General features: G+C 52.0%; 106 protein-coding genes, 2 tRNA genes and 1 rRNA gene (1 of these 109 running past the window's edge). 60 read left to right on the forward strand and 49 right to left on the reverse strand.

The window, feature by feature from the left end:
• The first annotated feature begins 114 nt into the window (after positions 1-114).
• Positions 115-230 (forward strand): 5S ribosomal RNA (gene rrf, locus AC07UY_RS00005).
• 160 nt (positions 231-390) lie between these two features.
• Here rrf and AC07UY_RS00010 read toward each other — a convergent pair.
• The 7 genes from AC07UY_RS00010 to AC07UY_RS00040 form a co-directional block, all read right to left on the reverse strand.
• Complete coding sequence (locus tag AC07UY_RS00010) at positions 391-1,149, reverse strand: amino acid ABC transporter ATP-binding protein (RefSeq protein WP_494700548.1); 759 nt, start codon at positions 1,147-1,149, stop codon at positions 391-393.
• Between the two features lie 7 nt (positions 1,150-1,156).
• Positions 1,157-2,260, reverse strand: a complete 1,104-nt coding sequence (locus AC07UY_RS00015; protein WP_494700682.1) for an amino acid ABC transporter permease — start codon at positions 2,258-2,260, stop codon at positions 1,157-1,159.
• Positions 2,261-2,269: 9 nt separating this feature from the next.
• The gene (locus tag AC07UY_RS00020) at positions 2,270-3,451 is read right to left on the reverse strand and encodes an amino acid ABC transporter permease (RefSeq protein ID WP_494700549.1); all 1,182 of its coding nucleotides are present in this window, start codon (positions 3,449-3,451) and stop codon (positions 2,270-2,272) included.
• Positions 3,452-3,522: 71 nt separating this feature from the next.
• On the reverse strand, positions 3,523-4,548 hold the full coding sequence (locus AC07UY_RS00025) for an amino acid ABC transporter substrate-binding protein (RefSeq protein ID WP_494661523.1): 1,026 nt from the start codon (positions 4,546-4,548) through the stop codon (positions 3,523-3,525).
• A 451-nt stretch (positions 4,549-4,999) separates the two neighbouring features.
• Positions 5,000-5,221: a lipoprotein gene (locus AC07UY_RS00030; protein WP_203359788.1), complete on the reverse strand. Its 222-nt coding sequence runs from the start codon at positions 5,219-5,221 to the stop codon at positions 5,000-5,002.
• A gap of 270 nt (positions 5,222-5,491) precedes the next feature.
• Positions 5,492-8,605 carry an efflux RND transporter permease subunit gene (locus AC07UY_RS00035; protein WP_494700550.1) on the reverse strand — a complete coding sequence of 1,038 codons (3,114 nt, stop codon included), beginning with the start codon at positions 8,603-8,605 and terminating at the stop codon, positions 5,492-5,494.
• Between the two features lie 11 nt (positions 8,606-8,616).
• On the reverse strand, positions 8,617-9,774 hold the full coding sequence (locus tag AC07UY_RS00040; protein ID WP_494661521.1) for an efflux RND transporter periplasmic adaptor subunit: 1,158 nt from the start codon (positions 9,772-9,774) through the stop codon (positions 8,617-8,619).
• Positions 9,775-10,180: 406 nt separating this feature from the next.
• On the opposite strand from AC07UY_RS00040, the gene envR reads away from it, so the two are divergent.
• Positions 10,181-10,843, forward strand: coding sequence for an acrEF/envCD operon transcriptional regulator (gene envR, locus AC07UY_RS00045; RefSeq protein ID WP_494661520.1), 663 nt, complete (start codon positions 10,181-10,183; stop codon positions 10,841-10,843).
• Positions 10,844-10,896: 53 nt separating this feature from the next.
• Here the strand turns inward: envR and AC07UY_RS00050 are convergent, their stop codons facing one another.
• The 12 genes from AC07UY_RS00050 to acuI form a co-directional block, all read right to left on the reverse strand.
• Positions 10,897-11,061, reverse strand: coding sequence for a DUF2556 family protein (locus AC07UY_RS00050; protein WP_203359792.1), 165 nt, complete (start codon positions 11,059-11,061; stop codon positions 10,897-10,899).
• Positions 11,062-11,143: 82 nt separating this feature from the next.
• Positions 11,144-12,028 (reverse strand): adenine-specific DNA-methyltransferase, encoded by an 885-nt coding sequence (gene yhdJ, locus AC07UY_RS00055; protein WP_203359793.1) that lies wholly within the window; start codon positions 12,026-12,028, stop codon positions 11,144-11,146.
• A gap of 86 nt (positions 12,029-12,114) precedes the next feature.
• Positions 12,115-12,411, reverse strand: coding sequence for a DNA-binding transcriptional regulator Fis (fis, locus tag AC07UY_RS00060; RefSeq protein ID WP_000462905.1), 297 nt, complete (start codon positions 12,409-12,411; stop codon positions 12,115-12,117).
• A 25-nt stretch (positions 12,412-12,436) separates the two neighbouring features.
• Positions 12,437-13,402, reverse strand: a complete 966-nt coding sequence (gene dusB / locus AC07UY_RS00065; RefSeq protein WP_192613679.1) for a tRNA dihydrouridine synthase DusB — start codon at positions 13,400-13,402, stop codon at positions 12,437-12,439.
• A 359-nt stretch (positions 13,403-13,761) separates the two neighbouring features.
• Positions 13,762-14,643, reverse strand: coding sequence for a 50S ribosomal protein L11 methyltransferase (gene prmA / locus AC07UY_RS00070; protein WP_203359794.1), 882 nt, complete (start codon positions 14,641-14,643; stop codon positions 13,762-13,764).
• An 11-nt stretch (positions 14,644-14,654) separates the two neighbouring features.
• Positions 14,655-16,106, reverse strand: a complete 1,452-nt coding sequence (gene panF, locus AC07UY_RS00075) for a sodium/pantothenate symporter (protein ID WP_494700551.1) — start codon at positions 16,104-16,106, stop codon at positions 14,655-14,657.
• Entirely contained in the window at positions 16,096-16,338 is a 243-nt protein-coding gene (locus AC07UY_RS00080; protein WP_192613676.1) for a YhdT family protein, read from the reverse strand. The genes panF and AC07UY_RS00080 overlap by 11 nt, the downstream gene beginning before the upstream one ends.
• 108 nt (positions 16,339-16,446) lie before the next feature.
• Positions 16,447-17,796, reverse strand: coding sequence for an acetyl-CoA carboxylase biotin carboxylase subunit (accC, locus tag AC07UY_RS00085; RefSeq protein ID WP_203359797.1), 1,350 nt, complete (start codon positions 17,794-17,796; stop codon positions 16,447-16,449).
• Positions 17,797-17,806: 10 nt separating this feature from the next.
• Positions 17,807-18,277, reverse strand: a complete 471-nt coding sequence (accB, locus tag AC07UY_RS00090; protein WP_203359798.1) for an acetyl-CoA carboxylase biotin carboxyl carrier protein — start codon at positions 18,275-18,277, stop codon at positions 17,807-17,809.
• A 392-nt stretch (positions 18,278-18,669) separates the two neighbouring features.
• Positions 18,670-19,269: a protein-methionine-sulfoxide reductase heme-binding subunit MsrQ gene (msrQ, locus tag AC07UY_RS00095; protein WP_494661517.1), complete on the reverse strand. Its 600-nt coding sequence runs from the start codon at positions 19,267-19,269 to the stop codon at positions 18,670-18,672.
• The gene (msrP, locus tag AC07UY_RS00100) at positions 19,270-20,274 is read right to left on the reverse strand and encodes a protein-methionine-sulfoxide reductase catalytic subunit MsrP (RefSeq protein WP_203359800.1); all 1,005 of its coding nucleotides are present in this window, start codon (positions 20,272-20,274) and stop codon (positions 19,270-19,272) included.
• Between the two features lie 118 nt (positions 20,275-20,392).
• Positions 20,393-21,367, reverse strand: coding sequence for an acrylyl-CoA reductase (NADPH) (gene acuI, locus AC07UY_RS00105; RefSeq protein ID WP_494700552.1), 975 nt, complete (start codon positions 21,365-21,367; stop codon positions 20,393-20,395).
• Positions 21,368-21,635: 268 nt separating this feature from the next.
• Between acuI and csrD the strand changes: the two genes are divergently transcribed.
• The 8 genes from csrD to tldD all read left to right on the forward strand — a co-directional run bounded on the left by csrD (position 21,636) and on the right by tldD (position 34,008).
• On the forward strand, positions 21,636-23,576 hold the full coding sequence (gene csrD, locus AC07UY_RS00110) for an RNase E specificity factor CsrD (protein ID WP_494661515.1): 1,941 nt from the start codon (positions 21,636-21,638) through the stop codon (positions 23,574-23,576).
• A 307-nt stretch (positions 23,577-23,883) separates the two neighbouring features.
• Positions 23,884-24,927, forward strand: a complete 1,044-nt coding sequence (gene mreB, locus AC07UY_RS00115) for a rod shape-determining protein MreB (protein ID WP_000913396.1) — start codon at positions 23,884-23,886, stop codon at positions 24,925-24,927.
• A gap of 64 nt (positions 24,928-24,991) precedes the next feature.
• Positions 24,992-26,008 (forward strand): rod shape-determining protein MreC, encoded by a 1,017-nt coding sequence (gene mreC, locus AC07UY_RS00120; RefSeq protein ID WP_192613668.1) that lies wholly within the window; start codon positions 24,992-24,994, stop codon positions 26,006-26,008.
• Positions 26,008-26,496 (forward strand): rod shape-determining protein MreD, encoded by a 489-nt coding sequence (gene mreD / locus AC07UY_RS00125; protein WP_162379308.1) that lies wholly within the window; start codon positions 26,008-26,010, stop codon positions 26,494-26,496. Before mreC ends, mreD begins: the two co-directional genes overlap by 1 nt.
• 8 nt (positions 26,497-26,504) lie before the next feature.
• Positions 26,505-27,098, forward strand: a complete 594-nt coding sequence (locus AC07UY_RS00130; protein WP_494700553.1) for a Maf family protein — start codon at positions 26,505-26,507, stop codon at positions 27,096-27,098.
• Positions 27,088-28,557 (forward strand): ribonuclease G, encoded by a 1,470-nt coding sequence (rng, locus tag AC07UY_RS00135; protein ID WP_192613665.1) that lies wholly within the window; start codon positions 27,088-27,090, stop codon positions 28,555-28,557. The genes AC07UY_RS00130 and rng overlap by 11 nt, the downstream gene beginning before the upstream one ends.
• A gap of 129 nt (positions 28,558-28,686) precedes the next feature.
• Positions 28,687-32,487, forward strand: coding sequence for an AsmA2 domain-containing protein YhdP (gene yhdP / locus AC07UY_RS00140; RefSeq protein WP_494700554.1), 3,801 nt, complete (start codon positions 28,687-28,689; stop codon positions 32,485-32,487).
• A 75-nt stretch (positions 32,488-32,562) separates the two neighbouring features.
• Positions 32,563-34,008, forward strand: coding sequence for a metalloprotease TldD (gene tldD / locus AC07UY_RS00145; protein ID WP_490469508.1), 1,446 nt, complete (start codon positions 32,563-32,565; stop codon positions 34,006-34,008).
• 80 nt (positions 34,009-34,088) lie between these two features.
• Here the strand turns inward: tldD and aaeR are convergent, their stop codons facing one another.
• On the reverse strand, positions 34,089-35,018 hold the full coding sequence (gene aaeR / locus AC07UY_RS00150) for an HTH-type transcriptional activator AaeR (RefSeq protein ID WP_276293717.1): 930 nt from the start codon (positions 35,016-35,018) through the stop codon (positions 34,089-34,091).
• Between the two features lie 182 nt (positions 35,019-35,200).
• Here aaeR and aaeX point away from each other — a divergent pair, with 182 nt between their 5' ends.
• The 4 genes from aaeX (at position 35,201) to AC07UY_RS00170 (ending at position 38,714) form a co-directional block, all read left to right on the forward strand.
• Positions 35,201-35,404 carry a p-hydroxybenzoic acid efflux pump operon protein AaeX gene (gene aaeX / locus AC07UY_RS00155; RefSeq protein WP_162379314.1) on the forward strand — a complete coding sequence of 68 codons (204 nt, stop codon included), beginning with the start codon at positions 35,201-35,203 and terminating at the stop codon, positions 35,402-35,404.
• A gap of 7 nt (positions 35,405-35,411) precedes the next feature.
• Positions 35,412-36,344, forward strand: coding sequence for a p-hydroxybenzoic acid efflux pump subunit AaeA (aaeA, locus tag AC07UY_RS00160; protein ID WP_494661512.1), 933 nt, complete (start codon positions 35,412-35,414; stop codon positions 36,342-36,344).
• 5 nt (positions 36,345-36,349) lie between these two features.
• Positions 36,350-38,317, forward strand: coding sequence for a p-hydroxybenzoic acid efflux pump subunit AaeB (aaeB, locus tag AC07UY_RS00165; RefSeq protein WP_203361196.1), 1,968 nt, complete (start codon positions 36,350-36,352; stop codon positions 38,315-38,317).
• Between the two features lie 124 nt (positions 38,318-38,441).
• The gene (locus tag AC07UY_RS00170; RefSeq protein ID WP_203359808.1) at positions 38,442-38,714 is read left to right on the forward strand and encodes a barstar family protein; all 273 of its coding nucleotides are present in this window, start codon (positions 38,442-38,444) and stop codon (positions 38,712-38,714) included.
• A 62-nt stretch (positions 38,715-38,776) separates the two neighbouring features.
• Here AC07UY_RS00170 and yhcN-B read toward each other — a convergent pair whose 3' ends face one another.
• From yhcN-B to argR, 3 genes are all read right to left on the reverse strand, one after another.
• The gene (gene yhcN-B / locus AC07UY_RS00175) at positions 38,777-39,043 is read right to left on the reverse strand and encodes a DUF1471 family stress response protein YhcN-B (RefSeq protein ID WP_192613661.1); all 267 of its coding nucleotides are present in this window, start codon (positions 39,041-39,043) and stop codon (positions 38,777-38,779) included.
• Positions 39,044-39,142: 99 nt separating this feature from the next.
• Positions 39,143-39,406 carry a peroxide/acid stress response protein YhcN gene (gene yhcN, locus AC07UY_RS00180; protein WP_192613660.1) on the reverse strand — a complete coding sequence of 88 codons (264 nt, stop codon included), beginning with the start codon at positions 39,404-39,406 and terminating at the stop codon, positions 39,143-39,145.
• A 378-nt stretch (positions 39,407-39,784) separates the two neighbouring features.
• The gene (gene argR / locus AC07UY_RS00185) at positions 39,785-40,255 is read right to left on the reverse strand and encodes a transcriptional regulator ArgR (protein WP_162379319.1); all 471 of its coding nucleotides are present in this window, start codon (positions 40,253-40,255) and stop codon (positions 39,785-39,787) included.
• A 415-nt stretch (positions 40,256-40,670) separates the two neighbouring features.
• On the opposite strand from argR, the gene mdh reads away from it, so the two are divergent.
• Entirely contained in the window at positions 40,671-41,609 is a 939-nt protein-coding gene (mdh, locus tag AC07UY_RS00190) for a malate dehydrogenase (protein WP_192613659.1), read from the forward strand.
• 74 nt (positions 41,610-41,683) lie between these two features.
• Here the strand turns inward: mdh and degS are convergent, their stop codons facing one another.
• The 3 genes from degS to zapG all read right to left on the reverse strand — a co-directional run bounded on the left by degS (position 41,684) and on the right by zapG (position 44,777).
• Entirely contained in the window at positions 41,684-42,751 is a 1,068-nt protein-coding gene (degS, locus tag AC07UY_RS00195; RefSeq protein WP_192613658.1) for an outer membrane-stress sensor serine endopeptidase DegS, read from the reverse strand.
• A 92-nt stretch (positions 42,752-42,843) separates the two neighbouring features.
• Entirely contained in the window at positions 42,844-44,211 is a 1,368-nt protein-coding gene (degQ, locus tag AC07UY_RS00200; RefSeq protein WP_203359809.1) for a serine endoprotease DegQ, read from the reverse strand.
• Between the two features lie 167 nt (positions 44,212-44,378).
• Positions 44,379-44,777 carry a Z-ring associated protein ZapG gene (gene zapG, locus AC07UY_RS00205; RefSeq protein ID WP_203359810.1) on the reverse strand — a complete coding sequence of 133 codons (399 nt, stop codon included), beginning with the start codon at positions 44,775-44,777 and terminating at the stop codon, positions 44,379-44,381.
• 192 nt (positions 44,778-44,969) lie between these two features.
• Between zapG and zapE the strand changes: the two genes are divergently transcribed.
• The 5 genes from zapE (at position 44,970) to sspB (ending at position 48,616) form a co-directional block, all read left to right on the forward strand.
• Entirely contained in the window at positions 44,970-46,097 is a 1,128-nt protein-coding gene (zapE, locus tag AC07UY_RS00210; protein ID WP_494700555.1) for a cell division protein ZapE, read from the forward strand.
• Positions 46,098-46,315: 218 nt separating this feature from the next.
• Positions 46,316-46,744, forward strand: a complete 429-nt coding sequence (gene rplM, locus AC07UY_RS00215) for a 50S ribosomal protein L13 (RefSeq protein WP_024551131.1) — start codon at positions 46,316-46,318, stop codon at positions 46,742-46,744.
• A gap of 15 nt (positions 46,745-46,759) precedes the next feature.
• Entirely contained in the window at positions 46,760-47,152 is a 393-nt protein-coding gene (gene rpsI / locus AC07UY_RS00220; RefSeq protein WP_003860436.1) for a 30S ribosomal protein S9, read from the forward strand.
• A 316-nt stretch (positions 47,153-47,468) separates the two neighbouring features.
• Positions 47,469-48,107: a stringent starvation protein SspA gene (gene sspA, locus AC07UY_RS00225; protein WP_203359812.1), complete on the forward strand. Its 639-nt coding sequence runs from the start codon at positions 47,469-47,471 to the stop codon at positions 48,105-48,107.
• A 5-nt stretch (positions 48,108-48,112) separates the two neighbouring features.
• Positions 48,113-48,616 (forward strand): ClpXP protease specificity-enhancing factor, encoded by a 504-nt coding sequence (gene sspB / locus AC07UY_RS00230; RefSeq protein WP_494661510.1) that lies wholly within the window; start codon positions 48,113-48,115, stop codon positions 48,614-48,616.
• Positions 48,617-48,671: 55 nt separating this feature from the next.
• On the opposite strand, the gene dcuC is transcribed toward sspB, so the two are convergent.
• Positions 48,672-50,039 carry an anaerobic C4-dicarboxylate transporter DcuC gene (dcuC, locus tag AC07UY_RS00235; protein WP_494700556.1) on the reverse strand — a complete coding sequence of 456 codons (1,368 nt, stop codon included), beginning with the start codon at positions 50,037-50,039 and terminating at the stop codon, positions 48,672-48,674.
• Positions 50,040-50,425: 386 nt separating this feature from the next.
• Here dcuC and nanR point away from each other — a divergent pair, with 386 nt between their 5' ends.
• From nanR to nanQ, 5 genes are all read left to right on the forward strand, one after another.
• Positions 50,426-51,217, forward strand: a complete 792-nt coding sequence (gene nanR, locus AC07UY_RS00240) for a transcriptional regulator NanR (RefSeq protein WP_494700683.1) — start codon at positions 50,426-50,428, stop codon at positions 51,215-51,217.
• Between the two features lie 134 nt (positions 51,218-51,351).
• Positions 51,352-52,245 (forward strand): N-acetylneuraminate lyase, encoded by an 894-nt coding sequence (gene nanA, locus AC07UY_RS00245; RefSeq protein ID WP_494700557.1) that lies wholly within the window; start codon positions 51,352-51,354, stop codon positions 52,243-52,245.
• A gap of 109 nt (positions 52,246-52,354) precedes the next feature.
• Entirely contained in the window at positions 52,355-53,845 is a 1,491-nt protein-coding gene (locus tag AC07UY_RS00250; protein ID WP_203359816.1) for an MFS transporter, read from the forward strand.
• A 130-nt stretch (positions 53,846-53,975) separates the two neighbouring features.
• Positions 53,976-54,854, forward strand: a complete 879-nt coding sequence (gene nanK / locus AC07UY_RS00255; RefSeq protein ID WP_494700558.1) for an N-acetylmannosamine kinase — start codon at positions 53,976-53,978, stop codon at positions 54,852-54,854.
• Positions 54,848-55,315 carry an N-acetylneuraminate anomerase gene (gene nanQ / locus AC07UY_RS00260; protein WP_494700559.1) on the forward strand — a complete coding sequence of 156 codons (468 nt, stop codon included), beginning with the start codon at positions 54,848-54,850 and terminating at the stop codon, positions 55,313-55,315. Before nanK ends, nanQ begins: the two co-directional genes overlap by 7 nt.
• A 95-nt stretch (positions 55,316-55,410) precedes the next feature.
• Here nanQ and gltD read toward each other — a convergent pair whose 3' ends face one another.
• Positions 55,411-56,829: a glutamate synthase subunit GltD gene (gene gltD, locus AC07UY_RS00265; RefSeq protein WP_203359819.1), complete on the reverse strand. Its 1,419-nt coding sequence runs from the start codon at positions 56,827-56,829 to the stop codon at positions 55,411-55,413.
• Positions 56,830-56,838: 9 nt separating this feature from the next.
• On the reverse strand, positions 56,839-61,299 hold the full coding sequence (gene gltB / locus AC07UY_RS00270; protein WP_494700560.1) for a glutamate synthase large subunit: 4,461 nt from the start codon (positions 61,297-61,299) through the stop codon (positions 56,839-56,841).
• A 685-nt stretch (positions 61,300-61,984) separates the two neighbouring features.
• Between gltB and mnmL the strand changes: the two genes are divergently transcribed.
• The 4 genes from mnmL to mtgA all read left to right on the forward strand — a co-directional run bounded on the left by mnmL (position 61,985) and on the right by mtgA (position 67,037).
• Positions 61,985-62,920 carry a tRNA modification radical SAM protein MnmL/YtqA gene (gene mnmL, locus AC07UY_RS00275; RefSeq protein ID WP_494661505.1) on the forward strand — a complete coding sequence of 312 codons (936 nt, stop codon included), beginning with the start codon at positions 61,985-61,987 and terminating at the stop codon, positions 62,918-62,920.
• A gap of 170 nt (positions 62,921-63,090) precedes the next feature.
• Complete coding sequence (gene arcB / locus AC07UY_RS00280; protein ID WP_494700561.1) at positions 63,091-65,427, forward strand: aerobic respiration two-component sensor histidine kinase ArcB; 2,337 nt, start codon at positions 63,091-63,093, stop codon at positions 65,425-65,427.
• A 231-nt stretch (positions 65,428-65,658) separates the two neighbouring features.
• The gene (gene elbB / locus AC07UY_RS00285; protein ID WP_203359823.1) at positions 65,659-66,312 is read left to right on the forward strand and encodes an isoprenoid biosynthesis glyoxalase ElbB; all 654 of its coding nucleotides are present in this window, start codon (positions 65,659-65,661) and stop codon (positions 66,310-66,312) included.
• Entirely contained in the window at positions 66,309-67,037 is a 729-nt protein-coding gene (gene mtgA, locus AC07UY_RS00290; protein ID WP_494700562.1) for a monofunctional biosynthetic peptidoglycan transglycosylase, read from the forward strand. The genes elbB and mtgA overlap by 4 nt, the downstream gene beginning before the upstream one ends.
• A gap of 117 nt (positions 67,038-67,154) precedes the next feature.
• On the opposite strand, the gene pgtA is transcribed toward mtgA, so the two are convergent.
• From pgtA to AC07UY_RS00305, 3 genes are read right to left on the reverse strand one after another with little or no spacing between them, the layout of a single operon-like run.
• Positions 67,155-68,441 carry a two-component system response regulator PgtA gene (pgtA, locus tag AC07UY_RS00295; RefSeq protein WP_494700563.1) on the reverse strand — a complete coding sequence of 429 codons (1,287 nt, stop codon included), beginning with the start codon at positions 68,439-68,441 and terminating at the stop codon, positions 67,155-67,157.
• 2 nt (positions 68,442-68,443) lie between these two features.
• The gene (pgtB, locus tag AC07UY_RS00300; protein WP_494700564.1) at positions 68,444-70,411 is read right to left on the reverse strand and encodes a two-component system sensor histidine kinase PgtB; all 1,968 of its coding nucleotides are present in this window, start codon (positions 70,409-70,411) and stop codon (positions 68,444-68,446) included.
• Complete coding sequence (locus AC07UY_RS00305; RefSeq protein WP_304521081.1) at positions 70,408-71,640, reverse strand: ABC transporter substrate-binding protein; 1,233 nt, start codon at positions 71,638-71,640, stop codon at positions 70,408-70,410. The genes pgtB and AC07UY_RS00305 overlap by 4 nt, the downstream gene beginning before the upstream one ends.
• Positions 71,641-72,105: 465 nt before the next feature.
• Here AC07UY_RS00305 and pgtP point away from each other — a divergent pair, with 465 nt between their 5' ends.
• On the forward strand, positions 72,106-73,494 hold the full coding sequence (gene pgtP, locus AC07UY_RS00310; RefSeq protein WP_494660886.1) for a phosphoglycerate transporter PgtP: 1,389 nt from the start codon (positions 72,106-72,108) through the stop codon (positions 73,492-73,494).
• 66 nt (positions 73,495-73,560) lie between these two features.
• A complete protein-coding gene (locus AC07UY_RS00315) occupies positions 73,561-74,439 on the forward strand; it encodes a hypothetical protein (protein ID WP_494660887.1) in 879 nt (292 codons plus the stop codon).
• 108 nt (positions 74,440-74,547) lie between these two features.
• On the opposite strand, the gene yrbL is transcribed toward AC07UY_RS00315, so the two are convergent.
• The 12 genes from yrbL to AC07UY_RS00375 form a co-directional block, all read right to left on the reverse strand.
• On the reverse strand, positions 74,548-75,180 hold the full coding sequence (gene yrbL / locus AC07UY_RS00320) for a PhoP regulatory network protein YrbL (RefSeq protein WP_494700565.1): 633 nt from the start codon (positions 75,178-75,180) through the stop codon (positions 74,548-74,550).
• A 307-nt stretch (positions 75,181-75,487) separates the two neighbouring features.
• Positions 75,488-75,760, reverse strand: a complete 273-nt coding sequence (npr, locus tag AC07UY_RS00325; RefSeq protein ID WP_012135339.1) for a PTS phosphocarrier protein NPr — start codon at positions 75,758-75,760, stop codon at positions 75,488-75,490.
• Positions 75,757-76,611, reverse strand: coding sequence for an RNase adapter RapZ (rapZ, locus tag AC07UY_RS00330; protein WP_162379338.1), 855 nt, complete (start codon positions 76,609-76,611; stop codon positions 75,757-75,759). The genes npr and rapZ overlap by 4 nt, the downstream gene beginning before the upstream one ends.
• A gap of 45 nt (positions 76,612-76,656) precedes the next feature.
• On the reverse strand, positions 76,657-77,148 hold the full coding sequence (ptsN, locus tag AC07UY_RS00335) for a PTS IIA-like nitrogen regulatory protein PtsN (RefSeq protein WP_162379339.1): 492 nt from the start codon (positions 77,146-77,148) through the stop codon (positions 76,657-76,659).
• A gap of 118 nt (positions 77,149-77,266) precedes the next feature.
• A complete protein-coding gene (hpf, locus tag AC07UY_RS00340; RefSeq protein WP_192613636.1) occupies positions 77,267-77,554 on the reverse strand; it encodes a ribosome hibernation promoting factor in 288 nt (95 codons plus the stop codon).
• A 22-nt stretch (positions 77,555-77,576) separates the two neighbouring features.
• The gene (gene rpoN / locus AC07UY_RS00345; RefSeq protein ID WP_494700566.1) at positions 77,577-79,010 is read right to left on the reverse strand and encodes an RNA polymerase factor sigma-54; all 1,434 of its coding nucleotides are present in this window, start codon (positions 79,008-79,010) and stop codon (positions 77,577-77,579) included.
• Between the two features lie 47 nt (positions 79,011-79,057).
• Positions 79,058-79,783 carry an LPS export ABC transporter ATP-binding protein gene (lptB, locus tag AC07UY_RS00350; protein WP_203359831.1) on the reverse strand — a complete coding sequence of 242 codons (726 nt, stop codon included), beginning with the start codon at positions 79,781-79,783 and terminating at the stop codon, positions 79,058-79,060.
• A gap of 6 nt (positions 79,784-79,789) precedes the next feature.
• Complete coding sequence (gene lptA, locus AC07UY_RS00355; protein ID WP_203359832.1) at positions 79,790-80,344, reverse strand: lipopolysaccharide ABC transporter substrate-binding protein LptA; 555 nt, start codon at positions 80,342-80,344, stop codon at positions 79,790-79,792.
• Positions 80,313-80,888: an LPS export ABC transporter periplasmic protein LptC gene (gene lptC / locus AC07UY_RS00360; protein ID WP_203359833.1), complete on the reverse strand. Its 576-nt coding sequence runs from the start codon at positions 80,886-80,888 to the stop codon at positions 80,313-80,315. Before lptC ends, lptA begins: the two co-directional genes overlap by 32 nt.
• Positions 80,885-81,451 (reverse strand): 3-deoxy-manno-octulosonate-8-phosphatase KdsC, encoded by a 567-nt coding sequence (gene kdsC, locus AC07UY_RS00365; RefSeq protein ID WP_192613631.1) that lies wholly within the window; start codon positions 81,449-81,451, stop codon positions 80,885-80,887. Before kdsC ends, lptC begins: the two co-directional genes overlap by 4 nt.
• Before the next feature lie 19 nt (positions 81,452-81,470).
• Positions 81,471-82,457 carry an arabinose-5-phosphate isomerase KdsD gene (gene kdsD / locus AC07UY_RS00370; RefSeq protein WP_203359834.1) on the reverse strand — a complete coding sequence of 329 codons (987 nt, stop codon included), beginning with the start codon at positions 82,455-82,457 and terminating at the stop codon, positions 81,471-81,473.
• 13 nt (positions 82,458-82,470) lie between these two features.
• A complete protein-coding gene (locus tag AC07UY_RS00375) occupies positions 82,471-83,448 on the reverse strand; it encodes a calcium/sodium antiporter (protein ID WP_203359835.1) in 978 nt (325 codons plus the stop codon).
• Positions 83,449-83,660: 212 nt separating this feature from the next.
• On the opposite strand from AC07UY_RS00375, the gene mlaF reads away from it, so the two are divergent.
• From mlaF to murA, 7 genes are all read left to right on the forward strand, one after another.
• Positions 83,661-84,473 carry a phospholipid ABC transporter ATP-binding protein MlaF gene (gene mlaF, locus AC07UY_RS00380; RefSeq protein WP_192613628.1) on the forward strand — a complete coding sequence of 271 codons (813 nt, stop codon included), beginning with the start codon at positions 83,661-83,663 and terminating at the stop codon, positions 84,471-84,473.
• 7 nt (positions 84,474-84,480) lie between these two features.
• Positions 84,481-85,263 (forward strand): lipid asymmetry maintenance ABC transporter permease subunit MlaE, encoded by a 783-nt coding sequence (gene mlaE / locus AC07UY_RS00385; protein ID WP_045448070.1) that lies wholly within the window; start codon positions 84,481-84,483, stop codon positions 85,261-85,263.
• Between the two features lie 4 nt (positions 85,264-85,267).
• Positions 85,268-85,825, forward strand: a complete 558-nt coding sequence (mlaD, locus tag AC07UY_RS00390; protein ID WP_203359837.1) for an outer membrane lipid asymmetry maintenance protein MlaD — start codon at positions 85,268-85,270, stop codon at positions 85,823-85,825.
• An 18-nt stretch (positions 85,826-85,843) separates the two neighbouring features.
• Positions 85,844-86,479: a phospholipid-binding protein MlaC gene (gene mlaC / locus AC07UY_RS00395; RefSeq protein WP_494660888.1), complete on the forward strand. Its 636-nt coding sequence runs from the start codon at positions 85,844-85,846 to the stop codon at positions 86,477-86,479.
• A complete protein-coding gene (mlaB, locus tag AC07UY_RS00400; RefSeq protein WP_203359839.1) occupies positions 86,479-86,772 on the forward strand; it encodes a lipid asymmetry maintenance protein MlaB in 294 nt (97 codons plus the stop codon). Before mlaC ends, mlaB begins: the two co-directional genes overlap by 1 nt.
• Before the next feature lie 126 nt (positions 86,773-86,898).
• Complete coding sequence (gene ibaG, locus AC07UY_RS00405; protein WP_192613625.1) at positions 86,899-87,153, forward strand: BolA family iron metabolism protein IbaG; 255 nt, start codon at positions 86,899-86,901, stop codon at positions 87,151-87,153.
• A gap of 53 nt (positions 87,154-87,206) precedes the next feature.
• Complete coding sequence (gene murA, locus AC07UY_RS00410; RefSeq protein WP_203359840.1) at positions 87,207-88,466, forward strand: UDP-N-acetylglucosamine 1-carboxyvinyltransferase; 1,260 nt, start codon at positions 87,207-87,209, stop codon at positions 88,464-88,466.
• A gap of 58 nt (positions 88,467-88,524) precedes the next feature.
• Here murA and sfsB read toward each other — a convergent pair whose 3' ends face one another.
• Both sfsB and ispB read right to left on the reverse strand, forming a co-directional pair.
• Entirely contained in the window at positions 88,525-88,809 is a 285-nt protein-coding gene (sfsB, locus tag AC07UY_RS00415; protein WP_494700567.1) for a DNA-binding transcriptional regulator SfsB, read from the reverse strand.
• A 228-nt stretch (positions 88,810-89,037) separates the two neighbouring features.
• Positions 89,038-90,009, reverse strand: coding sequence for an octaprenyl diphosphate synthase (gene ispB / locus AC07UY_RS00420; RefSeq protein WP_192613622.1), 972 nt, complete (start codon positions 90,007-90,009; stop codon positions 89,038-89,040).
• Between the two features lie 257 nt (positions 90,010-90,266).
• On the opposite strand from ispB, the gene rplU reads away from it, so the two are divergent.
• The 4 genes from rplU to cgtA all read left to right on the forward strand — a co-directional run bounded on the left by rplU (position 90,267) and on the right by cgtA (position 93,137).
• Positions 90,267-90,578 (forward strand): 50S ribosomal protein L21, encoded by a 312-nt coding sequence (gene rplU / locus AC07UY_RS00425; RefSeq protein WP_203359842.1) that lies wholly within the window; start codon positions 90,267-90,269, stop codon positions 90,576-90,578.
• Between the two features lie 19 nt (positions 90,579-90,597).
• Positions 90,598-90,855, forward strand: coding sequence for a 50S ribosomal protein L27 (gene rpmA, locus AC07UY_RS00430; RefSeq protein WP_003025030.1), 258 nt, complete (start codon positions 90,598-90,600; stop codon positions 90,853-90,855).
• A 128-nt stretch (positions 90,856-90,983) separates the two neighbouring features.
• Positions 90,984-91,949, forward strand: a complete 966-nt coding sequence (locus tag AC07UY_RS00435) for a DMT family transporter (RefSeq protein ID WP_192613621.1) — start codon at positions 90,984-90,986, stop codon at positions 91,947-91,949.
• A 15-nt stretch (positions 91,950-91,964) separates the two neighbouring features.
• A complete protein-coding gene (gene cgtA, locus AC07UY_RS00440; protein ID WP_203359844.1) occupies positions 91,965-93,137 on the forward strand; it encodes an Obg family GTPase CgtA in 1,173 nt (390 codons plus the stop codon).
• An 81-nt stretch (positions 93,138-93,218) separates the two neighbouring features.
• Here cgtA and dacB read toward each other — a convergent pair whose 3' ends face one another.
• A complete protein-coding gene (dacB, locus tag AC07UY_RS00445) occupies positions 93,219-94,652 on the reverse strand; it encodes a serine-type D-Ala-D-Ala carboxypeptidase (RefSeq protein WP_494660889.1) in 1,434 nt (477 codons plus the stop codon).
• Positions 94,653-94,902: 250 nt separating this feature from the next.
• On the opposite strand from dacB, the gene greA reads away from it, so the two are divergent.
• Positions 94,903-95,379 (forward strand): transcription elongation factor GreA, encoded by a 477-nt coding sequence (gene greA / locus AC07UY_RS00450; protein ID WP_192613618.1) that lies wholly within the window; start codon positions 94,903-94,905, stop codon positions 95,377-95,379.
• A 155-nt stretch (positions 95,380-95,534) separates the two neighbouring features.
• Here greA and yhbY read toward each other — a convergent pair whose 3' ends face one another.
• Positions 95,535-95,828, reverse strand: a complete 294-nt coding sequence (gene yhbY, locus AC07UY_RS00455; protein WP_004139797.1) for a ribosome assembly RNA-binding protein YhbY — start codon at positions 95,826-95,828, stop codon at positions 95,535-95,537.
• 126 nt (positions 95,829-95,954) lie between these two features.
• On the opposite strand from yhbY, the gene rlmE reads away from it, so the two are divergent.
• The 6 genes from rlmE (at position 95,955) to AC07UY_RS00485 (ending at position 101,552) form a co-directional block, all read left to right on the forward strand.
• Entirely contained in the window at positions 95,955-96,584 is a 630-nt protein-coding gene (rlmE, locus tag AC07UY_RS00460; RefSeq protein ID WP_192613617.1) for a 23S rRNA (uridine(2552)-2'-O)-methyltransferase RlmE, read from the forward strand.
• 99 nt (positions 96,585-96,683) lie between these two features.
• Positions 96,684-98,615 (forward strand): ATP-dependent zinc metalloprotease FtsH, encoded by a 1,932-nt coding sequence (gene ftsH, locus AC07UY_RS00465; RefSeq protein ID WP_203359846.1) that lies wholly within the window; start codon positions 96,684-96,686, stop codon positions 98,613-98,615.
• A gap of 98 nt (positions 98,616-98,713) precedes the next feature.
• Entirely contained in the window at positions 98,714-99,562 is an 849-nt protein-coding gene (gene folP, locus AC07UY_RS00470; RefSeq protein WP_203359847.1) for a dihydropteroate synthase, read from the forward strand.
• Positions 99,555-100,892, forward strand: coding sequence for a phosphoglucosamine mutase (glmM, locus tag AC07UY_RS00475; protein WP_494660891.1), 1,338 nt, complete (start codon positions 99,555-99,557; stop codon positions 100,890-100,892). The genes folP and glmM overlap by 8 nt, the downstream gene beginning before the upstream one ends.
• A 227-nt stretch (positions 100,893-101,119) precedes the next feature.
• Entirely contained in the window at positions 101,120-101,452 is a 333-nt protein-coding gene (gene secG, locus AC07UY_RS00480; RefSeq protein WP_162379368.1) for a preprotein translocase subunit SecG, read from the forward strand.
• Between the two features lie 13 nt (positions 101,453-101,465).
• Positions 101,466-101,552: transfer RNA gene (locus AC07UY_RS00485), tRNA-Leu, on the forward strand.
• A gap of 224 nt (positions 101,553-101,776) precedes the next feature.
• On the opposite strand, the gene argG is transcribed toward AC07UY_RS00485, so the two are convergent.
• Positions 101,777-103,120 (reverse strand): argininosuccinate synthase, encoded by a 1,344-nt coding sequence (argG, locus tag AC07UY_RS00490; protein WP_494660893.1) that lies wholly within the window; start codon positions 103,118-103,120, stop codon positions 101,777-101,779.
• A 347-nt stretch (positions 103,121-103,467) separates the two neighbouring features.
• On the opposite strand from argG, the gene AC07UY_RS00495 reads away from it, so the two are divergent.
• The 11 genes from AC07UY_RS00495 to deaD all read left to right on the forward strand — a co-directional run.
• Positions 103,468-103,544, forward strand: a tRNA-Met gene (locus AC07UY_RS00495).
• A 207-nt stretch (positions 103,545-103,751) separates the two neighbouring features.
• Positions 103,752-104,204, forward strand: coding sequence for a ribosome maturation factor RimP (gene rimP, locus AC07UY_RS00500; RefSeq protein WP_203359850.1), 453 nt, complete (start codon positions 103,752-103,754; stop codon positions 104,202-104,204).
• A gap of 28 nt (positions 104,205-104,232) precedes the next feature.
• Entirely contained in the window at positions 104,233-105,720 is a 1,488-nt protein-coding gene (gene nusA, locus AC07UY_RS00505; protein ID WP_490469546.1) for a transcription termination factor NusA, read from the forward strand.
• A gap of 24 nt (positions 105,721-105,744) precedes the next feature.
• Complete coding sequence (gene infB / locus AC07UY_RS00510) at positions 105,745-108,435, forward strand: translation initiation factor IF-2 (RefSeq protein ID WP_494660894.1); 2,691 nt, start codon at positions 105,745-105,747, stop codon at positions 108,433-108,435.
• A 167-nt stretch (positions 108,436-108,602) separates the two neighbouring features.
• Entirely contained in the window at positions 108,603-109,004 is a 402-nt protein-coding gene (gene rbfA / locus AC07UY_RS00515; protein WP_203359852.1) for a 30S ribosome-binding factor RbfA, read from the forward strand.
• Positions 109,004-109,948: a tRNA pseudouridine(55) synthase TruB gene (gene truB / locus AC07UY_RS00520; protein ID WP_494660895.1), complete on the forward strand. Its 945-nt coding sequence runs from the start codon at positions 109,004-109,006 to the stop codon at positions 109,946-109,948. The genes rbfA and truB overlap by 1 nt, the downstream gene beginning before the upstream one ends.
• 151 nt (positions 109,949-110,099) lie before the next feature.
• Complete coding sequence (gene rpsO / locus AC07UY_RS00525; RefSeq protein WP_003861789.1) at positions 110,100-110,369, forward strand: 30S ribosomal protein S15; 270 nt, start codon at positions 110,100-110,102, stop codon at positions 110,367-110,369.
• A gap of 243 nt (positions 110,370-110,612) precedes the next feature.
• Positions 110,613-112,748, forward strand: a complete 2,136-nt coding sequence (gene pnp / locus AC07UY_RS00530) for a polyribonucleotide nucleotidyltransferase (protein WP_494700568.1) — start codon at positions 110,613-110,615, stop codon at positions 112,746-112,748.
• A gap of 109 nt (positions 112,749-112,857) precedes the next feature.
• Positions 112,858-113,742 (forward strand): lipoprotein NlpI, encoded by an 885-nt coding sequence (nlpI, locus tag AC07UY_RS00535; protein WP_003024982.1) that lies wholly within the window; start codon positions 112,858-112,860, stop codon positions 113,740-113,742.
• Between the two features lie 106 nt (positions 113,743-113,848).
• Positions 113,849-113,929: a protein YrbN gene (yrbN, locus tag AC07UY_RS00540; protein WP_010723222.1), complete on the forward strand. Its 81-nt coding sequence runs from the start codon at positions 113,849-113,851 to the stop codon at positions 113,927-113,929.
• Positions 113,922-115,343, forward strand: partial view of an ATP-dependent RNA helicase DeaD gene (deaD, locus tag AC07UY_RS00545; protein ID WP_203359855.1) — the 5' portion only. The gene runs 504 nt beyond the window's last position; only the first 1,422 of its 1,926 coding nucleotides appear in the window; its start codon is at positions 113,922-113,924; its stop codon lies beyond the right edge, outside the window. The genes yrbN and deaD overlap by 8 nt, the downstream gene beginning before the upstream one ends.

Raw genomic sequence — 115,343 nt, forward strand, 5'->3', positions numbered from 1 at the left:
TGATATGGCTCAGTTGGTAGAGCGCACCCTTGGTAAGGGTGAGGTCCCCAGTTCGACTCTGGGTATCAGCACCACTTAATTCGGTTAAAGTTCGGTGCAGTAGAAAAGAATTTGCCTGGCGGCTGTAGCGCGGTGGTCCCACCTGACCCCATGCCGAACTCAGAAGTGAAACGCCGTAGCGCCGATGGTAGTGTGGGGTCTCCCCATGCGAGAGTAGGGAACTGCCAGACATCAAATAAGAAGAACCCCGGTCCGCAAGGTCCGGGGTTTTTTGCGTTTATTAGCCTGATAAGCACAGTGGCATAAGGCGGAACAGGTTCACGAATTTGGCCGGATGGTGGCGTAAACGCCTTATCCGGTCTGAGGAGGGCGACAATAAATCATGCAAAATTAATGCAGTACCTGCGATAGAAACGCGCGGGTGCGCTCTGATTTTGGTTGAGAGAAAAACTCATCCGGAGGCGCCTGTTCAACAATTTCACCACGATCCATAAAGATCACCCGGTCAGCTACCGTTCTGGCAAACCCCATTTCATGCGTCACACACAACATCGTCATTCCGGACTGCGCCAGGCCAATCATGGTATCCAGCACCTCTTTTACCATTTCAGGGTCCAGAGCCGAGGTGGGTTCGTCAAAAAGCATAATTTTCGGTTTCATGCACAGTGAGCGCGCAATCGCCACGCGTTGTTGTTGGCCACCCGATATTTGTCCCGGGAATTTCTGCGCATGTTCAGCGATCCGTACTCGCTCCAGATAAAGCATCGCCAGTGCTTCAGCCTCTTTCTTTGGCATTTTATGAACCCAAATCGGCGCAAGTGTGCAATTTTGCAAAACCGTAAGGTGAGGAAACAGATTGAAGTGCTGGAACACCATCCCAACTTCCTGCCTGACACGCTCGATATTGCGGATGTCTTCATTGAGTTCAATTCCATCGACGATGATACGTCCTTGCTGATGCTCCTCCAGATGGTTAATACAGCGGATAGTGGTTGACTTACCAGAGCCGGATGGCCCGCAAAGTACAATTCGCTCGCCTTGTCTCACGTTCAAATTGATATTTTTCAGGACATGAAATTGCCCGAACCATTTGTTGACGTTTTCCAGCGTAATCATCGCGTCGGCAGGTTGGATTAGTAATTGGCTCATAGATTCCTCAGTGCGGCGTACGCCCGGTGTTAAAACGTTTCTCCAGATGCTGGCTATAGCGAGACATGCTGAAACAGAAAACCCAGTAAATGAGGGCAGCAAAAACATATCCTTCGGTCGACATGCCCAGCCAGGTGGGATCGACGGTGGCCTGCTGCACGCTGCTAAACAGATCAAACAGGCCGATGATGATCACCAGACTGGTATCTTTAAACAGGGCAATGATGGTGTTTACAAGACCTGGGATCACCATCTTCAACGCTTGCGGAAGAATGACGAGCCCCTGGGTTTTCCAGTAACCCAATGCCAGAGACTCTGCGGCTTCATACTGGCCTTTTGGTAACGCCTGTAGTCCACCGCGCACCACTTCTGCGACATAGGCGGACTGGAACAGAATTACGCCTACCAGTGCCCGGATAAGTTTGTCGATGCTGGTACCTTCCGCCATGAAGAGCGGTAGCATGACTGAGGACATAAACAGTACGGTAATCAAAGGTACGCCGCGCCAGAATTCAATAAAAATGACGGACAGTACGCGAACGACTGGCATATGAGAACGGCGGCTTAGCGCCAGCAAAATCCCTAATGGCAGCGCCCCCGCGATACCCACCGAGGCAATAATCAGGGTCAGGGTTAACCCACCCCACTGCCGCGTTTCTACCCGATCAAGCCCCAAAACACCGCCATACATGAGCCACCAAACAACGATAGGGTAGATAACTGCCCAAACCGCAATATAGCGCCCGCGATGCGGTATCGACCTCCAGAACATGGGAGCAATGGAGAGCAGGCCTGTGAGTAATGCAATATTGATACGCCAACGCTGCTCATGTGGATAGAGCCCATACATAAACTGGCCGAAGCGCTCATGGATAAACACCCAACAGGCGCCTGCTTTTGTGCAATCACTCCGGGTGGAACCTACCCAGTTAGCCTGCAAGAATGCCCAATTCAGTAGAGGGGGAATGAGCTCCCACATGAGCCATAGGCAGAAAATCGTCAGCAGACTATTGGACCAACTGGAAAATAAATTCTTACGGGCCCACAACACTGCGCGGTCTGCGCCGTTACTGGCTGGGCGCGGGGGATGAGACAGCAGAGCTTTTGTCATCATGATTCCTTAGCGCTCTATCAGTGCGATGCGGCGGTTATAAATGTTCATCAGCAGTGAAATAGACAGACTGATAATGAGGTACACAGACATGGTAATGGCGATAGTCTCAATGGCTTGCCCCGTCTGGTTGAGCACCGTCCCGGCAAACAGCGACACCATATCCGGGTAGCCAATGGCGGCGGCAAGCGAAGAGTTTTTGACAATGTTCAGATACTGGCTGGTGAGTGGTGGAATGATTACGCGCAGCGCCTGAGGAATAATGACCTGGCGTAGCGTCACCGTATTTGGCAGACCCAGTGAACGTGCAGCCTCATGTTGACCATAAGGAACCGCCTGAATACCGGCCCGAATGATTTCTGCAATAAATGCGGAGGTATACACAGATAACGCCAGAGTCAGTGCCGCCAACTCGGGAATGAGAGCCATCCCCCCCCGGAAGTTAAACCCGCGCAATTCCGGTACGTTCCAGTGCAGCGCAGCGCCAAAAATCCAGTGTGCCATCATGGGGAACAGGACTAACAATGCCATTGCCGTCGGCCAGGTTCTGCGTAGCCGACCTGTTTTTATCTGGTGCATTTTGTTGAAGCGAAATAGCCCAACGGACAATGCTGCGGCAAACAGGAGCGCAAGGCAAAACGCGAACAGCCCTTCTCCAATCAATGGGGCTGGGATATAGAGCCCCCGGTTGCTCAGAAAGACCAGATCCAGTGCGCTGACGGCCTGACGCGGTCCCGGAAGATTGCGCAGTACGGCAAAATACCAAAAGAAGATCTGCAACAGGGGCGGGATATTGCGGAAGGTTTCGACGTAGAAGGTGGAGAGTTTGCGTAATAGCCAGTTATCCGACAGGCGAGCAAGCCCCAGAAAGAAACCGAGAAATGACGCGAATACAATGCATAATGCAGAAACTAAGAGCGTATTGAGCAATCCGACAATAAAAACGCGGCCATAGGTATCACCCTGTTCGTAATCGATCAGATGCTGGACGATACCGAATCCGGCACTGCGATCGAGAAAGGCAAACCCTGAGGTAATGCTCCGGTTGCTCAAATTATTAATGGTGTTATGTATTAAATAGATAGCAACGCTGACAACCACGATGACGGCGAGTATTTGAAATAACCAGGCGCGTACCGCAGGGTTAGAAAAGGATAACGTTCCTTTTACGGGGGAGCGGCGATGGAACATAAGAAAACCTCGGAAACCATGACTCTTGGCTGAGCGCCGCCTGGTCGCGGCGCCCGTTACATCACATCGGATTAGCGCACGGGAGGGGCATACTGAATACCGCCGTTGTTCCAGAGATTATTCTGACCGCGTTTGATCTTCAGGGGGCTTTCCGATCCCACGTTACGTTCAAAGATCTCCGCGTAGTTCCCCACTTGCTTAATAACGTTATAAGCCCACTTGTTATCGAGCTTAAGATCCTTGCCGTAATCCCCTTCTTTACCCAGCAGGTGCGCCATATCAGGTGTTGCCGGGTTAGCGGCTTTTTCATCGACGTTCTTCGAGTTCACGCCCATTTCCTCAGCGTTCAGCATGGCAAAGAGCGTCCAGCGGACGACAGAGAACCACTCATCGTCGCCACGGCGCACGACAGGCCCCAGCGGTTCTTTTGAAATGACTTCCGGCAACACTACCCATTCAGCCGGATTGCTGAGTTTGATCCGCAGGGCATACAGTTGAGACTGATCGGAAGCTAATGTATCGCAACGGCCTGATTCCAGCGCTTTGGCTGACTCGTCAGAACGGTCGAAAGTCACCGGTGTGTATTTCATGTTATTGGCCTTGAAGTAATCGGCCACGTTAAGTTCGGTATCGGTTCCCGCCTGGATACAAACGGTCGCACCGTCCAGCTCTTTGGCGCTCTTCAGGCCAGCTTTATTATGCGTAAGAAAACCGATGCCATCGTAGTAAGTCACGCCGGTGAAAGACATGCCCATGCCGGTATCGCGGGAGGAGGTCCAGGTGGTATTGCGGGATAACATATCAACTTCGCCAGACTGCAATGCAGTAAAACGTTCTTTTGCCGTGAGCGGGGTGTATTTTACTTTTGTATCATCGCCAAATACTGCAGCGGCGACACCACGGCAAACATCAACATCAATGCCCGAAAATTTACCGCTCGCGTCAGCGTAAGAAAAACCAGGCAGGCCGTCACTGATACCACATTGTACGAAACCTTTTTTCTTCACTGCATCCAGAGTGGCTCCGGCATGTGCCTGATTTGCAACCGCAAGCAGCACGCCGGCTGCAGCAAAGCTGGCTATCATCATCTTTTTCATAATGCATCCTGTGTGGCGAAATTATCGTTATAGAGAGACGTTCTGGAAACGCCTTTTACCTGTCTGTGGCTCTGGCCATACTCTTTTAAGCAAAGGTGGTGCCAGGTTTTGCGTTTGAATCTCTAACGCAATATGTCTGAGTGTAGACAGGAAAAAATAAATGCAGCGCCCTGAAATGGTGCGAAATTGAAACGTAAGCCACATTTTGGAGCAAAATATTTAAATTTCAGGTGATGTGTTGAATAATAATTTCGGGGGTGAAAATTGACAGGGTAAGGATGTAGATAAAATGAGGATAGTTGCGAAAAGTTTGGTTGTTAAATTTATCGCCGCACTCTGTAAGTAAAACGAATAATTAAAAATCAGGGATTAAAAACGAGGCCAACATTTTGTCTTATATGAAGATTCTTTCTTTGACGTTAAAAGCGCGGCAATGCCGCGCTTTTAACATTTATTTGGACAGGGCGATGATCCCCATCGTCATGCCGGCTACGGCAGCAGTCCCGACGGCGATAGCCCCTGCAGTTTCCCAGTTATCCTGAGTGGTCCCCTTCATACAGGTATTGGTATGTACCAGACGGCCCTGATCATCATACACGGGTACGCAAGGGGAATCATGTGCACAGCCCGCCAGCAATGCGGTGAGCAATGCAACTGAAATTAATCTTTTCATGGTGTTACCTCAAAAATAAACGTTTCGCGAAATACAGCAAAGACAAATGCCAGGCCATCTGCGAACTCGTGGTTATTTTACCACCACTTAAAAAGCGGCTGGCATGGGGAATAATCTCAATTCGTGTGAATTGTAAAAATAATGGAGAAACAAACTGGTTGGGAGAGCGTTATCGGGATGAAATAGAGAAAAATAAATGACTATCTATTTAATAAATAAGGAGGTGGTTATTTTGTAGAAAGACGCCCGGAGGCGTCTTTATTTTACAAATTAATCGGGATGTCGATTGAAGCGGCGTTTAACCACGACAAAGAACACGGGCACGAAGAAGATAGCCAGCAATGTCGCCGTAAGCATCCCCCCCATCACGCCTGTGCCTACCGCATTTTGTGCACCGCTGCCTGCACCATGGCTGATAACCAGTGGCATAACCCCCAGAATAAAGGCGAGGGATGTCATCAGGATAGGACGCAGGCGCATACGCGATGCTTCGAGCGTTGCTTCAATCAATCCGCGTCCCTCTTTTTCCATCAGATCCTTGGCAAACTCGACAATCAAAATGGCGTTTTTGGCTGAAAGCCCGATCGTCGTTAGCAGACCAACCTGGAAGTACACATCATTGTTCATTCCGCGAAGCGATGCCGCCAGAAGCGCGCCGACCACACCGAGTGGGACCACCAACATGACCGAGAATGGAATGGACCAGCTTTCATACAGTGCGGCAAGACAGAGGAAGACCACGATTAACGAGATCGCATACAGTGCGGGTGCCTGGTTGCCAGAGAGACGTTCCTGGAATGACATGCCCGTCCAGTCGTGGCCAATCCCGCCAGGGAGTTTGGCTGCCAGACTTTCCATCAGCACCATAGCCTCGCCCGTACTTCTGCCAGGCGCTGCTTCACCCAGCAGTTCCATTGACGGCATACCATTATAGCGTTCCAGTCGCGGCGAACCATATACCCAGTGCGCTGAGCTGAAAGTTGAGAACGGCACCATTTCGCCATTTGCGCTGCGCACATAGAAATTGTTAATGTCGCTGGGTAGCATGCGGAATGGCGCATCCGCCTGTACATAGACTTTTTTCACCCGGCCATGATCGATAAAGTCATTCACGTAGGTGCCACCGAGAGCGGTAGAGATCATCTGGTTGATATCGGACAGACTCACACCCAGCGCTTGCGCTTTTTCCTGATCGATTTCCAGCTTAAATTGTGGGGTATCCTCCAGGCCGTTAGGGCGCACACGTACCAGTAAATCCGGATGTTCTTTCACCATGCCCAACAGCTGATTTCGCGCATTGGTGAGTTCCGTATGGCCGAGGTTAGCCTGGTCGATCAACTCAAAGTCAAAACCCGTTGCTGTACCTAATTCGAGAATGGCCGGGAGGTTAAACGGAAATACAAGCCCGTCTTTGATCTGGCTGAAGGCTTTAGTCGCACGCGCCACGATCGCACCTACGCCATTTTCTTCTCCAGAGCGCTCTTCCCATGGTTTAAGACTAATAAAGACGATACCGGAGTTTTGCCCCTGGCCGCTGAAACTGAACCCATTGACGGTGAAGACGGACTCAACGTTGGCTTTTTCCTCATTCAGATAATAATTCTGAATTTGATCGAGAACTTTTTGTGTTCGATCCTGCGTCGCGCCTGCCGGAAGCTGCACCATCGTCATGAAAACGCCCTGATCTTCCTCCGGGAGGAAGGAGGTTGGCAGTCGCAGGAACAGGATGGCCATCCCACCGACAATAAGGACATACACCAACAGATAACGTCCGGTCTTGCGTAGAATACCGCTCACGCTGCCGCTGTAGTGATCAACGCTCTTATCAAATAGCGCGTTAAACCAGCCGAAGACGCCGCCTTTCTTTTCATGATGTTCGCCAGATGCCGGTTTCAGCAGCGTGGCGCAAAGAGCTGGGGTCAGAATGAGCGCAACAAGCACGGAAAGCGCCATCGCTGACACGATGGTCAACGAGAACTGGCGATAAATTGCGCCGGTCGATCCACCGAAGAAAGCCATCGGGACAAACACCGCAGAGAGCACCATCGCAATGCCGACCAGCGCCCCCTGTATCTGTTCCATGGATTTCTGCGTTGCCTCTTTCGGCGGTAGTTTATCTTCCACCATCACGCGTTCGACGTTTTCTACCACCACGATGGCGTCATCAACCAGCAAGCCGATGGCGAGAACCATCCCGAACATCGTCAGGGTATTGATCGAAAATCCGAAGGCTGCCAGCACGGCGAATGTACCCAACAGAACGACCGGCACAGCGATGGTTGGAATTAACGTGGCGCGCAGGTTTTGTAAAAACAGATACATGACCAGGAAGACAAGGATAATGGCTTCAAACAGTGTCTTCACCACTTCGTGAATCGAGATTTTTACAAAGGGGGTGGTGTCATATGGGTAAACGACCTTTAAACCTTGCGGGAAAAAAGGCTGTAATTCGGCGAGTTTTGATTTGATCGCCGCAGCCGTATTCAGCGCATTGGCGCCGGTTGCCAGCTTAATACCCAGGCCTGTCGCCGCCTGGCCATTAATTTTGGTCACCATATTGTAGTTTTCGCCGCCGAGTTCAATACGGGCCACATCTTTGAGGTGGACCATCGAACCATCCTGGTTCACTTTCAGCGTGATGTGACCAAACTCCTCCGGTGTTTTCAGCCGCGTCTGAGCAATGATCGAGGCGTTCAACTGTTGATCCGCAATGGAGGGGGTTCCTCCTAACTGGCCAGCAGCAATCTGGTTATTCTGTGTTTTTAGCTGATTGATGACGTCCAGCGGCGTGAGTTGATACTTATTCAGCGCGTTGCTGTCGAGCCAAATACGCATGGCATACTGCGCGCCAAACAGTTGCACGTCGCCCACGCCTGATGTACGGCTGATGGCATCCTTGACGTTAGACGCGACATAGTCGGAAATGTCATCCTGCGTCAGACTCTTGTTGTCGGAAACGAATCCCGCCACAAGAAGAAAGCTGCTGCTGGATTTTTCGACGCTGATGCCCTGCTGTTGTACTTCCTGAGGCAGGAGAGGCATCGCCAATTGCAGTTTATTCTGCACCTGAACTTGCGCAATATCAGGGTCGGTGCCGGACTGGAATGTCAGCGTGATCGTCACGCTTCCGGCAGAGTCGCTGGTGGAAGACATATACATCAGGTTATCGATGCCATTCATATTTTGTTCGATAACCTGAGTCACCGTGTCCTGCACGGTTTGCGCATCCGCGCCTGGGTAAGTCGCGGAAACAGCAACCGCAGGAGGGGCAATAGTGGGGTACTGCGCAACGGGTAGCTGTATTATCGCCAGAGCACCAGCCATCATCAGAATGATGGCCAGTACCCAGGCAAAGATAGGGCGATTAATAAAAAAATTAGCCATGTCCTGTTACCTTATTGCGCCGAATCGGCTGTCGGGGCGTCGGTGGTTGCCTTGACATGGATACCCTGACGAACTTTCTGCAATCCGCTAACAATAACCTTGTCACCGGGTTGCAAGCCTTCACTGACGAGCCATTTATCGCCAATCGCCTGCGTGGCGATAACCGTGCGGATTTCTGCCTGGTTTTGTTTGTTGACTATCATCACTGTGGCATCGCCGCGAGGCGTGCGAGTGACGCCTTGCTGCGGAACGAGGATGGCATTGGGCTGGATCCCTTCATCAATACGCGCGCGAACAAACATGCCGGGAAGCAGGGTGTGCTGAGGGTTAGGAAAAACGGCCCTGAGCGTTATTGAACCGGTGCTTTCGTCAACCGTCACATCAGAGAATTGCAGGGTGCCTTTCAGCGGATATGCCTGGCCATTCTCCATGACAAGCTCAACATCGCTGCGGGTATTGTCTTTATGCAGGCTTCCTTGTTCAACCGACTGTCTGAGGCGCATAAAGTCGTTGCTGGATTGCGTCACATCCACATAAATAGGATCAAGCTGCTGTACGGTCGCCAGCGCGGTGGACTGACCATTGGTCACCAGAGCGCCTTCGGTTACGCTGGATTTACCAATACGTCCGCTAATTGGCGATGTCACTTTGGTGTAAGCAAGGTTGATGTGCGCACTCTCAACCGCTGCTTTTGCAGCAACCACCGCTGCATCGGCCTGACGAGCATCAGCAACGGCCTGATCGTACTCTTGCTGGCTGATGTATTTTGTTCCTACTAACGGAACATAACGTTTCACGGTTAAATGCGCGATAGTGGCCGCAGCTTCACTTTTTGCCAGTTCACCTTGGGCGCTGTTGTAATCGGCCTGATACGTCGCGGGATCGATCTGGTAAAGCGACTGGCCAGCTTCAACATTGCTGCCTTCAGTAAAATTCCTTTTAAGTACAATGCCGCTCACCTGAGGGCGTACCTCTGCAATTCGAAATGAGGCCGTGCGTCCAGGCAGCTCAGTAGTAACAGCGAGAGGTGCGGATTCGACCACATGAACGGAGACTTGTGGTTCTGCGGGATTCACCTGTATCTCCCCTTGGTCGTTACAACCGGCAAGTAACGCAGCAGAGATTATGATGAATGAGGGCAGGAGTGAAAACCTGGCATATTTCGTCATTACTGTTCCTTAAAAAAAACAAAAGCTCGTTATTTACCGGGTAACGGTAAGGCGTTAACGTGTGCAAATAAAATAGCAGTTGGCTATCCTACAAATTATTAGCTTGCGATGTAAGCAATACTTATTTCGTTGCGCGACCAACGGCACAGAAACACAAAAAAGATTAATATTTCGTATTCTCTAAAGGGTTGTGGAGGTAAAGCTTTGATGTTTATTAACACATCTTGAAATTTATATTTATGTTATGAATATTTAACGTTTTTACATGTGCCTCATTTATTGTTTTTTTTGAATATTTAGTGCTTAATTAAAAGTAAGTGATACATTCCTTCACTATTAAAGATAATATGAGATTGTCTTAGTCATCTCTTTATCGCCACTTACTCTGTCCCAGACACGCTGAATCATGGTTAAAAAAACGAAAGCTGATGCCCTCAAGACCCGGCAACACTTGATTGAAACGGCAATAACGCAGTTTGCCTTGCGCGGTGTAGGCAATACCACCTTAAACGATATCGCGGATGCGGCGAACGTCACCCGTGGGGCTATCTATTGGCATTTTGAAAATAAAAATCAGCTTTTTAATGAGTTGTGGTTGCAACAACCCGCACTGCGTGATCTTATTCAGGACAGATTGACATCTTACCCAAGGGATAATCCTTTAAAGAACCTGCGTGAGAAATTAGTTGCTGGTTTACAATATATTGCAGAAAACCCAAGGCAGCAGGCGTTATTGCAAATTTTATATCATAAATGTGAATTCCTTAACGGCATGACATCAGAACAGGAAATTCGAGATAAAATTGGCTTCAGCCATCAGACAATGCGTGAGCTACTTCAACAATGCATGGCGAAAAGTTTGATTTCAATCAGCCTCGATTTAGACGTCATATTAATTATTCTACACGGCAGTTTTAGCGGAATAGTAAAAAACTGGTTAATGAGTCCGGCAAGTTATGATCTCTACAACCAGGCTCCTGTGTTAGTCGATAATGTTCTGAGAATGCTAAGCCCGGAGGGTTGCGTGATGCAATTGATGCAGAGCGACAACCGCGTTGAGGAGGCATAATCGCCTTTTGATGATGCTCTTCATTGAACATGAGTGAGTCGGATGCCCTGGCCTTACTGGAGGTCGGTACAATTGACCAGTTTGAGAGGATTGACGGAGTTCATATTACGGCACTTGTCATATTCTGTGGTCATCAGTTCGATCCATTGCATGAGTAGTGCATCAAACAGGAAAACAGAAACAGCAAAAACAACCAGCCACCAATATTTGCGAATCATTGCCAAACTCCGTGTATTCATGCCCAAACGTGCAGGGAATATACAGGAATTTTGATAGTGGAAAAGCAGACTTACAATGCTTTTAATTCGTTGAATCCACACCCGTCGTTTCTGTATTACGGCTCTTTTTTGACAGGTTTTTCGTCTTCCGCTTTTTCACTTTTTCAAGGTCTTTTTCCGAATAATGCGAACTGATACTCAGTCTTCGCAGACCCATTTTGACGTATTCATTATTGACTTCGATACCGATAAATTTTCGCCCCGCGTCTACCGCGACGGCTCCGGTGGTGAAACTCCCTGCAAATGGATCCAATACGGTATCACCCGGATTTGAGGAGGCCAGCACGATCCGCTTTAACAGTGCCGTGGGTTTTTGCGTTGGATGGTTTTCGTATTCATCCATCAAGAAACGCACCCGTGGGAAGTCCCAGACATTTCCGGGCACCTTTTGCTGATTGTAGGGTTGCGGCGGGTTTTTCCTGTAATCGATCAGCGCTCTTTTGGCGCCGGTTTTGGCTTCAACCAAAATGTCTTCCCGATTGAAGGTATAACTTTTGGGGTCTTTAACCATCATCAGGATCGGTTCATACATCGAACCAAAGAAATTTTTAGCTTGCACACCTGAGCTGTCGTATGACCATACGATACGGCTTTTAATATCAAACAGCTTTCTGCATTTAAGATCGATATGCGGCATGTTTTCGGTGCTGTTCATGATATACATTGTGCCCTGTTTCTTCAGTACCCGGTGGCACTCATCGATACATTCGAACAGCCAGGTAAGAAAAACCTCTTCGTTCCATGATTCGACCATGCCATCAAAGTCTTTTCCGATGTTGTAAGGGGGATCGGCAAAGATCAGGTCGACGCTGCCGGAGGGCAGTTTTTTCAGTTCAGTCAGCGCATCACCATGGATTATTTTTTTAGATTCATCGCCATAGTAGTTGGGGGCAAATCCAGCATTCATGGTTAAACTCCTGTGTGATGCGAATAAAAAAGGCGCTTCCCCATGCCGAGTAGCGCCTTTTTAAACAAGCAATTAGCTAATCGAAATTAGTTCATGCCGTACTTTTTCAATTTTTTACGCAGCGTACCACGGTTGATGCCCATCATCAGGGCAGCGCGGGTCTGGTTACCACGGGTGTATTGCATCACCATGTCCAACAGGGGCTGTTCTACTTCAGCCAGTACCAGCTCATAGAGGTCATTCACATCCTGACCATTCAGTTGAGCAAAATAGTTCTTCAGTGCCTGTTTAACCGAGTCACGCAGGGGTTTTTGGGTTACCTGATCCTGAGAGTTAACGGTAGAAACGGTCAGTACGTCAGAATTTACGCGTTGTTCGAACATAGTTCTGTCAGCTCTTTATTTCTGTTTACGCAAAATTTTCGAAGTATGCCTCCAACGCCACCAGCTGTTCGCTGGCATCCTCAATGGCGTTGAATGTGCGCCGAAACTGGTCATTTGGAGCGTGCTCCTGGAGATACCAGGAGACGTGTTTACGTGCAATTCGGTACCCTTTTGCCTGACCATAAAAGTCATGCAGTTCCCGAACGTGCGCGCAAAGTAAGCGCTTAACCTCTGCCAGAGGCAGGGGGGGTAGCAACTCCCCAGTGTCCAGATAATGCTGGATTTCCCGAAAGATCCAGGGTCTTCCCTGAGCTGCACGGCCTATCATAAGGGCGTCCGCCCCCGTATAGTCGAGTACAGCTCTGGCTTTATGCGGGTCAGTTATGTCGCCATTCGCGATAATCGGAATGGAAACTTTCTGCTTAACTGTCCGAATGCTGTCGTACTCAGCATCTCCATTGAACAAACAGGCGCGGGTGCGTCCATGAATGGTCAGAGCCTGAATGCCACAGTCTTCAGCCAGTTGGGCAATCTCTACGCAGTTACGGTGTTCCGGAGCCCAACCGGTGCGAATCTTGAGAGTGACAGGAACGTCCACAGCACTGACGACCTCGTTGAGTATCGACTTCACGAGATCCGGGTACTGTAGTAGGGCTGAACCTGCAAGCTTGCGATTCACTTTTTTAGCCGGACACCCCATATTGATATCAATAATTTGGGCGCCGCTTTCCACGTTAATACGTGCGGCATCAGCCATTTCAACAGGGTCGCTACCGGCAATTTGCACCGTGCGAATTCCTGGCTCATCAACGTGCACCATCCGTAAACGAGATTTGTCGCTTTCCCACACTTGCGGGTTAGAAGACATCATCTCAGATACTGTTAAACCTGCTCCCATCTCATAACACAGCGTCCGAAAAGGTCTGTCAGTAATGCCAGCCATGGGCGCTGCGATCAGGCGATTTCTAAGCTGGTATTGTCCGATGCGCATGAGTTAAGAAATGACCATACTGTGACTGCAAGGCGGCGTATATTACGCATTTTTTGCCCGAGATGAAAGGCCAAACTTTGACCAATCCTCTGAGGTGGATCAAAGAATCGCAGTTAAAGCGGACGGTAATTATTAATAGATTATATAAATCATTGAGTTATAAATTTACGCGGGAAATTTATACGTCTGCAATTTTGCGTAACTTCTCATTTTTTCTTCATTGAGAAGTGCGCAAACAAGATAATCTGCTGAATTAATCAGCAAATTATCGTCTGACTCTGTGATCGCGGCCTCATTACAGGACAATCCCGCCCCCCTCTCGGGACAAGAGGCGTGGTCGAATAACCACGCCAAATGTATTACTTTTTACGGCCGGTAATACGACACCATTCTTCTTTCTCTACCACGGGGTCGAGGGTAAAGAGATCGGCGTACGCTTCACAAACACTGTCTGCCTGACTGGCGAGGATGCCAGAAAGTCCCAGTAAACCGCCCTCAGTGGGCAGTACGCTGATTAACGGCGCCAGTTCGCGTAATGGGCCTGCCAGGATGTTTGCCACGACCACATCGGCTTTCATGGCTTCTGGCTGGTCTTTTGGCAAATAGAGTTCCAGGCGCTCGGATACGCCATTACGTTGGGCATTGTCACGGCTGGCCTGAATGGCCTGTGGGTCAATATCCACACCGATCGCTTTTGCTGCGCCCAGTTTCAGGGCCGCAATAGCCAGAATGCCGGAGCCACAGCCAAAGTCGATAACCGTCTTACCGTTCAGATCAAGTCCATCCAGCCATTGCAGGCACAATGAGGTGGTAGGGTGCGTACCGGTACCAAACGCCAGACCCGGGTCCAGCATGACGTTAACGGCGTTTTCATCCGGAACATCGCGCCAGCTTGGGCAAATCCACAGACGTTCACCAAAGCGCATCGGGTGGAAGTTATCCATCCATTCGCGCTCCCAGTCTTTGTCTTCAAGCTGTTCGATTTTATGCACGAAGCCCGCACCCAGCAGAGGATGGTTCTCAAGGATGGCCACCACCTCTTTCATGTCGGTTTCGGCGTCGAAAAGGCCAGTCACATCCGTATCGCCCCAAAGACGGGTTTCGCCCGGCAACGGTTCAAACACCGGCGTATCGTGCGTATCCTGGAAGGTGATAGAAACGGCGCCCGCTTCCATCAGCGCATCGCTTAACTCTTCAGCATTCGCACCGGTGGTATTCAGTTTCAGTTGGATCCAAGGCATAGCAAAACTCTTTATTTATCAGTAATCAATACGGAGGCTTGTGGGGCGGGTGAACCAAAACGGTTCCCGACCAGGAAAGCCAACAAACTTAGCAGCAACGAGGGCACAATAGCGTGGAAGCCCAGGTACTGAACATTAAAGGTGGCCAGTACGGCATACAGCACACCACCGACGATCATGGCGCTCAATGCGCCTGCCGCATTCGCGCGTTCCCAATACAAGCCAAGTACCAGAGGCCACAAGAACACCGCTTCCAGCCCACCGAATGCCAGCAGATTCAGCCAGATGATCATCTCGGGCGGTTTCCACGCGGCAAGGAGCAGCAGCGCGCCCAGCAAAAGGGTGATCACCGCCGACATCCGCTTGAGCCGTGTTTCATTGGTCATCTGTTCCGGGCGAATGTTCAGATAGAGATCTTTAATGATCGTAGCGGAACTTTGCAGCAACTGGGCGTTGATCGTCGACATGATCGCCGCCATGGGGGCCGCCAGAAAGATCCCTGCGGCAAAGGGCGGTAACACTTTGACCATCAGCGTTGGGATAACCAGATCGGGCACCGTCAGGTCGGGGATGACCGCACGGCCTAACGCACCCGCCAGGTGCATGCCGAACATCAGGATCGCCACCACAATTGTGCCGATAATGATTCCCCGGTGCACTGCTTTACTGTCTTTATAGGAGATGCAGCGCACCGCCGTATGCGGCAGGCCGATAACGCCGAAACAGACCAGCACCCAAAACGAGGTCATAAAGGCTGGCGACAGAATATCGTCCGCACCCTGTGGTGACACCAGCTTCGGATCGATCGCTTGCAACGTTTCTACAGCATGGCTTAAACCGCCTGCAGCATGCACCACGCCCACCAGCAGGACGATTGTGCCAATCAGCATCACCATGCCTTGCATGGTGTCGTTGAGCACGCTGGCGCGAAAACCACCAAATGCAGTGTACAGCGCGATACTGATACCAAAAATCAGCAAGCCGGTATCGTAAGGGATCCCCGCCGCTGTCTCCAGCAGACGCGCGCCACCAATAAATTGCACGGTCATTGCGCCCACAAAGGCAACCAGTAAGCTGATACTTGCCAGCCACACCAGAAGACGGCTTTGGTAACGGGCAAACAGCATATCGTTAAGTGTCACGGCGTTGTAACGTCGTGCCAGGATGGCAAATTTTTTACCGAGAATGCCCAGTGAGAGCCAGACTGCAGGTAACTGGATCATCGCCAGCAGTACCCAACCCAGCCCGTATTTGTAGGCGGCGCCGGGGCCGCCAATAAATGAACTGGCGCTGATGTAGGTGGCGGTCAGCGTCATCGCCAGGACAATCCCCCCCATCGAGCGACTACCGAGAAAATACTCGTTCAGGAAGCTGCCGGTGGCTCTTTTTCTCATGGCGTAGACCGAGAGGCCAAAGACCACCAGAAGATAAGCAACAAGCGGCAAAATGACTTCAAGCTGCATCGTCATCCTCCAGAGGAATATCGCGATAGATAAATTTCACCATTGCCCAGCAGAGTAAAATAAAGACCAGCGGCGTTAGCAGACAGGCCATTTCAAACCAGTGCGGCAGTCCGGTAATGCCCAGCGCCGAATCAGGTAAGTAAGCAGCCACTAACCAAGCAGCCAGATATAAAAGGGTCAGCCACAGCGCCCAGCGCGCTTCTTTATGGGCCTGAACAAAACGTTTGTCCATTTTTTGTCCCTTGTGGATGAAGAAAGCGGGGATTGTACATGATGGGGCATAACTCCCCCCAGAAATAAAAAAGGCCGGATAATCCGGCCTTTTTCAGTTAGCGTATGCTTACTTGTCTTGCAGACCGAGTTTCTTCTCCAGATAGTGGATGTTGGTTCCACCATTCTGGAAGTGCTCGTCGCTCATGATACGCATCTGCAGTTCAACGTTGGTTTTGATACCGTCGATGATCAGCTCCTGCAGGGCGTTCTTCATGCGGGCAATCGCCACATCACGGTTTTCGCCGTAGCAGATAAGTTTACCGATCATTGAGTCATAGTACGGCGGTACGGTGTAACCAGCGTAGATATGCGATTCCCAACGTACACCAAAGCCACCCGGCGCGTGGAAACGCGTGATTTTACCCGGGCTTGGCAGGAAGGTGTTCGGGTCTTCGGCGTTGATACGGCATTCTACCGCATGGCCTTTGACCACAACTTCGTCCTGTTTGATGGACAGAGGTTGGCCGGCAGCAATACGCAGCTGCTCTTTGATCAGGTCAACACCGGTGATCATTTCGGTAACCGGGTGTTCAACCTGAATACGGGTGTTCATTTCAATGAAGTAGAACTCGCCGTTTTCGAACAGGAACTCGAAAGTACCCGCACCGCGGTAGCCGATATCGACACACGCTTTAGAACAGCGTTCGCCGATGTAGCGACGCAGTTCCGGCGTAATGCCCGGTGCTGGTGCCTCTTCGACCACTTTCTGGTGACGACGCTGCATGGAGCAGTCACGTTCTGCCAGATAGATAGCGTTACCTTGACCATCAGCCAGCACCTGAATTTCGATGTGGCGTGGGTTTTCCAGGTATTTTTCCATGTAAACCATGTCGTTGCTGAAAGCGGCTTTCGCTTCAGCTTTGGTCATGGAGATGGACTGCGCCAGTTCAGCATCGCTACGCACAACGCGCATACCGCGACCGCCACCACCGCCAGACGCCTTGATGATAACCGGGTAGCCAATGCGTTTAGCATGTGCACGGTTAGCATCCATATCGTCAGTCAGAGGGCCGTCAGAGCCTGGTACGGTTGGGACACCAGCTTTTTTCATTGCGGTGATTGCAGACACTTTGTCGCCCATCAGGCGGATAGTGTCGGCTTTCGGGCCGATGAAGATAAAGCCAGAGCGTTCAACCTGCTCAGCAAAGTTGGCGTTCTCAGAGAGGAAGCCGTAACCCGGATGAATTGCCACCGCGCCGGTGATTTCAGCGGCGCTGATGATAGCCGGGATGTTCAGATAGCTTTTTACGGACGGAGCCGGGCCAATACAGACCGTCTCATCCGCCAGCAATACGTGTTTTAAATCGCGATCCGCGCTTGAGTGCACAGCGACAGTCTTGATGCCCAGTTCTTTACAGGCACGAAGAATACGCAGTGCGATCTCGCCGCGGTTGGCGATAACAATTTTATCCAGCATGTTCGCCTCGTTATTCGATGACGACCAGCGGCTCGTCAAATTCTACCGGCTGACCACTTTCGACCAGAATCGCTTTCACCACGCCGGATTTATCGGCTTCGATCTGGTTCATCATTTTCATGGCTTCAACGATGCACAGGGTATCGCCCGCGTTAACTTTCTGACCGATTTCGATGAACGCTTTTGCATCCGGGCTCGGCGTGCGGTAGAAGGTACCAACCATCGGGGAACGTACGATGTGACCACTGATTTCCGCTGCGGCAGGCGCTTCCATCGCTGGAGTTGTCGCTGTGGCGACAGCGTTAGACAGAGCTGGCTGCTGCATCATCGGTGCAGCGTAAGCTTGTTGCATCACTGGGAAACTTTGCATTGGCGCTGCACGGCTGATGCGTACAGACTCTTCGCCTTCAGAAATTTCCAGTTCGGAGATGCCTGATTCTTCAACCAGCTCGATCAGTTTTTTAATCTTACGAATATCCATGAGTGGGTTCCGTACTCTTTGTTTAGTGTGATTGTGACAGGCAGTTTTACTGCCGTCTGTAAAGCGTGTGTCCCGACGCTGGCATCAAGTGAATCTCCAGTCAGATCGGGACGCCGGTATATTTGGCCTCACGTTGTGATGTGAGACTTGTCGGACATTGTGCTGCGATCTTCTGCAATCCTCCGGCAAAAAACAAAATATACCTTCAATGCGCGAATGTCACCTTTTCAGCGGCTTAAAAACACTGTCAGGGAAACCAAAGTCGCACATTATAACGATTTCGTAGCAATTGGCAGCTAAATACTGGTCTTATCAGGGAAGATAATCAACCGCTAACCTGTAAACGCCATCAGAGAGTCTGTGTTTTGCAACAAGCCGCACATATCCGGCAACTACCGCCACCACTGGCGGAACTTCTTGTAACGCCATGCCAAAAGCGCGAACGCAAGCAGCGCATAAATGACCGGTTGCGGGGAGATAATTTTTACCGACCACAGGTAATGAATGGGCGCAAGAATCGCCACAAGATAGACGAAGTTGTGCAAAAGTTGCCAGCGTTTACCCAGTTTTCGTTGTGCAGCCTGCGTGGACGTTAATGTGAGGGCCAACAATATAGTCCAACTGATAATCCCCAGCACCAAATAGGGGCGCGTAATCAACTCGCGACCGAACAGCGCAAGATTATTAATACCTAACTCCAGCGTCGCATAGCTGGTCAAATGCAGCGTCGCCCAGGTGAAACACCATAGCCCTAATAAGCGACGGATGCGTATCAATAATGGCTGTTTAGCGTAGCGCGCCAGAGGGGTGACGAGCAAGGTCGCCAGGAGGAATTTCAGTGCAGTCCTACCGGTAAAATGTTGAATATCTTTGACGGGATCAGCGCTTAATCCCCCGTTGTTCACTGCCCAAACGAGCCACAAAAACGGTAATAAACCGGCGAGATGTAAAAGCACTTTCAGCACAGTTATCTGTTTTACCGACAATCGCACTTAGAAATTCTCCCGCAAATTCAAACCGCGATAGAGAGCGGCAACGTCATCGGCATAACCGTTGAACAGAAGTGTAGGTTGGCGTTGCACATCAAGAATACCGCCTGAACCGATAAAACGTTCTGTCGCTTGCGACCAGCGAGGGTGATCGACCTGTGGATTCACATTCGCATAAAAACCGTACTCGTTAGGGGCGGCCAGATTCCAGGTGGTAGGAGGGCGCTCACGGGTCAACTTGATACTTACAATCGACTTAATCCCTTTAAAACCATACTTCCACGGTACGGTTAAACGGATAGGAGCACCGTTTTGCGGAGGGAGCGCTTTGCCATATACCCCGACGGTGAGCAGCGTGAGCGGGTGCATCGCTTCATCCAGACGCAGTCCCTCAACGTAGGGATATTTCAGCCCTCCGCCAATAAAACGATCTTTTTGCCCCGGCATTTGGTCGGGCGCGTAGAGGGTTTCGAACGCGACATATTTGGCGTTGCTGGTGGGTTCAACCAGCGCCAGCAATTTATGCAGAGGAAAACCAATCCAGGGGACGACCATGGACCACGCTTCAACGCAACGCATGCGGTAAATGCGCTCTTCCAGCGGAAAACGCGTGGTTAGCGCATCATGATCCAGCGTTAAGGGTTTCGCCACCTCACCGCTGATCTTCAGGATCCAGGGATCGGTTTTCAAACTGCCCGCATTGGCCGCCGGGTCTGCTTTATCCAGGCCAAATTCGTAGAAGTTGTTATAGCCGGAGACTTTATCGGCTGGCGTTAACGGCAGATCGTTTTGCCAGGCCGAAGGCTTACTGAACTTCAGCGGCTTACCGGCGGGTGCTGGCGGGCGATCGTTGCCTTTAAACCAATCCAGGAGATCGGCATGGGCAGTGGCGGGTAGTGACAGGGCCGCAGCGCTGATCCCTAACGCTTTGAGGACCTGGCGGCGTTGCATAAAAAAAGCCGATTCGGCAGTGACATCGGCTTCTGTAAATGGACGTATTTTTTTCATAACAGACCCCGGTATACGCGCCATGGCTCACGGGTGGCGCGTAGTTACTATGGCAGGAAGTCTGTCAATGTGCTGCGAAATTTAGTTAATAAAGTGTAAATTTCTGATGCGTGCGCCCTTATTTTACCTTCACCAGCGTGCGGCCCTGGATCTGGTTATTAATGATAGCATTCGCAAACTTCGGTGCGTCAGCCAGGGTAATTTCCGTTGCTGCCTGTGTATAGAAGGATTCCGGCAGATCGTTTGCCAGACGTTTCCATGCTTGCGCACGGCGAGCAGCGGGGGTCATAACTGAATCCACGCCCTGCAAACGCACATTGCGCAGGATAAACGGCATCACCGTGGTGGGCAGAGTAAACCCTCCCGCCAGTCCGCAGGCGGCGACACAGCCGCCGTAGTTCATTTGCGCCAGCACTTTTGCCAACACTTTGTCGCCGACAGTATCAATTGCGCCAGCCCAGAGCTGTTTCTCTAGCGGGCGAGATTCGGCAAATTCATCGCGGCCGAGAATGCGGTTAGCGCCAAGGCTGCGCAGATAGTCATGGGTACTTTCACGGCCCGACACCGCCGCGACCTGATAACCCAGCTTATGCAGTAGCGCAACGGCGGTACTGCCCACTCCACCGCTGGCGCCAGTGACTACAATCTCGCCGTCTTCAGGACGAATGCCCGCGTCTTCCAGCGCCATTACGCACAGCATTGCCGTAAATCCGGCGGTGCCGATGACCATTGCTTTACGGCCATCCAGCCCTTGTGGAAGGGCAACCAGCCAGTCGCCTTTCACCCGTGCGCGTTCTGCCAGACCGCCCCAGTGGTTTTCACCCACTCCCCAGCCGGTCAGTAGCACCTCTTGCCCAGCATGGAAACGGGGATCTTCGCTTGCGCAAACCGTACCTGCGAAATCAATTCCAGGAATCATCGGAAAATGACGGATAATTTTACCTGTGCCCGTGATAGCGAGTGCGTCTTTGTAGTTCAGGCTCGACCAGTGTATGTCCACCGTCACATCACCTTCCGGCAGCTGACTTTCCTCAATGGTCTGAACGGATGCGAGGGTTTTACCGTCCTGCTGTTCTAAGATCAAAGCCTGCATAACCTGTCCTCAATTTGCATGTGCCCGTCGTTTTTCAAGCGGCAACCCGAAATCCAGTGGGCATCGTGGATTGGAAAATTATCTACGAAGACTATACTCGCTAATTAAAACGTGATGTCGATTCAGCGCAATAAATTGCCAGATATACCTGATTTGGTAGTATGCCCGCACACTTTGCGCAACAGGGCGGATTTCGTATTTAGTTTTGCGTTTTCGCGTCGCTTTATCACTCTTATGCAGTTTTATAACTATCGGAGTTAACACAAGGATGCGATTAACGACGAAATTTTCAGCTTTTGTTACGTTGCTCACTGGGCTAACGATCTTCGTGACGCTCATTGGCTGCTCGCTGAGTTTCTACAACGCGATTCAGTACAAGTACGCCAGCCGCGTTCAGGCGGTTGCCACGGCGATCGATACCCGTCTCGTCTCCAGCGATTTCGTCACATTGACGCCCCAGGTTAACGAACTGATGATGTCGGCCGATATTGTGCGCGCTGATCTTCTGCAGGGAACCCGGCAGGTTTACAGCTATTCACGTCACAGCAGTTATCGTCCGGCAGGCACCAATAATCTTTATCGCGAGCTGACGGTGCCTTTGATGAAGCAACCCGGAATGTCATTGCATCTGGTGTACCAGGATCCGATGGGCAATTATTTCCATTCGCTGATGACCACCGCACCGCTGACGCTGGCGATTGGATTCATTATTCTCATGCTGTTTCTGGCGGTGCGTTGGCTGCAGCGTCAGCTTTTCGGCCAGGAATTGCTGGAGGTGCGCTCGACGCGCATTTTAAACGGCGAGCGTGGGCCAAACGTGCGTGGTTCAGTGTATGAGTGGCCAGCGCGAACCAGTAGCGCGCTCGACATGCTGCTCTCTGAAATTCAGAATGCCCGCGAACAACGCAGTCGACTGGACACGCTGATCCGCTCCTACGCGGCGCAGGATATAAAAACAGGGTTGGGTAACCGCCTGTTTTTTGATAACCAACTGGCGACGTTGCTGGAAGACCAGGAGAAGGTTGGCGCGCATGGCGTGGTGATGATGATCCGCCTGCCTGACTTTAATCTTCTGCGCGACAGTGGGGGGCGTAACCTTGCCGAAGAGCAACTGTTCATGCTGATTAATCTGCTCTCGACATTCATCATGCGCTACCCGGGGTCGCTACTGGCGCGCTATCACCGCAGCGACTTCGCCGTTTTATTACCGCACCGCACATTGAAAGAATCTGAAAGTATTGCCGGGCAACTGCTAAAAGCGGTCGATGCGTTGCCGGTGAATAAAATGCTCGATCGGGACGATATGATGCATATCGGTATTTGCGCCTGGCGCAGCGGGCAGTCAACGGAACAAGTGATGGAACATGCTGAAGCCGCCACCCGCAATGCTGTATTGCAGGGAGGGAACAGTTGGGCTGTTTATGACGATTCCCTGCCGGAAAAAGGCCGTGGCAACGTGCGCTGGCGGACACTCATTGAGCAGATGCTGACTCGCGGCGGGCCACGAATTTATCAAAAACCGGCGGTGACGCGCGAAGGCCGTGTGCATCATCGGGAGCTGATGTGCCGCATTTTTGATGGCGAAGAAGAGGTGATTGCCGCGGAATACATGCCGATGGTGCTGCAGTTTGGCTTGTCGGAAGAGTACGACCGCCTGCAGATCAGCCGCCTGATCCCATTATTAGGGTACTGGCCGCAAGAATCCCTGGCCATGCAGGTGACGGTGGAGTCGTTAATTCGTCCCCGTTTCCAGCGCTGGTTGCGTGATACCTTGATGCAATGTGAAAAATCGTATCGCAAACGCATAATTATTGAACTTGCAGAGGCTGATGTGTGTCAACACATCAGCCGGTTACAGCCGGTGATTCGTCTGGTGAACGCGCTTGGCGTTAGGGTGGCGGTTACGCAGGCTGGTTTGACGCTGGTAAGCACCAGTTGGATTAAAGAACTCAATGTCGAATTACTCAAGCTGCATCCCAGCCTGGTAAGAAACATTGAGAAGCGAACAGAGAACCAACTGTTGGTTCAAAGTCTGGTGGAGGCTTGCACGGGCACCCATACGCAGGTTTACGCCACGGGCGTTCGATCGCGTAGCGAGTGGCGCACACTGACCGAGCGCGGAGTGGCGGGTGGACAGGGCGATTTTTTTGCCTCATCACAGCCACTTGACACAAACGTGAAAAAATATTCGCAAAGATACTCGGTTTAACCTGCCGTTTAATTTGTTTTCACGTAGAATAACGCGCGCTGTGCCTCATGGGGGTGTGCTTGTCTGCTCGCCAGATTGTTGCAGCAAATATGCAGGTGAATGACCTTTGACAGGTTGCAAACGCGGGCGAGGATGGCTGCTGATGTACTCAGCCCTGAGGGACTCAGGCAGAGATTTGTAACAAAGGAAACGAACTGCACTAATTTTCACCGTAGCAGATGATTTTTGCGCCTTGTCGCTGCTGCGTGTGGTTGGTAAAGTAAGCGGATTTTGTTTTCCGCCCCAGCTTTCAGGATTATCCCTTAGTATGTTGAAAAAATTTCGTGGCATGTTTTCCAATGACCTGTCCATTGACCTGGGTACCGCGAATACCCTGATTTATGTAAAAGGACAAGGCATCGTATTGAATGAGCCTTCCGTTGTGGCCATTCGTCAGGATCGTGCCGGCTCACCAAAAAGCGTGGCTGCAGTAGGTCATGATGCGAAGCAGATGCTGGGGCGTACGCCGGGCAATATCGCTGCGATTCGCCCAATGAAAGACGGCGTTATCGCTGACTTCTTCGTGACTGAAAAAATGCTCCAGCACTTTATCAAGCAAGTGCACAGCAACAGCTTTATGCGTCCAAGCCCTCGCGTACTGGTGTGTGTTCCGGTTGGCGCGACCCAGGTTGAACGTCGTGCGATTCGTGAATCCGCTCAGGGTGCAGGCGCTCGTGAAGTGTTCCTGATTGAAGAACCGATGGCGGCGGCCATTGGTGCTGGTCTGCCGGTTTCCGAAGCAACCGGTTCTATGGTTGTTGATATCGGTGGCGGTACCACTGAAGTTGCGGTTATCTCCCTGAATGGTGTGGTTTACTCTTCTTCCGTACGTATTGGTGGTGACCGTTTCGACGAAGCGATCATCAACTACGTGCGTCGCAATTACGGCTCTCTGATCGGTGAAGCCACCGCAGAGCGTATTAAACATGAGATCGGCTCTGCCTATCCGGGCGACGAAGTTCGCGAAATCGAAGTTCGCGGTCGTAACCTGGCTGAAGGTGTTCCGCGTGGCTTTACCCTGAACTCAAACGAGATTCTGGAAGCGCTGCAGGAACCGCTGACCGGTATCGTGAGCGCGGTAATGGTTGCACTGGAACAGTGTCCGCCGGAGCTGGCGTCCGATATCTCCGAGCGTGGTATGGTTCTGACCGGCGGTGGCGCATTGCTGCGTAACCTTGACCGTCTGTTAATGGAAGAGACCGGTATCCCAGTTGTTGTTGCTGAAGATCCGCTGACCTGTGTGGCGCGCGGCGGCGGCAAGGCGCTGGAAATGATCGACATGCACGGCGGCGACCTGTTTAGCGAAGAGTAGTCGAGTGCAGGCAGGGTAGTCCGTGGGCTACCCTTCCGCTCTGACACGAGAATACGCATAGCCTATGAAGCCCATTTTTAGCCGTGGTCCGTCGCTACAGATTCGCCTCATTCTGGCGGTGCTGGTTGCGCTCGGCGTGATTATTGCCGACAGCCGCCTGGGTACGTTCAGTCAAATTCGAACGTACATGGATACCGCCGTCAGTCCTTTCTACTTTATTTCAAATGGTCCCCGTGAATTGCTCGACGGCGTGTCGCAAACGCTGGCGTCGCGTGACCAACTCGAACTTGAAAACCGGGCATTGCGCCAGGAATTGCTGCTGAAAAACAGCGAAATACTGATGCTGGGGCAATATAAACAGGAGAACGCGCGTTTGCGCGAGCTGCTGGGATCGCCGTTGCGTCAGGATGAGCAAAAGATGGTGACTCAGGTCATCTCAACGGTGAACGACCCTTACAGCGATCAGGTGGTGATCGACAAAGGCAGCGTTAACGGCGTTTATGAAGGCCAGCCGGTCATCAGTGACAAAGGCGTGGTCGGTCAGGTCGTTGCAGTAGCAAAACTGACCAGCCGTGTGCTGCTGATTTGCGACGCGACGCACGCGCTGCCGATTCAGGTTCTGCGTAACGATATTCGCGTTATCGCTGCGGGCAATGGTTGCACGGATGATTTGCAACTGGAGCATTTACCGGCCAATACCGATATTCGCGTTGGTGATGTGCTGGTGACATCCGGTCTGGGCGGTCGGTTCCCGGAAGGGTATCCGGTTGCCGTGGTTTCTTCCGTTAAGCTGGATACCCAGCGCGCTTACACCGTGATTCAGGCCCGTCCGACGGCAGGTTTACAGCGTCTGCGTTATCTGTTGTTGCTGTGGGGCGCTGACCGTAACGGTGCGAACCCCATGACACCGGAAGAAGTGCACCGTGTAGCAAATGAACGCCTGATGCAGATGATGCCGCAAGTTCTTCCTGCGCCAGACGCGATGGGGCCGCCTGCGCCCGTTCCAGCTCCTGCGACAGGGATAACCCCACCGCCAGCGGATGCGACAACGCCACCGCCACGCGCGCCGGGAGGGCAATAGTGGCAAGTTATCGTAGCCAGGGACGCTGGGTTATCTGGCTCTCGTTTCTGATCGCACTTTTGCTGCAAGTCATGCCCTGGCCGGACGACATTATCGTCTTCCGGCCAAACTGGGTGCTGCTCATCTTGTTGTACTGGACTCTTGCGCTACCGCACCGCGTAAATGTCGGTACGGGGTTTGTGATGGGTGCCATACTGGATTTGATAAGCGGCTCAACGCTTGGCGTGCGGGCGTTGTCCATGAGCATTATCGCCTATTTGGTCGCACTAAAATTTCAGCTATTCAGAAACCTGGCGCTCTGGCAACAGGCGCTGGTGGTAATGCTACTTTCTCTGGTCGTCGATATTATTGTGTTCTGGTCCGAGTTTTTAGTGATCAACGTCTCTTTCAGACCTGAAGTATTCTGGAGTAGTGTAGTCAATGGTGTGCTCTGGCCATGGTTATTCTTGCTGATGCGTAAAGTGCGTCAGCAGTTCGCGGTGCAATAAAGGTTTTTATGACTTCTCTGTATTTAGCTTCCGGTTCTCCGCGTCGTCAGGAGCTGTTAACGCAGCTTGGCGTCTCTTTTGAACGTATCCTTACCGGTGTTGAAGAAAAACGCGGCGAGGGAGAAAGCGCTCAACAGTATGTCTCTCGTCTGGCGCGAGAAAAGGCGCAAGCGGGCGTGGCGCAAACGCCGCGTGATTTACCGGTGCTGGGCGCAGATACCATCGTTATCCTGGGTGGTGAAGTGCTGGAAAAACCGCGTGATGCTGCGCACGCGGCGCAGATGTTGCGCAAAATGTCCGGACAAACGCACCAGGTGATGACCGCCGTTGCACTGGCTGACAGCCAGTACGTGCTGGACTGTCTGGTGGTGACAGAGGTGACTTTCAGAGCACTGACCGACGAGGACATCGCAGGCTATATCGCCAGCGGTGAACCGATGGATAAAGCAGGTGCATACGGTATTCAGGGGCTGGGTGGCTGTTTTGTCAGGAAGATAAATGGCAGCTATCACGCCGTGGTCGGCTTACCGCTGGTTGAAACGTATGAGTTGCTGAGTAATTTTAACTCACTGCGTGAGAAAAGGGATACACATGACGGCTGAATTGTTGGTAAACGTAACGCCATCGGAAACACGAGTAGCGTACATTGATGGCGGTATTCTTCAGGAAATTCATATTGAACGTGAAGCGCGACGCGGAATCGTAGGCAATATCTACAAAGGTCGTGTGAGTCGTGTACTTCCGGGTATGCAGGCGGCTTTTGTAGATATTGGACTGGATAAAGCCGCATTTCTTCACGCTTCAGACATTATGCCGCACACCGAGTGCGTGGCCGGTGAGGAACAAAAAAACTTCACCGTACGTGACATCTCTGAGCTGGTTCGTCAGGGGCAGGATCTGATGGTGCAGGTGGTGAAAGATCCGCTCGGCACGAAAGGCGCCCGCCTGACCACGGACATTACGCTGCCTTCCCGCTATCTCGTCTTTATGCCTGGCGCATCACACGTTGGTGTTTCTCAACGTATTGAAAGCGAAGCCGAACGTGAACGCCTGAAAAATGTGGTCGCTGATTATTGCGACGAGCAGGGCGGATTTATCATTCGTACGGCGGCGGAAGGGGTATGCGAAGAGGATCTGGCATCAGATGCCGCCTATCTCAAACGCGTCTGGACCAAAGTCATGGAGCGCAAAAAGCGCCCGCAAACCCGCTATCAGATGTATGGCGAACTGGCGCTGGCACAGCGTGTTTTACGCGATTTTGCCGACGCGCAACTCGACCGGATCCGCGTGGATTCCCGCCTGACTTACGAGGCGCTGCTGGAGTTCACCGCAGAATATATTCCAGAAATGACCAGTAAGCTGGAGCACTACAGCGGACGTCAGCCCATTTTTGATCTCTTTGATGTCGAAAATGAGATCCAGCGGGCGCTGGAGCGTAAAGTTGAGCTGAAATCTGGCGGCTATCTGATTATCGATCAGACTGAAGCCATGACCACCGTTGATATTAATACTGGCGCGTTTGTGGGGCATCGAAACCTCGATGACACCATCTTCAATACCAACATTGAAGCGACGCAGGCCATTGCCCGACAGCTGAGATTGCGCAATCTGGGCGGGATTATCATTATCGATTTTATCGACATGAATAATGAAGATCACCGACGCCGCGTGCTGCATTCGCTGGAGCAGGCGCTCAGCAAAGATCGCGTGAAGACCAGCATCAACGGCTTTTCGCAGTTGGGGCTGGTGGAGATGACGCGCAAGCGTACGCGCGAAAGTGTGGAACATGTGCTATGCAATGAGTGTCCGACTTGCCACGGGCGCGGTACGGTGAAAACGGTCGAAACCGTCTGCTATGAGATCATGCGTGAAATTGTCCGCGTTCATCATGCTTACGACTCTGACCGATTCCTGGTCTATGCTTCTCCTTCCGTTGCGGAGACGTTGAAAGGCGAGGAGTCGCATGCGTTGGCTGAAGTGGAAATCTTCGTCGGTAAGCAGGTCAAAGTGCAAATTGAACCGCTCTATAACCAGGAGCAATTTGACGTGGTCATGATGTAAAACGACTGTGCCCGATGGCGCTGCGCTTATCGGGCCTACAAACCAGGCGTAGGCCGGATAAGGCGTTCACGCCGCCATCCGGAGAAGTGGGTTTGTGAGTCATATTTTTGGGTAGACAAGGAGAGACGCGTGAGGCGATTGCCGGGGATTTTATTGCTCACTGGAGCCGCGCTCGTTGTCGTCGCAGCGCTGCTGGTCAGTGGGCTGCGCCTTGCGTTACCCCATCTGGACAGCTGGCGACCAACGATTCTTTCCCGGATTGAGTCAGCGACGGGGATCCCTGTCTCAGCCAGCCAACTGAACGCCAGCTGGCAAAATTTCGGCCCCACACTCGAGGCGAAGGATATTCACGCCAGCCTGAAAGATGGCGGTGAACTCTCCGTAAAGCGCGTCACGCTGGCGCTGGATGTCTGGCAAAGTCTGCTGAACATGCGCTGGCAGTTTCGCGACCTGACCTTCTGGCAGTTGAATATCCGCACCAATACGCCAATCCAACGCAACGAGAGCAGTGACGGGTTTGAAACCAACCGCATTAGCGATCTCTTCCTGCGACAGTTTGATCACTTCGATCTGCGCGACAGCCAAATCAGTTTTCTCACCCTTTCAGGCCAGCGCGCTGAACTCGCGATCCCGCAACTTACCTGGCTAAACGGCAAAGACAGACACCGCGCCGAAGGGCAGGTTAGCCTCTCCAGTCTCACCGGACAGCATGGCGTAATGCAGGTTCGTATGGATCTGCGAGACGATGAAGGGCTGCTGAACAATGGTCGGGTATGGCTACAGGCTGATGACATCGACGTGAAGCCGTGGTTGGGTAAATGGATGCAGGACAATGTGGCGTTACAGACGGCACGTTTTAGCCTGGAAGGTTGGATGACGCTTAGCAAAGGCGAAGTCTCCGGCGGCGATATCTGGCTTAAACAGGGGGGAGCGAGCTGGAAGGGCGACAATAATGCACACTCCCTTTCCGTCGACAATCTGACCGCGCATATCAGTCGCGCACAACCGGGTTGGCAATTTTATATTCCGAATACCAGTATAACGCTGGATAACAAGCCCTGGCCGCGTGGGGCGCTGACCCTAGCCTGGGTTCCGGAACAGGAAGTGGGCGGGCAGAACAATAAACGTAGTGATGAATTACGTATTCGCGCCAGTAACCTTGAACTGTCCGATATGGACGGATTGCGCCCTGTCGTCACAAAACTCTCTCCTGCGTTGGGCGACATCTGGCAAGCCACACAGCCGAGCGGAAAGATTGATATCCTGGCGCTGGATATTCCCCTGCAGGCGACTGAAAAAACCCGCTTCCAGGCCTCATGGAATGATCTGGCCTGGAAACAATGGAAACTGTTACCCGGTGCGGAGAATTTCTCCGGTACGCTGTCGGGGAGCGTTGAAAATGGTGCGCTGACGGCTTCGATGCAACAGGCCAAAATGCCGTATGAAACCGTCTTCCGCGCGCCACTGGAAATTGAACGCGGCGTAGCGACGTTGAACTGGCTGAAGAACGATAAGGGTTTTCAGTTAGACGGGCGAAATATTGACGTTAAGGCAAAAGCTGTCCATGCGCGCGGCGGTTTCCGTTATCTGCAGCTAGCGGGCGATGAACCCTGGCTAGGCATTCTGGCGGGCATCAGCACGGACGACGGTTCTCAGGCCTGGCGCTACTTCCCGGAAAACCTGATGGGTACTGCGCTGGTCGATTATCTCAGTGGCGCGATTCAGGGTGGCCAGGCGGATAATGCCACGCTGGTCTATGGCGGTAATCCACGTCTGTTCCCGTATAAACATAATGAAGGTCAGTTCCAGGTTCTGGTGCCGCTGCGTAATGCGAAATTTGCGTTTCAGCCGGACTGGCCCGCGCTGACAGATCTCAATATTGAGCTCAACTTCCTGAACGATGGCCTGTGGATGAAGACCGATGGCGTCAATCTGGGCGGCGTCAGGGCCAGCAATTTGACGGCGAATATCCCTGACTACAGCAAAGAAAAACTGCTGATTGATGCGGATATCAAGGGGCCAGGTAAAGCGGTCGGTCCTTATTTCGACGAAACGCCACTGAAGGATTCTCTTGGCGCGACGCTGGAACAACTCCAGATTGACGGTGATGTGAATGCTCGCTTACATCTCGACATCCCGCTGGATGGCGAGCAGGTGACGGCGAAGGGCGATGTTTCATTGAACAACAACAGCTTGTTCATTCAACCGCTCGACAGCACGCTGAAAAATCTGACTGGCAAATTTAGTTTTGTGAATGGCAATCTCAAGAGCGAACCGCTGACAGCGAACTGGTTTAATCAGCCGCTGAATGTGGACTTCTCTACCAACGAAGGCGCGAAAGCCTATCAGGTTGCGGTCAATCTCAAGGGCAACTGGCAGCCAACCCGCATGGGCGTGCTGCCAGAGCAAGTCAGTGGTGCGTTAAACGGCAGCATGGCGTGGAACGGCAAAGTGGGGATCGATCTCCCGTATCACGCAGGTGCGACGTACAACATCGACATGACAGGCGATCTGCGAAATGTAAGTAGTCACTTACCCGCGCCGTTAAATAAACAATCCGGTGAACCGTTGCCTGTGAATATTAAAGCAACGGGTAACTTGCAGAGTTTCGACCTGACAGGCAGCGCAGGCAATAAAAACCATTTTAATACCCGCTGGCTGCTGAATCACAAATTGACGCTGGACCGTGCTATCTGGACAACCGACAGCCACACAACGCCGCAATTGCCGGAGAAAGAAGGTGTTGAACTCAACCTGCCGGCCATGGATGGTGCAGAATGGTTAGCGTTGTTCCAGAAAGGTGCGGCAGATAATGTCGGCGCCAATGCCAATTTCCCTCAGCGTATTACGCTGCGTACGCCTTCTCTGTCTCTTGGCGGGCAGCAGTGGAATAACCTGAGTATTGTCTCAGAACCCTCGTCGAATGGCGCTCAGGTTGCTGCACAGGGGCGAGAGATCAACGCCACGCTGGCGATGCGTAATAACGCGCCATGGCTGGCAAATATTAAGTACCTCTATTACAACCCAAATGTAGCGAAGAGTAGTGGAAGCGCGCCATCACCCTCACCGTTCTCGTCGAATGACAGAGTGAGTTTCCGTGGCTGGCCGGACGTACAACTGCGTTGTGAAGAGTGCTGGATGTGGGGACAAAAATACGGGCGTATCGACGGGGATGTGGGTATCAAAGGCGACACGCTGACGCTGTCTAATGGGTTGCTGGATACCGGTTTTGCCCGACTGACGGTAGACGGCGAGTGGGTGAATATCCCTGGCCGTGAACGCACATCGTTCAAAGGTAAGTTGCGCGGTAACAAGATTGACGCCGCTGTGGGATTCTTTGGTTTCTCAACGCCGATTCGTAATGCGTCGTTTAATGTGGATTACGATCTGCACTGGCGTAACCCGCCGTGGCAGCCCGAAGAATCCTCGCTTAACGGAATTTTAAAAGTGCATCTTGGCAAAGGTGAGATCACGGAGCTGAGTACCGGTCATGCCGGTCAATTGCTGCGTTTGCTGAGTTTTGATGCCCTGTTACGTAAGCTGCGTTTTGATTTCAGTGATACCTTTAACGAAGGTTTTTATTTCGATTCCATTCGCAGCACGGCATGGATTAAAGACGGTGTTCTGAATACAGACGACACGCTGGTGGATGGCCTGGAGGCCGATATCGCCATGAAGGGGTCGGTGAATCTGGTGCGCCGGGAGCTCAATCTGGAGGCGGTTGTGGCACCGGAGATCTCCGCGACAGTGGGCGTGGCGGCTGCGTTTGCGGTTAACCCGATTGTCGGCGCGGCAGTGTTTGCCGCCAGTAAAGTGCTGGGGCCGTTGTGGAGCAAAGTGTCGATTCTGCGCTACCGCATCACGGGTCCGGTAGACAAACCGCAGATTAACGAAGTCCTGCGCCAGGCGCGTAAAGAAAGCCCGCAATGATTTGACGGGGGCGAGTAATTGCCCCAATCTCAGTAAATAGAACTTCTACCGCAGTAACTAACGAGTAGCAAAACGATGAGTCTGAACCTGGTAAGTGAACAATTGCTAGCAGCGAATGGCCTGAAACATCAGGATCTGTTCGCTATTCTGGGCCAACTGGCCGAACGCCGTCTTGATTACGGCGATCTCTATTTTCAGTCGAGCTATCACGAATCCTGGGTTTTAGAAGACCGCATCATTAAAGATGGTTCTTACAACATCGATCAGGGCGTCGGTGTACGTGCGGTCAGCGGTGAAAAAACCGGATTTGCTTACGCGGATCAGATAAGCCTGCTGGCGCTTGAACAAAGTGCTCACGCGGCGCGTACCATTGTGCGGGACAGTGGGGACGGTAAAGTGAAAACGCTGGGTGCCGTGGAGCATCAGGCGCTTTATACCTCCGCTGATCCGCTGCAGAGCATGAGCCGTGAAGAGAAGCTGGACATTCTGCGTCGCGTGGACAAAGTGGCGCGTGAAGCCGACAAACGAGTGCAGGAAGTGACTGCCAGCCTGACCGGCGTTTATGAGCTTATTCTGGTTGCTGCGACCGACGGTACGCTGGCGGCAGATGTTCGCCCGCTGGTGCGCCTGTCTGTCAGCGTACAGGTTGAAGAGGACGGCAAACGCGAGCGCGGTGCCAGCGGCGGCGGCGGTCGTTTTGGCTATGAGTTTTTCTTAGGCTCGCTGGACGGCGAAGTGCGCGCGGATGCGTGGGCAAAAGAAGCGGTACGTATGGCGCTGGTGAATCTCTCTGCGGTTGCTGCGCCTGCGGGAACGCTGCCGGTGGTATTGGGCGCAGGCTGGCCGGGCGTGTTGTTGCACGAAGCGGTAGGGCACGGACTGGAAGGCGATTTCAACCGTCGTGGCACGTCAGTGTTCAGCGGCCATATGGGTGAACTGGTGGCTTCTGAGCTTTGTACCGTGGTTGACGACGGCACGATGGTTGACCGTCGTGGATCTGTCGCCATCGATGACGAAGGGACGCCAGGCCAGTACAACGTATTGATTGAAAACGGCATTCTGAAAGGGTACATGCAGGATAAACTGAATGCGCGTTTGATGGGCGTTGCGCCGACAGGGAACGGGCGTCGTGAGTCTTATGCGCACCTGCCAATGCCGCGTATGACCAACACCTACATGTTGCCAGGAAAATCCACACCGCAGGAAATTATCGAATCGGTTGAATTCGGGATCTACGCGCCTAACTTTGGCGGCGGCCAGGTGGACATCACTTCCGGTAAGTTTGTGTTCTCGACCTCAGAAGCCTATCTGATCGAAAACGGAAAAGTGACGAAGCCGGTCAAAGGCGCCACGCTGATTGGCTCAGGTATTGAAGCCATGCAGCAAATTTCGATGGTCGGCAATGACCTGAAACTGGATAACGGCGTTGGCGTCTGCGGTAAGGAAGGGCAAAGCCTGCCGGTTGGCGTGGGTCAGCCGACGCTGAAGGTGGATAACCTGACGGTGGGTGGCACTGCCTGATTATCAGAGGCCGGATATACCCGGTCTGTGAATTTGATTCTTGCTCCAGGCCCGATACGCGCAGCGCTATCGGGCCTTTATTACTTTTCCTTTCCTCTGCCGTACATCCCCTGAAACAGCTTCGCCACGTCGACAAAGTAGTCCGTCAGATAGTTGATTACAACCTGCACTTTTAAGGGCAGTTTGTCTTTTTCGGTGTACAACGCGTAGACCGGACGGGGATCCGACTGATAACGGGGCAGTAAGATCTCAAGCTCTCCCCGATTGATCTCGTTGATCACCCACATCAGCGGGACGTAGGCGATCCCGGCACCTACCGTCAGCCAGCGGCTGAGCGTCATAGGATCGTTGGTCACGAATCTTCCCTGAGGGATTAGCCGGGTGGAGATCCCTTCCGGGGCGATCAGCTCAAATTCGTTATCCGGTCGCACGCTGTATTCCAGCCAGGAGTGGTTGCTGAGATCGGCAGGTTTTTCCGGTACGCCAAATTGTGCGAGATAGCTTTTTGCGGCGCAGACCACCATCGGCATGGCTCCCAGACGGCGAGAAAACAGGCTCGAGTCCTGCAACGCGCCGACCCGAATCACAACGTCCAGACCGTCGGCAATCAGGTCAGGGGCTGGAATACCTGTCACCAGGTTCACCGTGAGCCCGGGGTATTCTTTCAGCATCCTGGCGGTCAGTCCGGCAAGGACATTTTGCGCCATGGTTGAAGAACAACCGATACGCAACGTACCGATAGGGGTGTTGTTAAACGCATAGAGCTGCTCATGCACATCCTGGACTTCATGCAACATTCGGCGGCAGCCCTGGTAGTAAATTTTACCGGCTTCGGTAAGGCCAATGCTGCGAGTACTGCGGTTCAGCAGCTTCACCTGCAGTTCATCTTCCAGTTTTGCCACGGTCTGGCTAATGGAGGAGACGCTCATTTGTAGCTGTCTGGCAGCGGCGGTAAAGGAGCCAAATTCGACCACTTTGGCAAACACCGACATCCGTTTTAATCGTTCCATTATTCACTCTGGCTTAAAAGTGATTTAGATCACATATTATAGATAACAGCATAACAGTTACGCTAATATATTATTATTCAAATAACAGCAGTGTCGCTCTCGCCTGGCTTTCCTTGCCCTTCTCTGCGGTGACATTGGCTAATAACGCTATCGCCTGCACTCTCTCTACAATCAAGGTCAACATGAGTCTGTTTCCCGTTATCGTGGTGTTTGGGCTGTCCTTCCCACCGATATTTTTCGAACTTCTTTTATCACTGGCGATTTTCTGGCTGGTGCGCCGGGTGCTGGTACCGACAGGTATCTATGATTTCGTATGGCATCCGGCTCTGTTTAATACCGCGCTCTATTGCTGCCTTTTTTATCTGATATCGCGCATGTTTGTTTGAGGCTGAAGTGAAAACACTAACAAGAAAAATCTCCCGTACGGCCATTACGCTGGTACTGGTCATCCTGGCTTTTATCGCCATTTTTCGTGCCTGGGTTTATTACACCGAGTCACCGTGGACGCGCGATGCGCGTTTCAGCGCGGATGTGGTGGCCATTGCGCCAGATGTGGCAGGACTTATCACCCATGTTAATGTTCGCGATAACCAACTGGTGAAAAAGGATCAGGTGCTGTTCACCATCGATCAGCCGCGCTATATAAAGGCGCTTGAAGAGGCCGAAGCCGATGTGGCGTATTACCAGGTGTTGTCGCAGGAAAAACGCCTGGAGGCCGGTCGCCGCAACCGTCTTGGCGTTCAGGCGATGTCTCGTGAAGAGATCGATCAGGCCAACAACGTTCTGCAAACCGTATTACACCAGCTCGCGAGAGCGCAGGCTACCCGTGACCTGGCGAAATTAGATCTCGAACGGACCGTGATTCGCGCACCGGCAGACGGTTGGATAACCAACCTGAACGTCTATACCGGTGAGTTTATTACCCGTGGTTCCACGGCAGTTGCTCTGGTGAAACAGAACTCTTTTTATGTCCTGGCGTATATGGAGGAAACCAAGCTGGAGGGCGTTCATCCGGGCTATCGTGCGGAAATTACGCCGCTGGGCAGTAATCGGGTATTAAAAGGAAGTGTGGACAGTGTGGCGGCGGGGGTCACGAATGCCAGCAGTACCCGCGATGCGAAGGGCATGGCGACGATTGATTCCAACCTCGAATGGGTGCGACTGGCGCAGCGTGTTCCGGTGCGGATCCGTCTTGATGACCAGCAGAACAATCTGTGGCCAGCAGGTACAACGGCGACGGTCGTGATTACCGGTCAGCAGGATCGTGATGAAAGTCAGGACTCCTTCTTTCGCAAATTAGCGCATCGTCTGCGCGAGTTTGGTTAATCATGATGGGGATGTTCACCATCGCCAGCCAACACGTTCGCTTTGCGATAAAGCTGGCGTGCGCGATTGTGCTGGCTCTGTTTGTTGGCTTTCACTTTCAGCTTGAAACGCCGCGCTGGGCGGTACTGACTGCGGCGCTTGTTGCAGCGGGTCCGGCGTTTGCTGCCGGAGGCGAACCGTATTCTGGCGCCATCCGCTATCGCGGTATGTTGCGCATCATCGGAACCTTTATCGGCTGTATCGCCGCGCTGGCGATCATCATCACCATGATTCGCGCACCGCTGCTGATGATTCTGGTGTGCTGTATCTGGGCGGGATTTTGCACCTGGATCTCTTCTCTGGTGCGCCTTGAAAACTCCTATGCATGGGGGCTTTCGGGGTATACCGCACTTATTATCGTCATCACCATTCAAACGGAACCGCTATTGACGCCGCAGTTCGCCCTTGAGCGCTGTAGCGAGATTGTGATTGGTATCGTCTGCGCCATCATCGCGGATCTGATTTTCTCTCCACGATCGGTGAAGCAAGAGGTTGATCTTGAACTGGATAACCTGCTCATCGCGCAATATCAACTGATGCAACTGTGTATTAAACACGGTGACAGTGAGGAAGTGGACCGGGCCTGGAGTGCGCTTGTGCGGCGTACTGCGGCACTGGATGGCATGCGCAGCAATCTGAACATGGAGTCCTCGCGCTGGGGGCGTGCTAACCGACGTCTGAAGGCGCTGAATACGCTCTCCCTGACGCTGATTACGCAATCCTGCGAAACCTACATGATTCAAAATACGCGTCCGGAGCTGATCACCGATACGTTTCGTGAGTTGTTTGAAACCCCTGTTGAAACTGCGCAGGATGTACATCGACAGCTCAAGCGCATGCGCCGCGTGATCGCCTGGACGGGTGAGCGGGAAACGCCTGTCACTCTGTACACCTGGGCTGGGGCAGCAACGCGGTATCTGTTATTGAAACGCGGCGTGGTGGGTAATACGAAAATCAGTGCGACTGAAGAAGAGATTTTACAGGGTGAGCCCGTGGTGAAGGTGGAGTCTGCCGAGCGTCACCATGCGATGGTCAACTTCTGGCGCACCACCTTGTCATGTGTGCTGGGGACGTTGTTCTGGCTGTGGACGGGATGGACGTCTGGTAGCGGTGCGATGGTGATGATTGCCGTCGTGACCTCACTGGCGATGCGATTGCCGAATCCGCGAATGGTTGCGATCGACTTTATCTACGGGACGCTGGCAGCGCTGCCGTTGGGGTTACTCTATTTTCTGGTGATCATCCCCAACACCCAACAAAGTATGTTGCTGCTCTGTCTTAGTCTGGCGGTACTGGGCTTCTTTCTGGGAATCGAAGTCCAGAAACGCCGCCTGGGTTCGATGGGGGCACTGGCGAGCACCATTAACATCATTGTGCTCGACAACCCCATGACCTTCCATTTCAGCCAGTTTCTGGACAGCGCATTGGGGCAGATTGTCGGCTGTATGCTGGCGTTTATCGTGATATTGCTGGTACGGGATAACTCCCGCGACAGGACCGGTCGCGTGTTGCTGAATCAGTTTGTTTCGGCGGCCGTCTCAGCCATGACCACCAATGTGGTACGGCGTAAGCAAAACCATCTTCCGGCGCTCTATCAGCAGCTGTTTTTGCTGATGAACAAATTCCCTGGGGATTTGCCCAAATTCCGTCTGGCGCTGACGATGATCATTGCGCATCAACGTCTTCGTGACGCGCCGGTTCCGGTGAATGACGATCTCTCTATTTTCCACCGTCAGCTTCGCCGCACCGCCGATCGCGTGATTTCCGCCAGTAGCGACGACAAGCGTCGGCGATACTTCGGACAACTCCTTGAGGAACTCGATATCTATCAGGAAAAACTGCGCATCTGGGAAGCACCACCGCAGGTCACGGAACCAGTAAAACGCCTCTCAGGCATGTTGCATAAATACCAGCATGCCCTCACGGATAACTAAACACGGAAAAGCCGACGCCAAAAGCGTCGGTTTTTTTATGGCTATACTTAACCGATGTGCAGGAATCGTCGTGGTAGGTAGTTTGGTGGGTTGCGAAAGCGCTTACCGGAGGTGGTGGCGGGCAATGAATATCTATACCTTTGATTTTGATGAGATAGAAAACCAGAGTGACTTTTACCGTGAGTTTGCGCGGATGTTTGGTATTGCCAGAGAACAGATCAGCGATCTGGATTCTCTGTGGGAGATAGTGATAGGCGAAGTATTGCCGTTGCCGCTGGAAATAGAGTTTGTTCATCTACCTGAAAAGCAGCGCCGACGTTATGGGGCGCTGATTTTGCTGTTCGATGAAGCAGAAGAAGAGCTGGAAGGACAGTTACGTTTTAACGTTCGGCTCTAAGCCTTAGGTATAAAAAAGCCCCCGACAGGCGGGGGCAAGTCGTCGGACTAGACGACGAGGGTTTATTTGTAGAGTTCTGCCGTGGCGTGCCACTGTGACCCTTCTTTCAGTTCAATCACGCGATAGCTGCTGGCGCCTGCTTTTTCTGCTTTAGCGGCGAGCTCCTGACGCATATCCATCGGAGAACTGCCAATCTGAGAAACAGAGACACTGCCCATGGATTGCAGATTTTGTGCTTCTTGCGCATTGACCTGGTGTACGGCAGCGTTTGCGCCGAAAGAGAGAACTGAAGCCAGGCCGAGTGAAGCGATAAGATATTTAGTGTTCATAGTTTACATTCCTCAATACGGTTAACTCAGCGGTTTGAAGGGCGTTCTTATGCGATATTCCCGCGAGTTATTGTTTGCATTAGCGATGACAGGCGAGCCTTATTTGTACAGTTCAGCAGTGGCGTGCCAGTGGCTACCGCTACGTGCTTCGGTGATCTGATACGCTGAGGCGCCTTGTTGTTCCGCTTTTTTGTTCAGCATTTCATGCATGTCCATCGGTGAAGAGCCGATCGCGCTGACGGAAACAGAACCGATAGCTTCGCGGTTTTGCGCCTGCTGGGCATTGATGGAATCTGCGGCAAATGCACCGAATGAGAGAACAGAGAGAATACTTAACGTTGCAACTGTAGTTTTGATTTTCATGATATTTACCTCGTCGAATTCTTTTATTGGGGTCCTTTGTTTCGTGACCCTCATCACAAAATAAAGTATACACTAGTCACGCGATTAATTAATACCCTGCTAATGGTTCAGTTAGTGATTAAGTATTAAAAAATTTATTTTTTATAATCACATGGAATTAAAAATGCTTCTGGTGGCGAGGTTTTCGATTTAAATCTAGTAAATTCATAAAGATATAAAATTTAACAAAATGTGCGATATTTGGCTTTATCATTGACCACGTGAATGTGTTTAAGCGATTAAACGCACTATTCGTTAAATCAAAAGCAGTGGAAATGCGCGTAAAGCAGGGAGAAAGGCAGGATTTTCCCCGCCGTGTGTGGCGGCGGGGAGAGGGGATTACAGCTCTTGTTCGAACAGTTCGAGAATCGCTTCGTACAGATCTTTCACTGAGAAGCCATTAGCTGGGGTTGTGAAAATGGTGTCATCGCCCGCAATTGTCCCGAGGATACCTTCCGCTTTGCCCAGTGAATCCAGCAGGCGTGCGATCAGTTGCGCAGCGCCTGGGCTGGTATGGATCACTACAACGGCGTCATTGAAATCGATATCTAATACCAGGTTCTTTAACGGGCTGGATGTCGTGGGGACACCCAACTCTGCCGGGAGGCAGTACACCATCTCCATTTTTGCGTTGCGGGTCCGCACGGCGCCGAACTTTGTCAGCATGCGTGAGACTTTGGACTGGTTGATGTTATCAAAGCCCTGATCCTGCAACGCGAGGACGATTTCACCCTGTGAGCTGAATTTTTCTTCTTTAAGCAGCGCTTTAAACGCCTTTACTAATTCTTCTTGTTTTGCCGAGCTTCGCATAAGTCACCCGTAATATGGCGGTAGAAACAACATTATTGTGCATACAGATGAATTTTTATGCAAACAGTCTGCCTTGTTCGAGGCTGAAATAATGTTATGAAAGAGCGGAATTTTATCAAATTTCGTTATCAAGAAACATGCCTGTGTCACGGCTCGCAAATAAGGTTAAAAGTAAATTAAATGTTATCAAATTGATGTTGTTTTGAGGGGGGAGTAGGGTATATTGTCCGCACTTGTGGAAAAGTTGCTCTACAGCTGCAGTGGCTTTGGATTACGTAAATTAAATGCATAAAAGCCAAATTCGCGTGACTCCGCATTCTTGACACGTGAGTATTGTAATCATTAATTTTGTGAATTAAGGTCGCCGCCGCGGAGCATTAAACACTTAGCTTATCAATATAATAAGGAGTTTAGGATGAAAGTTGCAGTCCTCGGCGCAGCTGGCGGTATCGGTCAGGCGCTAGCATTATTGTTAAAGAATCAACTGCCTTCAGGTTCAGAACTCTCCCTGTACGACATCGCTCCAGTGACTCCAGGTGTGGCCACTGACTTGAGCCATATCCCAACTGCTGTGAAGATCAAAGGTTTCTGTGGCGAAGACGCAACCCCGGCACTGGAAGGTGCGGATGTGGTTCTGATCTCTGCGGGTGTGGCGCGTAAACCGGGTATGGATCGTTCCGACCTGTTTAACGTTAACGCCGGTATCGTGAAAAACCTGGTCCAGCAGATTGCGAAAACCTGCCCGAAAGCGTGCGTGGGTATTATCACCAACCCGGTGAACACCACTGTCGCTATCGCTGCAGAAGTCCTGAAGAAAGCAGGTGTTTACGACAAGAACAAACTGTTTGGCGTGACCACGCTGGACATCATCCGCTCCAACACCTTTGTTGCGGAACTGAAAGGCAAGCTGCCGACTGAAGTTGAAGTTCCGGTGATTGGCGGACACTCTGGTGTGACAATTCTGCCACTGCTGTCGCAAATCCCTGGCGTTAGCTTCACCGAGGAAGAGGCCGCTGCCCTGACCAAACGTATCCAGAACGCGGGTACTGAAGTGGTTGAAGCAAAAGCCGGTGGCGGATCTGCAACCCTGTCTATGGGTCAGGCTGCCGCACGTTTTGGTCTGTCTCTGGTTCGCGCGCTGCAGGGCGAAAAAGGCGTTGTGGAATGTGCTTACGTTGAAGGCGACGGCCAGTATGCGCGTTTCTTCTCACAACCGCTGCTGCTGGGCAAAAATGGTGTGGAAGAGCGTCAGTCTATCGGCAAACTGAGTGCCTTTGAGCAGAATGCGATGGAAGGCATGCTGGATACGCTGAAGAAAGATATCACCCTGGGCGAAGAGTTCGTTAATAAGTAAGCGAACCGCCATCAGTGAAAAAAAACCGGAGCATTGCGACTCCGGTTTTTTTTGTCTCTGGCTTCGGGAAATACTCAGTTGGTTGCCGGATATTCCTGAATGGTAACCTGCAGCGTCAACTGCTTGTCATCCCGCATGACGACCACAGAGATCACCGAGCCTGGGCGAATTTCAGCTACCTGGTCCATCGTTTCCAGCGCGGAAACGGCAGGCTTATTGTTCACCGAAATGATCAAGTCATTGACCTGAATGCCAGCCTGAGCCGCCGGGCCATCCGGTGAGACCTCATTGACGACGATTCCCTGAATTTGGTCTATTCCACCGCCCTGGGCATGCATTGGCGCGATTTCGCGGCCGCCAATACCGATGTAGCCACGGATCACACGACCATCACGGATAAGTTTATCCATAATTTTGGTCGCCAGCTGGAACGGAATGGCGAAACCAATGCCTTCCGGCGTTTCGCCGTCATTACTTTTATCAAAGGATAAGGTGTTAATACCCATCAACTCACCCAGCGAGTTGATAAGCGCACCACCGGAGTTACCGTGGTTGATGGAGGCGTCCGTTTGTAGAAAATTCTGGCGCCCGGAAGGGTTCAGACCAATACGACCGGTCGCGCTGATGATCCCCTGGGTGATGGTTTGTCCGAGATTATACGGGTTACCGATTGCCAGAACGACGTCGCCAATATGCGGCGTACGGCGCGAGTTTATCGGAATCGTCGGGAGTCCACCGGCGGCATTAATTTTTAACACGGCCAGATCGGTCAGCGTATCGGACCCCACCAGCAGCGCCTCAAACACGCGTCCATCTTGTAGGGCGACGATGATCTGATCGGCGTCGTTAATGACATGCTTGTTGGTGATGATATAACCGCGCTGATCCATGATCACACCGGAGCCCAGCGTGCGGATCTCAAGCTGATTATGCGCCGTACTGTTCATACTGCGGTTATAGACGTTAACGACGGCTGGTGCTGCACGGCGGACCGCCGAGTTGTAACTGACAGGCGTCTCATCGGTGCTGTCGAATTGCGGAGCCGTAAGGGTATTTATTTTGCGCAGCGACGGCATAGCGGCCAACAAAATGGCGCCGACAATTAAACCAATCGCGACTGAACGTAAGAGCTTCACAAACATGATGGAGGCGTCATTAAAAAAGGGAACGTCAGCAGCATACCATGAGTTTACCGGACATCACACGTGAGGCTGATGTCCGGTTCACGACGGACTTAACGTAAGAGCAAATAAATGCTCTCATTACCGCGAACGATTTGCAGAGCAATGATGGACGGTTTCGCCTCCAGCACCTTGCGCATCTCGGCGATAGAGTTCACGCGATCGCGGTTTACACTGACGATGACGTCATCTTTATGTAAACCCGCCTGAGCCGCAGGGCTGCTTTTTTCAACATTATCAATCTTGATGCCTTTGCTGCCGTCCTTCAATTGACCGTCGCTTAACGTAGCACCTTGCAGCGCCGGGGCGATCATCTCAGCACTGGCGGATGATGATGTGTTGGAGTCCAGGGTAACGTCGACCTCCAGTGGTTTACCGTCACGCAACAGACCCAGTTTCACGGTGGTGCCAGGCTCCGTTGTTGCAATACGCGAACGTAACTCTGCAAAACTGTTGAGTGGCTTGCCGTTAAGACTGGTGATGACATCGCCGGACTTCACGCCCGCTTTTGCGGAACCCGAGTTTGGCAGCACTTCACTGACAAATGCGCCGCGCTGTACGTCAAGTTTGAACGCTTTGGCGATATCGGCAGTCATTTCCGTGCCTTTGATACCCAGCAGACCCCGCTTGATTTCACCGAACTGGATCAACTGCTGCGCCAGCGTGCGCGCCATGTTGCTCGGGATAGCAAACCCAATTCCGATACTGCCGCCGCCAGGGGCAAGGATGGCGGTGTTAATACCGATCAGCTCGCCGTTCAGGTTGAGCAGAGCCCCACCAGAGTTACCGCGGTTAATGGACGCGTCAGTCTGAATGAAGTTTTCCAGCCCTTCCAGATTCAGCCCGCTACGCCCCAGCGCAGACACAATACCGGACGTCGCCGTTTGCCCCAGCCCAAACGGATTACCTACGGCGACGGCAAAGTCCCCTACGCGCAACTTGTCGGAGTCGGCGATGGCAATTTGCGTCAGATTACTGGCTTTCTGAATTTGCAGCAGAGCGATATCACTTTGATCGTCACTGCCGATCAGTTTGGCGTCGAATTCACGCCCGTCATTTAACTGGATGCTGATCTTCTGCGCCTGACTGATAACGTGATTATTGGTCAGGACATACCCTTTCGCGGCATCAATGATGACCCCAGACCCTAAACCTTCGAAAGGTTGTGACGGTTGGTCAGGTAACTCATCGCCAAAAAATTTTTTGAACTCTTCCGGGACTTTTTGCCCCTGGGCAGCCGTTCCTTCGACTCTGACGCTAACCACGGCAGGCAGTACCTTTTCCAGCATGGGGGCGAGGCTTGGCAGCGCTGCCTGGCCAGGAATTTGTGCTGGTATTGACGCGAGGGCCTGAAACGGCGCTGAGAGCGTTAAACCGATACTTAACGCTAATGCACTCAACAACTGGGTTTGTTTTTTCATGGATCCTGCTCTCGTACCTTGAGTGAAAGGAAAGACGATTCAAAACAGTTTGATGTTATTGAATTTTCGACATGGCAACAATGAGACTGCTGACTAAATAATAGCTGGGACAGGAGAGAAGAGAGGGCGCAATGACTGCGCCCAATAAAATTATTTACGTTGTGTGGTTAACCGCGTTTGGCACCCGCACGTAGCAGGCCGGACGCCCCTTCGGAATAGTCACGTGGCATCTGAACCGGTGCCTGATCGTTACCGGCTTCAGACTCCGCCAGGCGATTACGGAACGGGTTAGTTTCCGCAGTCAGTTCCGGCAGCAGGCTGCTGGAGCTTTTTGCCATGTGTTGATACAGCTGGCGATAATCATGCGCCATGGTATCCAGCAGCTCAGCGCTGCGGGCAAAGTGGCTGACCAGCTCTTCACGATACTCTTCCAGCTCAGCTTTGTTCTTTTCCAGTTCGTACTGCAATGCCTGCTGTTGACGTAATTTACGATTACCAAAACGCACGGCTACGGCACCAATAATGATACCGACGACTAACCCAATTAGCGCATATTCCCAGGTCATGAACATCTCCCGTTGTCTTTTGTTTCCGTAGGGTGTTGGCTTTAGGCTCCATGCCTGCGCCTGATTATGCCACTATAACCGCTAATCCCGTAGAAGTGGAATCCCGACTTTATATCGCGTAGTGTAGAACGGCCTTTTTTTCGTCAACCGTGAACGACGGCACATCGATTCTCAAGGAATAACAATAACATCATGCAAAGCTTTTCCCCGACATCGCGTTACCTCCATGCCCTCAACGAGGGAAGCCATCAGCCCGACGACGTACAAAAAGAAGCGGTTAACCGGCTGGAAACCATTTACCAGGAACTAACGAGCAGCGTGTCCCCTGAGCCACAGGCCAGCGGACTGATGGCCCGTTTTGGCAAATTGTTGGGAAAACGTGAGCCAGCAGCACGTTTACCGGTGCGCGGTCTGTATATGTGGGGCGGGGTGGGACGCGGGAAAACCTGGCTGATGGATCTGTTTTATCACAGTCTGCCGGGCGAACGTAAACAGCGACTGCATTTCCACCGTTTTATGCTGCGCGTACATGAAGAACTGACCGCCCTACAGGGGAAAAGCGACCCGCTGGAGATCGTTGCCGACCGTTTTAAAGCAGAGACGGATGTGCTCTGTTTCGATGAGTTTTTTGTTTCGGATATCACCGATGCGATGTTGCTTGGTGGATTAATGAAGGCGCTGTTTGCTCGCGGTATCACGCTGGTGGCGACATCCAACATTCCGCCGGACGACTTGTACCGTAACGGTCTGCAACGTGCGCGTTTTCTCCCGGCCATAGATGCGATAAAACAGCACTGTGACATCATGAATGTGGACGCCGGGGTCGATTATCGCCTGCGTACGCTGACTCAGGCGCATTTATGGCTCGCCCCGCTCAACGATGACACGCAACGGCAGATGGATTCGCTCTGGCTGGCGCTTGCGGAGACAAAGCGTGAGCATGCGCCGACGCTGGAAGTTAACCATCGTCCGCTCGCAACGCTGGGAGTCGAAAACCAAACGCTGGCAGTCTCGTTCTCCACGCTGTGCGTGGATGCCCGTAGCCAGCATGACTACATTGCGTTGTCGCGTCTTTTTCATACGGTGCTGTTATTTGATGTTCCCGTGATGACGCCGTTGATGGAGAGTGAAGCGCGTCGCTTTATTGCGCTGGTGGATGAGTTTTATGAGCGCCACGTCAAACTGGTGGTTAGCGCCGCCGTACCTTTATATGAAATCTATCGGGGCGAGCGCCTGAAGTTCGAATTTCAGCGCTGTCTGTCGCGTTTACAGGAGATGCAGAGCGAGGAGTACCTCAAGCGGGAACACCTGGCCGGTTAAACCTGTCGCAAATCACATAAAGGGGTCGACCTTTGACCCCGACTTCTCTATAATCTTGCGACCCCACGTTACAAGAGAGTTTTTTTCCCGAAACTTTCTCTGCGCCGGCATAGGCTATTCGAAGGGGTAGGTTTGCTGGACAATGTCGTGTGAACCTCAACTGACTAAACGTTTGGGTGTTCACCAACGTGTAACTTATTTATTTGGGTAAGCTTTTAATGAAAACTTTTACAGCTAAACCAGAAACCGTAAAACGCGACTGGTATGTTGTTGACGCGACCGGTAAAACTCTGGGCCGTCTGGCTACTGAACTGGCTCGTCGCCTGCGCGGTAAGCACAAAGCGGAATACACTCCGCACGTAGATACCGGTGATTACATCATTGTTCTGAACGCTGACAAAGTTGCTGTAACCGGCAACAAGCGTACTGACAAAGTGTACTATCACCACACTGGCCACATCGGCGGTATCAAACAAGCGACCTTTGAAGAGATGATTGCCCGCCGTCCTGAGCGTGTGATTGAAATCGCGGTTAAAGGCATGCTGCCAAAAGGCCCGCTGGGTCGTGCTATGTACCGTAAACTGAAAGTTTACGCGGGCAACGAGCACAACCATGCGGCACAGCAACCGCAAGTTCTTGACATCTAATCGGGATTATAGGCAATGGCTGAAAATCAATACTACGGCACTGGTCGCCGCAAAAGTTCCGCAGCTCGCGTTTTCATCAAACCGGGCAGTGGTAAAATCGTAATCAACCAACGTTCTCTGGAACAGTACTTCGGTCGTGAAACTGCCCGCATGGTAGTTCGTCAGCCGCTGGAACTGGTCGACATGGTTGAGAAACTGGATCTGTACATCACCGTTAAAGGTGGTGGTATCTCTGGTCAGGCTGGTGCGATCCGTCACGGTATCACCCGCGCTCTGATGGAGTACGACGAGTCCCTGCGTTCTGAACTGCGTAAAGCTGGCTTCGTTACTCGTGACGCTCGTCAGGTTGAACGTAAGAAAGTCGGTCTGCGTAAAGCACGTCGTCGTCCGCAGTTCTCCAAACGTTAATTGGTTTCTGCTTCGGCAGAGCACAGTTGGCGAAAAACCCGCTTCGGCGGGTTTTTTTATCGATATATCACCGTCAAACGCACCGCTATCCTCCGATTAGCGCCCTCTTTTTCCCCATTTCCAGAATCGACTCACCACAAAGGTCACAAAATCTGGTAAACTATCATCCAATTTTCTGCCCAAATATCGAGGATTGTTCATTTTTTGTTTGATTTTTGAACAGCGAATGACTTTTCCGACGATGGGAAACATAACTTCTGACTGGTCACCTGGTGGCTGGTAGCAGTAAAAATTCTGAATATACCTGGAGGTTTTCATGGCTGTCGCTGCCAACAAACGTTCGGTAATGACGCTGTTTTCTGGTCCTACTGACATCTATAGCCATCAGGTCCGCATTGTGCTGGCTGAAAAAGGTGTTAGTTTCGAGATCGAGCACGTGGAAAAGGACAATCCACCTCAGGATCTGATTGACCTCAACCCGAATCAGAGCGTACCGACACTGGTGGATCGTGAGCTGACCCTATGGGAATCTCGCATCATTATGGAATATCTTGATGAGCGTTTCCCTCATCCGCCGCTGATGCCGGTTTACCCGGTTGCTCGCGGTGAAAGCCGCCTGTACATGCACCGTATAGAAAAAGACTGGTATACGCTGATGAACGTCATCGTAAACGGGTCTGCTTCTGAAGCTGACGTTGCACGCAAACAACTGCGTGAAGAGCTGCAGGCGATTGCGCCTGTATTTGGTCAGAAACCGTATTTCCTGAGCGATGAATTCAGCCTGGTCGATTGCTACCTGGCGCCGTTGCTGTGGCGTTTGCCGCAGTTGGGCATTGAGTTCAGCGGCGCGGGTGCGAAAGAGCTGAAAGGGTACATGACTCGCGTATTTGAGCGTGACTCTTTCCTGGCGTCGCTGACCGAACCTGAGCGTGAAATGCGCCTCGGCCGGGGTTAATCTGTATGGATTTGTCACAGCTATCCCCACGCCGTCCATACCTGCTGCGTGCATTTTATGAATGGCTGCTGGATAACCAGCTAACGCCGCACCTGGTGGTGGATGTGACGCTTCCTGGCGTGCATGTCCCCATGGAATATGCGCGTGACGGGCAAATAGTCCTGAACATTGCGCCTCGTGCGGTGGGGAACCTGGAGCTGGCGAATGACGAAGTGCGTTTCAATGCGCGCTTTGGCGGCGTACCTCGCCAGGTTTCAGTTCCGCTGGCTGCCGTGCTGGCGATTTATGCACGTGAGAATGGCGCGGGTACGATGTTCGAACCTGAAGCCGCTTACGATGAAAACGTCACCAGTATCAATGATGATGACGAAACCGCGGGTGTAGAGGGCGAGACGGTCATGTCTGTTATCGATGGTGATAAGCCGGATCATGATGATGACAACCGTCCCGATGACGATCCGCCGCCACCGCCACGTGGTGGTCGACCGGCGCTCCGCGTCGTAAAATAAATCGTCTATAAAATCAAACAGGCCCCCAGGGGCCTGTTTTGTATTCTACTGTCCGCTAATAAAAAAATATGATAGTGGCAATCATATTCACCACGAATCCTACCGCCATTGGGATCGCCGTACGCTTAACGACCTCAAAGGGAGAGACGCCCGCAATGCCTGACGTTACAACAATGACGGCGGTGATCGGCGAAACCGCGCGAGCCAGCGTTGTCGCAAAATGCATCGGCATGATCATAACGACGGCGGGAATGTGAAGTCCTGTGGCGATATCCGGGATTAGACTCGCAAAAGACATAAATGGAGCGTTGCCGGAACCCATCACAATTGCGCAGGCCGCAATGACGATCGCCATGATGATCATGACGCCAATACCGCCGAGGCCGGAATGCTCAGCGCCTTTAATCACTGCATCTACAGTACCGATAGTGGTTAAGCCTTTGGCAAAAATTTCACCCGCGACCACCAGTGTGACAACATTCGCAAACTGGGTGCCCATACCATCAAAGAACGCCTGGACGTCATCCATCGTCTCCCGAAGATTGTGCGTACGAATGAATTCCACAAATATGGTGATGGTCATGCTCATCAGCATCACTACCACCAAATTGAGCTCTGACTGCATGTAGCCGGTATGTGCCAGGAGGAGTGAGCCAAGCATCAGGATGAGCGGCATTACGGGTAAAAGCGCGTAATAAAGCGGTGGGACATCCTCAAGAGCGCGTTGCTCCACGGGGTGGCCGCTCTCTGTCGTCGCCTTTTGGTCAAATCGGCGTTGAACGAAAAAATGGGCGATAGCAACAGCAACAATGACGCAGGTGGCGACAGGAAGCTGGTACTGAAAGAAATAGGTCGCGATTTTCATTCCGGCGACCTGTGCTGCGAAAATAGAGTTAGTTTCGAGGATCCCCCACTCAATCGACATTGATGTTGCGATGACCGCCACCGCAGAAAGACGGCTCACTCCCAGGCTGACCAACGTCGGATAGAGCGTGACCATCAATAGCATTCCCAGCCCCGACGCGCTGGTAATGAATTGTGCCATGATCTGTCCGATCACATAGGTTGCGGCGAGAACAATATAGGGTGATTTGATAAGCTTCAGTGGCCGGCTCAGCAGACTCACCATTGCCCGACTGGCTCCCATCCGGTCCATATAACGGGCATATCCCCCCACAGCCATGATGGACAACCCTAACCCGGCGGCCCTGGTTGAGAGCATGCGCAGGATCTCATTATAAATATCAACCAACAGATAGCCGCTGCTTTTGGCCGGATCCAGAAGCGATCCCAGACCCAACCAGACGCCACATAGCATCAGGAAGATCCCCGCAGCAGCCAATACTATCTGGGGTTTATAGTTTTTGAGGATCAGATAGCCCATCGTAATTAAAACGATCACAGAAATTATTATGCCGAACATTTTCTCACTCCATGCCAGAAAGAAGATGAATCAGGTGATGATGGTGTGCTGGAGCGGATGTTATATTTTTCTTTACGGTTTTTATGGCATGGATATCTTGTTTTTAAATTGAATATTTAATTATTTTGTTTAAAAACATATTGTTATGATTATTTTTCAAGAGCATATTCTTAAATTTCACTAACTTGGTCAGAGGACTCGTATCGTTAAAAAAGAGAGAATAAATAAAGAGAAAATAGAGGGATAAATAGCGCACTGAATAATTCATGTATAATGAGAGAACGCGGGAATCATTTGTTTTCTAAATGAGAAAGTCGGAGCATTTCACCCCGCTTTCGATCCTGTGTTAGGATAACTTTTGTTGTTGTTGGTCATAATTCATCAGACTGGACGCTATGAACGCATTTGATTCGCAAGCAGAAGATTCTCCATCAACCATCGGTAACAGTTTGCGCCGCCGCCCGCTGGCACGTAAAAAACTCTCTGAAATGGTTGAAGAAGAGCTGGAGCAGATGATCCGCCGCCGTGAATTTGGCGAAGGGGAGCCGTTGCCATCCGAGCGCGAACTGATGGCATTCTTTAACGTCGGACGCCCGTCGGTACGTGAAGCGCTGGCCGCGCTCAAGCGCAAAGGTCTTGTACAAATCAACAACGGTGAACGCGCGCGCGTCTCACGCCCCTCAGCGGACACCATCATCAGCGAACTTTCCGGCATGGCGAAAGATTTTCTCTCGCACCCTGGTGGCATTGCGCATTTTGAACAACTACGCCTTTTCTTTGAATCGAGCCTGGTGCGTTACGCCGCTGAGCACGCCACGGACGAACAGATCGCCCTGTTGAGCAAAGCCCTGGAGATCAACAGTCAGTCGCTGGATGACAATAGCCAGTTCATTCGCTCCGATGTCGATTTTCACCGTGTGCTGGCAGAGATCCCCGGCAACCCGATCTTTATGGCGATCCATGTCGCGCTACTCGACTGGCTGATCGCCGCGCGCCCGAAAGTGGCCGATGAAGCGTTGTATGAACATAACAGCGTGAGTTATCAACAGCATATTGCTATTGTCGATGCGATCCGCGCCCGCGATCCTGACGAAGCAGACCGCGCACTGCAATGCCACCTCAACAGCGTGTCTGCCACCTGGCACGCCTTCGGTAAAGCCAAAAAATCCCGCAAATAATCCCCGTATTGCGATCGGTTTAGTGAAGTCGATCGCACAATAAGCTTTCTGTATTACGCTGTCGTAAAAGTGTTCTGGTATAACAGGTATAAAGGTACATAGTTAATCAGTTTAAACACCACTACGAGGTATTTATGGCAAGCAATTTACGTGGCGTGATGCCCGCACTCCTGACCCCTTTCGACGCGCAGCAGAAAGTTGATAAGGACAGCCTGCGCCGCCTGGTGCGATTCAACATTGAGCAGGGAATTGATGGGGTGTATGTCGGAGGTTCCACCGGGGAAGCCTTTGTGCAAAGCCTTGCCGAACGCGAAGAAGTGCTTGAAATCGTGGCCGAAGAGGGCAAAGGCAAAATTACCCTGATTGCTCATGTGGGTTGCGTCAGCACGGCGGAAAGCCAGCAACTGGCAGCAGCGGCCAGCCGTTACGGTTTTGATGCTGTTTCTGCGGTTACGCCGTTCTACTACCCGTTCAGCTTTGAAGAACATTGCGATCACTACCGTGCGATTATCGATTCTGCTGATGGATTGCCAATGGTGGTCTACAACATTCCGGCACTGAGCGGTGTCAAACTGACGCTGGATCAAATCAATACGCTGGTCACGCTGCCAGGCGTTGGCGCGCTGAAACAGACCTCGGGCGATCTCTATCAGATGGAGCAGATCCGTCGTGCGCATCCGGATCTGGTGCTCTACAACGGCTACGACGAAATCTTCGCTTCCGGTCTGTTGGCGGGCGCGGATGGCGGGATCGGCAGTACCTACAACATTATGGGCTGGCGCTACATGGGGATCGTGCAGGCCCTGAAAGAAGGGAATATCGCTAAAGCACAGCAGTTGCAGCGCGAATGTAACAAGGTGATCGACCTGCTGATCAAAGTGGGCGTGTTCCGTGGCCTGAAAACCGTACTGCACTACATGGACGTTGTTTCTGTACCGCTGTGCCGCAAACCGTTTGCGCCTGTGGATGAAAAATATCTGCCAGAACTGCAAGCCCTCGCAGAGCAGTTAATGGCGGAGCAGCACTAGCCCAATGCCGGATGGCGCTTTGCTTATCCGGCCTACCAAACACGACACGTAGGCCGGATAAGGCAATGCCGTTATCCGGCACAACAATGAAAATCGTCGGGAGAGTAAAATGAGTACTAATACCCAGAGCATCCCGTGGTATCGCCATCTCAACCGGGCACAGTGGCGGGCATTTTCCGCCGCCTGGTTAGGGTATGTGCTTGATGGATTTGATTTTGTATTAATTGCGCTTGTATTGACAGATGTACAAAGTGAGTTTGGGTTGACGACGGTTCAGGCGGCAAGTCTGATCTCGGCAGCCTTTATTTCCCGTTGGTTCGGCGGGCTGATGCTTGGCGCCATGGGGGACCGTTATGGTCGCCGTCTGGCAATGGTCAGTAGCATTATCCTTTTTTCCGTCGGTACGCTGGCCTGCGGCTTTGCACCTGGTTACACCACCATGTTTATCGCGCGTCTGGTCATTGGTATGGGCATGGCAGGCGAATATGGTTCAAGCGCAACCTACGTTATTGAAAGCTGGCCTAAGCAGTTGCGTAACAAAGCCAGCGGATTTTTGATCTCCGGCTTCTCTATTGGCGCGGTTATCGCAGCCCAGGTCTACAGTCTGGTCGTACCCATCTGGGGCTGGCGCGTCCTCTTTTTTATTGGCATCGTACCGATCGTCTTTGCGCTCTGGCTGCGAAAAAATATTCCGGAAGCGGAAGACTGGAAAGAAAAACACGAAGGGCAAGCGCCGGTACGTACCATGGTCGATATTCTCTACCGGGGTGAGCATCGGGTCATTAATATCCTGATGACCATCGTGGCGGCGACCGCTCTGTGGTTCTGCTTCGCAGGTAATCTGCACAATGCCGCCATTGTGGCGGGATTAGGTCTGCTGTGTGCCGTCATCTTCATCAGCTTTATGGTGCAGAGTAGCGGTAAACGCTGGCCAACCGGCGTCACGCTCATGCTGGTGGTGCTGTTTGCGTTCCTTTACTCCTGGCCTATCCAGGCATTGCTCCCAACCTATCTCAAAACCGAGCTGTCCTATGATCCGCACACGGTAGCGAACATTCTGTTCTTTAGCGGCTTCGGCGCGGCGGTAGGCTGCTGCGTGGGCGGTTTCCTCGGCGACTGGCTGGGCACCCGCAAAGCCTACGTTTGTAGCCTGCTGGCCTCACAGTTGCTCATTATTCCGGTTTTTGCCATTGGCGGTGGAAACGTATGGGTATTGGGTCTGCTGCTGTTCTTCCAGCAGATGTTGGGCCAGGGGATCTCAGGGATCCTGCCGAAATTGATCGGCGGATATTTTGATACCGACCAGCGTGCGGCAGGTCTGGGCTTTACCTATAACGTGGGTGCTCTTGGTGGCGCGCTGGCGCCGATCCTTGGTGCATTGATTGCGCAACGCCTGGATCTGGGCACCGCGCTGGGATCGCTCTCCTTTAGCCTGACGTTTGTGGTGATCCTGCTGATTGGCCTCGATATGCCGACCCGTGTTCAGCGCTGGCTGCGTCCAGAAGCGTTACGTACGCATGACGCTATCGACGGCAAACCATTCAGCGGTGTCGTACCGTTGGGCGGTGACAAAAGCGCCTTAGTCAACACGAAAAATTGATCCGCTTGCCCGGTCGCGTACCGGGCAATCTTTGTAGGGGAAGAAGCATGTTGTTACCTGAACTACAGGGTAAAAGAAGTACAGCCATCACTCGACCGGGATCCCGTTGTCAGTGGCATCAGGAGGCGCAATGACGACATTGGCGATAGATATCGGTGGCACCAAACTGGCTGCTGCGCTGGTGGGTGACGATCTGCAGATCCGCGAACGCTGCGAACGTCCCACTCCTGCCAGCAAAACACCGGATGCGCTGCGCGAAGCCTTAAAAATGCTGATTGAGCCGCTGCAAAGTCAGGCGAAACGGGTGGCGATTGCCTCGACCGGCATTATTCATCAGGGCGTCTTGCAGTCGATTAATCCGCAAAATCTGGGCGGGCTGATGCACTTCCCGTTGGTGCACACCTTAGAGGAACTGACCGGATTATCGGCGCTGGCGGTGAATGATGCTCAGGCGGCGGCCTGGGCGGAATATCATGCCATTGCGAAAGAGGTCAGCGACATGGTGTTTATCACCGTTTCAACCGGCGTCGGGGGAGGCATCGTCAGCGGCGGTCAATTATTGACCGGAGCGGGAGGACTTGCCGGACATCTGGGGCATACGCTGGCGGATCCGCAGGGGCCGGTGTGTGGCTGCGGACGCGTGGGGTGTGTGGAAGCGATCGCCTCCGGACGCGGCATTGCGGCGGCGGCTCAGGGTGAACTTGCTGGATGTGATGCAAAAACGATTTTTGCCCGGGCGGCTGAAGGGCATGAACAGGCAATACGGTTGGTCCAGCATTCCGCTCAGGTGCTGGCGCGGTTAATTGCCGATGTGAAAGCCACCACCGATTGCCAGCGGGTAGTCATTGGCGGCAGTGTAGGTCTGGCGCCAGAGTATCTGACGCATGTTCGTCACTTTCTGGCGCAGGAGCAGCCGGTGTACCACGTGGCGTTGAGTGCGGCGCATTATCGGCATGACGCCGGGTTATTAGGGGCTGCGTTGATAGCTCAGGGAGAAAAATCATGGTAACAGGTGATATTCAATCGCTGGCGTCAGCCGGATTACATCCGGTACTGGAAGAGGCGCTAACGCTGGCGTTAGCGGCCCGACCACAGGAAACAGCACCAGGGCGCTATGAACTGCGCGGTGACGATATCTTTATGAATGTGATGCAGTTTGCCACACAGCCTCCGCAGGAGAAGAAGGCAGAGCTGCATGAAAAGTACATCGATATCCAGCTGCTGCTGGCGGGTGAGGAACGCATTCTGTTCGGCATCACCGGTTCTGCGCGTCAGTGTGAGGAGATGCACGTTGAGGAGGATTATCAGCTGTGTACTCACATCGACAATGAACACGCGTTGGTGTTGAAGCCGGGCATGTTCGCGGTATTTATGCCGGGAGAACCGCATAAGCCGGGCTGCGTTGTTGATGTTCCAGGGGACATTAAGAAGGTGGTCGTGAAGGTGCGCGCGAGTTTATTCAACGCATAAAAAAGCCGGATGGCGGCTTTCGCCTTATCCGGCCTACGGTTTTGCGTACGTTGTAGGCCGGATAAGGCGGTTACGCCGCCCTCCGGCACTGATACTTACACTTCCAGCCAGTTCATGATCCCGTCAGCGGCTTTACGGCCTTCGGCAATCGCCGTGACCACCAGATCCGAACCGCGAACGATATCGCCGCCCGCGAAGATTTTCGGGTTGCTGGTCTGGAAGGCGTTGTCGCTGCCTTCCGGCGCGATAATCCGCCCCTGAGAATCCAGCTCAACGCTGTGTTGCGCCAGCCATTCCATGCTGTGCGGACGGAAACCAAACGCCATCACCACCGCATCTGCCGGAACAACGTGCTCGGAACCGGCAACGATCTCCGCGCGACGACGCCCTTTCGCATCCGGGGCACCCATCTCAGTGCGCGCCATTTTCACGCCGCACACCTTACCGTTCGCGTTTATCTCCACGCCCAGCGGCTGCACGTTGAACTGGAACTCGACACCTTCTTCACGCGCGTTTTTCACTTCGCGTCTGGAGCCTGGCATGTTCTCTTCGTCACGACGATAGGCACAGGTGACGTGCGTCGCGCCCTGGCGAATCGAAGTGCGTACGCAGTCCATGGCGGTATCGCCACCGCCCAGCACCACGACGCGTTTGCCTTCCATGCTGACAAACGGTTCATCCGTGGTTTCGCCAAAGCCCATCATCTGCTTGGTATTGGCGATCAGGAACGGCAGGGCGTCGAATACGCCATCGGCATCTTCGTTTTCCAGACCACCGCGCATTGACTGGTACGTCCCAACGCCGAGGAAGACGGCATCGTACTCTTTCAGCAGGGCGTCGAGCTGTACGTCACGACCCACTTCAACGTTGAGTTTGAACTCAATGCCCATGCCGGTGAAAATTTCACGACGGCGGGTCATCACCTCTTTTTCCAGCTTGAACGCGGGAATACCAAAAGTCAGCAGGCCGCCGATCTCCGGATGCCTGTCAAACACCACCGCCTTTACACCGTTGCGGGTCAGCACATCGGCACAGGCCAGTCCAGCCGGACCGGCACCAATAATCGCCACGCGCTTGTCGGTCTGGCGTACGCCGGTCATATCCGGACGCCAGCCCATCTCGAAGGCTTTGTCGTTGATATAGCGTTCGATATTGCCGATGGTCACCGCGCCAAACTCATCGTTCAGCGTACAGGAACCTTCGCACAGTCGGTCCTGCGGGCAGACGCGACCGCACACTTCCGGCAGGGTGTTGGTCTGGTGAGACAACTCCGCCGCTTCAAAGATACGCCCTTCGTTCGCCAGCTTCAGCCAGTTCGGGATGTAGTTATGAACCGGACATTTCCACTCGCAGTACGGGTTGCCGCAGGAAAGACAGCGATCCGCCTGCGCTTTCGCCTGACCTTCGGAAAACGGCTCGTAGATTTCTACAAACTCGATTTTGCGGATCTTCAGCGGTTTTTTCGGCGGATCAACGCGCTGCAGGTCGATAAATTGGTATACGTTCTGACTCATCTTAACCCCTTACTGCGCCTGCACACGCAGCTCAGCTGCGCTACGACTACGGTGACCCAACAGTGCTTTCACATCGCTGGACTTCGGTTTAACCAGCGCGAATTTCGCGGAGAAAGCAGGCCAGTTTGCCAGAATCTCTTCACCACGTTGAGAACCGGTATGCTGCACATGCTCGGTGATCAACCCGCGCAGGTGTTCTTCGTGGATAGCGAGCGAGTCTACGCTCAGTACTTCCACCAGTTCCGGGTTCACACGTTTGCGGAAATCGCCGCTCTCGTCCAGCACGTAGGCGAATCCGCCCGTCATGCCGGCACCGAAGTTCACCCCGGTTTTACCGAGAATACACACAATACCGCCGGTCATGTATTCACAGCCATTGTCGCCAATACCTTCCACGACTGTGATTGCGCCGGAATTACGTACGCCGAAACGTTCACCCGCGCGGCCTGCGGCAAACAAACGTCCCCCGGTAGCGCCATACAGACAGGTGTTGCCGATAATGCTCGCCTCATGGCTGCGGAAGGCCGAACCGACCGGTGGACGCACCGCCAGCAAACCGCCTGCCATGCCTTTGCCGACATAGTCGTTGGCATCACCGGTCAGGTACAACTCCACGCCGCCCGCGTTCCAGACGCCGAAGCTCTGGCCAGCCGTACCGCTGAAGTGCGCTTTGATGGGGTCCGCCGCCAGTCCCTGATCGCCATGCGTCTGCGCAATATAGCCAGAGAGCGATGCGCCGACGGAACGGTCAGTGTTGCGAATATCAAACCAGAATGTTTTGCTCAGGCACTCGTCGACGAACGGTTTTGCCTGTTGCAACAGCTGCGCGTTCAGCACACCGTTGTCGAACGGTGGGTTGTTTTCGGTGCAGAACACGGCTTTGCCTGGATGCGGCTCGGCCGTCTCCAGCAGGCGAGACAGTTCCAGCTTCTGCTGTTTGGCGGTAAACCCTTCCAGCTCTTTTAGCAGGTCGGTACGGCCAATCAGATCCACCAGACGCGTCACGCCAAGCATCGCCATCAGCTCGCGGGTTTCGCGGGCGATGAATTCAAAGTAGTTGGTCACTTTGAACGGCAGGCCGTGGTAGTGATTCTTACGCAGTTTTTCGTCCTGGGTTGCCACGCCCGTTGCACAGTTGTTCAGGTGGCAAATACGCAGGTATTTACATCCCAGCGCCACCATCGGGCCAGTCCCGAAACCGAAGCTTTCCGCACCCAGAATTGCCGCTTTGATGATGTCGACACCGGTTTTCAGACCGCCGTCGACCTGCAAACGGATCTTGTGACGCAAACCGTTAGCCACCAGTGCCTGCTGGGTTTCCACCAGGCCCAGTTCCCACGGACAGCCCGCGTATTTCACTGACGAGAGCGGACTCGCGCCGGTGCCGCCGTCGTAACCGGCGATGGTGATCAAATCGGCATAGGCTTTCGCCACGCCGGTGGCGATGGTGCCGACGCCCGGTTCGGAAACCAGCTTCACGGAGATCATCGCTTTCGGGTTGACCTGCTTGAGGTCGAAAATCAGCTGCGCTAAGTCCTCGATCGAGTAGATATCGTGGTGCGGAGGCGGGGAGATCAGCGTCACCCCCGGCACCGAGTAGCGCAGTTTGGCGATGTACGGGGTCACTTTATCCCCCGGCAACTGACCGCCTTCGCCCGGCTTTGCGCCCTGAGCGACTTTAATTTGAATCACATCGGCGTTCACCAGATACGCCGGGGTCACACCGAAACGACCGGAAGCCACCTGCTTGATGCGCGACACTTTGTTGGTGCCGTAGCGCGCCGGATCTTCACCGCCTTCGCCGGAGTTAGAGTTACCGCCGATACTGTTCATCGCTTCCGCCAGCGCTTCGTGCGCTTCCGGGCTCAGTGCGCCGATAGACATCGCTGCCGTATCGAAGCGTTTGAACAGTTCAGTGGCGGGCTCGACTTCATCAATGCTCACGGCCTTTTCGCCGGGCGTGATTGCCAGCAGATCGCGCAGCGTTGTCGCCGGGCGTTCGTTGACCAGTTTCGCGTACTCCTGATAGTCGCTGTACTCGCCGCTTTGAACAGCCTGTTGCAGGGTGCGCACGACATCCGGGTTATAGGCGTGATATTCGCCGCCGTGAACATATTTCAGCAGACCGCCCTGACCCAACGGTTTGCGCGCCAGCCAGGCATGTTTGGAGAGATTCAGCAGGTCTTGCTGGAAGTCTGCAAAACCTGCGCCACTGATGCGGCTGACCACGCCCTGGAAGCACAGGCTGACCACATCATCGTGCAGACCGACGGCTTCAAACAGTTTTGAGCAGCGGTAAGAGGCGATGGTCGAGATGCCCATTTTGGACATGATCTTATACAGACCTTTGTTGATGCCGTTACGGTAGTTCAGCATCACGGTACGATAGTCTTTCGCAATCGCGTGGGTGTCGCTCAGACGGCCCAGCGTTTCATACGCGAGGTAGGGATAGATTGCCGTCGCGCCGAAGCCCAGCAGCACGGCAAAGTGGTGCGGGTCGCGCGTGCTGGCGGTTTCGACAATGATGTTAGCGTCGCAGCGAAGGTTCTGTGCGACCAGACGCGTCTGCACCGCACCGACCGCCATTGGCGCCGGAACCGGCAAACGGTTTTTACCGATGTTACGGTCGGAGAGCACCAGCAACACGGTGCCGTTGCGTACCATTTGCTCCGCTTTGTCGCACAGCGCTTTCACCGTCTCTTCGAGCGAGGTTTCTGTCACGTCGAAGGTGATGTCCAGCGTATCCGCGCGATAATGCTCCTCTTTCATGGTGGTGAGCTGTTTGAAATCGGAGTACAGCAAAATCGGCGATTTGAAGCTCAAACGGTGCGCCTGGCCTTCCGCTTCGCAAAAGACGTTCATTTCGCGACCGATGCTGGTGGCCAGCGACATCACGTGTGCTTCACGCAGCGGATCGATCGGCGGGTTGGTGACCTGCGCGAACTGCTGGCGGAAGTAGTCGTAAATGATACGTGGCTGGCTGGAGAGCACGGCAAACGGGGTGTCGTCGCCCATTGAACCCACCGCTTCCTGGCCGTTTTCACCCAACACACGGATCACGGAATCCAGCTCTTCGGCGCTGTAGTTAAACTGTTTCTGGTAGCTGGCGAGGGTGTCGTCATCCAGCTCACGTTGACCCACCTGGTCATCGGCCAGTTCTTCAAACGGCACCAGACGGCGGACGTTTTTCTCCATCCACTCTTTATACGGGTGGCGGCTTTTCAGATCGTCATCAGTTTCCGCAGAGTGCAGGATGTGCCCGCTGCGGGTATCGATCACCATCAGTTCGCCCGGACCGACGCGGCCTTTCTCGACCACTTCGTCAGGCTGGTAATCCCAGATCCCCACTTCAGAAGCACAGGTGATCAACTTATCTTTGGTGATGACGTAGCGCGCCGGGCGCAGACCGTTACGGTCAAGGTTACAGGCCGCAAAGCGACCATCAGACATTACGATGCCTGCCGGGCCGTCCCACGGCTCCATGTGCATGGAGTTAAAGTCAAAGAAGGCGCGCAGATCCGGATCCATATCCGGGTTGTTCTGCCAGGCTGGCGGCACCAGCAGGCGCATGGCGCGGATGATGTCCATCCCGCCAGCCAGCAGCAGTTCCAGCATGTTATCCAGTGAGCTGGAGTCGGAGCCGGTTTCGTTGACGAACGGGGCGGCGGACTGCAAATCCGGGATCAGCGGCGTCTGGAATTTATAGGTACGGGCGCGCGCCCACTGGCGGTTGCCGGTGATGGTGTTGATCTCACCGTTGTGCGCCAGGTAACGGAACGGCTGCGCCAGCGGCCAGCGTGGCACGGTATTAGTGGAGAAACGCTGGTGGAACAGGCAGATAGCCGATTCCAGACGCAGGTCCGCGAGGTCCAGGTAAAAGCGCGGCAGATCCGCCGGCATACACAGACCTTTATAAATGTTCACCAGGTTCGACAGACTGCAAACGTAGAAGTCTTTGTCTTCCTGCAGACGTTTTTCGATACGGCGGCGGGCGATAAACAGGCGGCGTTCCATATCACGTGGACGCCAACCCGCAGGCGCGTTAACGAAAATTTGCTCAATACGTGGCAGAGAGGAGAGGGCGATTTCACCGAGAACGCCTTCATTGGTCGGCACTTCGCGCCAGCCAACGATCGACAGGGTTTCCTGCTGGAGTTCTTCTTCGACAATTCGACGGGATGCGGCCGCCAGCTCAGGATCTTTGTTCAAAAAGATCATGCCGACGGCGTAGTTTTTGGCTAAACGCCAGCCGCGCTCTTCGGCAACAATGCGAAAAAAGCGGTCGGGTTTTTGCAGCAGCAAACCGCAGCCATCGCCGGTTTTTCCATCCGCGAGAATGGCGCCACGGTGCTGCATTCGGGCTAGCGCGTGTATAGCAGTACGCACTACCTTGTGGCTAGGTTCGCCTTCTATGTGGGCGATCAGGCCGAAACCACAGTTATCCCTCTCAAGAGATTTATCGTACAACATATCAGTGAACCTCCCCAGGCTCTGAGGGACGCCTCTCTGGACCGCTGCGCACGGGCACACCAAGAGCATGGCGACGGGGTTTGCGTGTCATACGCTTACCTCGCATTCGCCCTCTTTCATCCGTTTCGCGTAGGTCAAACAAGTTTGAGGACTTGCTGTCAGAGGGAATCTCAATTACTGCATAAATATGATGAGCACACGACTCATCCAGAAAGCTTCCAGCGGATTTCCAACTTATCGGGAATCCACACACAGGTCAAATGGCAATCTTATTTATACAAAAATGTGCTGTTGGTCGATTAATGTGTTGAATGTATTGAAAATGATAGACTTTTTACATTGATTTAACGCTCGGTAAACGGAGCGGAGAGTGTGATCTGTCTCACTGTCTGGAAGGGCTGTTGACCCCAATCTCAGCTTGATTAACCGTGAGATTCAGCATTTTATGCTGGTTTATGGATGGAAGGCATTTCATGATACTGTTTTTACCCTGAAGCCGTCAGAAGATGAAAAAAAGGGCTAAAGATAAGGAAAAGTAATCAACGCTACTTTGAATGAAATTTCATTTATTTTGATTGATTATGCAATTGATAAAAGGCCGCCGTGACGATTGATCCAGGTCATCGCCGACAAGGGCTAAAAATGGCAGGCTTTGGCCTCTTTTCAAGGCGCGGTCTATCAGATTATGCAGTTACAGAAATTAGTCAATATGTTTGGTGGGGATCTTTCACGTCGTTATGGGCAAAAGGTTCATAAACTGACGCTGCACGGCGGGTTTAGCTGCCCAAACCGTGATGGCACCATCGGACGTGGCGGATGCACCTTCTGTAATGTCGCCTCTTTTGCCGATGAAGCGCAGCAGCATCACTCCATTGCTGAGCAACTCGCGCACCAGGCGAATCTGGTGAATCGCGCCAAACGTTATCTGGCCTATTTCCAGGCTTATACCAGCACCTTTGCTGAAGTACAGGTGCTGCGCTCGATGTATCAACAGGCGGTAAGCCAGGCCAGTATTGTGGGATTGTGCGTTGGCACGCGCCCGGACTGCGTTCCCGATGCTGTGCTGGATCTGCTGTGCGAATACAAAGACCAGGGCTATGAAGTCTGGCTGGAACTGGGGCTGCAAACCGCGAACGACAAAACGCTACACCGAATCAATCGCGGTCATGATTTCGCCTGTTATCAACGCACCACCCAGCTTGCCCGTGAGCGCGGGTTAAAAGTCTGCTCGCACCTGATTGTCGGTCTGCCGGGAGAAGGGCAGAGCGAATGTCTGCAAACGCTGGAGCGTGTCATGGAAACCGGCGTCGATGGCATTAAGTTGCACCCGCTACATATTGTTAAAGGCAGCATCATGGCGAAGGCGTGGGAAGCAGGGCGCTTAAGCGGTATTGCGCTGGAGGATTACACCGGTACCGCGGGCGAGATGATCCGCCATACGCCGCCGGAGGTGATTTTCCACCGCATCTCTGCCAGCGCTCGTCGGCCAACGTTGCTTGCCCCGCTGTGGTGCGAAAACCGCTGGACCGGGATGGTGGAGCTGGATAAGTACCTGAATGAACACGGCGTACAGGGCTCGGCGCTGGGACGTAGCTGGGTGATGCCTGACAATGTGCGTTAAGATGTTGGAGGACGCAGCGCGTATGCGGGTGCGCAGGAAAACACAGGCCGAATAAGGCGCTAGCACCATCCGGCGTAAAAATGGCGTCGTTCACGTATTTTTCACACATTCTTCAACGCCTTGCTCAGAATTGAGTATTATTGTGCCAGGTTGTCGTGAAGGAACCCTCTATGAAGCAAATCCGTATGCTGGCGCAGTACTATGTCGACCTGATGATGAAATTGGGTCTGGTGCGCTTTTCGCTGTTGTTAGCGCTGGCTTTGGTCGTGCTGGCTATTGTGGTGCAGATGGCTGTCACCATGGTACTGCATGGTCAGGTTGAAAGTATCGATGTTATTCGCTCGATCTTTTTCGGCCTGCTAATCACCCCATGGGCAGTCTATTTTCTGTCAGTGGTGGTGGAGCAACTGGAAGAGTCCAGGCAACGTTTGTCGCGTCTGGTCCAAAAACTGGAAGAGATGCGCGAACGCGATCTCAAGCTCAATGTGCAGTTGAAAGACAATATTTCCCAGCTTAATCAGGAGATCGCTGACCGCGAAAAAGCAGAAGCGGAACGGCACTCGACGTTTGAGCAGCTCAAGGTGGAAATTAAAGAGCGTGAACAGACGCAAATCCAGCTTGAACAGCAATCCTCCTTCTTACGTTCCTTCCTCGACGCTTCGCCGGATCTGGTTTTTTATCGTAATGAAGATAAAGAGTTTTCTGGCTGCAACCGTGCTATGGAACTGCTGACCGGGAAGAGCGAAAAGCAACTGGTCAATTTAAGACCTATCGATGTGTACTCGCCAGAGGCAGCGGAGAAGGTGATTGAAACGGACGAGAAAGTCTTTCGCCACAATGTGTCGCTGACCTATGAGCAATGGCTGGATTATCCCGACGGGCGCAAAGCCTGCTTCGAAATTCGCAAAGTCCCTTATTACGACCGCGTAGGTAAGCGCCACGGTCTTATGGGCTTTGGCCGCGATATTACCGAACGCAAGCGCTATCAGGATGCGCTTGAGCGCGCCAGCCGCGACAAAACGACGTTTATTTCGACCATCAGCCATGAGCTACGCACTCCGCTGAACGGTATTGTCGGCTTAAGCCGCATTCTGCTCGACACTGACCTGACGAGCGAGCAGGAAAAATACCTGAAAACTATCCATGTTTCAGCGGTGACGCTGGGCAATATTTTCAACGATATTATTGATATGGATAAGATGGAGCGGCGTAAGGTTCAACTGGATAACCAGCCGGTCGATTTCACCAGCTTTATGGCGGATCTCGAGAATCTCTCTGGTCTGCAGGCCCAGCAAAAAGGGCTGCGTTTTGTCCTTGAACCGACCTTGCCATTACCGCATAAGGTGATCACTGACGGTACGCGACTGCGTCAGATCCTGTGGAATCTGATCAGCAATGCGGTGAAGTTCACCCAGCAAGGCCAGGTCACGGTGCGGGCCCGCTTTGATGAAGGGGATATGCTGCACTTTGAAGTCCAAGATTCCGGGATCGGTATCCCGCAGGACGAGCAGGATAAAATCTTCGCCATGTATTATCAGGTGAAAGACAGCCACGGCGGAAAACCGGCGACGGGCACCGGGATTGGCCTTGCCGTCTCGCGCCGCCTGGCCAAAAACATGGGCGGCGATATTACGGTTTCCAGCCAGCCGGGCCACGGCTCTGTCTTTACGCTCACCGTGCATGCGCCCGCCGTTGCGGAAGAGGTGGAGGATGCGTTTGAGGAAAACGAGTTACCGCTGCCGGCGCTTCATGTACTGCTGGTCGAAGACATTGAGCTGAACGTGATTGTCGCGCGCTCGGTGCTGGAAAAGCTGGGTAACAGCGTGGATGTGGCGATGACCGGAAAAGCCGCACTGGAGATGTTTACCCCGGGTGAATACGATTTGGTGCTGCTGGATATTCAATTGCCGGACATGACCGGACTGGATATCTCCCGAGAGCTCACCCAGCGCCATGCGCGGGAAGAGCTACCGCCGCTGGTGGCATTGACCGCCAACGTGCTGAAAGACAAAAAAGAGTACCTGGATGCGGGAATGGACGACGTGCTGAGCAAGCCGTTGTCAGTTCCGGCGCTAACGGCCATGATTAAAAAATACTGGGATACCCGTGATAAAGAGGAGAGCACTGTGACACCTGAAGAAAGCAGTAAATCGCAAGCGCTGTTAGATATCCCGATGTTAGAGCAGTACATCGAACTGGTTGGGCCGAAGTTAATTACCGACGGTCTGGCGGTGTTTGAGAAGATGATGCCGGGTTATTTAAGCGTGCTGGAATCCAATTTAACGGCGCGTGACAAAAAAGGTGTTGTTGAAGAAGGCCACAAAATTAAAGGTGCGGCGGGTTCCGTTGGCCTGCGCCATCTGCAACAGCTCGGTCAGCAAATTCAATCACCGGATCTCCCTGCCTGGGAAGATAACGTGGGTGAATGGATTGAAGAGATGAAACAGGAGTGGCAGCACGACGTCGCTGTACTGAAAGCCTGGGTGGCAAACGCTGGGAAAAAATGACCCCGGCTTGACCGGGGTGCGCGAACACTGCGCCAACACCAGGGAAATCGTGGCTGCGCCGTAAGTTATAGTAATGATTTACAAGGGCGCAGCCCTGTTTTTCAGGCCGCACGCAGTTAAGATAGCAACATCTTAAATATTTTGTTACACGAAACAGCGAAATGTGTGAAGCGTAGCATTTTTATTACAATTCTTAATGCGTTTCAGTCAGATGAGAAAAGGACGATGACGATGAAAAAAATTGGTGTAGTGCTCAGTGGCTGTGGTGTCTATGACGGTTCTGAAATTCATGAAGCCGTTTTGACTTTGCTGGCGATAGCCCGTAATGACGCTCAGGCCATCTGTTTTGCACCTGACAGGCAGCAAACGGATGTGATTAATCATCTGACTGGCGAAACGATGGCGGATTCACGCAATGTTCTGATTGAAGCGGCGCGTATTACGCGGGGTGATATTCACCCGCTGGCCCAGGCCGCTGCCAGCGACCTGGATGCGCTGATTGTCCCCGGTGGTTTTGGGGCAGCGAAAAACCTGAGTAATTTCGCCAGTCAGGGCAGTGAATGCCGGGTCGACAGCGATCTGGCGGCGCTGGCGGTGGCGATGCATCAGGCGGGTAAACCACTGGGATTCATGTGCATTGCGCCCGCGATGTTACCGAAAATTTTCGATTTTCCACTGCGCGTGACCATCGGTACCGATATTGATACGGCTGAAGTACTGGAAGATATGGGCGCAGAGCATGTGCCGTGCCCGGTCGACGATATCGTGGTGGATGAAGACAACAAGATTGTCACTACGCCCGCTTATATGCTGGCGCAGGATATTGCTCAGGCGGCACTCGGTATCGAAAAACTGGTATCGCGCGTACTGGCTTTAACCGAATGAGTAAAGGGCACGGTATACCGCTGGCTATCCTAAAGCGCTTTTTCCTGCGCGCGGTTATCGTGCTGGCGGTTTTTTGGGGCGGCGGGATCGTGCTTTTCAGCGTGGTGCCCGTGCCTTTCTCGGCGGTCATGGTGGAACGGCAAATTGGCGCATGGTTGCAGGGCAACTTTGGCTACGTGGCGCATTCCGACTGGGTTAGCATGGATGAAATTTCTCCGTGGATGGGTCTGGCGGTGATTGCCGCAGAAGATCAGAAGTTCCCCGATCACTGGGGATTTGATATGGCTTCTATTGAGAAAGCGCTGGCGCACAATGAACGCAATGAGAACCGTATTCGTGGTGCTTCTACGTTATCGCAGCAGACCGCGAAAAACCTGTTCTTATGGGATGGCCGCAGTTGGGTGCGTAAAGGTCTGGAAGCCGGTTTAACATTAGGGATGGAAACGGTCTGGAGCAAGAAGCGTATTCTGACGGTCTATCTGAACATTGCGGAGTTTGGGGACGGCGTTTTTGGTGTGGAAGCCGCAGCGCTTCGTTACTTTCACAAACCCGCCAGCCGGTTAACGATGTCGGAGGCGGCGCTTCTGGCTGCGGTGCTACCGAATCCGTTGCGGTTTAAAGCCAGTGCGCCATCAGGGTATGTGCGTAGCCGTCAGGCGTGGATCCTTCGTCAGATGCGCCAGCTAGGCGGTGAGTCATTTATGACCCGCCACCGTCTTCATTAAGCTAATGGCTGAATACGTGAATTGAACTACATACGTGTTTACGGCCCAGAATTTTTGATTAAAGGAATATATCAGAGCAAGTTTGAATTGCAGTTGTAGGGGTAAAGGACGCCCCGGTTATTCCTCTTCTTTTTTCACTCTTCCTGCTTTTTTTTCATAGCGGAAATCCATTTTATCAATCCCATACTTTTTCATCCTCAGATAGAGCTTTTTTCTTGGAATTTGGAAATAGTCGACGACGTCATTGATGCGCCCTTTATAGATATTGAGAGCATCGATAATAATCTGCCGTTCGTAGCTTTCGACGCGCTCATCCAGCGGTGTTGAATTGGCATCCATGACCTGGAGATTGGCGGAATCTTCAAGCATGAGCACTCCGACAGCCGCCAGTTCCGCAGCGTTGACCAACTCAATGATGTTACCCGGCCAGATTCGGGTCATCAGCCGTTTCATGAACGCTTTTCCCAGTAGTGGTGGTTGGCGGTTTAATCGCTTACAGGTAAGTGCCAGGTAATGATTGAATATCGGTTCAATGTCTCCAGGGCGCTGGCTCAGTGGAAGACATTCGATATGGGTGAGGGAAAAAAGATAATAGAGTTCTGCCGTAAGTTTCTGCGCCGCAGCCAATTCAGCTAGCGGCGTCTGGCTGATGACAACGAGGCGAAACGATCTGTCTTGTGGTCTTTCTTGTTGTTGGAGAAGGTAACGCTGATTTTCCAGCGTCAGGTGCTCAATATTTTTAAGCAACAGCGTGCCACCTTCGGCTGCCTTGACCCACTCCTCCAGCAGCTGTGTGCTATTCGCACTCAGCGTCTGGTTGATTAGCGGACTGTCTCTGCGGGAACTGAACTGATGAAGATACTGGGCTGACAGAGTTCTCCCGGTACCCGGCTCACCGTAAAAACAGACAGGGAGTGCTGTTTCCGCCAGTGTTTCTAATCGTTGACGTGTTTGACGTATCCAACTGCTGTCGCCGATTAAGTGCTGATTGAACTGAGATCTGCGCCATTTTTTCTGCTCCATATAGGCATTGCGTTCCTTCAGAGCCTTCTCAATCAGCATCAGGAGCTGTTCCGGATTAACGGGTTTTTGCAAAAAGTCGTAAGCGCCTTTTTTTACTGCTTCAACGGCCATCGGTACATCGCCGTGTCCGGTAATCATCAGAATGGGCAGGCTGGTGTCGATAGTCATCAGCTTTTCCAATAACACCATACCGGAAATGTCTGGCATGCAGACGTCGCAAACCACGATACCTGGCCATTCATTCTGAAGTAGCACTAATGCTTGTGTGGGATCGTTGCAGGTGCAAACTGAATGGCCTTCGCGCTGTAAGAGTTCACTGTAGGCCTGCAGGACGTCACTATCATCATCGATCAGCAGGATAGAAGGGGTATCGTTTGACATACTTAGGGCCTCCCGAAACGTAGAATAACCAGCGCATGGCGGTCCAGTGTTGACGCAATGTCCAACTCTCCCTGGCACTGATGCATAATGGAATGACTGATAGAAAGACCTATCCCCAGACCGACGGGTTTATCGGTGGTAAAGGGCATAAGGAGCCGATCGGCCAGTTGTAGCGGCCATCCCTTTCCGTTATCGGCAACGTAAAGCGTTAGTGTGGAGGCATGAACTTCGTAGTCAATGGTAATGGACGGAGGTTCGTTTTGGCGCGCTTCCAACGCGTTAGTAAATAGGTTGACCAGCACCTGCTGAATCAGGACGTCATCGCCATAGACCGCAGGGAAGTCGCTTGGTTGGCTAAGGGTCGCCTTCAGCGGGCGATGCTTCAGCGCCAAAAGTTCCCATGATGATTCGATAACCTGTTGTAGATTTATGGCTTCGCAGACAAGCTCACTATCACGGCGGCGTGCAAAATTACGTAGTCGTTTAACGATGTTGTCAATGCGCTCGACCAGTGCCCGCATGGTTTCCACGTAATTTTTCACTGAGGCAACGTCTTGTTGCGCCAGCGCACGATCGGCGCTGAAGAGATACATGGACATCGCGTTCAGCGGTTGATTGATCTCATGCGCGAGCGTTGTCATGGTTTGACCAACTACGGCCAGCTTGGCTGTTTGGATCAATTCGCTTTGTGCAGTACGCAGATGTTTTTCAGTGGCGATCCGTTCGCAGATTTCTAGTTCCAACTGGCGCTGCTGCTGGTTTATTTGCTCGATCGTTTGGCGTAGTAGATTAGCGATTCTGCCGAGTTCATCAGTGCCGGACACGGTAATATCAGCGTTCAGTTCCCCATTGCTAAGTTTGACGACGGCGTCATTGAGTTGCCTGAATCGGCGGATCATTCTGGGACGAATATAAAAATAGTTTACCAGGATCACGAATAGCAGAGCTGTCACCATGGCACCAAAGATCAGCAACCCACTAATTTGCATTATTTTTTCTAATCTCAGGTTGAATGTTTGCAACTGCTGGTGGCTGTTCCCCAACTGCATTTCCAATTGTCCGCGTATTTGCATCAGCACACGCTCTTTTTCTCTGATGGTACTCTCTAGTGTCTGTTGAGCCTGCCGTCTGGTCGCCAAAGTCCCAGGCAGATAGTTTTGCTGTGTGCCAAGTTCCAGCAGCGAATAAACAGTCTGGTGCAGTGTGATCGTACTTGAATAAACGGACAATGCGCGAACGTTTTCATCAACGCTGTGTTTCAAATAGTTGAGGTAGTTTATGTGTTGGTTTAATGATTCATTTTCTGCGTCGTTAGTGTTAGCGATTTCTTTTAGGGTGTCGACGATTTGGGCTTCTATGTGGGAGAGCGTGAAGACCAACTGCAGTTCATCCTGCACGCCATGAAGCGATTTTTGTAGTATCTGGCTTTCGTGGCGATCTTTTTCCCGACTAAGTTGATTGAGCAGGGATGACTGTTGCCAGCTTAAGTCTTGGGTTAGCGAGTTCAACTCGGTGTTGAAATCATCATGCAACCAATTGATTCTAGATGAAATGATATCGAGTTTTTCCTTTTCCTGGTTATTGTCATATAACGCTTTATCCAGGTTGTCGAGCAGTTTGCGGCTATTGATGACCTGTTGGCTCAGTGCATTTTGGTGCTGAGGGTCCAGATGTGGGCTTATTGCCTGAATTTTTTGCAGACGTTGTTCAATCTGCATTCTGACCTGCATGCGGCTGTTGGTGTTGTTAGTCTGTTGTAGTTCATTGAACTCGTTAACGAGTGCCGTCAGGTTCTCTTCAAACAGAAATGACGCCTGAATCCGGGGAAAGTAGTCATCGAGCGCATAGCGTACCTGGGAATTCTGTTCGTGCCATGAGTAAAGGCTGACTACGCTGACGAACAGTGTCAGGATTGCGCTGAAAGCGAACGCCAGTCGTAAGCTCGTACCAATGGTGAGCAACCGCTTCATTTTAATAACTCAATTTGTGTCATCGCCTGTTGCTGCTGGTGCTGAAAAAATTGTTGCCATGCCATCATCTGCGTTTCTCGAAATCCCGACTTCTGTTCGAATTGCCATAAATAATCCGGATCGGCGGCCTGTTCAGGTGAAACAGGAACAGCTGTCAGCAAACCCCGAATTTCCGGAAGTGGATGTTTCAGCCTCTTCTCTGCTGCATACAACGCCTTCCAGGCATCCTGAAGTTGGGTAAGGCGGAAGGTAATGGCGTTGTCAAACATAAGCTGTATCAGTTTCTGGCGTTGCATGATCAGCGGATAATCAAGAGAGGGTGATGAGAACAGTTGCGACTGTTGTTCTGCCTGCGGGTTATCGGACGGTAATGGGTAAACGGGGTATTTTCCCGAGTCGGAATCGCTGAGAGCCTGTTGCCCTTTTGGACTCAGCAGAAAATTGATAAAACGTCCAGCTTCCTGCGGATGCTTGCTGTCATAGGTTATGGCAGTGAACATAGGGGCTGCGCGAGAGGTCGGAAAATAGATGAAGTGTAAAGACGGATTGTTTAGCAACACGTTCGCGTAGTTATCGATCACCGGCCCTACATCTCCAAGCCCGTTGCTTATCTTGTTGGCGACGCCGAAACTGCGCGATGAAATGGTTGCCAGATTGCCACCAATCTTCAACAAGGTATTCCAGCCTTCTCGCCACCCTTGTTGTTGCAACAGATCTTCGATCATCAGGTGCGTGGTATCTGAGCGTGATGGGCTACTCATCAGCAACGTTCCCTGATATCGCGATTGGCTCAGCGCTGCCCAGGTGGTCGGCATTGGTTCGTTTTTTTCTTCCAGGCGATTTACGTTCATTAAAATACCATAACCGGAAATGGCGACGGCTACGGTGGTCGCCCGGATGGATTCCGGCACCAGCTTCCGGCTGGTCTCCATCGTATTGTTAAACGGCTGGAGGTGGTTTTTACTTTGCAATCGCTGCAATAACATAGGGGATGAACTCAACACCAAATCGATATTTTCGCCCAATGGATTTTCAAGCAGGCGCTCAATAGACGAACTGGTACGGTTCAATGTGCGGATTTTGACGGCCTGCGGCTGCTTTTGCCATTGATTGATAATATGTTCCGTCGCTTCCGATGAGAGCGTTGTGGCGATCACCAGTTCGTCTGCAGAGGCGACGCTGGCGTACAAGAAACAACCTAATAGCACTCTTTGTAAAACGTAAATCATTTCGGAGTATAACCCTGATAAGCTTATGATGTTTTTTTTGTTTTCTGGCTGCTTTATTATCGGACAACGACTACAGATAAAATATGTGACTGCTCTCAAAATTATAAAATAATAGATAATGAACTCATTTTTTTGTATTGAACCTTATATTGCACATTATTGATTAAGCTGTTGTGATAATCCAGTATGTAAACGCATTATGGGAAATAATTGGCATATGTGGATTTCTTTTTTGAGTTATTTTTGACTCATTATTGGCATATTGTACTTTTCACCGACTTTCTTCATTATCAGCATGGCCATTGAACTTGGTTATGGTCGGTTAATGTCAAATGTGAAAATTAATGCTGGCAGTCAGAAAAATAACTGAGGGTTTCTGAAGTGATTTTTATCGAACGGCATTTTGTATTTTCACATAAAGCAAGTGTTATCTATGTTAACCCTATGAAAATAGGAAGGTGATCTATGCTCTCTTTATTAAAGCCAAAAGTGGCCACGCATAAAGTGCCGGATAACGAAATTAAAAATACCTATAATCGTTATCGTATGCAGGCGCTTTTTAGCGTATTTATCGGCTATCTCTCTTATTATATTGTCAGAAATAACTTCGTACTTTCCACACCCTATCTAAAACAGGAATTGAATCTGTCCGCCACGCAAATCGGCCTGCTTAGTAGTTGTATGCTGATAGCTTATGGTATTAGTAAAGGTATTATGAGTAGTCTGGCGGATAAAGCAAATCCCAAAGTTTATATGGCAGTGGGGTTGGTACTTTGTGCGTTGGTTAACTTAGCGCTCGGTTTCAGTTTTGCCTTCTGGATGTTTGCTGGGTTAGTCATACTGAATGGCTTCTTTCAGGGGATGGGGGTCGGCCCATCGTTTATCACCATCGCTAACTGGTTCCCGCGTAAAGAGCGCGGTATTGTCGGCGCGGTCTGGAATATTTCTCACAATGTCGGTGGTGGTATTGTTGCACCCATTGTCGGTTGTGCTTTCGCGCTGGTAGGGACAGAGCACTGGAAAATCGCTACTTACGTTGTTCCGGCCGTGGTTGCTGTTGTGATGTCGGCAGTTGTATTGATGTCAGGGAAAGGCTCTCCAGTTAGCGAAGGTTTACCACCTTTGAGCACTATTGTTCCGGATGATGTCACCGTCAAAGCAAAAGATGATCGCGCACCAGAAGATATGAGTTCATGGCAGATTTTTTGTACTTACGTGCTTAAAAACAAAAATGCATGGTTTGTTTCCTTTGTTGATGTTTTCGTTTATATGGTTCGTTTCGGTATTATCAGCTGGTTACCGATTTACCTATTAAGCGTTAAGCATTTCACCAAAGCGGAAATGAGTACTGCATTTCTGATTTTTGAATGGGCAGCGATCCCTACTACGCTGTTGGCGGGTTGGTTGAGCGATAAGCTGTTCCGTGGTCGTCGTATGCCGCCAGCTATCATCAGCATGGTTTTAATATTTTTCTGCCTGCTGGGTTACTGGAAGAGTGACTCTTTACTGAGTATTACTATTTTCGCTGCCTGTGTCGGTTGTCTTATTTATGTACCACAGTTCCTGGCATCAGTGCAGACGATGGAGATTGTTCCAGGTTTCGCAGTCGGTTCCGCCGTCGGCTTGCGTGGTTTTATGAGTTATATCCTTGGCGCATCGTTGGGAACGAGTCTGTTTGGCGTCATGGTTGATCACGTAGGTTGGGATGGGGGTTTTTACCTACTGCTTGTCGGCGTCATATTTTGCATCATTTTTTGCGTTCTAACGCACTTCGGCGCTCTGGAGCTGGAACGTCAGCGGCAGAATGAAGGTGAACGCACTGACCTTAAGGATCTTCAGCCCGAGAGAAACTAACTCTTAATGAGGTTTGCTCAATATGTAAACCTCGCTATTTCTTTTATCCTTATTCAAGAGGGAATAATGATGTTGAAGAAGATCGGTCTTTTTTCGTTGGCCCTGCTATCCGCATCTTTCGCATCAGCGGAAGATCATGCGTTGAATGCGACAGAGTTATCACGTTTTCCCATTGAGGAGGCACGTCAGGGCGTTGCAGTCGATGCCAGCTATATTTACGCCATTGATGACAAAACTATTGCCAAGTACCCGAAAAAGGGCGGTAGCAACCCCCTTTCTGTATGGCATGGGAAGGAAGGCGATAATATCAAACACTTCAACTCCTGTTACGCGCAAGACAACGTTTTATATTGTTCGCACTCCAACTATTCCAGCAGGCCGGTGTTAAGCTCAATGGAAATGTTTAGTACCAACGATATGTCTCACGTTGGCAATCACAGCTTTGGTTTTATGGGATTCAACTACGGTTCAGTAACCTGGGTTTTTCCTTATCGCGGTTACTGGTGGGCCGGATTCGCCAACTATGACGAAAAAGGAACCGAGGCTGGGAAAGATCATAACTATACGGCGCTGGTCAAATTTGATAACGAAGGTCGCGTACTGGAGAGTTGGGCTTTTCCATCGAACGTTTTGGAAAAAATGGCGCCGAAAAGTAGCTCCGGCGGCGGTTGGGGTCCTGACGGCCTGTTATACGTTACGGGTCACGACGCCAAAGAACTCTATGTTTTGCGGCTGCCGGAAACTGGTTCAATACTGGAGTACGTGACTACCATCAACGTGCCATTTGAAGGGCAGGCCTGGGCCTGGGATCGTAGCTCACCAGAGCGGATTATTTATGGCATCACACGCAACAGCAAAGAAGTGATCGTAAGTAAAATACCCAGTATTCCCGCGGAGTTGCTAAAACCGCAAAAGTTAGTGAAGTCCGTAGACGCAATGAAGTGATGGATTGAGATAGTGCATTGGTTTGCCGATATTATGGCAAACCAATGCCGATAAGGTTAGTCCGTAAACCTTCAAGTTCGAACATAGCTTAACCCGCGTTTGGTTGAGTTACGCTTCGCGGGAAGACAGGGCCAGCGTGCTTCTGTCTTTCGACGGCGCGTCTTTCTTCAGCGCTACCGCGAGTGCGGGTTGGGCGATAAACCGCTCCCACAATCTTTCTTGTTTACGCTCACAGAACCATTTCGACCAGGTCGCCAGTGGGATAAACGTACTCTCTCCGATATTGTCGCAAATCACCGGGATCACCTCTGATTCGCTGATGCGATGACACAGAATATTCTGCGGCTTCAGGGTCATGGTGACAATACGGTTGTCACGCAAATAGCGTTTGAGTTTTTTCAGGAGTTGACGCAAGACAACGGCGTCTTCTTCATAGCGGCACTGGGCAGCAAACTCCGTCAACGTAACGGACGGTTTGCCGTCAAAGTCGGCGATGACATCGTAGACGTAACCTGTGCCACAATCGGTTTCCACCATACCGTAATAGCGCGGAATACCGCTCCAGTCTTTCAGGTGGCGTGACAGGTGCGCGTAGTATTTCAGCTCGCGTCGGGTTTCTTTATCGCCGCCATCCCCATTGTGGTAGACGACTTTAATACAACGCTGGGCATCATCCGGATGCGCATAACATTTACGATGTCTTCCGGTGCCCAGGGGGATCTGTTGGGATAAACGTATCATGAGATCTCTGGAAATGTTTGCTGACATAAATCCAGTATGACCTTCCAACTTAAATGAATCCTAAACGATCAGTCTTAAGGTCTTCTTAATATTGTTATAGGGCAAAAAGCGCACTAAATGTACAAATAATGTCTGAATGTAACAGTAAATAGGGGAGGGCATCACGAGGGAGGTGAACATCGCAGGTTTGTCGAAGGGGGCGTACCGTATCCGTGTGTATACAGGCAGTCCAGCCCGGTAAGCTTATACATACCGGGTGGGACGGTGTTTTTCGGGAGATATGACGCTATCGCAGAGGAACGCCTGGTTAGTCTTCGTCGAATCCTGAATTGAACAGCGCGATGACTGCCGCCAGCGCTTCTACTTCCTGGGGGCCGGTGGCTTCGATTTCGATCTGGCGTCCTTTCGCTGAGTCCAGCATCAGGAGTGCAATCACGCTGTTTGCCTCAGCCTCAGTCCCTTCATCATTGCGTAATAATACTTCAGCTTCAAAACCCTGCATTAATTCAAAGAGTTTCATTGCTGGCCGGGCATGCATACCCAGCTTATTCGTGACTTCAACAGTCTGCTTCACGGTCATGTTTTGCGTTTTTCCAGCGTACGATGGCGTGACTGCACGTTCTTGCCGCGAGAACGGAAGTAGTCTGCCAGCTGCTCTGCAATATACACCGAACGGTGTTTCCCGCCAGTACAACCAATGGCTACGGTGAGGTAGCTGCGGTTGTTTGTCTCCAGCATCGGTAACCATAGCTCAAGATAGCTGCGAGTCTGATAAATAAAATTGTGTACTTCTGTGTGCCGGTCGAGGAATGCGGCAACCGGTTTATCCAGGCCCGTCATTGGGCGCAGTTTCGGGTCCCAGTGCGGGTTAGGCAGGAAACGTACGTCAAACACATAATCCGCATCAATCGGAATACCGTGCTTGAAGCCGAAAGACTCGAAGACCATCGTCAGTTCGCGTTCACGTTTACCCAGCAGACGAGTTCGTAACATCTCTGCCAGTTCATGCACCGACATTTCGGACGTATCAACAATCAGATCTGCACGGGAACGTAAGGGTTCCAGCAAATCACTCTCTTCATCAATGGCGCTTTCCAGTGACAGATTCTTGCTGGACAGCGGGTGCAGGCGGCGCGTGTCGCTGTAACGGCGAATTAGCGTGTTGCGATCGGCATCGAGAAACAACAACTGAGGGGAGAAGGCATCCGGCAGGTTGTTCATTGCCTGCTCGAAAATCTCCGGTGATTCCGGCATGTTGCGCACATCGATGCTGACGGCCGCAGAAATCTGGCGATCGGCCAGTGTTCGGGCCAGATCGGGCAACAGCACTACGGGAAGGTTATCCACGCAGTAAAAACCCATATCTTCCAGCGCACGCAGGGCGACAGACTTACCTGACCCTGAACGACCGCTGACGATCATCAGTACCATGTACCGTTTCTCCTCACAACGACATAAAGAGATGCCATTGGGTTGTTATGCTTCATCCTGTTCACCTTCGGTGTCAGTGATGATTTTATAGAGTTCTTCGTCACTTTGGGCTGAACGCAGGCGGCGGCAGATGGTTTTATCCGCCAGACGTTTCGCCACCAAAGACAGCGTATGCAAATGCGTTTTGGTTTGGTCGGCGGGAACAAGCAGGGCGAAAAGCAGATCGACAGGCTGATTATCTATGGCGTCGAAAGCAATAGGCGTTTCGAGTTGTACGAACACGCCGACAGCGCGTAACGTATCTTCTTCCAGCTTCCCGTGTGGGATTGCAATGCCATTACCAATCCCTGTACTGCCCATTTTTTCACGCGTCAGAATGGCTTCAAAAACCACCTGAGAGGGTAGGCTGAGCTGTTTTGCCGCCAGTTCGCTGATGATTTCCAGCGCGCGTTTTTTACTTTGGCAGTGGACACCACTGCGCGTACATTCCTGGTTAAGTACACTGCTCAGTTGTAGAGTCGAATCGTTATTTATCATAATTTCACCTAAGAACCTGCCCCATCCAACTAACGGGTCAGATTCGGAGCGCTAACTGTACAAATGGCCTGTTGTGCTTCACAACAGGCCGTCCTGCACCCGTTAACTGCCCGGACAATTAGTGTTGTTTCAGTTTGTCTTTATGTTTCGTTAATTGCCGGGCCAGTTTATCAATCAATCCGTCAATAGCGGCATACATATCCTGACCTTCGGCACTGGCATGAATCTCGCCGCCGTTCACATGTAGTGTCGCATCCGAGGTGTGGGTCACTTTCTCCACTTTCAACACAATGTAGACCTGATTTATCCGGTCAAAATACTGTTCAAGCTTAGCGAACTTGCCTGAAATAAACTCGCGCAAAGCTTCAGTAATTTCGACGTTATTTCCAGTGATGTTGAGCTGCATAGTGTCTTCCTTATCGGTTGGGTCAAACCAGTTGTTTGCGCTGGTTAGACGGCGGAATGGATAAAGACTCTCGGTACTTCGCAACGGTACGGCGCGCCACCATGATACCTTGTTCTGACAGCATAGAGGTTAACTTGCTGTCGCTCAGTGGTTTCGCGGGGTTTTCCGCAGCAATTAACTTCTTCACCAGCGCCCGTATTGCCGTGGACGAGGCTTCGCCGCCGCCTTCGGTATTGACGTGGCTGGAAAAGAAATATTTCAGTTCAAAAATTCCACGCGGGCTGTGCAGATACTTCTGCGTGGTCACACGGGAAATTGTCGACTCATGCATTTCGACGGCCTGGGCGATATCCGCCAGCACCATCGGTTTCATAAACTCTTCGCCCTGCTCAAAAAAGGCTTGTTGCTGCTCAACGATACAGCGGCTGACGCGCAGCAATGTATCGTTACGGCTTTCCAGACTTTTGATCAGCCACTTCGCATCCTGAAGATTGCTACGGATAAACTGGCTGTCAGCATCGTTACGCGCGCCATTACACATGGCGGCATAGTGCTGATTGATCTGCAAACGCGGAATGCTGTCGCTGTTCAGTTCTACCGTCCAGTGACCGTTATGTTTACGGACCAGCACATCAGGGATCACGTATTCAGGCTCGCCTGTCTGGATTGACTGTCCGGGTCTGGGATCGAGCGACTGAATAAGATTGACCGCTTCTTTGAGTACCTCTTCCTTCAGGCGGGTGACGCGCATCAATGAGCGAAAATCGTGATTGGCCAGCAGATCAAGGTGATCGCTGATGATCAGACGTGCCTCTTGCAGCCAGGGGGTAGCGTTGTCGAATTGCGAAAGTTGGATCAGCAAACAGTCGCGAAGATCTTTTGCCGCCACACCAACAGGATCAAAACGCTGAATGCGTTTAAGTACCGCTTCGACTTCATCAAGGTCAACCTCTTCGTCACCCATGCTCTCGAGGATCTCATCCAGCGAGACGGTGAGATAGCCAGTTTCGTCTACCGCATCGACGATAGACGTGGCGATTGCCCGGTCGGTGTCCGAGAACGGCGTAAGTTCCACCTGCCACATCAGGTAATCCTGGAGCGACTGGGTGGTTTCACCCTGATAGACCGGCAGCTCATCGTCGATATAGTCGCCACTGGGACCGGACGGCGTTCCTGCGGTGTAGATTTCATCCCAACTGGCATCAAGCGGCAGCTCTTCCGGCATCTCTTTTTGTTCGAGTGCGTCTGCGGTGTCCAGGGTTTCGCTGTCCTGAGTTTCCTGGGTGTCGATTTCTTCGTGAAGATCGGTTTGCTCGAGCAGTGGATTACTTTCCAGCGCTTGCTGAAGTTCTTGCTGAAGTTCCAGCGTGGACAACTGCAACAGGCGGATAGCCTGTTGTAGTTGAGGCGTCATTGCCAGTTGTTGGCTGAGCCTGAGTTGCAAACCTTGCTTCATGTTCAGAGTGATTTTCTCCCGCTATGACGTCGCAATCTTCTACCCTATCAGAGTCTGAAGTCTTCCCCAAGGTATACACGTTTAACGTGATCGTCTTGCAGGATTTCAGTCGGTGTACCGTGCGCGATGAGGTGTCCCTGACTCACGATATATGCGCGTTCACAGACCGCCAGCGTTTCACGGACGTTATGGTCGGTGATCAATACGCCGAGTCCGCTGTCGCGCAGATGCTCAATGATGCGTTTAATATCGATAACGGAAATGGGGTCAACACCCGCAAAAGGTTCATCCAGCAGGATAAATTTAGGGTTTGCCGCCAGCGCACGGGCGATTTCCACACGACGGCGTTCACCACCGGAGAGCGACTGCCCCAGGTTGTCACGCAGGTGCTCGATGTGAAATTCTTCCATCAGCTCATTAGCCCGGTCTTCGCGCTGTTCGTTCGACAGATCGTCACGGATTTGCAACACCGCCATCAGGTTATCAAACACGCTCAGGCGACGGAAAATGGAGGCTTCCTGCGGCAGATAGCCAATGCCGCGGCGCGCACGCGCATGCAGCGGCAGCAGGCTGATATCTTCGTCATCAATAATGATGTTGCCTGCATCGCGCGACACGATGCCCACAACCATATAAAAGGTCGTGGTTTTACCCGCGCCGTTCGGGCCAAGAAGACCCACGATCTCCCCGGAGTTGACGGTCAGACTGACATCTTCCACCACCCGGCGGCCCTTATAGGCCTTTGCAAGATTCTTTGCAGTTAATGTTGCCATAACGAATTAGTTACCCTTCTTCTGTGCCGGGGCCTGGCCTTTGTTTTTGTCTTGCAGTTGCGACGGAACCAGAACCGTGGTCACACGTTTGCCTTTTTCACTAAAGGCCTGCATTTTTTGCTCTTTCACCAGATAGGTGATTTTGTCGCCGGTAATGTTGCTGTCGAGCTGCTCCAGGTAGGCGTTTCCGGTGAGGATGACGAAATCTTTTGCCAGCTCATAATGCATTTTCGAGGCGCGGCCTTTTACCGGCTTACCGTTGTCCTGCATCTGATAGAAGGTGGCAGGGTTGCCGAAGCCATCAATCACCTCTTTGCCATCTTCACCGCCCGGACGGGTAACGACCACTTTATCAGCATTAATTTTGATGGTGCCCTGGGTGACAATGACGTTACCGGTGAAGGTGACGACATTGCCCTGCATGTCCAGGGACTGCTGGTCCGATTCAATATGAATCGGCTGCTCGGTATCGCCCGTGACGGCGAACGCAGGAATGCTGGCGGCCAGAAGTGAGCTTGCAAGCACAAGATTAAGGCTGAGTTTGTTTTTTTGGAATTTCATAGGAGGTTCTAACCTTTTCAATCAGCTCGGCGTTCTTGCTGCGTAAGTTGCCGCGCATTTTCAGTCCGCTGGAGTTAAATGTTGTTCCGTATAACGTCACGAGATCGTCAGAGGTAACATCCTGCGTTACCAGATTGATCTTCGCGTTATCGGTCGTAATTCTGCGTAGTTGAGAGTCAGGCACCAACGCGTTGACTTCAACGTGGCCGTAGAGATACAGCATCCGGTCATCGGTCAATTTGGCTTTGTCGGCCTTAATCGACCAGGTCGGGACTTTATCCTTATCAAAGGTAGTTAACACCGGGCGGGTAAACCACGAAACCGCCTGATCTGAATAGTATTCAACATGTTGAGCAATGAGGCGATAGTTCAGCGCCCCCTCAGGACTGTATACGACGCTATCCGTATGCTCACTTTTATAAGTTGGGTCGCTGTTATTCACGACAACCTGGGGCGCATCGTCTTTATCGGCCAGATTGATACCGATAAGCACCAGAATGGCCAACGACAGCACAATGATAACCCAACGTCTGGTTTTACTCATATCGATTGCCCTTTGGCCTCATCCAGTTTGCCTTGTGCCAATAATAATAAATCGCAAACCTCACGCACGGCGCCGCGACCTCCGTCAATACGCGTCACGTAATCGGCGCGCGGAATCAATAATGGGTGAGCATCCGCCACGGCAACGCTCAGTCCCACTTTTTCCATCACCGGCCAGTCGATCAGATCATCACCGACGTAGGCGACGTTTTCTGGCGCCACGCCCAGTTTATTCAGCAGATCGGCAAACGCGACCAGCTTGTCTGACTGACCCTGATAAAGATGCGTGATCCCAAGTGTGGCACAGCGATCTTCTACAAGTTTAGCTTTTCGTCCGGTAATAATGGCAACCTCAATACCGGAAGTGAGTGCGCAACGAATACCGTAGCCATCACGGACGTTGAAGGCCTTCAGCTCTTCACCGTTATTGCCCATATAAATCAGACCGTCAGACAGTACGCCATCCACATCGAGGATGAGAAGACGGATGTTTTCCGCCCTGGCGATAACCTGAGTGCTGACGGGTCCATAACAGGTCGCAAGCGACGCACCTGCTGTACTCATTTTTATTATCCTTGAGTTTCTACACTACGCCTGCACGCAGGAGATCATGCATATGTAACACACCGAGTAACTGGTCGCCATCGGCAACCAACACCGAGGTAATATGGCGGGATTGCATCAAATTCAGAGCATCAACGGCGAGAATACCTGGACGTACGCGAATGCCCCCAGGCGTCATAACATCGGCAATCCCTAACTGGCGAACATCACCGCCCATATCAAAGACGCGGCGTAAATCACCATCCGTGAAGATACCGTTAATCTTCATATCGTCATCGCAAATGACGGTCATCCCAAGATTCTTACGCGTGATTTCCAACAGCGCATCACGCAGGCTGGCGTCCTTTTTCACATGCGGGATTTCGTCACCCGTATGCATGATATCGTTAACGCGTAGCAAAAGTTTACGTCCAAGTGCCCCGCCCGGATGGGATAGCGCGAAGTCTTCTGCGGTGAATCCACGGGCTTTTAATAAGGCGACGGCTAGCGCGTCCCCCATCACCAATGTGGCGGTGGTGCTGCTGGTTGGTGCCAGACCCAGAGGGCAGGCTTCCCGGGGCACTTTAACACACAGATGCACATCTGCGGCACGCGCCATGCTGCTTTCTGGTCGGCTGGTAATACAGATGAGCGGGACATGCAGGCGCTTGAGTACGGGAATCAACGCTGTGATTTCACTCGATTCGCCGGAGTTTGAAATGGCAATAACCACATCCTGCGGTGACACCATGCCGAGATCGCCGTGGGCTGCTTCACCAGGATGAACAAAAAATGACGGCGTACCGGTACTGGCAAACGTTGCCGCCATTTTGCGCCCAATGTGTCCTGATTTCCCCATTCCCATCACGACGACTTTGCCCGAGCACCAGAACATTTTTTCACACGCAAGGGTGAAATTCTGGTTGATGTACTGGCCTAACTCGGCCAGGCCTTCACGTTCAATTTCCAGGACTTCTTTGCCTGCTAGCTGAAAGTCAAAACCCGGTTGCAACTCTAAGTGAGACATAATCCGTTTCCAGTTACCCAACGAGAAGTGGCGATATCCAGTACAGCATCGCCAGCCATATGATAAAACCGCCAGTCAACAATACGCCCGCGCCCCGACCAATTCGGCGCGAACGATGCCAGCAGAGTAATGCAAAAATAATGCTGACCAGCAGCATGACGCCGTAGTCACGCCCAAAGGCTAAAAGGTTAACGCCACCCGGTGCTATCAGCGCCGGTAACCCCAAAACGATAACGATATTAAAAATATTAGCGCCGATGATGTTGCCGACGGCAATATCGTTTTCCCCTTTACGCACACCCGCGATAGCGGTCGCCAGCTCAGGTAAACTGGTGCCAATGGCCACCACCGTTAACCCGATAGTCAGCTCGCTCATGGCAAAATAATTGGCCAGTACCGTCGCGTTATCAACCACCATACGGGTTGCCATCGGCATAATAATCAGGGCGATGCCGAGCCACAAAAATGCAACGGGCAATCCGCCTTCACGCGGTAGCTCTGCAACCTGTTCGCGGGTAAGGCTGTCATTACCCTGACTGTCGGCCAGACGGGCGATTTTAACAATGAATAGCAGCCATAGCACAGCCAGAAGTAGGAGAAAGATCCCATCACTGCGACTGAGTTGCCCATCGTGCAGGACATAACCTGCCAGAACGCTGACGAATAACATTAATGGCAATTCACGACGCAGAACATCAGAATGCACGGTAAAAGGGTGAAATAACGCGGCCAGGCCTAAGATCAACAGAATATTGGTAATATTTGAACCCATTGCCGTACCGACAGCGAGATCGAGTTGTCCATGCAGCGATGCGGCAACCGACACGATAATTTCCGGTAACGAGGTCCCGATACTGACCACCGTCATCCCAATGACGAGCGGAGGGACACCCAACATTCGACATAGAATGGACGCGGCAAACACCAGGCGATCGGCACTGTAGACGACCAGAAGTAAACCAATAATTAACAGCGCCGTTGCTAAAAGCATCTAAAGTCCTTTCTTCAGGTATACTCGCCGGTCCACGGGAGAGATTGCCTGGAGGCCGTAACGAATTCTTAATTTTGACTTTATGCGGCTAAAAAGTAAAACAAATGCCAGCTTTAGCTAACCGGGGCGGGTAATATTCTGTAAATATGTTGGGTTCATGGTGAAATTCAACGCCATGATGAGATCAACAAAGTAATACGAAGGATGAATCAATGGGTCAGTCTGTGGCGAATTTAGTCGATATGCGCGACGTCAGCTTTACCCGGGGCGATCGTTGTATTTTCGATAATATTTCCCTGACGGTGCCACGTGGAAAGGTCACAGCGATCATGGGGCCGTCGGGCATCGGTAAAACCACGCTGTTACGCTTGATCGGTGGGCAGATCGCGCCTGACAAAGGAGAGATTCTGTTTGATGGCGAGAATGTTCCCGCCATGTCCCGTTCACGGCTATACACTGTACGTAAGCGTATGAGCATGCTGTTTCAGTCAGGGGCGCTGTTCACTGACATGAATGTGTTTGATAACGTGGCCTATCCGCTGCGTGAGCATACGCATTTACCCGCGGCTTTACTCAAAAGTACCGTCATGATGAAACTTGAGGCCGTTGGGCTACGCGGTGCCGCAAAATTAATGCCTTCTGAACTTTCTGGCGGGATGGCGCGACGGGCGGCGTTAGCGCGTGCTATTGCTCTGGAGCCGGATCTCATCATGTTTGATGAACCGTTCGTTGGTCAGGACCCTATCACCATGGGCGTGCTGGTAAAGCTGATTTCAGAACTGAACAGCTCACTGGGCGTGACCTGCGTAGTGGTCTCTCACGATGTCCCCGAAGTGCTGAGTATTGCGGATCACGCCTTTATCATGGCGGATAAAAAAATTGTGGCTCATGGCAGTGCTCAGGCGCTGCAAGACAACGCAGACCCGCGCGTACGCCAGTTCCTTGACGGTATCGCCGACGGACCCGTTCCGTTCCGCTACCCCGCGGGCGACTATCACACCGATTTACTCGAAACAGGGAGTTAAGCCACTCATGCTGTTAAATGCGCTGGCATCACTCGGACACAGAGGGATCAAAACTCTCAGGACGTTCGGGCGGGCCGGGTTAATGTTATTCAATGCGGTGGTTGGTAAGCCGGAGTTTCGCAAGCATGCGCCGTTACTGATTCGTCAGCTCTATAATGTGGGTGTCTTGTCGATGCTTATCATTATTGTGTCTGGCGTGTTCATTGGCATGGTGCTGGGACTGCAGGGCTATCTGGTTCTGACGACGTACAGTGCGGAAACCAGTCTCGGTATGCTGGTGGCGCTGTCGTTGCTGCGTGAACTGGGGCCGGTTGTTGCGGCGCTGTTGTTTGCCGGGCGCGCCGGCTCTGCCTTAACCGCAGAGATTGGTCTTATGCGTGCGACCGAGCAGCTTTCCAGTATGGAAATGATGGCGGTCGATCCATTGCGCCGGGTGATTTCCCCGCGCTTCTGGGCTGGCGTTATTTCGTTGCCGTTGCTCACCATTATTTTTGTGGCGGTGGGTATCTGGGGCGGATCGCTGGTTGGCGTAAGCTGGAAAGGTATCGATGCTGGTTTCTTCTGGTCGGCGATGCAAAACGCTGTCGACTGGCGTCTGGACCTTGTGAACTGTTTGATTAAGAGCGTGGTGTTTGCCATTACGGTAACGTGGATTGCACTGTTCAATGGATATGACGCGATCCCGACTTCTGCCGGGATTAGCCGGGCAACGACACGCACCGTTGTGCACGCGTCTCTGGCCGTTCTCGGTCTGGATTTTGTGCTGACCGCACTGATGTTTGGGAATTGAGTTCATGCAAACGAAAAAAAATGAAATTTGGGTGGGGATCTTCTTGTTGGTTGCGCTGCTGGCGGCGTTCTTTATCTGCCTGAAAGCGGCGAACGTGACCTCCATGCGTACGGAGCCGACCTACACGGTTTATGCGACTTTCGATAACATTGGCGGACTGAGAGAACGCTCTCCTGTTCGTATTGGCGGCGTGGTTGTGGGACGGGTTTCAGACATCTCGTTAGATCCGAAAACCTATCTGCCACGCGTTACGCTGGATATCGAAGAGCGTTATAACCAAATTCCTGATACCAGTTCCCTGAGCATCCGTACTTCCGGTCTGCTTGGTGAGCAATATCTGGCCCTGAACGTCGGTTTCGACGATCCAGAGTTGGGAACGTCTATGCTCAAGGATGGCAGCACCATTCAGGACACCAAATCGGCAATGGTTCTGGAAGATATGATTGGTCAGTTCCTTTACAACAGCAACAGTAAAGGTGATGAGAATAAGAATTCTGGCGATGCGCCTGGCGCAACGGAAGGCAATAATGATGCTACTGGGCCTGCGGGCGCAACGAAATAATCTCAGGAGAATCGACGTATGTTTAAACGATTAATGATGGTAGCGATGCTGGTGATTGCACCGCTGAGCGCTGCGACGGCGGCCGACCAGACCAACCCGTACAAACAGATGGACGAAGCGGCGCAAAAAACTTTTAGCCGTCTTAAAAACGAACAGCCCAAAATCCGTGCTAACCCGGATTACCTGCGTGATGTCGTTGATCAGGAACTGCTGCCGTATGTACAGGTGAAATACGCAGGCGCTCTGGTTCTGGGGCGTTACTACAAAGATGCTACTCCGGCACAACGCGATGCCTATTTCGTCGCCTTTCGTGAATACCTGAAACAGGCTTATGGTCAGGCTTTGGCGATGTACCATGGTCAGACTTACCAGATTGCGCCGGAACAACCGCTGGGCGATGCAACCATCGTACCGATTCGCGTCACCATCAATGATCCGAACGGCCGTCCTCCGGTTCGCCTGGACTTTCAGTGGCGTAAAAACACGCAAACCGGTCACTGGCAGGCCTATGACATGATCGCGGAAGGCGTCAGCATGATCACCACTAAACAGAATGAGTGGAGCGACCTGCTGCGTACCAAAGGCATTGATGGCCTGACCGCACAGTTGAAATCCATCGCTCAACAAAAAATCACACTGGAAGAGAAAAAATAATGACGCAGTCACTCAGCTGGACGCGTGAAGGTGAAAAGCTGGCGTTAGCGGGTGAACTGGATCAGGACGTGCTAAACCCGTTATGGGATGTACGTGTGGAGGTCATGAAAGGTGTCACCTGCATCGATCTGAGCCAGGTTTCCCGGGTAGATTCGGGAGGGCTGGCGTTACTGGTCCATCTCATTAATCAGGCAAAACGGCAGGGTAATACCGTTTCGCTTAGCGGTGTAGACGAAAAAGTTTATACGCTGGCGGAGCTTTACAATTTGCCCAACGACGTGCTGCCACGCTAATTTTTTCAGTACGTTACTATCGAAAGCCCCGATCGTCTTCGCATCGGGGCTTTTTGCTTATTTAAGACAGCGCCACTTTGCTCTAAGATGTTGGGCTGTTTTCACTATTTGACGAATAAAGAGCCCATGGAAAATCATGAAATTCAGAGCGTGCTGATGAACGCACTCTCCCTCCAGGAAGTCCACGTCTCTGGCGATGGCAGTCACTTTCAGGTTATCGCCGTGGGTGAGATGTTTGACGGTATGAGCCGGGTCAAGAAACAGCAATCGGTCTATGGTCCGTTGATGGAATACATTGCGGACAACCGCATCCATGCCGTGTCGATCAAAACGTTTACGCCTGCTGAGTGGGCACGCGATCGCAAACTTAACGGTTTTTGAGCTACGGGTGACTCACCGGTAGCGAGTATGAATTCTTAACAGAGAACAGAATAATGGATAAATTTCGTGTTCAGGGGCCGACCACGCTCCAGGGCGAAGTCACAATTTCAGGCGCTAAAAATGCCGCACTGCCGATCCTCTTCGCCGCATTGCTGGCTGAAGAGCCGGTAGAAATTCAGAACGTCCCTAAACTGAAAGACGTTGATACGTCAATGAAGCTGCTGAGCCAGCTGGGTGCAAAAGTTGAACGCAATGGCTCTGTGCACATTGATGCCAGCGATGTGAACGTTTTCTGCGCCCCTTATGACCTGGTGAAAACCATGCGTGCATCCATCTGGGCACTTGGCCCGCTGGTGGCGCGTTTTGGTCAGGGCCAGGTTTCTCTGCCGGGTGGTTGCACCATCGGCGCGCGTCCGGTAGACCTGCACATCACGGGTCTGGAGCAACTGGGCGCCACCATCAAGCTGGAAGAAGGGTACGTTAAAGCATCTGTGGAAGGGCGCCTGAAAGGCGCGCATATCGTGATGGATAAAGTCAGCGTTGGCGCGACGGTCACTATCATGTGTGCCGCTACGCTGGCAGAAGGCACCACCATTATCGAAAACGCCGCTCGTGAACCTGAAATTGTCGATACCGCGAACTTCCTGATTGCGATGGGTGCAAAGGTCAGCGGGCATGGCACTGATCGTATCACCATCGAAGGCGTTGAGCGTTTGGGCGGCGGCGTCTACCGCGTTCTGCCTGACCGTATTGAAACCGGTACGTTCCTGGTGGCTGCGGCCATTTCTCGCGGCAAAATCGTCTGCCGTAACGCGCAGCCAGACACCCTGGACGCCGTTCTGGCAAAACTGCGCGATGCTGGCGCGGACATTGAAGTTGGCGCTGACTGGATCAGTCTCGACATGCACGGCAAACGCCCGAAAGCGGTCAATGTGCGTACTGCGCCGCATCCGGCGTTCCCGACCGATATGCAGGCACAGTTCACTCTGCTGAACCTGGTAGCGGAAGGGACTGGGTTCATCACCGAAACCGTTTTTGAAAACCGCTTTATGCACGTCCCTGAATTGAGTCGTATGGGCGCGCATGCAGAAATCGAAAGCAACACGGTGATTTGCCATGGCGTTGAAAAACTCTCCGGCGCGCAGGTAATGGCGACGGATCTGCGGGCATCTGCGAGCCTGGTGCTGGCGGGTTGTATTGCGGAAGGCACCACAGTGGTGGATCGCATTTATCACATCGATCGCGGCTATGAGCGCATTGAAGATAAACTGCGTGCGCTGGGTGCGAACATTGAGCGTGTGAAAGGCGAATAATCGTCTTCTGCTTCGGTAATCCCCATTTATTACACAAGTTGGGGATTACCGTTTCCCTTCACTCTACGACCTTTTTCTCTCTGCGAGCGCGCATCAGTCGTGTACTGTCGATAAATTCGTGTGTCTGCGAATCATGATATCGTGATGGCCAAATCACCCAGGGATCTGTTCCTAGTGCTTGTGCAATAATCAATTCACCTTTAGGCCACGGGCGGGTTAAGGCATTCGCTAATGTAGAAGAACTGAGCCCATTTTTGCGTGATTCCGCAGCCATAGATGTCCCTTTTTTACGTAATCCAGCGATAATATCGGCTGGATGCCAGTCAATGAGTTTGCTCTCCATCAATCCCTCACTCCTTTGGTCAGTCACTTGCGGTTGGAAAAATCAGCAGGTGATCGACACTATACTCCCGGAGAACGAATGTTCTAAAATGTTCATGTAATGGTGGTGAATATTCAGAATATATCAAGGAAAAATAGCGGTTGAATCAAGGGTGGTAGAGGTGTTTTTAGATATTTTATGGAACGTATATGAATCATCCCGTGCATGGCACGGGATGAGAAAAGGGGATTAACGATCGCGTTGCACTGCAATGTGCGCCAGGCCAATTAATGCCTCGCGCCATGGGGTGTCAGGTAGAACCTGAAGGGCTTCGATCGCTTTGTCAGCTTCTTCTTCAGCACGCTGACGTGTCCACTCCAGTGACCCGCAGGCGGTCATTGCTTCCAGAACAGGTTCCAGAAGGTGTCGGCCATTACCTTGTTCAATGGCATTACGGATCATCTGCGCTTGCTCTGGGGTGCCATTACGCATGGCATGCAGCAGAGGTAACGTCGGTTTACCCTCGTTAAGGTCGTCACCCACGTTTTTACCTAACTGCTCGCCATCTGCACTGTAATCCAGTAAATCGTCAATCAACTGGAAAGCGGTGCCGAGATAGCGGCCATAATCCTGCAACCCTTTTTCCTGTTCGTCGCTACAACCCGCCAGGATACCTGAACATTGCGCCGCCGCTTCAAACAGTCGCGCCGTTTTGCTGTAGATGACGCGCATATAGTTTTCTTCGGTGATGTCAGGATCGTTCACGTTCATTAGCTGCAGGACTTCACCTTCTGCAATAACGTTGACGGCGGAAGACATCACCTCCAGCACTTTCAGCGAACCAAGGCTGGTCATCATCTGGAAGGCGCGGGTATAGATAAAGTCACCCACCAATACGCTGGCTGCATTGCCAAAAGCCGCATTCGCCGTTGCCTTCCCACGGCGCATATCTGATTCATCCACAACATCATCATGAAGCAGGGTTGCTGTGTGGATAAACTCGATTAAGGCCGCAATCGTGACGTGTTTTTTCTCCTCGTAACCAACGGCGCGTGCAGCGAGGACGGCGATCATCGGGCGGATGCGTTTTCCACCGCCACTCACGATGTAATACCCTAACTGATTGATCAGTTGGACGTCGGAATTGAGCTGTTCAAGGATTGTCGCATTGACACCCGCCATATCTTGCGCGGTTAACTCATTGATTTTTTCTAAATTCATCGCAAAAGCCGGGCTTATCGCCCCGATTACCTCACAGTGCAACAAGGTAACTTAGGGTTTAGGGTTAGGAATATATGCTGATTGTACTGAAAAAACGCCATAGATAAACGTTACCGTACGTGTTGTGTTTTTTTTCTTCATGTATTGATGCTAGCTCTTGTCAAAGGCTCGCGTTTTGCGTAATATTCGCGCCCTATTGTGAATATTTATAGCGCACTCTGAATCATTGAAAGGTGTGCGCGGAAGCGGAGTTTTTTATGTACGCGGTTTTCCAAAGTGGTGGTAAACAACACCGAGTAAGCGAAGGTCAGACCGTTCGCCTGGAAAAGCTGGACATCGCAACTGGCGAATCTATCGAGTTCGCTGAAGTTCTGATGATCGCAAACGGTGAAGAAGTCAAAATCGGCGTTCCTTTCGTTGATGGCGGCGTAATCAAAGCTGAAGTTGTTGCTCATGGTCGTGGCGAGAAAATTAAAATCGTTAAGTTTCGTCGCCGTAAACACTACCGTAAGCAGCAGGGCCATCGTCAGTGGTTCACTGATGTGAAAATCACTGGCATCAGCGCTTAAGTTAAGGGGAGCAGATTAAATGGCACATAAAAAGGCTGGCGGCTCGACTCGTAACGGTCGCGATTCAGAAGCTAAACGTCTGGGCGTAAAACGCTTCGGCGGCGAAACAGTTCTGGCTGGTAGCATCATCGTTCGTCAACGTGGTACTAAATTCCACGCTGGTTCTAACGTTGGTTGCGGCAAAGACCACACTCTGTTTGCCAAAGCAGACGGTAAAGTGAAATTTGAAGTGAAAGGCCCGAAAAACCGTAAATTCATCAGCATCGTTGCTGAATAAATTTTTCGCGTCCCGGTAACGGATAAAAGCCCCGCAACGTGTTGCGGGGCTTTTTACATTCGACGACCGGTAAATATGCTCGCTGTACCGTTATCTTTCGGAAAGCGAGGTTTTGCAGGGAATACGGTATGAAGCAGCAGGCAGGCATTGGTATTCTTTTGGCGCTGACCACCGCAATATGCTGGGGTGCGTTGCCAATCGCGATGAAGCAAGTGCTGGAGGTGATGGAACCACCTACCGTCGTGTTCTACCGTTTTCTAATGGCAAGTCTCGGTCTTGGGACCATTCTTGCGGTTAGAAGAAAGCTCCCGCCGTTGCGTATTTTTCGTAAACCGCGTTGGCTGGTATTACTGGCCATTGCCACAGGCGGGCTGTTCGGGAATTTCATCCTGTTCAGCTCTTCTCTGCAGTATTTGAGTCCCACGGCCTCGCAGGTTATCGGTCAACTGTCACCGGTTGGCATGATGGTCGCCAGCGTATTTATCCTCAAGGAGAAAATGCGTGGCACGCAGGTTGTTGGCGCGATCATGCTTCTGAGCGGGCTGGTGATGTTCTTTAATACCAGTCTGTTCGAGATATTTACCAAACTGACGGATTACACCTGGGGTGTGATTTTTGGTGTCGGGGCGGCGACAGTCTGGGTGAGCTACGGCGTCGCGCAAAAGGTGTTATTGCGTCGTCTGGCCTCACAGCAGATTCTGTTTTTGCTGTACACTTTGTGTACAATTGCGTTATTGCCTTTGGCGAAGCCAGGGGTGATATCGCAGCTTAGCGACTGGCAGCTCGCGTGTTTAGTTTTCTGCGGGCTGAATACGCTGGTAGGATATGGCGCCCTGGCGGAAGCGATGGCGCGCTGGCAAGCAGCGCAGGTGAGCGCGTTAATCACGCTCACGCCGCTGTTTACGCTGTTATTTTCAGATCTATTATCTATGGCCTGGCCCGATTTCTTCGCCAGACCGATGTTAAACCTTTTAGGTTATCTCGGTGCGTTTGTCGTGGTTGCGGGCGCGATGTATTCCGCCATTGGTCATCGTATTTGGGGCGGATTACGTAAGCATGAAACGGTGGTTTCGCAACCCCGCTCAGGCGAATGATTTACGGAGAGTAAAATGAAGTTTGTTGATGAAGCATCGATTCTGGTCGTTGCAGGTGATGGCGGTAATGGTTGCGTCAGCTTCCGCCGCGAGAAATACATCCCGAAAGGCGGCCCGGATGGCGGTGATGGTGGTGATGGTGGTGACGTCTGGCTGGAAGCCGACGAAAACCTGAATACGCTGATCGATTACCGCTTTGAAAAATCGTTCCGTGCAGAACGTGGCCAGAATGGTGCCAGCCGTGACTGTACCGGTAAACGCGGCAAAGATGTCACCGTTAAAGTGCCTGTAGGTACGCGCGTTATCGATCAGGGTACCGGCGAAACAATGGGTGACATGACCAAACACGGTCAGCGCCTGATGGTTGCCAAAGGTGGCTGGCACGGCCTGGGGAACACCCGTTTCAAATCCTCGGTGAACCGTACTCCACGTCAGAAAACGATGGGTACACCGGGTGATAAACGCGATCTGATGCTGGAGCTGATGCTGCTGGCTGATGTTGGTATGTTGGGGATGCCTAACGCCGGTAAATCGACGTTTATCCGCGCTGTCTCTGCAGCGAAACCCAAAGTAGCGGATTATCCGTTTACCACGCTGGTGCCGAGCCTGGGCGTTGTGCGTATGGACAACGAAAAGAGCTTCGTAGTTGCTGACATTCCTGGTCTGATTGAAGGTGCTGCGGAAGGCGCCGGTCTGGGGATTCGCTTCCTGAAGCACCTGGAGCGCTGTCGCGTACTGCTGCACCTCATTGATATCGATCCGATTGACGGTTCTGATCCGGTTGAGAATGCCCGTATCATTATTGGCGAACTGGAAAAATACAGTCAGGATCTGGCCTCCAAACCGCGCTGGTTAGTGTTCAACAAAATTGATTTGATGGACAAAGCGGAAGCGGAAGAAAAAGCGAAAGCTATCGCCGAAGCGCTGGGTTGGGAAGATAAATACTATCTGATCTCCGCAGCCAGTCAGTTAGGTGTGAAAGATCTCTGCTGGGATGTGATGACCTTTATCATTGAGAATCCGATTGTTCAGGCTGAAGAAGCGAAACAGCCAGAGAAAGTCGAGTTCATGTGGGACGATTATCATCGTCAGCAGCTCGCGGAAGTCGAAGACGAAGCGGAAGATGACTGGGATGAAGATTGGGATGAAGACGACGAAGAAGGCGTCGAGTTCATCTACAAACGCTAATCTCCATAAAAAACCCCGGCCATGCCGGGGTTTTTTATGCCAGTCTTGTAGGCCGGATAAGCGCTATCCGGCAACACTCATCTAGTTATTCTGATAAATATCTTTATACAAACGACTTTCAAAACGGACCAGTGGAAGACGACGGTTGCGTTGGTCAGCTGGCTCTACGGCATACCCGGAAAGATACTGCACAAATGCCATCCTTTGTCCGCTGGCGGTAGTGATAAAGCCCGCCAGGTTATACACCCCCTGCAGTGAACCCGTTTTCGCCGATACCTTGCCATCTACGCCTGCCTGATGAAGCCCTGCACGGTATTGCAGAGAACCATCGTGGCCCGCCAGCGGCAGCATGGAGATAAAGTTCAGTTCATTGTCGTGCTGGGCAATGTATTGCAGCACCTGCATCATGGTGGCTGGGGCGATCAGGTTATGGCGGGAAAGGCCAGAGCCATCGGCAATAATGGTGTTGCCAATATTAACCCCTGCCTGTTGACGAAGGATCTGGCGAACTGCATCGGATCCTGCACGCCATGTCCCTGGGACGTTAAAGCGCGCGTGGCCAATCATACGGAACACCGTGTCGGCGATCATGTTGTCTGATTTTTTTAGCATAATCTTAAGCAGATCATGTAAAGGGGCTGACTGCTTACTGGCAATAACCGTTCCGGGCTCGTTGACCAATGTCTGGCGCAGCAGCGTACCGCTGTACGTGATCCCAGCCTGTTTTAGCTCATCTTTGATGATTGCTCCGGCATAACTGGCGCCATCCTGAATCGCGAAGGCCAGCGGAAGAGGATCGCTACGCTGAGGCAGGCAGCCGGTAAGCGTAAAGCGATTTAAATCACCGGGGACGACATCCAGTTCGCAATATTGCGCTTCGGCAGAGCCACGCGGTAGCGTGCGAACCTGGCTGAACATCGTCACCGGGTAATACGATGCCACGCGGATATACGCTAAATCATTCGCTTTTTCTGCGCTGTAAAGCGAAACCGAGAAGCAGTTCCTGTCGACAATGGCGGCAGCGGGTGGCGCGCTAAAACATTGCGTCATGTCGTTCCATGGCCAGCCGGGCGCTTTATCGTGGCTGGCAAAAATGGAGGTGTCGATGAGGACATTACCAGAAATTTGCGTCACGCCAGATTTCTTCAGGGTGGCGACCATATTGCGAATATCCTGACGTTTTAGCGTCGGATCGGCCCCAAATCGTGCAATCAGGTCACCGCTCAATACCCCATTTTCCACCGAACCTTTTGTCTCCAGCGTGGTGGTAAAACGAAAGTCGGGGCCAAGCTGGATCAATGCCGCCAGCGCGGTGATCACCTTTTGCGTGCTGGCGGGAAGCGCCATCTGCTGGCTGTGATAATCAATGGCGGGCGCGGGGGCACCGACCTTCTGTACCATTAAGGCAAGATTGGCCCCGTCGGGAAGTTGATTGATGTATTCGTCAACATTCGCGGCCTGGACGCTGAACGCTATACTGGTGGTCAATCCGATGATAAATCTGGAAAATCGCATAATCTCGCGCTAACAACCTGGAAACAAGCCGTCATACTACGGCGCATTGCCCTGAAAAGTAAACGATGACCCATAGGGAACTCCAGGGTAAAATGACTATCAAATAGAGAATTGTAGCTGACCTGGGACCTTGCGCCCCGGGTCGGTATTTTTTTGCTTCTGGTCCTGGTGTGGCGTCATGCCAGGGCGGGCTTAGCAGCCGGGGCAGGGTTTATCGCCCCCCTACAGGAATGTTCAAGAGGTATAACAAATGCAAGCTATTCCGATGACCTTACGTGGTGCTGAAAAACTGCGCGAAGAGCTGGATTTTCTGAAATCTGTGCGCCGTCCTGAAATTATTGCCGCTATCGCCGATGCGCGTGAACACGGCGACCTGAAAGAGAATGCTGAGTATCACGCCGCGCGTGAGCAGCAGGGTTTTTGCGAAGGACGCATTAAAGATATCGAAGCAAAGCTGTCCAATGCGCAGGTCATCGACATCACTAAAATGCCAAACAATGGTCGCGTGATTTTTGGTTCCACCGTCACCGTTCTGAACCTCGATACTGACGAAGAGCAGACTTACCGCATCGTTGGCGATGATGAAGCGGATTTTAAACAGAACCTGATTTCCGTGAACTCACCTATCGCGCGTGGCCTGGTGGGCAAAGAGCAGGATGATGTTGTGGTGATCAAAACGCCAGGCGGCGAAGTGGAATATGAAGTGATTAAGGTAGAATACCTGTAAGAATTACCCAATACTCAGGTTGTTGATGTATTGTAAAGAAAGGAAAAAGGCCGCATAGCGGCCTTTTATCAACGAACAGAGCGTGGCATTTTGCTCTCCTGCTTGCAGAAAACCCCTCGTTTTACACAGACTTCGTGTTCAACTTTAGGATATTCTTAGCGTGGCAGCGAGATTTTACGTTCTTTAGTCGGGCGATACAGTACCAGCGTTTTACCGATGACCTGTACGTTACAGGCGCCGGTTTCGCGTACGATAGCTTCCACGATCAAGGTTTTGGTTTCGCGATCTTCCGAGGCGATTTTCACCTTGATAAGTTCATGGTGCTCTAACGCTTGTTCAATCTCGGCCAGTACCCCTTCGGTCAAACCATTATTGCCAAGCATAACTACAGGCTTGAGCGGATGTGCCAGACCTTTCAGGTGCTGTTTTTGTTTAGTACTCAGATTCATCGTATATTTTTGCTTAGGTTGGGATTGAAAACGGGTCATTCTACCGCCATCTCCCTTATATCACCAAATAGCCGTGTAGAAATTTACACCGTTAGTTACGATGAACTGCCCCGATGGGAAAGTGAAATGACAGGTAAAAAGCGTTCTGCCAGCTCCAGTCGCTGGCTACAGGAACACTTTAGCGATAAATATGTTCAGCAGGCACAGAAAAAAGGGTTACGTTCTCGTGCCTGGTTTAAACTTGATGAAATACAGCAAAGTGACAAGATTTTTAAACCGGGGATGACGATTGTCGATCTCGGTGCTGCACCCGGTGGTTGGTCTCAATATGCGGTTACGCAGATAGGGAACAGTGGTCGCATTATCGCTTGTGATCTTTTACCGATGGATCCAATCGTTGGTGTAGACTTCCTTCAGGGCGATTTTCGTGATGAATTAGTCCTGAAAGCGTTACTTGAACGTGTCGGTGACAGTAAAGTACAAGTTGTCATGTCTGATATGGCGCCAAATATGTGTGGTACACCGGCGGTCGATATTCCCCGGGCGATGTATCTGGTAGAACTGGCGCTTGGAATGGCTCGTGATGTATTAGCGCCAGGTGGTAGTTTTGTAGTGAAAGTGTTCCAGGGCGAAGGATTCGATGAGTATCTAAGAGAAATTCGCTCCCTGTTTGCGAAGGTGAAAGTTCGTAAGCCGGACTCTTCTCGTGCGCGTTCACGTGAAGTGTACATTGTAGCGACCGGGCGAAAACCATAACCGGTAGATTTCAAACGAAAGTTTGAAAGACACTGGATATAGAGTATCCTGACGCTGTTTTTAACACAGTTGTAATAAGAGGTTAATCCCTTGAGTGACATGGCGAAAAACCTAATACTCTGGCTGGTCATTGCCGTCGTGCTGATGTCAGTATTCCAGAGCTTTGGGCCCAGCGAGTCTAATGGCCGTAAGGTGGATTATTCTACCTTCCTGCAAGAGGTCAACCAGGACCAGGTTCGTGAAGCGCGTATCAACGGACGTGAGATCAACGTTACCAAGAAAGATAGTAACCGTTACACGACTTACATACCGGTTAACGATCCGAAGCTGCTTGATAACCTGCTGACTAAAAACGTTAAAGTTGTTGGCGAACCACCAGAAGAGCCAAGCCTGCTGGCTTCAATCTTCATTTCCTGGTTCCCGATGCTGTTGCTAATCGGCGTCTGGATCTTCTTCATGCGTCAGATGCAGGGCGGCGGTGGCAAAGGCGCCATGTCGTTCGGTAAGAGCAAAGCGCGCATGCTGACAGAAGATCAGATCAAAACCACGTTTGCTGACGTTGCTGGTTGCGACGAAGCGAAAGAAGAAGTGGCTGAGCTGGTTGAATATCTGCGTGAACCGAGCCGTTTCCAGAAACTGGGCGGTAAAATCCCGAAAGGCGTCCTGATGGTCGGTCCTCCGGGTACCGGTAAAACCCTGCTGGCGAAAGCCATCGCGGGTGAAGCGAAGGTTCCCTTCTTTACGATTTCCGGTTCTGATTTTGTTGAAATGTTCGTGGGTGTCGGTGCATCTCGTGTGCGTGACATGTTCGAACAGGCCAAGAAAGCAGCACCGTGCATCATCTTTATCGATGAAATCGATGCCGTAGGCCGCCAGCGTGGCGCGGGCCTGGGCGGCGGTCACGATGAACGTGAGCAGACCCTGAACCAGATGCTGGTTGAGATGGACGGCTTCGAAGGTAACGAAGGTATCATCGTTATTGCGGCAACTAACCGCCCGGACGTTCTGGACCCGGCGCTGCTGCGTCCTGGCCGTTTCGACCGTCAGGTTGTGGTTGGCCTGCCAGATGTTCGCGGTCGTGAGCAGATCCTGAAAGTTCACATGCGTCGCGTACCGCTGGCGCCGGATATCGATGCGGCAATCATTGCCCGCGGTACCCCAGGATTCTCCGGTGCAGACCTGGCGAACCTGGTGAACGAAGCGGCACTGTTCGCTGCTCGTGGCAACAAACGCGTTGTATCAATGGTTGAGTTCGAGAAAGCGAAAGACAAAATCATGATGGGTGCGGAACGTCGCTCCATGGTGATGACGGAAGCGCAGAAAGAGTCTACCGCGTACCACGAAGCAGGCCATGCGATTATCGGTCGCCTGGTACCGGAACACGATCCGGTACACAAAGTAACGATTATCCCGCGTGGCCGTGCGCTGGGTGTGACCTTCTTCCTGCCTGAGGGCGACGCGATCAGCGCCAGCCGTCTGAAACTGGAAAGCCAGATCTCTACGCTGTACGGCGGTCGTCTGGCGGAAGAGATCATCTACGGCGTAGAACACGTTTCTACCGGTGCGTCGAACGACATTAAAGTCGCGACTAACCTGGCACGCAACATGGTGACGCAGTGGGGCTTCTCTGAAAAACTGGGTCCATTGCTGTACGCGGAAGAAGAAGGCGAAGTGTTCCTGGGACGTTCTGTTGCGAAAGCAAAACATATGTCCGATGAAACCGCGCGCATTATCGATCAGGAAGTTAAATTGCTGATTGAACGTAACTATGACCGCGCGCGTCGTCTTTTGAACGATAACCTGGACATTCTGCACTCGATGAAAGATGCACTCATGAAATATGAGACCATTGATGCGCCGCAGATTGATGATCTGATGGCTCGTCGCGATGTGCGCCCGCCTGCGGGTTGGGATGAGTCCGGTACTTCTAACAACTCTGGCAACAATGGCACCCCGAGTGCGCCGCGTCCGACTGAAGAGCCGCGTACGCCGAACCCGGGCAACATGTCAGAGCAGTTAGGCGACAAATAAGTTCGCGTTGTTGATGACTGCGTTTTTATCGAAAACCCTGGGGCTTGCTCCGGGGTTTTTCTTATCTGCTTAACCCATTTCATACCAGGGATAACACCATGAAACTCTTTGCCCAGGGGACTTCGCTGGATCTCAGCCATCCTCACGTCATGGGGATTTTGAATGTCACGCCAGACTCTTTCTCAGATGGTGGAACGCACAACACGCTGATTGAGGCGGTGAAACATGCGAATCTGATGATTAATGCCGGAGCAACTATTATTGATATTGGCGGCGAATCAACGCGACCCGGCGCGGCCGATGTCAGTGTGGAAGAGGAACTGGAACGTGTGATCCCGGTCGTTGAAGCGATTGCTCAACGGTTTGAAGTCTGGATTTCAGTCGACACCTCTAAACCGGAAGTGATCCGTGAGTCTGCCCGCGTGGGGGCGCACATCATTAACGATATCCGTTCGCTGAGCGAACCTGGCGCGCTGGAAGCTGCGGCAGAAACTGGGCTACCGGTATCGCTAATGCATATGCAGGGCAACCCTAAAACGATGCAGGATGCGCCGAAGTACGATGACGTTTTTGCGGAGGTTAATCGCTACTTTGTCGAGCAGATCGCACGTTGCGAGCAGGCGGGCATCGCAAAAGATAAATTGTTGCTCGACCCGGGGTTCGGTTTCGGTAAAAATCTCTCTCATAATTATGCTTTACTGGCTCGCCTGTCAGAGTTTCATCATTTTGGACTACCGCTGTTTGTGGGGATGTCGCGAAAATCGATGATTGGTCAGCTGCTAAATGTGGGGCCGTCAGAGCGCCTTAGCGGCAGCCTGGCGTGTGCGGTAATTGCAGCCATGCAGGGCGCGCACATAGTTCGCGTCCACGATGTAAAAGAAACTGTTGAAGCGATGCGCGTGGTTGAGGCCACCCTGTCTGCGAAGGGAAATAAACGTTATGAGTAATCGCAAGTATTTTGGTACCGATGGGATCCGTGGTCGCGTAGGCGATGCGCCGATTACCCCTGATTTTGTACTTAAGCTGGGTTGGGCCGCAGGGAAGGTACTGGCGCGCCATGGCTCCCGTAAAATTATTATCGGTAAAGATACGCGTATTTCTGGCTACATGCTGGAGTCTGCGTTAGAGGCGGGCCTTGCGGCGGCAGGTTTATCCGCGTCCTTTACCGGGCCAATGCCTACCCCTGCGGTGGCTTATCTGACGCGCACTTTCCGTGCAGAAGCCGGGATTGTTATTTCTGCTTCACACAACCCATTCTACGACAACGGGATTAAATTCTTCTCCATCGACGGAACCAAGCTGCCAGATGCGGTTGAGGAAGCCATCGAAGCGGAGATGGAAAAAGAGATCACCTGTGTGGACTCTGCAGAGCTGGGAAAAGCCAGCCGTATCGTGGATGCTGCCGGGCGTTACATCGAATTCTGCAAAGGGACCTTCCCGAACGAATTGAGCCTCAATGAGCTCAAAATCGTGGTGGATTGCGCTAATGGCGCGACGTATCACATTGCTCCTAATGTATTACGTGAGCTGGGCGCGAATGTCATTACGATTGGTTGCGAGCCAAATGGCGTCAATATCAACGAAGAAGTGGGTGCCACTGACGTGCGGGCGCTGCAGGCGCGTGTGCTCGCGGAAAAAGCGGATATTGGTATTGCGCTGGATGGCGACGGCGATCGTGTAATCATGGTTGACCACGAAGGTAATAAAGTCGACGGCGATCAAATCATGTATATCATCGCCCGTGAAGGTTTGCGTCAGGGTCAGTTGCGCGGTGGCGCGGTGGGCACGCTGATGAGCAATATGGGTCTGGAGCTGGCGTTAAAACAGCTTGGCATTCCGTTTGCCCGTGCCAAAGTGGGTGACCGCTATGTGCTGGAGAAAATGCAGGAAAAAGGCTGGCGTATCGGTGCGGAAAACTCCGGTCATGTGATCCTGCTGGACAAAACAACCACCGGTGACGGTATTGTGGCCGGTCTGCAGGTTCTCGCCGCAATGGTACGTAATCATATGAGTCTGCACGATTTATGCAGCGGTATGAAAATGTTCCCGCAAATTCTGGTGAATGTACGCTACACCGCAGGTAGTGGCGATCCGCTGGAAAACGAAACGGTTAAGGCTGTCATGGCTGAAGTTGAAACCGCACTGGGCAACCGTGGCCGCGTGCTGCTGCGTAAGTCAGGTACTGAGCCGTTAATTCGTGTCATGGTTGAAGGCGAAGATGAAGCCCAGGTGACCGAATTCGCTCACCGTATCGCTGATGCGGTAAAAGCGGCCTAATACGGGTATTAAGTGACTAAAAAGGCGGCAGTTGCTGCCCTTTTAGTTGCAGAAAACGACAGTTTTGCTGTTTTTTTCCGCAGTTGATACAATGCGCTTAAATTGCCCTTGCGAAGGTCATTCGCTTTGGTTAGTATTCACACCCGCTTCAGTGGGAAACAGTAAATGGTCCCGCTTTATTGGTTGAAGCATTGGTACGCGGCAACTCCGCAAGGAACAGGTTGATTATGTACGAAGCTCTTTTAGGTATTTTCCTTGTCGTAGCAATTGTATTGGTTGGTTTGATCATGCTGCAGCAGGGTAAAGGCGCTGATATGGGTGCTTCCTTTGGAGCAGGCGCTTCCGGTACGCTGTTTGGTTCAAGTGGTTCTGGTAACTTCATGACCCGAATGACAGCGCTGTTTGGAACCTTGTTCTTCGTTATCAGTCTGGTGCTGGGTAACATCAACAGCAACAAAACCAATAAAGGAAGTGAGTGGGAAAATCTGAGTGCTCCAGCGAAAACTGAGCAAACTCAGCCAGCTGCTCCGGCTAAGCCGACCAGCGATATCCCACACTAATAGTAGTATCCGTGCTGAGGTGGTGGAATTGGTAGACACGCTACCTTGAGGTGGTAGTGCCCTAACGGGCTTGTGGGTTCGAGTCCCATCCTCAGTACCAATATTCCGAAAAAAAGACGCTGAAAAGCGTCTTTTTTTTCGTCTGTAGCGTAGGGCATAGGCCTAATCTGTTGACTTGTAGGTCGGATAAGGCGCTTGTGCCGCCATCCGACATTTAGCAGAGAGTGCAATGACTGATGGCGCTATGTTTATCAGGCCTGTCTCCCCAGCTTCACACCATAAAAAAGCCGCTTTCGCGGCTTTAATCTTCTCTCGAGAAAGCGATTACTTCGCTTTATTTTCCAGGTTCTCAACCTGCGGCAGACCCGTCGTAGAAGAGGCGGAAAGTAAGCCGGACTGCGCATACCCGAACAGCTTCTCGCGGGTATCCGTGATGTCCAGATTACGCATGGTCAACTGACCAATACGATCGTCAGGAGAGAACACGGAGTCGCCTTTTTCCATCGTCAGACGTTCTGGCTTATAGGTCAGGTTGTCGGAGACGGTATTCAGGATCGTGTAGTCGTTACCGCGACGCAGTTCCAGAGTCACTTCGCCGGTAATCTGGCTTGCCACCCAACGTTGCAGACCGTCACGCAGCATCAGTGCCTGGGAGTCGAACCAGCGACCCTGATACAGCAGGCGACCTAACTGGCGGCCATGTGCATGATACTGTTCAATGGTGTCTTCGTTGTGAATACCGGTCAGCAGACGCTCGTAAGCGATGTGCAGCAGCGCCATTCCTGGAGCTTCATAGATGCCGCGGCTTTTTGCTTCGATAATACGGTTTTCAATTTGATCGCTCATACCCAGACCATGACGACCACCGATACGGTTGGCTTCCAGCATCATCTCAACGTCGTCGCTGAAGGTTTTGCCGTTCAGGGCAACCGGATGGCCCTGTTCAAAACGTACGGTCACTTCTTCTGCCGGGATCTTCACGTTTTCATCCCAGAACTTCACACCCATAATCGGGTTAACGATCTTGACGCTGGAGTTAAGGAATTCCAGGTCTTTCGCTTCGTGAGTTGCGCCCAGCATGTTGGAGTCGGTGGAGTAGGCTTTCTCAACGGACATTTTGTAGTCGAAACCGCAGGCAATCATAAACTCAGACATCTCGTGGCGACCGCCCAGTTCATCAATGAAATCGGTATCCAGCCACGGTTTGTAGATCTGCAGTTCGGCATTGGTCAGCAAACCATAACGATAGAAACGCTCAATGTCGTTGCCTTTATAGGTGCTGCCGTCGCCCCAAATGTTGACGCCATCTTCTTTCATGGCGGCAACCAGCATGGTGCCGGTCACGGCGCGACCTAATGGCGTCGTGTTGAAATAGGTGAGCCCGCCGGTGGTGTTATGGAATGCACCGCACTGGATGGCAGCAATCCCTTCCGCAACTAATTGTTTACGGCAATCAACCAGGCGAGCGTTCTCTGCGCCATACTCCATTGCACGGCGAGGAATGGCGTCGTAGTCATCCTCATCCGGTTGACCCAAATTTGCAGTATATGCATATGGGACAGCCCCTTTTTGTCGCATCCACAGCAGCGCAGCACTGGTGTCCAGACCACCGGAAAAAGCGATACCAATACGTTGACCTGCCGGGAGATGCTTGAGAATCGTCGTCATAAAATAAAATCCTGCTTGATTGACTGATGAAGAGATCGGTTTTCTGTTCTCAGTGAATTTTTATGCAAAATAAATGAGTTTTCATTTAATCATCTTTTACGGGTGACAGGAAGAGCTTCGTGATAATTTCGTTAATAAATGCCTCAGATTGTATCTCTGCGTTGATCTGGCTTCGACACTACGGGGAGAACACGGCTATTCATTAATGTGCATATTATTAACCTGGTTGACATAATGCGCTCTGGATCACTATAATGTGCGCAGATTTTACGTCCCGTCCTCGGTACCAAATCCCAGCAGTATTTGCATTTTTTACCCAAAGCGAGTAAAATTTGCCACGTTTCAGGCGCGGGGTGGAGCAGCCTGGTAGCTCGTCGGGCTCATAACCCGAAGGTCGTCGGTTCAAATCCGGCCCCCGCAACCACTTTCCCTTAGAGTTCTTTTTCAAATATACTGTGAAGACTATGGCCTTCGTAGCTGGATTTGAAAAAAATTCTTTCGGAAGGTTCTCCAGACCGCAGTTGCGGTTATAGGGTTCAGTTATCTAAAGCCCCGATTTATCGGGGTTTTTTGTTATCTGACTACAGAATAACTGGGCTTTAGGCCCTTTTTTTATGTCTTGGGGGTGGGCTTGTCCACATTAGAGCAAAAATTAACAGAGATGATTACAGCGCCAGTTGAAGCCTTAGGTTACGAGCTGGTCGGCATCGAATTTATTCGCGGTCGCACATCCACACTGCGCATCTATATTGATAGTGAAGATGGCATCAATGTTGATGATTGTGCTGATGTGAGCCACCAGGTCAGTGCGGTAATGGACGTCGAAGATCCGATTACCGTGGCCTACAACCTGGAAGTTTCTTCTCCGGGCCTCGACCGTCCAATGTTCACTGCCGAACACTACGTACGTTTCCTGGGTGAAGAAGTTGCACTGGTGCTTCGTATGGCGGTACAAAACCGTCGTAAATGGCAGGGCGTTATCAAAGCGGTGGACGGTGAAATGATCACTGTCACAGTCGAAGGTAAAGATGAAGTGTTCGCGCTGAGTAATATCCAGAAGGCGAACCTGGTTCCCCACTTTTAACAGTCTGGATTGAGGTGAAAAGCCCGCGATGAACAAAGAAATTTTGGCCGTTGTTGAAGCCGTCTCCAACGAAAAAGCGCTGCCACGCGAGAAAATTTTTGAAGCGCTGGAAAGTGCGCTGGCTACAGCTACAAAGAAAAAATATGAGCAAGAGATTGACGTTCGCGTAGAGATCGATCGTAAAAGCGGTGATTTCGATACCTTCCGCCGTTGGGTTATTGTGGAAGAAGTCACTCAGCCGACGAAAGAAATTACGCTGGAAGCGGCACGTTATGAAGACGAAAGTCTGAACGTGGGCGGTTACGTTGAAGATCAAATTGAATCTGTCACTTTTGACCGTATCACTACCCAGACGGCAAAACAGGTTATCGTGCAGAAAGTACGTGAAGCCGAACGTGCGATGGTTGTTGATCAGTTCCGTGAACACGAAGGCGAGATCGTCACTGGTGTTGTGAAGAAAGTAAATCGTGACAACATTTCTCTGGATCTGGGCAGCAATGCTGAAGCCGTGATCCAGCGTGAAGACATGCTGCCGCGTGAAAACTTCCGTCCGGGTGACCGTATTCGTGGTGTTTTGTACTCCGTGCGCCCAGAAGCGCGCGGTGCGCAACTGTTTGTGACGCGTTCCAAACCGGAAATGCTGATTGAACTGTTCCGCATTGAAGTGCCAGAAATTGGCGAAGAAGTGATTGAAATTAAAGCGGCTGCTCGCGATCCAGGTTCTCGTGCGAAAATCGCCGTGAAAACCAACGATAAGCGTATCGATCCGGTCGGTGCTTGTGTGGGTATGCGCGGTGCGCGTGTTCAGGCGGTTTCTACCGAACTGGGCGGTGAGCGTATCGATATCGTCCTGTGGGATGATAATCCGGCACAGTTTGTGATCAACGCAATGGCGCCAGCAGACGTCGCTTCTATCGTGGTGGATGAAGATAAACACACTATGGATATCGCGGTTGAAGCCGGTAATTTGGCACAGGCGATTGGACGTAACGGTCAGAACGTCCGCCTGGCTTCACAACTGAGCGGTTGGGAGCTCAACGTGATGACCGTTGATGACCTGCAGGCTAAGCATCAGGCTGAAGCGCATGCAGCCATTGATACCTTCACCAAATATCTCGATATCGATGAAGATTTCGCGACTGTTCTGGTGGAAGAAGGTTTTGCTACGCTGGAAGAATTGGCTTATGTGCCAATGAAAGAACTGCTGGCAATTGACGGCCTCGATGAGCAGACCGTTGAAACGCTGCGCGAGCGTGCTAAAAACGCACTGACCACTCTGGCACTGGCCCAGGAAGAAAGCCTCGGTGATAACAAACCGGCTGACGATCTGCTGAATCTGGAAGGATTAGATCGCGAAATGGCGTTCAAACTGGCTGCCCGTGGTGTTTGTACGCTGGAAGATCTCGCTGAACAGGGCATTGATGATCTGGCTGATATCGAAGGGTTGACCGACGAAAAAGCCGGTGAGCTGATTATGGCTGCCCGTAATATTTGCTGGTTCGGCGACGAAGCGTAATAAACTGTAGCAGGAAGGAACAGTATGACAGATGTAACCGTAAAAACGCTGGCTGCAGAGATACAGACCTCCGTGGATCGCCTGGTACAGCAATTTGCTGATGCAGGTATCCCGAAGTCTGCTGATGACTCTGTGTCCGCACAAGAGAAACAGACCTTACTGGCGCATCTGAACCGTGAAAACGGTTCTACCCCAGATAAGTTGACATTGCAGCGCAAAACGCGCAGTACTCTCAATATTCCAGGTACCGGTGGAAAAAGCAAATCGGTACAAATCGAAGTCCGCAAGACACGCACCTTTGTAAAACGCGATCCGCAAGAGGCTGAACGCCTTGCCGCGGAAGAGCAGGCGCAGCGTGAAGCGGAAGAGCAAGCCCGTCGTGAAGCTGAAGAAACAGCCAAACGCGAGGCGCAACAAAAAGCTGAACGTGAGGCCGCAGAACAAGCTAAACGTGAAGCCGCTGAAAAAGCGAAACGTGAAGCTGCGGAAAAAGACAAAGTGAGCAATCAACAGACCGACGATATGACCAAAACCGCCCAGGCAGAAAAAGCCCGCCGTGAAAATGAAGCCGCTGAACTGAAGCGCAAAGCGGAAGAAGAAGCACGCCGTAAGCTTGAAGAAGAAGCTCGCCGAGTGGCTGAAGAAGCTCGCCGTATGGCTGAAGAAAATGCCGGTGTTTGGGCTGAACAAGAGAAAGTGGAAGAAGATAAGAGCGATTATCACGTCACCACTTCTCAGCACGCACGTCAGGCTGAAGACGAAAACGATCGTGAAGTCGAAGGCGGTCGCGGCCGTACTCGCACCACGAAAGCGGCACGTCCGGCTAAAAAAGGCAACAAACACGCTGAATCGAAAGCTGACCGTGAAGAAGCGCGTGCAGCGGTTCGTGGCGGTAAAGGCGGCAAGCAGCGTAAAGGTTCTTCTCTGCAGCAGGGCTTCCAGAAGCCAGCTCAGGCGGTTAACCGTGACGTTGTGATTGGCGAAACCATCACCGTTGGCGACTTAGCTAACAAGATGGCGGTTAAAGGCTCTCAGGTTATCAAAGCGATGATGAAACTGGGCGCAATGGCCACCATTAACCAGGTCATCGATCAGGAAACCGCACAGCTGGTTGCCGAAGAGATGGGCCACAAAGTTATCCTGCGTCGTGAAAACGAGCTGGAAGAAGCGGTAATGAGCGACCGTGACACTGGCGCAGCGGCTGAACCGCGTGCACCAGTTGTGACCATCATGGGTCACGTTGACCACGGTAAAACCTCTCTGCTGGACTACATTCGTTCAACGAAAGTGGCTTCTGGCGAAGCGGGCGGCATTACCCAGCACATCGGTGCGTACCACGTTGAAACCGACAACGGTATGATCACCTTCCTGGATACCCCGGGCCACGCCGCGTTCACCTCCATGCGTGCTCGTGGTGCGCAGGCAACGGATATCGTTGTTCTGGTTGTTGCAGCAGATGACGGCGTGATGCCGCAGACTATCGAAGCTATCCAGCATGCGAAAGCAGCGCAGGTACCGATGGTTGTTGCAGTGAACAAAATCGATAAGCCAGAAGCCGATATGGATCGTGTTAAGAACGAACTGTCTCAGTACGGTGTTATGCCGGAAGAGTGGGGCGGCGAATCCCAGTTCATCCCAGTTTCTGCGAAAGCGGGTACCGGTATTGATGACCTGCTGAACGCTATCCTGCTGCAGGCTGAAGTTCTGGAGCTGAAAGCGATTCGTAAAGGTATGGCGAGCGGTGCGGTAATTGAATCCTTCCTGGACAAAGGTCGTGGCCCAGTGGCTACCGTCCTGGTGCGTGAAGGTACCCTGAACAAGGGTGATATCGTGCTGTGTGGCTTCGAATATGGCCGTGTTCGTGCAATGCGTAACGAACTGGGTCAGGAAGTGCTGGAAGCGGGTCCGTCTATTCCGGTCGAAATCCTGGGTCTGTCCGGTGTTCCGGCTGCGGGTGACGAAGTTACCGTGGTTCGTGACGAGAAGAAAGCCCGTGAAGTTGCACTGTACCGTCAGGGCAAATTCCGTGAAGTTAAACTGGCTCGTCAGCAGAAATCCAAACTCGAGAACATGTTCGCTAACATGACCGAAGGCGAAGTTCACGAAGTGAACGTCGTTCTGAAAGCTGACGTTCAGGGTTCTGTGGAAGCGATCTCCGACTCCTTGCTGAAACTGTCTACTGACGAAGTTAAAGTGAAGATCATCGGTTCTGGCGTAGGTGGTATCACCGAAACCGACGCAACCCTGGCTGCGGCATCCAACGCGATTCTGGTCGGCTTCAACGTTCGTGCTGATGCCTCTGCACGTAAAGTGATTGAATCCGAAAGCCTGGATCTGCGCTACTACTCCGTCATCTATAACCTGATCGACGAAGTGAAAGCGGCGATGAGCGGCATGCTGTCTCCGGAACTGAAACAGCAGATCATCGGTCTGGCTGAAGTTCGTGATGTGTTTAAATCACCGAAATTTGGTGCGATCGCGGGCTGTATGGTTACCGAAGGTACGATTAAACGTCACAACCCAATCCGCGTACTGCGTGACAACGTGGTTATCTATGAAGGTGAGCTGGAATCCCTGCGCCGCTTCAAAGATGACGTTAACGAAGTCCGTAACGGCATGGAATGTGGTATCGGTGTTAAGAACTACAACGACGTTCGCGTTGGCGATATGATCGAAGTGTTCGAGATCATCGAGATCCAACGTACGATTGCTTAAGGTTTTCTGGGTTGTAGGCCGGATAGGGCATTTACGCCACATCCGGTAATGTGATGCCTGATGGCGCTACGCTTATCAGGCCTACGGTGAACAGCCCGAACCACCTGGAACTCATTTTAAAAAGGGGCTTTTGGCCCCTTTTTTGTCTTTTTTCTGGAGAATTTGTTATGGCGAAAGAATTTGGTCGCCCACAGCGCGTCGCTCAGGAGATGCAAAAAGAGATTGCTATCATCCTGCAGCGCGAAATTAAAGATCCTCGTCTGGGCATGATGACCACGGTTTCCGGTGTTGAAATGTCGCGTGATCTGGCCTATGCCAAAGTGTTTGTCACCTTCCTGAACGACAAAGATGAAGCCGCAGTAAACGCGGGCATCAAAGCGTTGCAGGAAGCTTCTGGCTTTATCCGCAGCCTGTTGGGGAAAGCGATGCGTTTACGTATCGTGCCGGAACTGACTTTCTTCTACGATAACTCGTTGGTAGAAGGGATGCGTATGTCAAACCTGGTGACTAACGTGGTGAAGCATGACGAAGAACGTCGTGTGAACCCGGACGACAGCAAGGAGGACTAATGAGTCGTCCTCGTCGTCGTGGTCGCGACATTCACGGTGTTCTGTTGCTGGACAAACCGCAGGGCATGTCCAGCAATGACGTGCTGCAAAAAGTAAAACGTCTTTACAACGCCAATCGCGCCGGTCATACCGGAGCATTGGATCCGCTGGCGACGGGTATGCTGCCGATTTGTCTCGGTGAAGCGACGAAGTTTTCCCAGTATCTGCTTGATTCGGATAAGCGTTATCGCGTTATTGCCCGGCTGGGACAGCGGACCGACACCTCGGATGCAGACGGTCAAATCGTACAGGAACGTCCCGTGACGTTTACCCCGGAACAACTGGCGACTGCGCTGGAAACGTTCAGAGGTGATATCGAGCAGATACCGTCGATGTATTCGGCGCTGAAATACCAGGGTAAAAAGCTGTACGAATATGCGCGCCAGGGTATTGAGGTTCCGCGGGAAGCCAGACCGATTACCGTCTATGAACTGCTCTTTATTCGTCACGAAGGTAACGAACTGGAACTGGAAGTTCACTGTTCTAAAGGCACCTATATTCGGACCATTATTGATGATCTGGGTGAGAAGCTGGGATGCGGCGCGCACGTGACTTTCCTGCGCCGTCTGGCTGTCAGTAAATACCCGGTTGATCGGATGGTCACCCTGGAGCATTTACGCGATCTCATCGAGCAGGCCGAGCAGCAGGGGATCCCAGCAGCCCAGTTGCTTGATCCGCTACTGATGCCCATGGACAGTCCGGCTTCGGACTACCCCATCGTTAATCTTCCTTTAACCTCGTCGGTTTACTTTAAAAATGGTAATCCGGTTCGTACGACAGGCGCGCCGCTGGAAGGGTTGGTTCGCGTGACGGAAGGCGATGACGGTAAGTTTATTGGAATGGGCGAAATGGATGATGAAGGCCGTGTAGCGCCTCGTCGTCTGGTCGTGGAGTATCCGGCGTAACTCTGCTCAGTCTTGCGATAACAAGGCGCTGCGAGTAGAATACTGCCGCTTAACACCGCGTAAATTTTTTAACAGTTCATGCGGTGTTTACCTGGGGTTGCTGAATTAGAGATTGGCACCCTTTCATTTTTTATTATTTTTGGAGTTCATCATGTCTCTAAGCGTTGAAGCTAAAGCTAAAATCGTTTCTGAGTTTGGTCGTGGTACTAACGACAGCGGTTCTACCGAAGTTCAGGTTGCTCTGCTGACTGCACAGATTAACCACCTGCAGGGTCACTTTGCAGAGCACAAAAAAGATCACCACAGCCGTCGTGGTCTGCTGCGTATGGTTTCTCAGCGTCGTAAACTGCTCGACTACCTGAAACGTAAAGATGTTGCACGCTACACCGCGCTGATCGAGCGTCTGGGTCTGCGTCGCTAATTCTTGCGAGTTTCAGAAAGAGGGGGCCTTCATGGCCCCTTTTTTCAAGCTGATGGCAGCAATTCACTGGAAACTAATGTATTGTTGCTAAGTATGATCTTCTGTTGCAGAGGTTCGCGCGGCTAATGAGAGGCTTGACCCGAAGACGGGTTAGGATTGTCATTAGTCGCGAGGATGCGCTGAAGATCGGGTATTAACGATGGCGCCGGTGGTGCTATCAAAAATTAGAGAAAGGATAGAATTTTGCTTAATCCGATCGTTCGTAAATTCCAGTACGGCCAACATACCGTAACGCTGGAAACCGGCATGATGGCGCGTCAGGCAACTGCCGCTGTGATGGTTAGCATGGATGACACTGCGGTATTCGTTACCGTTGTAGGTCAGAAGAAAGCGAAGCCAGGCCAGGACTTTTTCCCGCTGACCGTTAACTATCAGGAGCGTACCTACGCTGCTGGTCGTATCCCGGGCAGCTTCTTCCGTCGTGAAGGCCGTCCAAGCGAAGGCGAAACCCTGATTGCGCGTCTGATTGACCGCCCGGTTCGCCCGCTGTTCCCGGAAGGCTTCGTTAACGAAGTTCAGGTTATCGCGACCGTTGTGTCCGTAAACCCGCAGGTTAACCCGGATATCGTGGCAATGATCGGTGCTTCCGCAGCGCTGTCTCTGTCTGGTATCCCGTTCAACGGCCCAATCGGCTCTGCACGTGTTGGTTACATCAATGACCAGTATGTACTGAACCCGACTCAGGACGAGCTGAAAGAGAGCAAGCTGGATCTGGTGGTTGCCGGTACTGAAGCTGCTGTATTGATGGTTGAATCTGAAGCTGAATTGCTGAGCGAAGACGTCATGCTGGGTGCCGTTGTCTTCGGTCACGAGCAGCAGCAGACTGTTATTCAGGCTATCAACGATCTGGTTAAAGAAGCGGGTAAACCGCGTTGGGACTGGCAGCCGGAAGCGGTAAACGACGCACTGAATGCGCGCGTTGCAGCCCTGGCCGAATCCCGCCTGAGCGATGCTTACCGCATCACTGACAAGCAGGAACGTTATGCTCAGGTTGATGTGATCAAATCTGAAGTGATCGCGACGCTGGTTGCAGAAGACGAAACCCTGGACGCTAACGAACTGGGTGAAATCCTGCACGCAATCGAGAAAAACGTTGTTCGTAGCCGCGTACTGGCTGGCGAACCGCGTATCGACGGTCGTGAAAAAGACATGATCCGTGGCCTGGATGTGCGCACTGGCGTTCTGCCGCGTACCCACGGTTCCGCACTGTTCACCCGTGGTGAAACTCAGGCGCTGGTTACTGCTACGCTGGGTACAACGCGTGATGCTCAGAACCTCGATGAACTGATGGGCGAGCGTACTGACACTTTCCTGTTCCACTACAACTTCCCTCCGTACTGCGTAGGTGAAACGGGTATGGTCGGTTCTCCGAAACGTCGTGAAATCGGTCACGGTCGTCTGGCGAAGCGTGGCGTGTTGGCGGTTATGCCGGATATCGAGAAGTTCCCGTACACCGTTCGCGTAGTATCTGAAATCACTGAATCCAATGGCTCTTCTTCTATGGCCTCCGTGTGTGGTGCTTCTCTGGCGCTGATGGACGCAGGTGTGCCGATCAAAGCAGCTGTTGCGGGTATCGCAATGGGTCTGGTGAAAGAAGGCGATAACTTTGTTGTTCTGTCTGACATTCTGGGTGACGAAGATCACCTGGGCGACATGGACTTCAAAGTAGCGGGTTCCCGCGATGGTATCTCTGCACTGCAGATGGATATCAAAATCGAAGGTATCACCAAAGAGATCATGCAGGTTGCTCTGAACCAGGCTAAAGGTGCGCGTCTGCACATCCTGGGTGTGATGGAACAGGCGATCAACGCGCCGCGCGGCGATATTTCTCAGTTCGCTCCGCGTATCCATACCATTAAGATCAGCCCGGATAAGATCAAAGACGTTATCGGTAAAGGCGGTTCTGTTATCCGTGCCCTGACCGAAGAAACTGGCACCACTATCGAAATCGAAGATGACGGTACTGTTAAGATTGCGGCGACCGACGGTGAGAAAGCAAAATATGCTATCCGTCGCATCGAAGAAATTACGGCAGAAATTGAAGTGGGTCGCATCTACACTGGTAAAGTAACCCGTATCGTTGACTTTGGCGCATTCGTTGCCATCGGTGGCGGTAAAGAAGGTCTGGTTCACATTTCTCAGATCGCTGACAAGCGTGTAGAGAAAGTGACTGATTACCTGCAGATGGGTCAGGAAGTACCGGTGAAAGTTCTGGAAGTTGATCGCCAGGGCCGTGTACGTCTGAGCATTAAAGAAGCAACTGAGCAGTCTCAGCCAGCTGCTGCGCCGGAAGCACCGGCAGCAGAACAGGGCGAGTAAGGTTGCCATTTGCCCTCCGCCATTGCGGAGGGCCTCTGACCCGGCAGGACGCCTTGTTAGCAACCGGGGAACAGGACGTTCATTCAATCGTTGTCTTCGGGAGTGGGAAATGAAGCCTTTTTTGCGCTGGTGTTTCGTTGCGACAGCACTCACGCTGGCAGGATGCAGCAACTCTGCCTGGCGTAAGAGTGAAGTCCTCGCAGTGCCATTGCAACCGACTTTGCAGCAGGAAGTGATTCTGGCACGCATGGAACAAATTCTTGCCAGTCGGGCTTTAACCGATGACGAACGCGCACAGCTTTTATATGAGCGCGGAGTGTTGTATGATAGTCTCGGTCTGAGGGCATTAGCGCGAAATGATTTTTCACAAGCGCTGGCAATCCGACCAGATATGCCTGAAGTATTCAATTACTTAGGCATTTATTTAACGCAGGCAGGCAATTTTGATGCTGCCTATGAAGCGTTTGATTCTGTACTTGAGCTTGATCCAACTTACAACTACGCGCACTTAAATCGTGGTATCGCATTGTATTACGGCGGCCGCGACAAGTTAGCGCAAGATGATCTGCTGGCGTTTTATCAAGACGATCCCAATGATCCTTTCCGCAGTCTGTGGCTTTATCTCGCTGAGCAGAAGCTCGATGAGAAGCAGGCTAAAGAAGCGTTAAAGCAACGTTTCGAGAAATCGGATAAAGAGCAATGGGGATGGAACATTGTCGAGTTCTACCTGGGCAACATTAGCGAAGCAACGTTGATGGAAAGGCTCAAGGCAGACGCAACGGATAACACCTCGCTCGCTGAGCATCTCAGTGAAACCAACTTCTATTTAGGTAAGTACTACCTAAGTCTGGGGGATTTGGACAACGCTACGGCATTGTTCAAACTGGCGGTGGCTAACAACGTTCATAACTTTGTTGAGCACCGATACGCATTGTTGGAATTATCGCTCCTGGGCCAGGACCAAGATGACCTGGCAGAATCGGACCAGCAATAGCTGACGTACACATCAGCCCGTAATCTTTTTTGATTGCCATCACCTTCGCGGGTGAGGGCGTTGTTGTTCGTTAATACACCTACTTTGAGCCGGTTCACACTTTTCAATGAAAATTGCAGATCAATTTCATGATGAGTTATGTAGACTGGCCGCCATTAATTTTGAGGCACACGTACTACATGGCTGAATTCGAAACCACTTTTGCAGATCTGGGCCTGAAGGCTCCTATCCTTGAAGCCCTTACCGATCTGGGTTACGAAAAACCATCTCCAATCCAGGCAGAGTGCATTCCGCATCTGCTGGGCGGCCGCGATGTTCTGGGTATGGCCCAGACGGGTAGCGGCAAAACTGCAGCGTTCTCTTTACCGCTGCTCAACAATCTTGATCCTGAGCTGAAAGCACCTCAAATCCTGGTGCTGGCACCGACCCGCGAACTGGCGGTTCAGGTTGCTGAAGCCATGACGGATTTCTCTAAACACATGCGCGGCGTGAACGTGGTTGCCCTGTACGGCGGCCAGCGTTATGACGTGCAATTACGTGCCCTGCGTCAGGGGCCGCAGATCGTTGTCGGTACGCCGGGTCGTCTGCTGGATCACCTGAAGCGCGGTACGCTGGATCTCTCTAAACTGAGTGGTCTGGTGCTGGACGAAGCCGATGAAATGCTGCGTATGGGCTTCATCGAAGACGTTGAAACCATTATGGCGCAGATCCCGGAAGGTCATCAGACCGCTCTGTTCTCTGCCACCATGCCGGAAGCGATTCGTCGTATTACCCGCCGCTTTATGAAAGAGCCGCAGGAAGTGCGTATCCAGTCCAGCGTTACCACTCGCCCGGACATCAGCCAGAGCTACTGGACTGTCTGGGGTATGCGTAAAAATGAAGCGCTGGTGCGTTTCCTGGAAGCAGAAGATTTTGATGCGGCGATTATCTTCGTTCGTACCAAAAATGCGACCCTGGAAGTGGCTGAAGCGCTGGAGCGTAGCGGTTATAACAGCGCAGCGCTGAACGGCGACATGAACCAGGCGCTGCGTGAGCAGACTCTGGAGCGTCTGAAAGACGGTCGTCTGGATATCCTGATTGCAACTGACGTTGCGGCACGTGGTCTGGACGTTGAGCGTATCAGCCTCGTTGTGAACTACGACATCCCGATGGACTCCGAGTCTTACGTTCACCGTATCGGTCGTACCGGTCGTGCGGGTCGTGCTGGTCGTGCTCTGCTGTTCGTTGAGAACCGTGAGCGTCGTCTGCTGCGTAACATCGAACGCACCATGAAACTGACCATTCCGGAAGTGGAACTGCCTAACGCAGACCTGCTGGGCAAACGCCGTCTGGAGAAATTCGCCGCTAAAGTTCAGCAGCAGCTGGAAAGCAGCGATCTGGATCAATACCGCGCGCTGCTGGCTAAAATCCAGCCGACGGTAGAAGGTGAAGAGCTGGATCTTGAAACCCTGGCTGCGGCACTGCTGAAAATGGCACAGGGCGAACGTACTTTGATCGTTCCGGCAGACGCGCCAATGCGTCCTAAGCGTGAGTTCCGTGACCGTGATGAACGTGCTCCGCGTGGCGATCGTAACGATCGTGGTCCGCGTGGCGACCGTCCA

The organism is Citrobacter sp. GW821-FHT02E08 (assembly GCF_059421685.1).

Excerpts from the sequence above, each read along its gene's own strand:
- AC07UY_RS00010 (WP_494700548.1), bottom strand. The coding sequence starts at position 1,149 with ATGAGCCAATTACTAATCCAACCTGCCGACGCGATGATTACGCTGGAA.
- AC07UY_RS00015 (WP_494700682.1), bottom strand. The coding sequence starts at position 2,260 with ATGACAAAAGCTCTGCTGTCTCATCCCCCGCGCCCAGCCAGTAACGGC.
- AC07UY_RS00020 (WP_494700549.1), bottom strand. The coding sequence starts at position 3,451 with ATGTTCCATCGCCGCTCCCCCGTAAAAGGAACGTTATCCTTTTCTAAC.
- AC07UY_RS00025 (WP_494661523.1), bottom strand. The coding sequence starts at position 4,548 with ATGAAAAAGATGATGATAGCCAGCTTTGCTGCAGCCGGCGTGCTGCTT.
- AC07UY_RS00030 (WP_203359788.1), bottom strand. The coding sequence starts at position 5,221 with ATGAAAAGATTAATTTCAGTTGCATTGCTCACCGCATTGCTGGCGGGC.
- AC07UY_RS00035 (WP_494700550.1), bottom strand. The coding sequence starts at position 8,605 with ATGGCTAATTTTTTTATTAATCGCCCTATCTTTGCCTGGGTACTGGCC.
- AC07UY_RS00040 (WP_494661521.1), bottom strand. The coding sequence starts at position 9,774 with ATGACGAAATATGCCAGGTTTTCACTCCTGCCCTCATTCATCATAATC.
- envR (WP_494661520.1), top strand. The coding sequence starts at position 10,181 with ATGGTTAAAAAAACGAAAGCTGATGCCCTCAAGACCCGGCAACACTTG.
- AC07UY_RS00050 (WP_203359792.1), bottom strand. The coding sequence starts at position 11,061 with ATGATTCGCAAATATTGGTGGCTGGTTGTTTTTGCTGTTTCTGTTTTC.
- yhdJ (WP_203359793.1), bottom strand. The coding sequence starts at position 12,028 with ATGAATGCTGGATTTGCCCCCAACTACTATGGCGATGAATCTAAAAAA.
- fis (WP_000462905.1), bottom strand. The coding sequence starts at position 12,411 with ATGTTCGAACAACGCGTAAATTCTGACGTACTGACCGTTTCTACCGTT.
- dusB (WP_192613679.1), bottom strand. The coding sequence starts at position 13,402 with ATGCGCATCGGACAATACCAGCTTAGAAATCGCCTGATCGCAGCGCCC.
- prmA (WP_203359794.1), bottom strand. The coding sequence starts at position 14,643 with ATGCCTTGGATCCAACTGAAACTGAATACCACCGGTGCGAATGCTGAA.
- panF (WP_494700551.1), bottom strand. The coding sequence starts at position 16,106 with ATGCAGCTTGAAGTCATTTTGCCGCTTGTTGCTTATCTTCTGGTGGTC.
- AC07UY_RS00080 (WP_192613676.1), bottom strand. The coding sequence starts at position 16,338 with ATGGACAAACGTTTTGTTCAGGCCCATAAAGAAGCGCGCTGGGCGCTG.
- accC (WP_203359797.1), bottom strand. The coding sequence starts at position 17,796 with ATGCTGGATAAAATTGTTATCGCCAACCGCGGCGAGATCGCACTGCGT.
- accB (WP_203359798.1), bottom strand. The coding sequence starts at position 18,277 with ATGGATATTCGTAAGATTAAAAAACTGATCGAGCTGGTTGAAGAATCA.
- msrP (WP_203359800.1), bottom strand. The coding sequence starts at position 20,274 with ATGAAAAAAATACGTCCATTTACAGAAGCCGATGTCACTGCCGAATCG.
- acuI (WP_494700552.1), bottom strand. The coding sequence starts at position 21,367 with ATGCAGGCTTTGATCTTAGAACAGCAGGACGGTAAAACCCTCGCATCC.
- csrD (WP_494661515.1), top strand. The coding sequence starts at position 21,636 with ATGCGATTAACGACGAAATTTTCAGCTTTTGTTACGTTGCTCACTGGG.
- mreB (WP_000913396.1), top strand. The coding sequence starts at position 23,884 with ATGTTGAAAAAATTTCGTGGCATGTTTTCCAATGACCTGTCCATTGAC.
- mreC (WP_192613668.1), top strand. The coding sequence starts at position 24,992 with ATGAAGCCCATTTTTAGCCGTGGTCCGTCGCTACAGATTCGCCTCATT.
- AC07UY_RS00130 (WP_494700553.1), top strand. The coding sequence starts at position 26,505 with ATGACTTCTCTGTATTTAGCTTCCGGTTCTCCGCGTCGTCAGGAGCTG.
- rng (WP_192613665.1), top strand. The coding sequence starts at position 27,088 with ATGACGGCTGAATTGTTGGTAAACGTAACGCCATCGGAAACACGAGTA.
- tldD (WP_490469508.1), top strand. The coding sequence starts at position 32,563 with ATGAGTCTGAACCTGGTAAGTGAACAATTGCTAGCAGCGAATGGCCTG.
- aaeR (WP_276293717.1), bottom strand. The coding sequence starts at position 35,018 with ATGGAACGATTAAAACGGATGTCGGTGTTTGCCAAAGTGGTCGAATTT.
- aaeX (WP_162379314.1), top strand. The coding sequence starts at position 35,201 with ATGAGTCTGTTTCCCGTTATCGTGGTGTTTGGGCTGTCCTTCCCACCG.
- aaeB (WP_203361196.1), top strand. The coding sequence starts at position 36,350 with ATGGGGATGTTCACCATCGCCAGCCAACACGTTCGCTTTGCGATAAAG.
- AC07UY_RS00170 (WP_203359808.1), top strand. The coding sequence starts at position 38,442 with ATGAATATCTATACCTTTGATTTTGATGAGATAGAAAACCAGAGTGAC.
- yhcN-B (WP_192613661.1), bottom strand. The coding sequence starts at position 39,043 with ATGAACACTAAATATCTTATCGCTTCACTCGGCCTGGCTTCAGTTCTC.
- yhcN (WP_192613660.1), bottom strand. The coding sequence starts at position 39,406 with ATGAAAATCAAAACTACAGTTGCAACGTTAAGTATTCTCTCTGTTCTC.
- argR (WP_162379319.1), bottom strand. The coding sequence starts at position 40,255 with ATGCGAAGCTCGGCAAAACAAGAAGAATTAGTAAAGGCGTTTAAAGCG.
- mdh (WP_192613659.1), top strand. The coding sequence starts at position 40,671 with ATGAAAGTTGCAGTCCTCGGCGCAGCTGGCGGTATCGGTCAGGCGCTA.
- degS (WP_192613658.1), bottom strand. The coding sequence starts at position 42,751 with ATGTTTGTGAAGCTCTTACGTTCAGTCGCGATTGGTTTAATTGTCGGC.
- degQ (WP_203359809.1), bottom strand. The coding sequence starts at position 44,211 with ATGAAAAAACAAACCCAGTTGTTGAGTGCATTAGCGTTAAGTATCGGT.
- zapG (WP_203359810.1), bottom strand. The coding sequence starts at position 44,777 with ATGACCTGGGAATATGCGCTAATTGGGTTAGTCGTCGGTATCATTATT.
- zapE (WP_494700555.1), top strand. The coding sequence starts at position 44,970 with ATGCAAAGCTTTTCCCCGACATCGCGTTACCTCCATGCCCTCAACGAG.
- rplM (WP_024551131.1), top strand. The coding sequence starts at position 46,316 with ATGAAAACTTTTACAGCTAAACCAGAAACCGTAAAACGCGACTGGTAT.
- rpsI (WP_003860436.1), top strand. The coding sequence starts at position 46,760 with ATGGCTGAAAATCAATACTACGGCACTGGTCGCCGCAAAAGTTCCGCA.
- sspA (WP_203359812.1), top strand. The coding sequence starts at position 47,469 with ATGGCTGTCGCTGCCAACAAACGTTCGGTAATGACGCTGTTTTCTGGT.
- sspB (WP_494661510.1), top strand. The coding sequence starts at position 48,113 with ATGGATTTGTCACAGCTATCCCCACGCCGTCCATACCTGCTGCGTGCA.
- dcuC (WP_494700556.1), bottom strand. The coding sequence starts at position 50,039 with ATGTTCGGCATAATAATTTCTGTGATCGTTTTAATTACGATGGGCTAT.
- nanA (WP_494700557.1), top strand. The coding sequence starts at position 51,352 with ATGGCAAGCAATTTACGTGGCGTGATGCCCGCACTCCTGACCCCTTTC.
- AC07UY_RS00250 (WP_203359816.1), top strand. The coding sequence starts at position 52,355 with ATGAGTACTAATACCCAGAGCATCCCGTGGTATCGCCATCTCAACCGG.
- nanK (WP_494700558.1), top strand. The coding sequence starts at position 53,976 with ATGACGACATTGGCGATAGATATCGGTGGCACCAAACTGGCTGCTGCG.
- nanQ (WP_494700559.1), top strand. The coding sequence starts at position 54,848 with ATGGTAACAGGTGATATTCAATCGCTGGCGTCAGCCGGATTACATCCG.
- gltD (WP_203359819.1), bottom strand. The coding sequence starts at position 56,829 with ATGAGTCAGAACGTATACCAATTTATCGACCTGCAGCGCGTTGATCCG.
- gltB (WP_494700560.1), bottom strand. The coding sequence starts at position 61,299 with ATGTTGTACGATAAATCTCTTGAGAGGGATAACTGTGGTTTCGGCCTG.
- mnmL (WP_494661505.1), top strand. The coding sequence starts at position 61,985 with ATGCAGTTACAGAAATTAGTCAATATGTTTGGTGGGGATCTTTCACGT.
- arcB (WP_494700561.1), top strand. The coding sequence starts at position 63,091 with ATGAAGCAAATCCGTATGCTGGCGCAGTACTATGTCGACCTGATGATG.
- elbB (WP_203359823.1), top strand. The coding sequence starts at position 65,659 with ATGAAAAAAATTGGTGTAGTGCTCAGTGGCTGTGGTGTCTATGACGGT.
- mtgA (WP_494700562.1), top strand. The coding sequence starts at position 66,309 with ATGAGTAAAGGGCACGGTATACCGCTGGCTATCCTAAAGCGCTTTTTC.
- pgtA (WP_494700563.1), bottom strand. The coding sequence starts at position 68,441 with ATGTCAAACGATACCCCTTCTATCCTGCTGATCGATGATGATAGTGAC.
- pgtB (WP_494700564.1), bottom strand. The coding sequence starts at position 70,411 with ATGAAGCGGTTGCTCACCATTGGTACGAGCTTACGACTGGCGTTCGCT.
- AC07UY_RS00305 (WP_304521081.1), bottom strand. The coding sequence starts at position 71,640 with ATGATTTACGTTTTACAAAGAGTGCTATTAGGTTGTTTCTTGTACGCC.
- pgtP (WP_494660886.1), top strand. The coding sequence starts at position 72,106 with ATGCTCTCTTTATTAAAGCCAAAAGTGGCCACGCATAAAGTGCCGGAT.
- AC07UY_RS00315 (WP_494660887.1), top strand. The coding sequence starts at position 73,561 with ATGATGTTGAAGAAGATCGGTCTTTTTTCGTTGGCCCTGCTATCCGCA.
- yrbL (WP_494700565.1), bottom strand. The coding sequence starts at position 75,180 with ATGATACGTTTATCCCAACAGATCCCCCTGGGCACCGGAAGACATCGT.
- npr (WP_012135339.1), bottom strand. The coding sequence starts at position 75,760 with ATGACCGTGAAGCAGACTGTTGAAGTCACGAATAAGCTGGGTATGCAT.
- rapZ (WP_162379338.1), bottom strand. The coding sequence starts at position 76,611 with ATGGTACTGATGATCGTCAGCGGTCGTTCAGGGTCAGGTAAGTCTGTC.
- ptsN (WP_162379339.1), bottom strand. The coding sequence starts at position 77,148 with ATGATAAATAACGATTCGACTCTACAACTGAGCAGTGTACTTAACCAG.
- hpf (WP_192613636.1), bottom strand. The coding sequence starts at position 77,554 with ATGCAGCTCAACATCACTGGAAATAACGTCGAAATTACTGAAGCTTTG.
- rpoN (WP_494700566.1), bottom strand. The coding sequence starts at position 79,010 with ATGAAGCAAGGTTTGCAACTCAGGCTCAGCCAACAACTGGCAATGACG.
- lptB (WP_203359831.1), bottom strand. The coding sequence starts at position 79,783 with ATGGCAACATTAACTGCAAAGAATCTTGCAAAGGCCTATAAGGGCCGC.
- lptA (WP_203359832.1), bottom strand. The coding sequence starts at position 80,344 with ATGAAATTCCAAAAAAACAAACTCAGCCTTAATCTTGTGCTTGCAAGC.
- lptC (WP_203359833.1), bottom strand. The coding sequence starts at position 80,888 with ATGAGTAAAACCAGACGTTGGGTTATCATTGTGCTGTCGTTGGCCATT.
- kdsC (WP_192613631.1), bottom strand. The coding sequence starts at position 81,451 with ATGAGTACAGCAGGTGCGTCGCTTGCGACCTGTTATGGACCCGTCAGC.
- kdsD (WP_203359834.1), bottom strand. The coding sequence starts at position 82,457 with ATGTCTCACTTAGAGTTGCAACCGGGTTTTGACTTTCAGCTAGCAGGC.
- AC07UY_RS00375 (WP_203359835.1), bottom strand. The coding sequence starts at position 83,448 with ATGCTTTTAGCAACGGCGCTGTTAATTATTGGTTTACTTCTGGTCGTC.
- mlaF (WP_192613628.1), top strand. The coding sequence starts at position 83,661 with ATGGGTCAGTCTGTGGCGAATTTAGTCGATATGCGCGACGTCAGCTTT.
- mlaE (WP_045448070.1), top strand. The coding sequence starts at position 84,481 with ATGCTGTTAAATGCGCTGGCATCACTCGGACACAGAGGGATCAAAACT.
- mlaD (WP_203359837.1), top strand. The coding sequence starts at position 85,268 with ATGCAAACGAAAAAAAATGAAATTTGGGTGGGGATCTTCTTGTTGGTT.
- mlaC (WP_494660888.1), top strand. The coding sequence starts at position 85,844 with ATGTTTAAACGATTAATGATGGTAGCGATGCTGGTGATTGCACCGCTG.
- mlaB (WP_203359839.1), top strand. The coding sequence starts at position 86,479 with ATGACGCAGTCACTCAGCTGGACGCGTGAAGGTGAAAAGCTGGCGTTA.
- ibaG (WP_192613625.1), top strand. The coding sequence starts at position 86,899 with ATGGAAAATCATGAAATTCAGAGCGTGCTGATGAACGCACTCTCCCTC.
- murA (WP_203359840.1), top strand. The coding sequence starts at position 87,207 with ATGGATAAATTTCGTGTTCAGGGGCCGACCACGCTCCAGGGCGAAGTC.
- sfsB (WP_494700567.1), bottom strand. The coding sequence starts at position 88,809 with ATGGAGAGCAAACTCATTGACTGGCATCCAGCCGATATTATCGCTGGA.
- ispB (WP_192613622.1), bottom strand. The coding sequence starts at position 90,009 with ATGAATTTAGAAAAAATCAATGAGTTAACCGCGCAAGATATGGCGGGT.
- rplU (WP_203359842.1), top strand. The coding sequence starts at position 90,267 with ATGTACGCGGTTTTCCAAAGTGGTGGTAAACAACACCGAGTAAGCGAA.
- rpmA (WP_003025030.1), top strand. The coding sequence starts at position 90,598 with ATGGCACATAAAAAGGCTGGCGGCTCGACTCGTAACGGTCGCGATTCA.
- AC07UY_RS00435 (WP_192613621.1), top strand. The coding sequence starts at position 90,984 with ATGAAGCAGCAGGCAGGCATTGGTATTCTTTTGGCGCTGACCACCGCA.
- cgtA (WP_203359844.1), top strand. The coding sequence starts at position 91,965 with ATGAAGTTTGTTGATGAAGCATCGATTCTGGTCGTTGCAGGTGATGGC.
- dacB (WP_494660889.1), bottom strand. The coding sequence starts at position 94,652 with ATGCGATTTTCCAGATTTATCATCGGATTGACCACCAGTATAGCGTTC.
- greA (WP_192613618.1), top strand. The coding sequence starts at position 94,903 with ATGCAAGCTATTCCGATGACCTTACGTGGTGCTGAAAAACTGCGCGAA.
- yhbY (WP_004139797.1), bottom strand. The coding sequence starts at position 95,828 with ATGAATCTGAGTACTAAACAAAAACAGCACCTGAAAGGTCTGGCACAT.
- rlmE (WP_192613617.1), top strand. The coding sequence starts at position 95,955 with ATGACAGGTAAAAAGCGTTCTGCCAGCTCCAGTCGCTGGCTACAGGAA.
- ftsH (WP_203359846.1), top strand. The coding sequence starts at position 96,684 with ATGGCGAAAAACCTAATACTCTGGCTGGTCATTGCCGTCGTGCTGATG.
- folP (WP_203359847.1), top strand. The coding sequence starts at position 98,714 with ATGAAACTCTTTGCCCAGGGGACTTCGCTGGATCTCAGCCATCCTCAC.
- glmM (WP_494660891.1), top strand. The coding sequence starts at position 99,555 with ATGAGTAATCGCAAGTATTTTGGTACCGATGGGATCCGTGGTCGCGTA.
- secG (WP_162379368.1), top strand. The coding sequence starts at position 101,120 with ATGTACGAAGCTCTTTTAGGTATTTTCCTTGTCGTAGCAATTGTATTG.
- argG (WP_494660893.1), bottom strand. The coding sequence starts at position 103,120 with ATGACGACGATTCTCAAGCATCTCCCGGCAGGTCAACGTATTGGTATC.
- nusA (WP_490469546.1), top strand. The coding sequence starts at position 104,233 with ATGAACAAAGAAATTTTGGCCGTTGTTGAAGCCGTCTCCAACGAAAAA.
- infB (WP_494660894.1), top strand. The coding sequence starts at position 105,745 with ATGACAGATGTAACCGTAAAAACGCTGGCTGCAGAGATACAGACCTCC.
- rbfA (WP_203359852.1), top strand. The coding sequence starts at position 108,603 with ATGGCGAAAGAATTTGGTCGCCCACAGCGCGTCGCTCAGGAGATGCAA.
- truB (WP_494660895.1), top strand. The coding sequence starts at position 109,004 with ATGAGTCGTCCTCGTCGTCGTGGTCGCGACATTCACGGTGTTCTGTTG.
- rpsO (WP_003861789.1), top strand. The coding sequence starts at position 110,100 with ATGTCTCTAAGCGTTGAAGCTAAAGCTAAAATCGTTTCTGAGTTTGGT.
- nlpI (WP_003024982.1), top strand. The coding sequence starts at position 112,858 with ATGAAGCCTTTTTTGCGCTGGTGTTTCGTTGCGACAGCACTCACGCTG.
- yrbN (WP_010723222.1), top strand. The coding sequence starts at position 113,849 with ATGAAAATTGCAGATCAATTTCATGATGAGTTATGTAGACTGGCCGCC.